Here is a 114,945-nt window from a genome sequence, read left to right as displayed (position 1 = left end):
ACGGTGTCCGGCGTGCCAGACGGGGCGAGCCTTTCGGCCGGTACCAACAATGGCGATGGCACCTGGACCCTGAGTGCTGGTGACCTTGAGGGGCTGACAATCACGCCGCCAGATGATTATTCCGGCGCGTTTGACCTTGCGGTCACGGTCACCTCGACCGATGGCAGCGATACCAGCAGTGTCAGTGATACGATCACGGTGAATGTCGCGGGCGTGGCAGATACCCCGACCCTTGAAGTCGAAGACGCAAGTGGCGACGAGGGAACCGCTGTTGCGCTTGATATTGATGCGGCAGTCACGGATGCCAGTGAGACCTTGACGGTTACCGTCAGTGGCGTGCCAGACGGCGCAAGTCTGTCGGCCGGTACCAACAATGGCGACGGCACCTGGACGCTGACATCGGCACAACTGTCGGGCCTGACCATTTCGGCGGCCAGCGATTATGCCGGCACGTTTGAACTGACCGTTTCGGTCCAGTCGCGCGATGGCGAGGATACCGCAACCACCACAGCCATTCTTGAAGTGACCTTTGATCCCGTTCAGGACGACGATGAAGTCATCTGGGATCCGAACGACGATGGCGTGATTGAAACCGGATCCGGGAATGATACGGTCGGCGGCAATGACGGGGATGACACCATCAGCACCAATGCCGGGAACGATACGATCTGGGCCGGCAACGGTGATGACGTGGTCTATGCCGGGGATGGCGATGACAGTGTTACCGGGGATGGTGGTAACGACACGATCTATGGCGGTGGTGGCAACGATACGCTGCACGGCGGCGAAGGTCGCAATACGATCGATGGCGGCACCGGCAATGACTATATTACGGGCGGCAGCGACCGCGACACGATCAGGTCCAGTGCCGGTGACAACATTGTTTATGCCAGCGAAGGCCAAAACTATATCGAAACCGGTGCCGGCAATGACAGCCTCTATGCCGGAAGTGGTGATGACACCATTCTGGGCGGTGATGGCGATAACTATGTCAGTGCTGGCGAAGGTCGGAACGACATCACGACCGGATCGGGGGATGACAGCATTCTGGCCGGAAGTGGCAACGACACCATCAGTGCCGGGGATGGCGACAACTATATAAATGTCGGCGAAGGCAAAAACACCATCGCATCCGGGATCGGTGATGACACCATCATGACCGGATCGGGCGACGATGTGATTGATGCCGGTGATGGCAATAACACCATTACCGCCGGCGAAGGCCGCAATACCATCGACACCGGCAGTGGGGATGACAGCATCACCACCGGCAGCGACAAGGACACCATTTCGGCCGGGGATGGCAATGACAGCATTGATGCCGGGAGCGGCCACAACACCGTCTGGGGCGGTGGTGGCGATGACTCGATTCACGGCGCCTGGGGGGATGACACCTTCTATGGTGGCGATGGCAACGATATCCTCAATGCGGATGGCGGTGACAACGTGTTTGACGGCGGTGCCGGGGACGACACGCTGAGCGCCGGTTGGGGCGAAGATACGTTCTATGGCGGGGCGGGTAACGACTATCTTGATGGCGGTGGTGATGACGACAGCCTTGATGGTGGTGACGGCAATGACCGCCTTCTGGGTGGTGCTGGCGATGACATGCTGCTTGGTGGGGCTGGCAACGACATCTTGCTGGGCGGTGAGGGGGGTGACACCCTTATCGGCGGTATTGGTGATGACAGCCTTTATGGCGGGGGTGGATCGGATCTGTTCATCTTCAACATGGGCGATGGCAATGATCATGTGGATGGCGGTGCCAACGGATGGACCACCGACACCATTGAATTGCACGGGGCCGGTGGTGGCAATATCGACTCGAGCGACTGGACCCTTGTCCTTGATGAGGGTGAGATTACCAAAAGCAAGGGACACTCCTTTGAACTCAGCACCGATTCGTCGGGAACAATCGTGTTTTCTGACGGTTCCGAGTTGACATTCTCCAATGTCGAACGTATCGAGTGGTGACGAATTCGCATTTCGGATGCCGTCGGGACGAAATCCCGGCGGCATTGCCGGTTTTCTGGGGGTAAATGCCCTGTCACGAGTTGACAGCTCTGGTGTGAAGCCCTATACAGCGGACCTCGAATTTTATCGGATTACCTTATTTAGAACGGAGTAAGTGCAGTGAAGCGCACCTACCAGCCAAGCAAACTCGTACGGAAACGCCGCCACGGCTTCCGTTCCCGCAGCGCGACCGTCGGTGGCCGCCGTGTGCTGACCGCACGCCGCGCCAAGGGCCGCAAGCGTCTGTCGGCCTAATGTCGTGACCGTTTCGGTGGAACGCCTTAAAAAGCGGGCGGAGTTTCTCCGTGTTGCGGGCACCCGCCGGAAATGGGTTACACAGGGATTGATCCTGCAGGGCGCACCGCGGCCGGGGATCAAACCGGACACAGAATACGCCGGTGAAGACCGACTCGTACGAGTCGGGTTTACCGTCACCAAAAAGGTGGGAAAGGCCGTCGTCCGCAATCGCGTTCGGCGGCGTTTGCGTGCTGTGGCAGAGCAATTGATGAGCGAACACGCATTGCCCGGTTGGGATTATGTTGTGATCGGTCGTGCGCAGACCATTGATCGGCCGTTTGACAAGCTGATCGATGATATGCGTTTTGCCCTGCGTCGGGTTCCTGATGCCAAGCCGTCTGCGCCTGATGCGCGTCGTCCGAAAAAAGGGCGCGCCAACAGCAAGTCAGCCGGTTCGACGAAGGCAGGAGGCCCGGGAAAATGACATTCATGCGTGCTCCCGGTTTTTTTGCCCGTCTTCTTCAAGTCGCAGTTCGCGGCTATCAGCTGTTTTTGTCGCCATATATCGGGTGGTCGTGCCGTTATCAGCCGACCTGTTCGGCTTTTATGCTCGAAGCATTGGCCCGTCATGGTGCATTAAAAGGCGGCTGGATGGGATTTAAACGGATAATGCGTTGCCATCCATGGGGTGGTCATGGTTATGATCCCGTGCCCGGATGTGGCTGTGAACAGAACAAAGCGTCGTCGGATGGTGAAAACCGGTCCCCGGCGCTTTCGTCATGTAAATAGAATATGCGGTCGGCACCTGCTGGCTGAAAAAAGCGGAAAGAGGCGATGAACGAACAACGTAACCTGTGGGTAGCAATTGCATCAGCAGTTGTGATTCTTATCGGGTGGCAATTCTTCTTTGCGCCCGAGCCTGGTCCTCAGGTTCGTGAAGCGCAGGTTCGCGAACAGCTTAATGCGGACGGAACCAACGCGCCGCAGGTATCCGGTCCGGCCGTACCGGGTGGTCAACCCACTGTTCCGGCTGTTAAGCGCGAAGACGCGCTGGCCAAATCGCCACGAATCAAGATTGATACCCCGCGCGTCGAAGGTTCGATTCGTCTTGTCGGTGGTGTGATCGATGACATTCAGCTTCAGGATTACCGCGAGACCGAAGAACCTGACAGCCCGCTGATCCACGTTCTGAACCCGACCGGCAGCAACGATGCCTATTTTGCAGAGTTCGGCTGGGTCGGTGCGAAAAGCGGCATGGCGCTGCCAAGCAGCGACACCCAGTGGACCGCTGATAAAGAATTGCTGACACCGGACAGCCCGGTCACCCTGACCTGGGACAACGGTGAAGGCCTGACCTTCAAACGTGAAATCGCGATTGACGAGAACTATCTGTTCACCGTCAACCAGTCGGTGGTCAACAATACCGGCGGCGATGTCGTTCTGTATCCCTATGGCCTGATTTCGCGCAAGAACAAGCCGCAGACTGCCGGGTTCTATATCCTGCACGAAGGTCCGCTTGGTGTGATCGACGGTACGCTGACCGAGATCGATTATGACGATCTGGCGGATGACGGTGCAATCGAACAGAAAACCACTGGCGGCTGGCTCGGCATTACCGACAAATATTGGCTGGTAGCACTGGCACCTTCCTCGGACGAGGAAATGACCACGCGCTTTAGCCACCATGTTGCGGAAAACGCCGACAAGTATCAGACCGATTACCTTGGTGCCCCGCGCACGATTGCGGCCGGTAGCGAAGGCGCTGCCGAGACGCGCCTGTTTGCCGGTGCCAAGGAAGTGACCCTGCTTGATACCTATGCCGAGGATTACGGGATCACCAACTTCGATCTCGCGATTGACTTTGGCTGGTTCTACTTCCTGACCAAGCCGTTCTTCCTTTTCCTGCAGTATCTCTATCATCTGGTTGGCAACTTTGGCGTCTCGATCCTGATCATCACGGTCATCATCAAGGCGATCATGTTCCCGCTGGCCAACAAGTCGTACAAATCAATGAGTGCGATGAAAAAGCTGCAGCCGCAAATCACCGAGATGCGCGAGAAGTTCAAGGACGATCGCCAGCGTCAGCAGCAGGAAATGATGGCGCTTTACAAGCGTGAGAAGATCAACCCTGCTTCGGGCTGTCTGCCGATCATTGTGCAGATCCCGGTCTTCTTTGCGCTGTATAAGGTTCTGTTTGTCAGCATCGAAATGCGCCATGCGCCGTTCTTTGGCTGGATTCAGGATTTGTCGGCACCCGATCCGACCTCGCTGTTTAACCTGTTTGGTTTGATCCCGTGGGATCCGCCGCAGATGCTGATGATTGGTGTCTGGCCGTTGATCATGGGTGTTACCATGTATCTGCAGCAGAAACTGAACCCGGCGCCGGCTGATCCGACCCAGGCGAAGATCATGATGTTCCTGCCGTTCATCTTTACCTTCATGCTGGCAAGCTTCCCGGCAGGTCTGGTGATTTACTGGGCGTGGAACAACCTGCTGTCCATCGCACAGCAGCGCTACATCATGTACAAGATGGGGATTTAATCCCCATCTACCCTTCACGGGTTGACCTTCCCTTCGGGGAGAATCCCCGACAGATCGGGGAAGGAAAGACGATGACACAAGAAAACCTGCCGTCGGCAATTGCAATACCGACGCATGAAGACTCAGTGATCGAAGCCGGGCGGAAGCTTTTTAGCCGCCCGGTTAACTTCGTTCTTGGCGTCGCACAGCTCGAACAACTGCCGCCGGAAGACAAAACAGAAATCTGTTTTGCCGGTCGTTCAAACGTCGGCAAGTCCAGCCTGATCAACGCGATCACCGGTCGCAAGGACATTGCGCGCACGTCAAACACGCCGGGCCGGACCCAGCAGTTGAACTATTTCGATCTTGATGGTGCGTGCTATATCGTGGATTTGCCAGGCTATGGCTTTGCCCAGGCACCCAAGGATATCGTTGATACGTGGCATGCTTTGATCAAACAGTATCTGCGCGGGCGTGTAACGCTGCGCCGTGTGTTTGTTTTGATTGATTCCAGACATGGCTTCAAGAAGGCTGATCTGGATATGATGAAGCTGCTTGATGAGGCTGCTGTGCCTTATCAGGTTGTGCTGACCAAGGCAGACAAGTTAAAAAAGGGACAGCTTGAAAAACGCATCAAGGAAGTGGTCGACGGGTTGATCAAACACCCGGCAGCCCTGCCGCAGATTTTTGCGACTTCAAGCGAGAAAAATACCGGCCTTGCCGAATTGCGGGCAGAAATATCCACCCTGCTTTGATCCCGGCAGGCACATAAAGCGACAATATGGGGAAGTGACATGAACGACCAAACCCGTTCTGAAGAAGACCAGTCGGAAGCCAGCGCATATCGCATGCTGGCACGTGCCCAGGTGCTTTCCGAGGCTCTTCCCTTTATGCGCCGCTTTAACGGGCAGAAAATAGTCGTCAAATATGGCGGTCATGCCATGGGTGATCCTGAACTGGCGCGTTTGTTTGCCCAGGACATGGTGCTGCTCAAACAGGTCGGCATGAACCCGATTGTTGTGCATGGCGGCGGTCCGCAGATCGGTCAGATGCTCAAGCAGCTTAATATCCAGTCGGAATTTGTCGACGGGTTGCGTGTCACCGATCAGCAGACCATCGATGTTGTCGAAATGGTTCTGGCCGGCAAGATCAACAAGGAAATCGTATCAAACATCAATGCCGCAGGCGGCGTTGGTGTTGGTCTGTGCGGTAAGGATGCCAATCTGATTACCGCGCGTAAACTGACGCGGACCAAACGCGATCCGGAAAGCAATATCGAGAAGGTTCTTGATCTTGGCTTCGTCGGCGAACCGGTGAAGGTTGATCCGCACGTTCTTGATTGCTTTATCGATACCGACATTATTCCAGTGATCTCGCCGATTGGCGTCGGTGAAGACGGTCAGACCTATAATATCAACGCCGATACGGCTGCCGGTGCGATTGCAAAGGCCGTTGGTGCCAGCCGTCTTTACATGCTGACCGACGTTAAAGGTATCCTTGATCAGAACAAGAACCTTGTACGGGACGCCGACACCGCCCACATCAATGCAATGATTGCGGATGGCACCATTCAGGGCGGAATGATTCCCAAAACCGAAACCTGCATGGATGCTGTTGAAAACGGGGTCGAAGCCGCCGTGATCGTTGATGGTCGCGCACCACATGCAGTTCTGCTGGAGCTGTTCACCGAACGCGGTGCAGGCACAATGATCAGAGGTAACTAAAGGTCGATATTAAACCACCACTTTAGGTTAGTTTATTTCGACCTATATCTGGCTCCGAAGGGCAATTTGGAGTATGTTGAGGCAAATCGGTATGCATCAAGCGCATAACGCATTGTCTTTGCGAATGAAAACAAGCCCGGAGCACCCGTTGTGACCACAGCGGAAAAACAGATTTCCCGTCATTGGGACTTTGCGGATGCGACCCTTAAGGCGTTGCGCGAGCGTGGCCTTCGCCCGACACCCGAACTGTATCATGTTTGGTTTGTCTATTTTGCCGAGGAAAACCCCGAAATCCTGCGCGTCATCGATGCTGTGCAGGCCAGCGGGGAACCCTTGGCCGAGGATACGCTTCTTCAGCTGTATTACCGCTATATATTTGACCGTCAGGCCGCAGACTTCCTGCAGCGCGGGATGGAAGACTTTTCCGAGCTTGTTGAAAGCAGCGATGAATGTCTGACAACCGCGCGAAGCGGGTTTCAGGATTATGGTGCGCTGCTGACGCGATCTCTTGAGACGCTCAAGAATCATCAGCATGTCAGCCCGGTTCTAAGCGAGATCATCGAAAAGACCGACGAGATGCAACACACGGTCGAAGGCCTGCATCAGCGCCTTGATCAGTATCTCGGCAAGGTCGAACGGCTGCAACGCGAACTCGAAGAAACCCGCGAACGATCCTATACTGACGGCCTGACGCGTGTTTCCAACCGGATGTATTTTGAAGAACAGCTCAACCTGCTTGTTGCAGAGCACGACTCGTCAAAACACCCCGAGCCATTCTGTGTGATGATTGTCGACCTTGACCAGTTCAAGGCGATCAATGACCGGTTTGGCCACCGCATCGGCGACGAAATCCTTGTCCTGATTGCGTCCATGTTGAAGGCCAATATCAAGGGGCGCGATGTTGTCGCGCGCTATGGCGGTGACGAATTTGCCATTCTGCTGCCGCAGACGCCGCTGGTCGATGCCATGTCACTGGCAGATGACATGAGCAAACGCATTGCCGAACGTGAAATCAAGGCAAAGCAATCGGGTGTCTCGTTTGGTCAGATGACCATATCGATTGGTGTTGCGGAATATGTCGCCAAGGAAGGCGGCGCGAAACTGATCGACCGTGCCGACGGCGCGCTTTACCGGGCCAAGAAAGAAGGCCGCAACCGCAATTTCGCGGCGTAAGCAGCCTTTTCCAACCTTTGATATCAGTGACAGACGATGATTTGCGCGCCCGATGCATGCGTGCCATGAGGGCCGCGGACTTGCATTGAAGCGTTCAAAAGCGTATGTAACCAGCGCCCGGCAAGGATCAGTGTCCTTGCCGGGCGTTCCGCACTTGCAGCATCCTTTTTGAATTGCGCTGGCGGAATAATTCCCAAAACCGAACTTTGGATCGCAGAAGTCCGAGCATGAAAGAGCCGCGCGTCGTCACATTTGGTTGTCGCCTTAACACCTATGAATCCGAGGTGATGCGCGACCATGCCAAAAATGCCGGACTTGATGATGCCATCATCATCAATACCTGTGCCGTCACGACCGAGGCGGAACGTCAGGCACGTCAAAGCATCCGCCGTTTGCGCCGCGAAAACCCGGACGCCAAGATTTTCGTTACCGGCTGTGCTGTTCAGGTCAATCCCGACAAGTTCGCCAATATGGGTGAGATTGATCGCATCTTTGGCAACGACGCCAAGATGAAGGCCGAAACCTTCATGATGCCCGAACATGAACGCGTCGTGGTCAATGACATCATGTCGGTCGAAGAAACCGCAAGCCACCTTGTTTCAGGTTTCGAGGGGCGTGCGCGCGCCTTTGTACAGGTCCAGAATGGCTGTGACCATCGCTGCACGTTCTGCATCATTCCTTATGGCCGTGGCAATTCACGCAGTGTGCCGATGGGGGAAATCGTTACCCAGGTCCGTGAACTGGTCGCCAACGGTTATGGCGAAGTGGTTCTGACCGGGGTCGATATCACATCCTATGGTCACGATTTGCCGGGCAAGCCGACACTGGGGCAGATGTCGCGCCGGTTGCTGGCACAGGTGCCGGAACTGCCGCGCCTGCGCATTTCATCGATTGACCCGGTCGAGGTGGACGAAGACCTGTTTCGTCTGATCGAGACCGAGCCACGCCTGATGCCACATATGCATATCAGTTTGCAGGCGGGGGACGACATGGTGCTTAAGCGCATGAAGCGCCGCCATCTGCGCCAGGACGTTGTCGATTTCTGTAAAAAGGTCCGGGAACTCCGCCCGGATGTGACGTTCGGGGCCGATATCATTGCCGGTTTCCCGACCGAAACCGATGAGATGGCGGAAAACACCCTGCGTCTGGTTGATGAATGCGGTCTGATTTACCTGCATGTTTTCCCGTATTCATCACGTCCTGGGACACCAGCGGCCAAGATGCCGCAAGTGCCCAAGGATCTTCGCAAGGAACGGGCAAGTGCCCTTCGCGAAGCGGGCGAGGTACAGCTGAACAAGTTCCTGCAATCGCGCATCGGCATGACCGAGAATGTGTTGGTTGAAAAGGAAAATACCGGCCATACGGAGCATTTTGCTCCCGTTCTGCTGGATCGCGTGATAGAAGCGGGCACGATAGCAAAGGCCAAAGTCACCGGCCTTGAAGATGGAAAACTGATAGCGGAGCTTGCGGGATGAGTGAAGAGGGGAAAAAAAGCTGGTTTAGCCGCCTGAAAGACGGGCTGAAACGGTCCTCCTCAAAACTGACCACCGGCATTTCCGATATCTTCACCAAGCGCCGTCTTGATGATGACGCGCTTGAAGAATTCGAAGACCTTCTGATCACATCCGACCTTGGCGTGACGACCGCCGCGAAACTGAGCGCGGAACTGTCCAAGACCCGGTTTGACAAAGAAGTCGATTCCGCCGAAATTCAGGAATTCATCGCCGAAGAAGTTGCCAAGATCCTTGAGCCGGTCGCGCAGCCGCTGGTGATTGATGCCAACAAGAAACCGCATGTGGTGTTGGTGGTTGGTGTTAACGGATCGGGCAAAACCACGACCATCGGCAAGCTTGCCAAGACATACAAGGACCAGGGCCTCAAGGTCATGATGGCCGCGGGCGACACGTTCCGTGCAGCCGCGGTCGAGCAGCTTAAAGTCTGGGGCGAACGCACCGACTGTCCGGTGATTGCCCGTGACACGGGTGCCGATGCTGCAGGCCTTGCCTTTGATGCGATCGAACAGGCCCAGCGCGAAGGGTATGACCTTCTGTTGATTGATACGGCCGGTCGTCTGCAGAACAAGGCACACCTGATGGACGAACTTAAAAAGATCGTCCGCGTTATCAAAAAACGCGACGAGAGTGCGCCGCATGACACGCTTCTGGTGCTTGATGCCACCACGGGCCAGAACGCGCACTCACAGGTCGAAACCTTTGGCGAGGCGACCAATGTATCAGGCCTGATCGTGACCAAGCTTGATGGCACGGCAAAGGGTGGTGTTGTGGTGGCACTGGCCGAGAAGTTTGGCAAACCTGTCCATGCAATCGGTGTTGGCGAAACGGCCGAAGACCTGCGCCCGTTTGAGGCAAAATCATTTGCACGCAGTCTTGCCGGTCTGGAAGATTAAGAAACCTGTATCTTGTGCATGCGCTTGCCAAGCTGCATGTCACAAGATCACTGAAAAGATAGCAGGGGGCGACTTCGCAGACGGCGAGGTCGCTCCTTTGCATTGGGTTTGCGTTAGATCTGGGCGTAACCGCCATCGACGAAGACCTCACTGCCGGTCATGAAGCTGCTGTCATCAGATGCAAGGAATGCTGCGACGGCGGCAACTTCTGTCGGCTCACCCATGCGTTCCAGTGCGGTTCCGTTGCTCAGCCCCTCGATTATTTCCGGGTTCAGGAGTTCGGCGATTTTGTCAGTTTTGGTCGGTCCGGGGCTTAGCACATTAACGCGAATGGAAGTGCCGCGAAGGTCCTGTGCCCAACTGCGTGCAAGATTGCGGACAGCAGCCTTTGACGCGCTGTAGATGCTCATGGCGGGGGTGCCCATTACCCCCGTGGTCGAACCCGTCAAGATGATCGAGCTTCCCGGTTTCAGCAAAGGCAGGGCCTTCTGCACGGTAAAGACTGTCCCTTTGACGTTGATATCAAAGGTGTAGTCAAAATGTTTCGACGTGATTTCGCCAAGATGGACAAGCTCCCCAACCCCGGCATTGGCAAACAGGACATCAAGCGTTTGGCGTTCTGTCCGGATTGTCTCAAACACGCGGTCGAGATCTTCCGGGTTGGTAATGTCAGCTTGAAGCCCGCGAACAGAGCCGCCGATTTCTTTAACAGCAGACTCAATAACGTCCTTGCGGCGCCCCGAGATGTAAACAACGGCACCTTCGGCAACGAAACGCTTTGCCGATGCGAGGCCGATGCCGCTTGCGCCGCCAGTAATCAGAACTGTCTTTCCTTTGAGTTTGGTCATCTTTCTGGTCTCCAAATTTAAGGTTGACCAAAACGATATGCATGAACATACTTTTTAACAAGTATGCACCTTTTAGTAAGTACCATGTCAGATCATACAGAAATACCAACGCAGCCGTTCATTTGTGGTCTTGATGCCGCCCTTCGCATGATTGGAGGCAAGTGGAAGCCATTGATTTTGTTCTTTTTGGCGAAGGAGCCAAGGCGCTACGGCGAGCTAAAGCGTTGTGTTCGCGGTGTCAGTGATAAAATGTTGATCCAGCACCTCAAGGAGCTTGAGGTTGATGGCGTCATCGTGCGCACCGACTATCAAGAAATTCCGCCACGCGTTCTTTATGAGCTCTCCCCGTTCGGTTTCAGTTTGGCAGATGCTCTGGTCCCGCTTTGTCAATGGGGGGACGAGAACGCTGAAATTATTGAGGAAAATCTGTGTGCGAGGCTGGGTGGCTGATATTCTCGCCCAAGGCGAGCCTGCAGGGACGTAAGGCCCCGTTAGCACGGAGTCGAAAAAGGCAGCCTGATGAGGCTGCCTTTGTGGTTTCTAGAGATCCTTGGCGATACGATCCAGCGTTTTGGAAAAATCGACCATTTCCGTTGCCAGCCCGTCTAGGGCCTTCGAGACCTCAGTCGGTTGGTTGTCCAGCGTGATGGCGTGTATTTCCGTTGTCAGGGTGTCCGCACGTGCTTTCAGGCCATTGGCAAGGCGGGTATCGGCATTGCCCAGCAACCAGCCCATAACCTTGTCGCGGAGTTCTTCAAGGTTCTGAAGATCCGGGTCGGGGGAGGCGGCATTGATCCCGAAGGGACGCACGCCCAATTCAAGCTGGCGGGCATGGCTGCGCAAATGGCCTGCCGCGTCATGGCAAAGCGATTTGAGCGCGCTGTTCTGTGCGACAGGGTAAATCGCCTCAAGACGTACGGCGAAATCAATCGTGTCGCGCATGACGTCATTAATCTCGTTCTGCTGGGGCAAGGTTTTGGTTTTTGCCTCCCCGTCATTGATAACCTCGTCGACGAAACTGTTGGGGGCAAAGACCGGCAGAACTGCCGCACGGATGGCAAATTTGGCCGGAAGTTTGCCGATGATTTCGCCGTCGGCAAGAATGGGCGCACCGTCTTCGCCATCGACCTTGATCGTGTCGCACTGAATTGACGTCGCATAGCTGCTGTCATCGACAGAGCCAAACAACAGCTCGGCTGCGATATCAAGGCCGCTGAGCGTGTCGACACTGTCGCGAATGGCAAACATGTGCAAAAGACCGTCTTCCGGGCTTTTGGTTTCGCTCGGGCGTAATCCACCGCCAAAATATCGGCCATTGGTGATGGTGACCTGGCGCAGCTTCATGGCTTGTGGGTCGTCTTTGCCGCACGTGATGGTCAGATCAAGCGGATCCATTTCATGCCAGCTTTGCCAGTTGGCAACCGCATAGCTGATGGCCCCCAAGGTCCGCTTAAGGTCGGGATTGATGCGTTTGCGCGCATCGGCCGGCACGCCAATGCTGGCCGCATTGACAAAGCTTTTGTCATTCACACTGCCGATATCAAGCATTCTGATCTGACCGTGGATGGATGCGCGCGCCGCGTCAATCAGATCGTCAGGCAATGTCAGGGTGCGGGCAAAATCGTTTGCCGTGCCAAGCGGCACCGGGATGAGAACGACCTTTTGCGAAATCACGGTATCAAGGACAGCATTAATGGTTCCATCACCACCGCCGACCGCGACGATATCGCCCGGTGCACAGGTGGTGCTGATCTGTTCCTTGATGACGTCAGGGTTATCGCACAGCGTCAACTCGGTCTTGTAACCGGCATCTTCGAACACATTGCGCAGCGGCTGTGCGCCGTTATCACGCCACTCGTCGGGGAGTTTCGACTTCGTCAGCAGCAAGTGGACCTTGCCAGTCAGATCAGAGCTTTTCATCATGCTGTACCGTTGTTTTGGGGGCACAAAAAAGAACCGGCACCCGAAGGCGCCGGTTCATCATATCATATTGGCATGATTACGAGATCGTTGCACGCAGCATCCATGCTGCTTCTTCGTGAACACCGATCCGCTCGGTCAGCATGTCGGCGGTTTTCACATCATCAACGTCCTCGGCGGCAGCCACCCCGTCCCGCAGCAGGCGGGCCATTTTTTCGTGATCCTCGACCAGTTCCTTCACCATGTCTTCGGTCGAAAGAAGTTTGGTCTGATCCTTGATGGACGAGTTTTCCATCATCTCGCTGAGACCCGTTGGCGCCGTAAAGCCGATGGCGCGGATGCGTTCCGCCATATCGTCAATGGCGGTATTGAGGTCCTCGTAATGCTCCTCGGTCATGTTGTGGAGCGAATAGAAAGCCGGACCCACAACATTCCAGTGAACACCACGAACTTTGGCATACAGTACATGCGACGAGCCAACGATCTTGGTCAGCATCTTCGCCAGTTCGCGACGATCCTTGCGGTCCACGCCAGTCTCGACGGGAACTTCCTTCGCAACGGTCTGCATACTGCTATGTGCCATAACTAAAACTCCTTTTGTTTACAGCGTGCCCGTGAAATCGGATTGCGCATTCTTTATTGCGCTGTACCCCGTTTCGTTTTGTGGGCGCTTGCAGATGAAACGTGCATTCCGCCAGAAGGTTCCAGAAAATAAAATCAACACAATTGGAACATTCTTTCGCACCATCCGTTGTGAATGGTAAGCAGCGTGCAAGTAATTGTGCTGTGTTTGTTTAATAAGGAGGTTGTGATGTTGAACAAGAATATGCTGATGATCGGTACTGTACTTATGTCTGTTTCTGTAATGGCGCCGGCTTATGCCGGGTCTGACAGCTCGGACACCATGGCGACCGACGATGCAGTGAAGTCCGACGCCAATGAGTTGGGCAATGAAATTGCAGCCCAGTACGAAGAAGCCAAGGACTTTACGTTCGAGCAGAAAGAAGACTTCCTTGCCTGGGTTGATGCCAAATCCAAACAGCTTGGCGAACAGTACGACGAGGTTTCTGCCGAAGTTAAGGATGACAGCGAAGATGCTGTCGAAGAAATGGCTGAGGCCTGGGACAGCGCAAGCGATGAGCTGAGCGATGCCCTGGAAAACGCCAAGGATGCATCTGCGGAGACCTGGGAAGATGTGAAGGCCAACACTGTAAATGCGCTTGAAGATGCGCAGAAGGCCATCTCGGATACTCAGACCGCCGAATAAGACGTCACAACCTGAACTCGGCGGATGACGTCCGAGGTTAGCAGCCCGCCCGGCTTCGGGCGGGCTGCTTTTATTTTGGGGCAGGACCGCCAACAAGGATCAGAATATGCCGGGCGATAATCAAAAAACAGGACTGCGCATAAAAAACGGGTTGGCATATGCCAAGTCCCGCCTCGCCAAACTTGCAGAGGGACGCAAGGGACTAGGCGGTATATCTGTCGCGTCATTTCTTGAAACGACAATCATCCCGATTCCGATTGAAGTCATTGTTGCCCCGATCATGGCGGCTTCACGGACACGCGGGTTTATTGTGGCATCCGTAACACTGGCGGGCAGTGTGCTGGGTGCCGTGGCCTTATATCTTTTGGCGTGGGTTTTGTTTGATGACCTTGCCCAGCCGCTTATTGATCTGGTCGGTGGGCAGCAGGAATTCGAAGATCTGGAAGACCGATTTGCCGAAGGCGGATTCTGGATGGTCTTTGCAATCAGTATTACACCGGTTCCCATGCAGCTTGCAGCCCTGGCCGCAGGGGCGACATCCTATCCGATCTGGTTGTTTCTGATTGCGATCACGGCATCGCGTGCGATCCGATATTACGGATTGTGGTTGCTGGTTCTCGGATTTGGCGCAGGAATCGCCCGCATTTTCGAGGGACGCAAACCCGATTTACGGCAGGATACGAGCTGATTCAGGTCCGCAATACACGACAAAACAAAAAGACCCGGTATTTTGCCGGGTCTTTTTTTCACAAAAATCGAACTTTTTTATTCCGTCTCGATCCGGAAATCGGTGGTGCTTTTCCCCTCGGTATCGGGGTCATCGACGTCTTCTGATACCAAACCGCGGCGAATAAGTTCGCGGATTGCAGCAGCGCGTGTCGGCATCCGATGGTCAAAACGCCAGTCATCGATGAATTTCAGTTCTTCATCATCGAGCATGATCTGAAGCTTTTCTGTTCTTTTAGCCGTCGGCACGTGGGGTTTCCTATAAATTTCAGCGGTTCTGAAGACCGTCTGAAGCCGTTGAAAATCAAAGCGTTCAAGAATTTTGGAGTAAGTTACGTTACCGCTGTTTTCTCCATAATACAACCATCTTGCTGAACCGGCGTAACCGAAACCATAAACGTAAGTAACGTAAAGTAATTATGATGCGTTATTAAGGTATGCTGCGCATTTTGATTAATGAGAGTGAAGTAAGTCTGTTGGTGTATCTATGTATATTGGGTGATGTACCTGTATTGCCTAAGTGAAACATACGATTTTACTTTAAATTTTATTTTCTTTTGTTAGGGTCAGGACATCCGAACAAGGAGGTTGTGATGTCTGAACAAGTGATGAACGAAATCGAAAATCATGTGCCTGCACTGCGCCGTCATGCATATCGTCTGACCGGCAGCAACGACATGGCTCAGGATCTGGTCCAGGACACGCTGTTGAAAGCCATCAGCAAAAAGGACCAGTTCGAAGAAGGCACCAGCCTCAAGGCTTGGTTGCACCGTATTCTGTTCAACACGTTCATTTCCGGAAAACGTCGTGAAAAAACGCGTGGCCCGCAGGTCGACTGGGACGATCTTGGCGACGTCTATGGTCATGGCAGCAATCAGATGGCGCGTTTGCAGCTTCGTGATGCTGACCGTGTGCTTGAAGATTTGCCAGCCCAGGAGCGCGAGGCGATCATGCTGACCGCTGTTGATGATGTGTCTTATCAGGATGCCGCAGATCAGATGTGTGTCGAGATCGGTACGGTCAAATCTCGTGTTGGTCGTGCACGCCGCAAGCTGCGCGCCTCGGTTGGTCGAATCGAAGCCCGTGAACACGCATCACGTTATGTCTCGGAGGCCGCATGATATGAGCCTGGTTCTTGCGATATATGGCAAAGATCACATTCTTGGCTATGTACGCGGGACGCTTGAAGACGACGAAGAAAAACAGGACATCGAAAGTCTGGTCGAGAGTGACCCGCGCGCTGCCAAGATTGTTAACAAGCTTGAAGTCACCGAAGTTGGTGACCGGTGGGCAACCGACAATTCTGCGCGAAGACGACTCGAAAAATTACAGCGCATCGCCGAGGAGGCAGATGTCCTAGCATAACGCGAAACCGCAAACTGCCGCTTGTAATCAAATAGAATTGACATAAATGACCATTGGTCATATAAATACAGTACATCAGGGTTGATCGTCTTTTCCCTCAACGTCTAAGGCCCTTCCCTGAAATTGCCGAAACCGTCCCCCGGTTTCGGCATTTTTTTTGCCCTGTTTTCAAAATACCGGCGGTGTCACGCCGTCTGCTTTGCGTGCAAACCTTGCGGGTTATGACGGTCTCCTCAAAACTGTCATTTGGAATTTTTGAAAATAGACCCGACATATATTTCATAAGCTTCTGAAAATGCCGGGAAAGGTCCGAATTATAAACTTTGCGATATCCACAAATCAGCGGTTTTAACGTCTGGATTGAAAGTGATGGCAAAGTTTTCGGTTGTCAGAAGCCGGGCGAGCGGTGATAAATCTCTCGCTCCAAGGGGTTTTGCCATTGATCCGTCGCTGTTTTATGCTTTGTGATCTGGCAAAAGACCCAAACAACAATAACAAAAAGGAGCAACCAATATGGTTTCAGAAGTCCATGGATCGGTACGCGATCTGTTTGAATTCACGGACGCCGACCGGGCACTCGCGCGCATCAAGGATATTTATGCGACCGGTGCCAACGCCGTCCAAGAGGCCTTTAACCGTTTCGGTCAAGGCCAACAATCTTCCCCGATACGTGCCTATTATCCGTATCTCGGCATCGAAGTGCCGCCGGAAAAGCTGCATGTCGAAAGCACCCTGTCATTTGGCGCACCGCGCGATCCGGGTGTTTATGGAACGACCCTGACCCGGCCCGACCTGTTTGAAGAATATTACCGCGAGCAGATCGAACTTCTGCTCAAAAACCATGACGTTCCGGTCGTGGTGGGGGTGTCGGACCGTCCGATTCCAGTGCCGTTTCTGGTTGAAACGGCAACCGACAGTATCGGTCCGAATGATATCCGCCCGATGCAGCTGATCTTTGATATGCCGGATCTGGCGCGGACCGATGATGATATCGCCAATGGCGTTCATTACGGTGCGAACGCGACCCCGGGGCCAAAGCCATTGTCGCTGTTTTCCGGTGAACGCGTGGATTATTCGCTGGCACGCCTGCGCCACTACACGGCAACAGCCCCCGAACATTTCCAGAAGTTCGTTCTGTTCACCAACTATCAGCGCTATGTCGATGAATTCATCGAATTCGCCAAGGCGCAGCTTGATGACCCGAAAAGTCCCTATGTCGCGTTTGTCGAGCCGGGACCGAAAGTCAGCGTGCGCAAAAACGCGCCGAAGGGCTGGGTTGAAAGCGGTGAAGCGGTCAAGCAACTGCCACAAATGCCGTCCTATCACCTGATCCGCGAAGACGGTCTTGGTGTCACGCTGGTCAATATCGGTGTGGGGCCGTCGAACGCCAAAACGGCAACCGACCATATTGCCGTTCTGCGACCGCATTGCTGGTTGATGTTGGGGCACTGTGCCGGATTGCGGCGCAGCCAGCTGCTTGGCGATTATGTTTTGGCACATGGTTATGTCCGTGACGATCACGTGCTTGATTCGGACCTGCCACTGTGGATTCCGGTGCCGCCAATTGCCGAGGTGCAAGTCGCCCTCGCTGACTCGGTCACCAAAATCACCGGCCTTAAAGGGCGTGAAATGAAGGCGCGCATGCGCACCGGGACCGTCGCGACCACCGATAACCGGAACTGGGAATTGCGATACAGCGAACTGTTTGTTCGCCTCAACCAGTCACGCGCGATCGCGGTCGATATGGAAAGTGCCACCATTGCCGCCAACGGTTTCCGGTTCCGTGTGCCGTATGGCACGCTTTTGTGTGTGTCCGACAAACCGGTCCACGGCGAATTGAAGCTGCCCGGCATGGCGAATAATTTCTATCGCCAGCGTATCGGTCAGCATTTGCAGGTGGGTCTGGATACGATTGATACGCTCCGTCAGGACGTCAATCAGCTCCATTCCCGCAAATTGCGGTCCCTGGACGAGCCAGCCTTCCGCTAAGGCGTGAATGATCAAACCAAAACCCCGCCTGCGGCAGATCGTCACAGGCGGGGTTTTGTTATGGAATTGTGACGAATGGCTGTGGCCCCGATTTTGGCTTTGCCGCCTTTGTGCGATTGCGTATGGTCAGGCAAAATCAGGGGTAGGGCAGGAAAATCACATGCCAAATGCAACGCCACAAAATAAAACCACAAAAAGTTCCACGGATAACCCAGCACCTTCATTGACGATTGGCGGTGTTGGTCTTTGGCAAATCTTCCTGATCTTTCTGCGTCTTGGCTTGACCAGTTTTGGCGGGCCGGTTGCGCATATCGGCTATTTCCGTGAAGAGTTTGTCGCGCGCCGCAAATGGCTGAGTGATGCGCGCTATGCCGATCTGGTCGCACTTTGCCAGTTCGTGCCGGGACCTGCCAGCTCGCAGGTCGGCATGGGCATTGGCATGGCGCTTGGTGGTTTGCGTGGATCACTGGTCGCCTGGCTTGGATTTACCATGCCATCCGCGATTGTGCTGGCCGCCCTTGGCATGGCCTTTGTCGGGTTTGATCTTGGCACGGTCGAGGGGATAATTCGCGGCCTTAAACTGGTGGCGGTCGGGGTTGTCCTTCATGCGCTGCTTGGCATGGCGCGCAGCCTGTGTCCGGATATTCCGCGTGCCCTTCTTGCCGTCTTGGCCGCGGCGGTCATGATCTCCAGTGAAACGGTGATGGCGCAGTTTGGCGTCATCCTTGGCGGGATGCTGGCGGGCTTTTTGCTGCTTCGGGACAAGGTGGGCGCGGATGCCGATCCCGGACATGTACCACGTTCGGCCAAGGGGGCTGTTGCGGCCCTTTGCGCATTCTTTGTTCTGCTTGTTCTGTTGCCTATTTTGGCAAAGCTTGATCCCACCGGTCTTTTTGCCGTGATTGACGGCTTTTATCGCAGTGGTGCCCTGGTGTTTGGCGGCGGGCATGTGGTTTTGCCCCTGTTGCAAAATGCCGTGGTCACACCGGGCTGGGTCGATGCCGAGACTTTCCTGGCAGGCTACGGCGCAACCCAGGCCGTACCCGGTCCGATCTTTACCTTTGCCGCCTATTTGGGGGCAGCCCTGCATACCGGCTCTGGTAGTACGGGGCTTTGGGTCAGTGCCATCACGTCCCTTGTGACATTGATCGCGATTTTCCTGCCGGCATGGTTATTGGTGGTCGGCCTTTTGCCGTTCTGGGATCGTGTGCGGCATATACCGTCGATGCGGGCGGGATTGATGGGGGTGAATGCCGCCGTGGTCGGCCTTCTGGCGGCGGTGTTGTATGACCCGATCTGGACCGGTGCCAATCTTGATGTCTTTGATATCGGGTGCGTGATTCTGGTCTTCGCAATCCTGCAATGGCGGATTGCCCCGGTCTGGGCCGTGGTCGGTGCCGGTGCTGTGGTTGGGTATCTGACAGGTCTTTTCTGATTGCACCAACCGGCGTAATCAGCCGTCATTTGCCCCGGTCGTTGTGGCGTCCGATCCGATCGGCGCATCCGCCGGGGTACCTGAAGTCGCCGGGAAAATGGCACTCAGATCGGCAATGAACTGACGCAGCTTGAAAGCGCCGGAATTGCGGGTGACGCCGAAACGCGCCACCACGAGGTTTCTGGACGGAATGACGGTAAGCGACTGGCCATCATGACCAAGTGCGAAATAGGCGTCTTCGGGGATCTGCGGCACGTCATTGCGGGGTGTGCCATCCTTGTTTCTGCTGCCGGGCAGATCAATCCACCAATGTGCGCCATAAAGACCATACGGGTCTTCTGCGGCGGGGCTGGTGGAATATCCAACCCATCCTTCGGGCAGCAGGCGCTCCCCCTCCCACACACCGTCTTGCAGGAACAACTGGCCGATCTTGGCCCAGTCGCGTGCGGATGCATGCATGAAGCTTGAGGCGATAAAATAGCCTTCCGGGTCGGTTTCGATCACCGCACTGCTCATGCCAAGCGGACGGAACAGAAGCTCTGTCGGTCGGCTGAGATAGGTTGAGCGTGAGCCGCTCAGGTTACGGATGGCTGCTGACAGGATGTTGCTTGCCCCGGAATTATAGGCGAAATCACCGCCCGGCGTGTTTTCAAGCGGCATGGATACCGCATAGCCCGCCGCCGCAGGTTCGATAAACAGCATCTGCACCACATCTGATAGCGGATTGGCATAGCTTTCATCGAACTCAAGCCCGCTTCGCATGCGAAGCAGGTCATCGTAATTGATGGTTGCGCGCGGGTCGTTTGGCTCTGCCTGCCATTCGTTGATCAGGACCGGGTCCTGGATGTCGGGCATCATGCCTTCGAACTGCATACGACCGAGGATGACGTTGAAAACGCTTTTGGTCATCGACCAGCCGGGCAGCGGCGTGTCGGCTGTTATGCCTGCGGCATAGCGTTCGGCGACCACCTTGCCATCATGCAAGATCACCACCGCACGTGTCCGCCGTTCCGGATGCAGGCCCGGCTCATCCATGACGTCAAACAGGATGTTGTTAAGGGCCCGGCGGTCAACATTGGCAGGTGGTGGTGTCGTCAGAAGCGGGCGCGGTGTGACCGGTCGCATCACCGGGGTCGAATTGCGCAATTGCGCGACATGATCCAGATCATCAGCCAGCGTACAGCCAAGATTGGGGCGATAAACGGCAAACCGTTTGCGGAACCCGAAGGCATGCGCACTGACAGTCTGGTTGCGCAGATCGACATTGGTGGTGATCAGGGATAAAAGGGCATTGTTATCGGCCAGAACATCAACATCGCGCGCCCGTGTCGATGTCAGGCCATCGACAAAAATGGCGGAGCACATGATCTTGGCGCTATAGGCAGCCCCCACCGGGGCCAGCCAGATGAAGAAGACAGCAAGAACGGAAATGCCGATCAATACCAGTCCGATAAAGATGGCTTTGATCAAATGCATTCCACTTCCCTGAATCTTTTTGATTTGTGTGGGAGGGAAGAGTCGCCTGCTTCGCCGGATAGGTCAAGCCATCGTATCGTATAGTTCTAAGATGAATTTTGTCTAATATGGGCTGCTATGCCCGGTTTTCGTAGGGTAATCAGGAAGCCTGCGAAGTAAAAACCACCCAGAACCACTGCCGCCCCGGCCCAGCCGTTTTGATCAATCATCGCCCCGGCAAATGGGGGAACAATCACGACAAAAATCTCGGCGAATTGCGCCAGCATGCCCTGCAGGGCGGGCATGGAAAGGCCGTCCTTGGCGATCCTTGGCAAAAGCGCAAAGCACGTCCCGGCAACAGCGCCCTGACAGATGTTAAAGATGATCAGTGCGGTAATGCTAAGCGGTACAGAGGTGCTGATATAGAGGGTCGAAATGGCAGCCGCCATCATCGGCAAAAATACAATCAGAATGGTCCGGCCAGCAACATCACGACCCAGAACAGTTCCGGCGCCAACACTGCCAATAACATTTCCGGCAATTGCGGTTGTGCCGATGATCCCGGCCGACAGCGTAATGCCAATATCAAGGTTATCGGCCAGCATGGCAGGCATGAATGCCAAAGCGGCCGACGTTGCACCGGCAAAGGCGGCAAAGGTCAGCGCCACCTGAAGGGCAGCGCGCGATTTCAAGACACCGAGCACCCCGACAACAAGCGATCGCCGCGCCGTTGCGATTTCGGGTTTTTCCATCAGGGCAAGAAGCGGCAGCAAAACCAGAACCGGCAGGGTGCAAACCCCAACAGCGATCCGCCAGTCCATCCATGTCACCACAGCCGCACTGACCCAGTTGCCCAACGCAATGCCAACCGGGATGAAGGTGCCCCAGATGCTCATGGCCATGGCAACAAGCTTGGGATTTTTGAACCCGGCCATCCAGCTTGGCGCACCAACAACAATCAGAAGATAGCCGACACTGGTGACAATCCGACCGACATATAGAAGGCTGCTCATGCTTGCGGTGGCAAAGATCAGTGCGCCCGCAATCATCATCATACAGCCAAGGACGAGTGATCGTCTTAAACCCGCCCGCGCGGCCCAGACACCGGCTGGAATGGCATATAGTGCGCCTGCTGCGGTGATCAGGGACGCCACCAGTCCGAATTCCGCCTGACTAAGCCCGAAGCTTGCGCGCAAGTCTGGCGCAATCGGGCCAATCAGACCGACCTGCATCGAGGCGGTCAGTCCAAGTCCATACAGAATGATAACGGCGGTGATGGGCTGCATGGATCAGTTCCGTGGGGCAGGATCGGTGCACTTGAAGGGCCTGATTACCGATATTCTGGGAAAAATGCCACGTATGAAATATGCGCCGGTAAAATATGCGCAGATGATCCGTATCAGATGTGAACCGGCTTCTGATCAAACCCGGTGGTCAGGCGCACTGCCGTGCCATCAGACAGGAAAAACCGTTCCCAAAGGATATAGGTATCGACAATTCGCAGCGGTGCGCCCTCCCGACGGGAGTTTTCAAAGGTCAGGTGATCGGTCTGATCCTCGTGCCAGCCAAGGTCATGCAGGCTTTTTTCGGCTGATGCGATTTCCGGGGTCGCAAAGCACCACAGCGAGGTGCCAAGCAGCGGCGTGCTGTCACGTTGCCACTCGTTTTCACGCGGGCGCGATAAACAAAGAAGACGGTGTGATCTGTCTTCGATCAGGTGGACACGCTGCGATGAATGCAAAACCAGCCGTTTGATCGCCTGATCAAGGCGGAAATTGCGTTTGCGCGTCATCATTTGATGGATCAGGCCATATTGCAGCGGGGCCGGGCTTTGCGCGCCACTTTCCCACCGTGAAACGGTTGCCTGCGTCACGCCCAGAATATCGGCCAGACGCGATTGTTTGATATCGCTTGTGCGCCGCCACTGGCGCAAAAGGCGACCAAAATCCTTGTCTGGTGAACTATTGGACAGGCGTTTCATGACGATCAACCGGTAGTGCTGGTATCCAAATCTATCACAGAATGCGCTGACGGGCAGCTTTGCTGCAATCAGGAGATAAAGCGCCCGATATCAATCTGGCAGCGGCCATATTTGCGACTGTCGCACAGATAAAAATCTTCAAGTGCGATTTCCGGATCGCGCGGATCGCGTTCGGCAACAATCAGGGTGTTATCATCAATCCACCCGGCCTGGGCCAGGGCCGTGATGCTGGGCTCGATCAGGTCTTTGCCATAGGGCGGATCCAGAAACACCATGCTGGCCGGCGTGCTTGCGCGCGGTGGTTTGGTGGCATCCGCGCGCCGTGCGCTTGCCTGATCGGCAATGCGAAGGGTGTCGATATTTTGTTCGATGATCGCAATCGCCTTGCGGTCATTGTCAAAGAACACTGCGCGTTCCGCCCCGCGTGAAATGGCTTCAAGGCCAAGCGCACCGGACCCAGCAAAGGCATCAAGGATCACGCCATCAAATAGCGGGTTGAAGTCATCCTCATACCAGCGCGATGCGTGTGACAGGATGCTAAACAGGGCTTCGCGCACCCGATCAAGGGTCGGGCGCGTATCACGTCCTTCCGGTGCGTTCAAAAGCCTGCCACGATGGGTGCCACCGACAATCCGCATTCAGCTTAGTCCTTCTTGCCGCGCGGACGGTTGCCGGACGGCTTGCGGCCGGGCGCACTATGTGTGGTATCGCCGGAACGACCAGCAGGTTTTCCGGATGGTTTGCCGGTTGGCTTTCCACGGCCGCGCCCTTCGATGAAGCCGGGTTTGCCTTCGCGGCCACCAGTCCCCCGTCCGCCATCACGTCCACCGTCGCGGCCGCCATCACGTCCACCGGAAGCTTTGCCTTCGGCGCTGTAACGGCCACGGCCCTTATTAGTCGGGCGTGATGATCCGCGTTCTTCGCGCATATCGCGTTCCTGGCGATCCCCGCCAGAAGTGGGTTTGCCACGGCCACCGGCACGCGGGGCAGCCCCGATGCGCGGGCCTTTCCGTGCAGCACCACTAGCCGGACGTTCGCGGGTTTCACGCTGTTCGTCGGCCTCGGCATTCTGGGCGGCGGCGTTCGGACCGCCTTGCGGGCGTTTGCGCTGTGCCGGTTGGCCGAATACGGTGCGCGGGGCCTTCGGGCGCGATGTGCCGCCACGGGCAACCGATTTCTTTTCGGAAACCTTGGAATAGTCACCCTTGAAGAACGCAGCCAACTGTTCTTTCATCACCTTGCCGGTGATTTCCTCGCACTCGCCGGGTGCCAGGTTGCCCAGTTGGAACGGGCCATAGGAAACACGCATCAGGCGCGTGACTGGCCAGCCAAGATGTTCCATGACACGGCGGATTTCACGGTTCTTGCCTTCGCGAAGCGTCACCGTCATCCAGGCATTGGTGCCTTTCTGAACGTCAACCTCGGCATGGATGGAGCCGTAATTGATGCCGTCGACCGTAACGCCGTCTTCAAGCTGCTTGAGCTTGGCCGGGTCAATTTGCCCATGCACGCGCACGCGATAACGCCGCGCCCAGCCGGTTGCCGGCAATTCAAGATAACGGGCAAGCTCCCCGTCGTTGGTCAGCAACAGCAACCCTTCGGAGTTGAGATCAAGCCGACCGACCGAAATCACGCGCGGAACGTAACTTGGCAGATGTTCAAATACCGTGTCGCGGCCCTGTTCATCGCGGTGGCTGGTGACCAGACCGCGCTTTTTAAACAGGCGCCAAAGACGCGGTTTTTCCTTTTCCGGAAGCGGCTTGCCATCGACGATGATTTCATCTTCGTCGGTGACGGTGACCGCCGGGGTATCAAGCTTCTTGCCATTCAGGCGCACAAGCCCCTCGGCAATCATGCGTTCGGCATCACGTCGGGAGCAAACACCAGATCGCGCAATGCGCTTGGCAATGCGTTCGGGCTTGTTGTCATCCGGGGTGGTGTTCTTGTCGCTCATTTGCGGGCCTCGGAAATCAGGGCGTCGAAAATCTTCGCATCGCCCGAACTGATATGGAATTCGGGATGCCACTGGACCCCGAGACAATAACGATATTTCGGATGTTCAATCCCCTCGATCACGCCATCAGGCGCATAGGAATTAATGATCACATCCGGGCCAACGCCCGCCACCGCCTGATGGTGGGCGGAATTGACCGAAAGACTTTTCACATCGCCAACGATCTTGGCCAGAAGCGTATTGGGTTCAACCGTGACATCATGGCCGGGCTCGTTGCGCGGGTTCGGCTGTTCGTGGGGCAGGCAGTTTTCAACCGCATCCGGGATATGCTGGATCAACGACCCGCCCAGAATAACATTCAAAAGCTGCTGACCACCGCAAATGCCCAGAACCGGCATGTCGCGCTTAAGCGCGCCTTCGGCCATCGCCCATTCAAATTTGGTGCGCCGATCCTTGGTGACAACTGTGTCGTGTTTTTCCGTCGCGCCAAACAGGCTTGGGTCCACGTCAAACGCGCCACCGGTCACCACCAGCCCGTCAATCAGGTCCAGCAGATCGGGAACCAGTTCGACCTCGTGGGGCAGGGGCATGGGAATGCCGCCTGCCTCGGTCACTGCACCGGCATAGTTTTCACGCAGCGCATACCACGGGAATTTGGAATAGCCCCCCGGTTCTTCGGAATCGAGTGTGATACCAATGATCGGCTTGCGCGTGGTCATGTTGGATGGACCTTGGTGCTGGTGATGGAATGGCGAATTAAGTTTGGCGGAAACTACCTGTGTAACCTTTTAAGGGCAACGGCAATTCACGCTGATAGTCTATGCGTTCTGCGCAACCAGACAAGGATTGGTCTGATTTCCACGTAGATGATCATCGCGTGCCAGATCATCTGCGTGCTGGCACTGTGAGCCAACACACCCTAAAATGAAGTAAAAACAGCCGTTGCGCAGGACGTTTTTGTCACTCGGCACAAGCGGGATGGAAAGATCATGAGTGCAGACAGCTATATGGTTATGGCCCTTGAAGAAGCCCGCGCCGCTGCCCGTCGTGGCGAGGTGCCGGTCGGTGCCGTTCTGGTCGATGCCGATACCGGGGAGGTTTTGGCACGGGCCGGAAACCTGACCGAGGAAATGAACGATCCGACGGCCCACGCCGAAATTCTAGTGATCCGGGCCGCTGCCGGGGCCAAGGGCGAACCGAGGCTTCCCAATTGCGATCTTTATGTCACGCTTGAACCGTGCCCGATGTGCGCAACTGCCATTTCATTTGCGCGTTTGCGTCGGGTTTATTTCGGGGCCTATGACCCCAAGGGTGGCGGCGTTGATCACGGCCCGCGCGTGTTTGAAAGCACAAGCTGCCATCATCGCCCGGAAGTTTATGGCGGCATTGGCGAGGTCGAAGCCGCCAAGCTTCTGAAGGATTTCTTTGGTTCACTTCGGTAATAAATAGCATGGTGTTTAAGCAGCAAAGTAATGTTCGAAAGGGCCGAGCGTATGAGGACTTCGTTGAAATGGTATACGCGGCTATTCTAGAGGCAGAGCAAAGAGATAGGCGTATTGGAACAGTTGAAATTCAGAGAAATAAAACCATTCTCTCGAAGAGCAGGACGCCCGCAGAAATAGACATATATTGGGAATATACCCTTGCCGGGATTAAGCATGCTGTCGCTATTGAGTGCAAAAACTATAGGAAGAAGGTAGGCCTCCCTCAGGTTAGGGACTTCGCTAGAAAGATTTCGGATGTAAGTGGTCTGAAAGGGCTAATTGTTTCTCACACGGGCTATTCCGAAAATGCCATTCTTGAGGCGAGTGGAGATAATATTGATCTCTTGGTTGTTCGCCCTCAGGTCGAACAAGACTGGGAAGGAAGATTTAAACAAGTAGATGTTGCGTTGAAGCTCAGCCCGCCGGCGATGGCTAAGACGGTAATACCTCGGATAAATGCGCAATGGGCGAGGGAAAATGGTTTCCAGAAAGGGGATCAAATTCAGATTAGCTGTTCAAACAATGAGCTAATTTTTAAAGAAGAGGGCGAGGGCTTTGAGGCAAGCCTGTTCGATCTGGAAGAAAACTTCACTATGAAAGGTTGCACGCCCGGGCAGTACAAATGGGAGAGGTCATTCGATAACGGATGGATGGTTGTCGCGACCAAGAAATACAAAATTGATCACGTTGTTATCGATTACTCAGTACCAGATATGATTGAGACGGATTTCAGTGTCGATTTCACCCAGTATGTATTGGGTGTCATGGAGTTCATTAATGGCGATCAGAAAAAGTTCTTAGTCTTGAAGGACGGAGTAAGAAACGAACTGGATTAGCGTAAGTTCCTCACCCGCATAGCCTCATAGATTTTTAGTCTTCCGACACTTCACGAAACATCACCATGCCACCGTGATACAGGACATCATTTTCAAAATAACCATCGGCGGTAAAACCGGTGTCATCCTGATAGGTGATGTAATTGCCTGAAACCTGATAGTCGCCCTGATAGGCCGACTGGCGTCTGCCTCGGGCCTCGTCATAACGGCCATCGGCACGCAGTTCCTGTCGGATATGACCATCCTTGGTCACCCACATGCCGACATAGGGGTGCGGGGCGATTTCAGCGCTTTTGTTCATACCGGCCTCCTGTTGGGGCCATGCTGGTGATGCGAACACCACCAGCATGGAAAGAAAACACAAGGATTGCAGAATGATCTTCATCAGAACGCCGATGCCGTCGGACGAACAACGACTTCGTTGATGTCGACATCTGCCGGCTGATCAAGGGCATAAAGCACAGCACGCGCGATGGCATCCGGGGTAAGGGCGATCTGACGGAACTGGGTCAGAAGCTCCTTGCTGGTCGGATCGGTAATGTCGTGGCCCAGCTCGGTTTCGACCACGCCCGGCGAAATGGTGGTGACACGGACATGGGTGCTTTCCTGACGCAGGCCTTCGGAAATCGCCCAAACCGCGTGTTTGGTTGCGCAGTAAACCACACCACTTGGCACGACGACATGCGCGCCGATTGATGCTGTGTTGATGACGTGACCGCTGCCCTGTTCATTAAACAGCGGCAAAACAGCGGCGATGCCGTTCAGAACACCCCGAATATTGACGTCGATCATGTTGTTCCACTCGTCGATCTTGACTTCCGACATCGGGGCAAGCGGCATCACGCCGGCATTGTTGAAAATCGCATCCACACGGCCATAAAGGTTGTTTGCGTTGTAAACCAGTGCCTCGACGCTATCGGCATTGGTGACATCCACCGAACGGGCCATGGCACGGCCGCCGGCAGCTTCGATCTCGGTCGCAATCTCATCAAGGCGTTCTGTGCGGCGTGCGCCAAGAACCACATTCGCCCCGCGTGATGCCAGAAGGCGGGCCGTTGCTTCGCCAATGCCGCTGCTGGCGCCGGTGATGATAACGGTCTTGTTTTCAACATGGTTGATCGGGTTCGACATGACATGCTCCTTGGGTTGGTGTGTCGGTGTTTGTTCGTGGCGCTTACTCTGTCGATAAATCCCCGATTGATGAATACACAGAACTCGAATTGGATTGCCTAATCCTCCAAATCCGAGATTGAGTGCTTTGTCTGTGCGTGGGCGCGTGTATAGTGGGCCTATGGAAAACAAAGGGTTTTGCGATGAATAGCTATCAGAAGCTGTGTGGCCTGATTGACAAATACTGCGAGGCGGATGGTGCGGTGCGCACGGCTGTTGAGCCGGTCTGGATGTTTAGAACAACCGGCCCGACCCTTAAGGTGCCGACGATTTACAAGCCTTGCCTGTGTCTGATTATCTCAGGCGCAAAGGAAGTCACGCTTGGGGATGAGCTTTATCGCTATGAGCCCGGCCAACTGCTGGCCGCATCGGTCGATTTGCCACTTGTTGGCCATGTGACCCTGGCGGCCGAGGATGCGCCGTATCGCAGCCTGTCGCTTGATCTGGATGCGAAGATCCTGGGCGAACTTGTCGCCAATATGGATATCAAGATGGGCGCAGACAGCGAAAGCACGCGCGGGCTTTTTGTCGAAAAGACAACCGACAGCCTGACCGATGCTGTCTTGCGCGTGGTTGAGCTGCTTGATCGTCCCGATGATGTGCCGGTGATGTTGCCGCTTTTGATGCGCGAAGTGCATTACCGCTTGTTATGTACCGCCAAGGGGGCGGCGATTGCGGGGCTTGCCATCGGCGGCAGCAACATGCAGCGCATCTCGGCAGCCCTTCAACTGATCAAGGATAATTTCGACAAGCCGCTTAAGGTGGAAGACTTGGCAAACCGGGCCAATATGAGCCCGTCTTCCTTCCATCACCACTTCAAGCAGGTGACAGCCATGAGCCCGCTTCAGTACCAAAAGCGGCTCCGCCTGACGACGGCGCGTCAGATCATGCTGGCCGAAATGAAGGATGCGGCATCGGCGGCCTATGCGGTCGGGTATGAAAGCGCGTCACAGTTCAGCCGCGAATATGCCCGCATGTTTGGTGCACCGCCAATCCGCGATGTCATGGCGATCCTTGGGCAGGGCGGGGCCAGCCAGTCTGCTGACATGGCCCCGCATTAACCCTAACCCTGTCGCTGGTTGCCAACGGCCGGCAGGTGCTGGAACATCCAGGTTTCACTTAAGGGGCCGTCACCGCGTTTCAGATACATGCGCAGGTCAACCGGATCATTGCCCGTGGCCTTAAGGTCAAAGGCCGCCCGCCAGATGCGGGTATCCATGATCGGTTCGATCTTGGTGCGCACAATCTCCCCGCGCGAGGATGTTACAACCACTTCGGGGAATTCGCCGTAGGCAAGCGTTCCCAGAACCTCGCCTTCGAACTCGACCGAAAACTTGATTTCGTCCTTGGGCCGGTTGGTGCCGGGCTCCCCACCACGGCCCATGCGGGTTGCGGTGGCGGTTGCCAGTTCCTTGACCGGGAACGGGTTATAGGCCTGCCAATACAGGCGGTATTTGAATTGATAAGAATTGCCCGCCTTGGCTTCGCCATTCGGGACCCAGAAGGCGGCAATGTTATCGTGGATTTCATCGTCGGTCGGGATTTCGATCAACTGAACCGCGCCGTCGTTCCAGTCGCCTTGTGGTTCGACCCACAGGCTGGGTCGGCGGTGATAACGCACACCATCCAGATAGTTCTTCACATCGCGATCGCGCTGCATCAAACCAAACCCACGCGGGTTATTGTCGCCAAACGCCGATGCGCGGATGGTTTCCGGGTTATTGAGCTGCCGCCAGATGCGTTCGCCGCCGCCAGTCCAAAGCTCCAGCCCGTCACTGTCATGCACTTCCGGGCGCCAGTCAAAGCGGAACGACTTGTTCTGTTCTGAATACCAGAACATGCTGGTCAGCGGTGCGATGCCAAGCCTTTCGATGTCCTTGCGCAAGAACAGATGTTTTTCGACATCCATCGTCACCCCTTCGCCGCGATAAAGCAGGAATTTATACGCCCCGGTGATGCTGGGGCCATCCAGCAGGGCATAGACCGTCACGGGGTCTTCGGGGTTTTTGGCCGGTTCGATAAAGAATTGACGGAAATCGGGGAATTCTTCGGGGACCGAGGTCGCGGTATTGACCGCAATGCCGCGTGCCGACAGGCCATACTGGCCTTCATCCCCGATGGCGCGGAAATATGATGCGCCAAGAAACGCTGCCCAGTCCTGGGTTTTCCAGTCATCGCGCGCCTGATTTTCATGCAGGCGGAAACCGGCAAAGCCGCTATTGGCGGGCAGTTGGCGGGCAATACTGTCTTCGGGCATGTCAAAGTAATCGGGCTTATAGATCACTTCGCGTGCCTGTCCGTTTTCCAAAAGGTACATATGCACCGGTTTGGCGAAATACATACCCAGATGGAAGAAGGTCAGCGGATAGGTGCCCGATCCATCGGAAAACGGCGAATGGTCGCGTTTGTAATGCAGCTTGCCATGGGTGTCGTAATCGATCTTGCCGACAATTTCCGGGTTTGGCGCAACGGGTGCTTCATATGCCGATGCGGCCATGGATTTGGCGCGCGCAATCAGATCGGCAAAATCAAACGGCTGTGCCGAACCCAGATCAAGGCCGTCGACATCTGCCAAAGCATGCTGATAGATCGACATTCCCGGCAGGATAAGACCGGCTGCCGCGATGGATTTCAAAAAGCGTCTGCGTTCAACAGAAGTCGTCATGTTCATCACATTCCTGTGGTTTGAGGTGTCGGGAAAGCATACCCGGCAGTGTGGAGGTAATCGGGATGAAACATGGCAAATTCAAGGTCGTATCAATTGCTTTTTATGCATGGAGGCGCAGCGTTAATGCCACTGGTGGTCTGCCAATTTCCTTGACCGTGTTTTTGGTTTAATCTAACCGTGACGTGTCGGTATCCGAATATCGGATAAAGGGAATTCGAGATGGGCCAAATATTGGCTCAATAACCGAAGCTGCCCCCGCAACTGTAGGCGGCGAGCATTTTTCTGACCAATGCCACTGGGATCAACCCGGGAAGGCCAGGGAAAATGTGTTGACCCGTAAGCCAGGAGACCTGCCGACACGAAGACGACGGACCGGGCGGGGTGCCCCGGAGAATGTCGGTACGTGTCTTGGCCCAACAGTTTAGCCCAGGTTTTCTAAGCTTTAAGGCCGACATCTTCCGTCATCTCCTGACACTTTTGCCAGTCCATTGACAGCAGTAAAAGCGATGTTATGTTATAACATAACATTTGACGATGTGTTGAAACTGGATCATCCAAAGCGGTCCCGGATCAGTGCATCAGCAAGAGGGAACTAAAAGTGATCAATCACGATAAACGTGTACTGGCGGTCGGGGTGTTTGCCGCTGGTCTTATTTCATCTGTTTCATTTGCGTCCGCAACCGAATATCCGCTCAGTATCGAGAATTGCGGCACTGTATTGCAATTTGACGCGGCCCCGGATCGCGTGGTGTCGCTGGGCCAAAGCACGACCGAAATTCTTTATTCGCTGGGTCTGGCCGATAAGGTCAAGGGTACCGGTGTTTGGTTTGGCCCGGTGATGGATGAATTCAAGGATGTGAATGCCTCTGTTCCGCGTCTGGCCGACAATGACCCGGGGTTCGAAACCGTTGTCGCGCAAAAGCCGCAACTGGTTGCCACCCAGTATCAATGGCATGTCGGGCCCAAGGGCACCGTCGGCACCACCGAACAGTTCAACGAATTATCCATTCCGGTCTACACCGCACCTGCCGATTGTGTGGGTAAGGACAATGCCGGTGGCGGTGACGGGGTCCGCCATGAAGGCTTCACCATGGATCTGATTTATCGCGAGATTTCCGATCTGGCGCAGATTTTTGATGTCGAAGATCGCGGTGAGGCATTGATTGCCAGCTTGAAGGAACGTCAGGCGAACTCATTGGAACGTGTGACGGCAAGCGGCCATAACAACGTATCCGCCGTCTTCTGGTTTTCCAGCCCGGAAATCAACAGTGATCCCTATGTGGCCGGCAAAAACGGTGCGGCAGGCTATATCGCCGGTAAACTTGGTGTCCGCAACATTATCGACAGCAATGAAGAATGGCCGACCGTTGGCTGGGAAACCATTGCGCGCGCCAATCCTGATATCATCGTGATCGGTAAAATGGGCCGTCGGCGTTTTCCGGCCGATGACTGGCAGGTCAAGATGGACTTCCTGAAAACCGATCCGGTCGCAAGTCAGATGAAGGCGGTTCGCAATGGCAATATCGTGGTGATGGACGCCCAGTCGATGGATCCGACCATCCGCCTGATCAATGGTATTGAAACACTTGCCGAAGCCGTCGAACGACTGAGTGCTTCGAACTGACCTGCATTGCCAAAGGCGCCTGATATGCCCGGAGAATTCAATGTTTGAAACAACGCCAGTGCAGCAGCCGGTTCAGCCACCTCGGCAATCGCTGGCGGGGCGGGCATATCTTGTGCGGGCTGGTGTCAGTCTTGGCGCCCTGGTTTTGCTTGTTGGCGTCATCGCGATGGCCGCGGCCAAGGGGGAAACACACATTCCCCTTGGCACCGTGCTTCAGACCATTGCCAATCATCTTTGGCAGGCGGGCTATGACGTTGATCCGATTGATGCCGGGATCATCTGGAATTACCGGATATCGCGCGCGATGGTGGCGGCGGCCTGCGGCGCATCCCTTGCGCTATCTGGCGCAGTGTTGCAGGCGCTTTTGCGCAATAGTCTGGCGGATCCCTATTTACTGGGCATTTCGGCCGGGGCATCGACCGGTGCGGTCAGTGTTGCCATTCTGGGGTTCGGGGCAGGCATGGTTTCCCTGTCGCTTGGGGCCTTTGTCGGCGCGTTGGTGGCGTTCGGGTTTGTTGCCCTTTTGGCCATTCCGGCCGGGCGCGGGGCCGGTGCGATCATTCTTGCCGGGGTTGCCGGATCGCAACTGTTTAACGCATTAACGTCCTTCATCGTGACCAAGGCCGCCACGGCGGACGAGGCACGCGGGGTGATGTTCTGGTTGCTTGGCAATCTAAGCGGCGTGCGCTGGCCTGATGTCTATCTGGCGCTGCCGGTCGCCGTCATCGGCTTGCTGGTCTGCCTTTGGTATTCGCGGGCGCTCGATGCCTTTACCTTTGGCGTGGAATCGGCGGCGTCCCTTGGTGTGCCGGTGCGTCGGGTTTACGTGGTGTTGATTGCCATTGCTGCCTCGATGACCGCGGTGATGGTCAGTATCGTCGGGTCCATCGGCTTTGTCGGGTTGGTCATCCCCCATGCCGCGCGGTTCTTTGTTGGCACGCGGCACGGGTTTCTGTTGCCGGCCTCCGCCCTGATCGGGGCGGTGTTCCTTGTGGCGGCCGATATTGTATCGCGCATCATCCTTGATGGTCAGGTCCTGCCCATCGGGGTGATCACAGCCCTTATTGGTGCACCGGCGTTTGCGATCATCCTGTGTCATGGGCGGGTGTTGCGATGAGCCTTGAATTACGCAATGTCGGCTGGAATGCCGGATTTAAAAAGATCATCAGCGACGTGTCGCTTCGGGTCACGCGTGGCGAGTTCCTAGGTGTCATCGGGCCAAACGGGTCGGGCAAAACCAGCATGATGTCGGTTCTGGGTGGCATTCGTGCCCCGTCGACCGGGCAGGCATTGCTGGGCGATCAGCCGATGAAGAAAATCGGTCGGCGCAACCTTGCCCGTCATATCGGCTTTGTCGAACAACAGGCCGACACCATCGACCGCATTACCGTGCGCGATGCCGTCGCGCTTGGTCGAACGCCATATCTCAGTTTGCTAACACCATGGTCAGGGCATGACGACGCCATCGTGTGTGAAGCCCTTGCCAGTGTTGAAATGGGGCCGTTTGCAGACCGGATGTGGCATACGCTTTCGGGCGGTGAAAAGCAGCGCGTTCATATCGCCCGTGCCTTGGCCCAGCAGCCGGATTTCCTGTTGCTTGATGAACCGACCAACCATCTTGATATCCATCATCAGCTGGGTCTGCTGGAACTTGTGCGTGCACTGCCGGTCACCGTGGTGGCCGCCCTGCATGATCTAAACCATGCGGCGATGTTTTGTGACCGGATTGCGATGATGGATGGTGGCAAGCTGATTGCGCTTGGCACGCCCCAACAGATTTTGACATCGCAAAACCTTCGCGATGTTTTTGGCGTTGCCGCCGATATCGAAATTGATGATCAGGGCCGCTGTCACATCCGCTATCACGCCGGAAACCAGAAATCTTCGGACATAAAAAAAGACCGGGTTGCGTAACCCGGTCTTTTGATTTCAGCATTCAGGGCTGCTTGGTGATTAGCCCTGTTCGCGGGCAACCGCGCGCCAGCCGATATCGCGGCGGCAGAAACCACCATCCCAGTCAATCGCATCAACCGCCTCATAGGCGCGTTTCTGGGTTTCGGTCACCGTCGCACCGCGCGCTGTCACACCAAGAACGCGGCCACCGGTTGCAACCAGCTTGTCGCCATCCATCTTGGTACCGGCATGCAGGACCTTGACCTTGTCCATGGCGTCCGCCGCCGGAACGTTTTTGATCTCGGTCCCTTTTTCGTAGGATCCCGGATACCCCTTGGCGGCCATGACAACGACCATCGCGGTTTCATCGTGCCATTCCGGTTTGACTTTATCGAGCGTGCCGGTGGCTGCCCCGTCCAGGATATCAAGCACGTCTGATTTCAAACGGGTCATCAGGACCTGACATTCCGGGTCGCCAAAACGAATGTTGTATTCGATCAGTTTCGGATTGCCCGCATCATCAATCATCAGACCGGCAAACAAAACGCCCTTGAACGGGTGGCCTTCGTTGGCCATGCCCTTGACGGTCGGGATGATGATCTGATCCATGACTTTGGCTTCGACCGCATCGGTAAAGACCGGGGCCGGGGAATAGGCACCCATGCCGCCCGTATTGGGGCCGGTATCGCCTTCGCCAACCGCCTTGTGATCCTGGGCTGCGACCAGCGGAATGACATTTTCGCCATCACAAACAGCAAAAAATGAGGCTTCTTCACCTTTGAGGAATTCCTCGATCACGATTTCCGCACCGGCATCGCCAAACTTGCCGCCGACCATGCATTCTTCAATCGCAGTAAAGGCTTCGTCATTTGTCATACAAATGGTCACACCCTTGCCAGCAGCCAGACCATCGGTCTTGACCACAATCGGTGCGCCCTGTTTTTCGACAAACGTCTTGGCGTCCTTGGGATCGGTAAAGCGGCCATAGGCAGCGGTCGGCACACCGAACTTCGCCACCATGTCCTTCATGAAGCCCTTGGAGCCTTCAAGCTGGGCTGCGGCCTTGGAACAGCCAAATGATTTGATGCCCACGGCATCAAGGGCATCGACAAGGCCTGCCACCAGCGGGGCTTCGGGGCCGACAACGACCAGATCAACCGCGTTGTCCGTGGCAAACTTTACCAGACCATCAATGTCGCCATCGGAAATCGCAACGCATTCGGCCGAATCCGCGATACCGGCATTGCCCGGTGCACACCACAGTTTGGAAATGCGCGGGCTGCGCGCAATTGCCCAGCACAATGCGTGTTCACGTCCGCCGCCGCCAACGACCAGAACCTTCATGACTTTATCCTTCGACTTGTCCGATTGCTTGATGGTCCATGCGCGATGAACTAGGCTAGACCCAATTGCCACCCCGCAAAATTATTAGGCGGGCTTTTAGCATAAAGTACCCTTGATGACGCAAGATTTGTTCGACCCTTATGCCCCGGTTCCCGAAACGCCTGTAAAATCGGGAAATGCGCCCGAATTTTCGGTTTCCGACCTGTCAAACGCGCTGAAGCGGACTGTAGAGGATGCGTTTTCGTTCGTGCGGGTGCGCGGCGAAATTTCCGGGTTCAAGCGCGCCAGCAGCGGGCATATGTACCTTGCGCTGAAAGACGACAAGGCGGTGATCGATGGCGTGTGCTGGCGCGGGCAGGCGGCCAAGCTTGGCCTTGTGCCCGAAGACGGCATGGAAGTCATCGTTACCGGGCGGCTCACAACATTCCCGGGTCGATCAAAATACCAGATCGTCATTGAGACGATGGAAGTCGCGGGCGAAGGCGCGCTTTTAAAGCTTCTGGAAGAACGCAAAAAGAAACTCGCGGCCGAAGGCCTGTTTGATCCCGACCGCAAAAAGCCGATCCCTTTCCTGCCCGACGTCATTGGCATTGTGACATCGCCCACAGGTGCCGTAATCCGCGATATCATGCATCGCCTGCGTGATCGTTTCCCGCGTCGGGTTTTGTTGTGGCCGGTGCTTGTGCAGGGGCAGGGGGCGGCCGAACAGGTGGCCGAAGCCGTGCGCGGTTTTAATGATCTTTTGCCTTATGGCCAGATCCCGCGCCCGGATGTGTTGATCGTTGCGCGCGGTGGCGGGTCGCTTGAAGATCTTTGGTCGTTTAACGAGGAAGTCGTTGCCCGTGCGGTGGCCGAGTCTGATATTCCGGTGATTTCGGCCGTCGGCCATGAAACCGATACCACCCTGATCGATTTTGTTTCGGACCTCCGAGCGCCGACGCCCACCGGGGCGGCGGAAAAGGTCGTGCCGGTCCGCGTCGAACTGATTGGTCAGGTCGAGGAAGATGGTCTTCGTCTGGCGCAAGCCGTGCGGCGTTTGGGCGTTGAAAAGAAAACCGCGCTTGAAAGTCTGGCGCGTGGTTTGGGCGATCCCAAACGCATGCTCGAGGAACGCAGCCAGACCCTTGATAACTGGGCTGATCGGTTGCCGCGTGCCGCCGTCAATGTCACACAGCAAGCCCGCGCACGATTGAATGAAGCCAGTGCGCGTCTGGTCAGTCCGCGTGAACAGCTTTCGGAAAAACGCGGACGTCTGGAAAATGCGGCGCTTCGTCTAGATGGCGCGATGAAATCCGCGCTTCAGATGCAGCAATCCCGCCTTGATCGTGCTGCGGCGGGCCTTCGGCCCAGTGACGCCAAACGCGATATCGCACGTGCCGACAAACAGATCATGGATCTTGGCACGCGTTTGCAGGGGGCGGTTCGTAATACGCTTAACCGCGAGGCAGAAGGACTTGCACGCTATGACCGGCTGTTGGAAAGTTATTCCTATCGCAATGTACTGAAACGCGGGTTTGCCGTTGTGCGCGACGGGGACGGCAATCTTGTTGGTAAATCGTCCGACCTTGTCACGGGGCAGACCTATGATCTTGAGATGGGCGATGGCATTACCCCGGTGACGGCGGGTGAAGGTGTTGCGACATCAAAGCCAGCGCAGGGTAAGGATGATAGCGCTACCATCGCAGATCAAAATGCTGCCATATCTGCGCCCGAAAAATCCGCCAAACCCAAACCGGCGAAGAAGAAAAACCCAAGCCCCAAAGACGATGACAGACAAGGGAGCCTACTGTAATGCGTATGACCATTTCTGGCATGCTGGCCGCAGCGGGCCTTTTGGCGGTTAGTCTTTCCGCACAGGCGGCCGAGCCGACCTATCAGGGGCAGTTTGTTCAGGGCGGGATTGTGTTCGGGCAAACCGATGCAGGATCCCAAGTGCTGCTTGATGACGAGGCGATTGATACCATCGCGCCCGATGGCCGGTTTGTTTTGGGGTTCCCGCGCGATTACGAAGGCCCGGCACGGGTCAGCATCCGGCATGCCGATGGCAGTGTCGAGGCGTTCAGTTACGAGATCGGGGATCGAGAATTTAATGTTCAGCGCATTGATGGACTGGCACCCAAAATGGTCACGCCCGATCCGGAGGTCATCAGCCGCATTCAGGATGATTCACGTCAGGCCCGCGAAGCACGCACCGAACGGTTTACCGAGAATTTCCTGGAGAACGGCTTTATCTGGCCCGCCGTTGGCCCGATCAGTGGTGTTTATGGATCACAACGCATTCTGAATGGCGAACCGCGTGCACCGCATTGGGGCGTTGATATTGCGCTTCCGACCGGAAGCCCGGTTGTTGCCCCCGCGGATGGGATTGTGACGCTGGCGCATCCCGATATGTATTTTTCCGGTGCGACGCTGTTTATCGATCATGGGCTTGGCGTGGTGTCGGCGTTTTTGCATCTGTCGGAAATTGATGTGCAGGTCGGTGATGTCGTCAAACAGGGCGATTTGATTGGGAAAATCGGTGAGTCAGGTCGTGCGACCGGGCCGCATCTGGATTGGCGGATCAATGTCGGGGCGGCACGGGTTGATGCCCAGTTGCTGGTGCCACCGATGGAAGAAGCACAAAAGACCGCAAACGCCAGTCAGTAACGGGAAACACAAGTCATGAAAACCCACGGGGCCGTTGCCGCAGGACATGCCGTTACCGCAGATGCGGCGGCCCGTGTGCTTGACGAGGGTGGCAATGCCTTTGACGCGGTGATTGCCGCGATGTGGGCGGCCTGTGTGGCAGAGCCGGTTCTGGCATCGCTTGGCGGCGGCGGGTTTGTGATGGCGCGCCCTTCCGGGCAAACGCCACGGCTTTATGATTTCTTTGTTGAAACCCCGCTTGAAAAACGATCGCGTGAAAACCTTGAGTTTGAAAGCCGCCTTGCGACTTTCGCCGGTGGCGTAACCCAGGAATTTCACGGTGGCTATGGATCGGTGGCAACACCGGGTGTGGTGGCGGGGCTTTTTGCCGTCCATGACGATCTTGCCAAACTGCCGATGGCAAAACTGGCGGAGCCAGCGATCCGTGCCGCGCGCGATGGCGTCGAACTTGATGCCTTTCAACGCTATGTGATGGGGATTGTTGAACCGCTTTTGGGCTTTTGTGCCGAAAGCCGGAAGGTGTTTGGCAAGGCGGGCAAAACCGGTGCCGATGAGTTTGAACTGCTTGATGCCGGTGTGCTTCACCGGCAACCCGATCTGGCAGACAGCATCCATTATCTGGTCGAGAACGGGGCAGAGGGATTTTACCAAGGCGACCTTGGTGCCGCCCTTGTGCGCGGATGTGCCGAGCATGGCGGATATCTGACAGCACAGGATCTGGCAGGCTATCGGGTGCTTCTGCGTGATCCGTTGCTGGTGTCCGGACGCAAGGGGCGGTTTGTCCTGAACCCGCCACCGGCATCGGGTGGGGTTCTGGTTGGTTTTGGACTTAAGCTTGCGCGGGAAATGGCGTTGGGCGCCTTTGGCTCTGAACGCCATCTTGAAGCGGTGTCGCGGATCATTCATGCCACCGGTTTGGCGCGCGGGGAATATGGTGCGCGCCCGGCGATCTTGGCGGACGAGCTATGCGAACGTTATCGTATGATGATTGGCGAACGCCCGCTTAGTCAGAATGGCACCACCCATATTTCGGTGGTTGATCAACATGGCAACCTTGCCGCCGCGACGATTTCAAACGGCTCCACATCGGGGCGGGTCGTTCCGGGCACCGGGATCATGATGAACAACATGCTGGGGGAAGCCGATCTGTCGCCGGATGGTTTCCATAACTGGCCGTGTGGTGTTCGTATGACATCGATGATGACCCCGTCGCTTTATCTTGGGCAGGACGGGGCGTCAGTTGCGCTGGGCTCTGGCGGGTCAAACCGGATCCGTTCGACCATGCTGCAGGTGTTGCTTAATATCGATGCGTTTGACATGACCCTGCATGGGGCGATTTCGGCCCCGCGCATGCATGTCGAAGATGAACTGTTATCGGTCGAGCCCGGATTTGATGACGCCTTGCTTGATGGGCTCAGCCTTGGCAATCAACAGCGCTGGGATTGCGAGGACATGTTCTTTGGCGGGGTGCATGCGGCCAAGGTCAATCAGGCAGGCGACATGCTTTCGGCGACCGGGGATGGGCGACGCAATGGTCATCAGATCATCGTTTGATTTATCTGAAACGCTGAATAACGGCGAAGATCAGTGAAAAGATTGCGATCAGAATGATGGCAACCGTTGCGATCAGAAGCGCCTGTTTGGTGCGCAGTTCATAGGCCTGCTTGCGTTCGACAAAGACAATCACATCACGGCGCAACTGGTCCATTTCCGGTGCAACATCAAGACTGTTGAGGTAAAGCCTTGCACCTGCGCGTGCCAGAAGATCATTGGTTTTGTTCATCTCGCGGGTGAACAGGGCAAACCGCTCTTCGGTATCGGCCAGATCATCAAGAAGGTTTTTATCATCCTTCCCGGCCGAGGCAATTGTGATGGTTGTTCGCGTCAGATCGCGCGCATCTTCTTCGATACATTGCGACAATGATTTTCGGGGTTGATCAGATGTGCATTCAACTTGCCGACTGCCGAATTCTTCAAGGGCGCGTTTCAGATGTTCCTTGAGCTGCTGATCAAGCTCGGAGATTCGCAACCGGATATCACGTGCGGTTTCACGAATGGTCGTGTCGTCCTGATCAAGCGCCATCGTCGGCCAGACGACAAAGATCGACCCGGCCAGAATAAGACAGAAAATGATCAGCAAGCGGCGCAAAAAGGCGGGCTCCGAAGACGCGTTCGACAGCGGACGAAATGCCAGTCTGCGCCAACAGGGTTCCTATTCGGTTAATACCCGATCAAAACGCCAGCCGGATTTACTTCGGCCAGCGGCGATGCAGCCAAAGCCATTGTTCTGGGCGCTCACGGATCCAGTGTTCCATGGTGGCGTTCACATCGGTCATGATTGCAAGAGTATCGGCGCGGCGATCACCGGTTTTGGTGACTTCAAGTGGCGGATAGAACGTGACGCGGAAATGTGCACCATTCAGGCGTTCTGACCGTACGGGAATGATTGGCGCATCGTATTTGAGGGCAAACTGTGCCAGTGCCGGGGCTGTCATCGCATCCCGGCCAAAAAACGGCACGGCGATACCATCTGTCATTTTTTGATCGACCAGCATGCAGGCATGACCGCCATCTTTTAGATAGCGCGTGAGCTTACGTGCACCTTCCGGGCCTTTTTTGACCAGTTTCCCCTTAAAGGTTTTGCGCGCCCGCATGAACAGGCCTTCTACCCACGGATTATCCGGTGCGCGATAGACACTCATCATGTCCATATCAAGCACCTCGGCGATGCACATGGTCGCTTCCCAGTTGCCGATGTGACCGGAAAAGAACAGGCCGGGTTTTTCATCGGTCTTGGTGGCAAGGCCATTTTCAATGCCAACGATTTCAATGCGGGGGCCACCCGGGCGCATTTTATGCAGATGGGGAATTTCGGCAGCCGAACGGCCAAGATTGTCCCACATGCCAACAATGATATTGTCGACCTCTTCGGGGGACTTTTCCGGGAACGCCGCAACCAGATTGTTGCGTGCCTTTTTGGTCTGACCGACTTTGGGGCCCAGGGTACGCATAAGCCAACCGCCAACCGCCGATGCCATGTCAACGGGCATCAGGGCAAACATCCAGTAGACCAGATACGCCCCGAAACCCTGCAGCGGGTGGGAGATGTATTTCTGGCGCATTTTGTAAAGTTGGCTGTTCTTATCCATCGGCAAGTACTGATGTCACAATCTTTGCGAGCTGATCTGGTGCCTCGAACACCAGACGAATGTCGAGACTGCTTATGCCGTCCCGATCCTTTAATGGCAAGCGCATCAGATCTTTTTGGGTGGTGACAAGTCTGGCATCAAGCCGTGCCGCCTCGGCACGCAGATCGCCAAGCTCTTGCACCGTAAAGGGGTGGTGATCTGAAAAATCACGTGTCTGGATGATTTGCGCGCCAGCCTTTCGGAGGCTGTCATAGAATTTCGATGGTTGGCCAATGCCGGCAAAGGCCAGAACGCGGGATTTATTGAAATCACTCGCGTTGATCGCCTCAATCGATGCGCGCAACACCGGAACGGAAGCCGGAAGGCGCGTGATGAAGTCGGGCGTCTTGTCGCCGATCAGAATGATGGCGCGCACTTTCTCGAGCCCGCTGATCAGCGGTTCGCGCATGGGTCCTGCGGGCATGACGCGGCCATTGCCAATGCCATAGTTGCTGTCGATGACAGCAAAGCTGCAATCCTTGATCAGGGTTGGATTTTGCAATCCGTCATCAAGAATGATCGCATTGGCACCGGCATCAACCGCCATTTCGGCGCCAAGGGCACGGTTGCGTGAAATCCACGCCGGGCCATGCTGCGCCAGCAAAAGCGGTTCATCGCCGACTTTGTCGGCCGTATCAATGCCCGGATTGACGCGGTGCGGACCTTCAAGGGAACCGCCATAGCCGCGGCTGACGAAATGCGGTGTGCGGCCAAGGTTCGTCAGAAGATTGTACAGTGCGACAGCCGTTGGGGTTTTACCGGCACCACCCACAGTGAAATTGCCGACACAAAAAACCGGACAGCCGGGATGGCGCGGCGTGGTTGTCAGTTTGCGAAAGCAGGTGCCCGCCCGCCAAGCTGCGGAAAGCGGGCTTAGAAGTTTGGGAATGACGCCGTCATGCTGCCAGAATTCCGGATCACGCATCGCGGGCCTCCTTTATCCCCTTTTGCGCTAACAAGGGGCGCAGGGCATCAAGCGTTCGATCCAGCACTTCGGCCTTGGAGTTTGCGTAATCAAGTGCGGCTTTGGCGATTTTCCCGGCGGAATCAGGGTCGCGAAGCAGGGCTGCAACCTGTCTTGCAAGATCATCTGCATCGGTTACCGGGCGGCAGGCACCGTTTGCCAGCATTTCGGTGCTGATCGCGGCAAAGTTGCTCATATCCGGGCCATGCAAAATGGCGCAGTTCAATCGTGCCGGTTCCAGCGGGTTTTGACCGCCACCCGCAGACAGGGTTTTGCCCATAAAGACAATTGGCGCGATGCGATAAAACAGGCCAAGTTCACCCATGGTATCGGCAAGATAGACATCGGTACCCGGGGTGATGTCGTGGCCAAGGCTTCGGCGAGATACCTGCAGGCCCTGTGCGACCAGATCGGATTCAATATCGTCGGCCCGGTCGGGATGACGCGGTACGACGACGGTCAGCACACCGCTATGGTCGCGGGCGAGTTTTTTGTGCACGTCGCCGGCAATATGTTCCTCGCCCTTAAACGTGCTTGAGGCCAGCCAGACCGGACGATGACCAATCTGTTCCTGAAGCGTTGCCAGATCAGCCTCATTGGCAGGCAGGGGCGGGGCGGCAAATTTAAGATTGCCAACGGCCCGGACCGATGTCGCGCCGAGACTTTCAAACCGTGCGGTTTCGTCACCGCTTTGGGTCAGAATCAGATCAAACGCAGAAATAACCGGCCGGATAAAGGACGGATAGCGAGAGTATCCCTTAAAGCTTTTTTCCGAAATGCGCCCATTGAGCAAAGCAAGACTGACACCGGCTTTCTTGGCCTTGGTCAGCAGATTTGGCCAGAAGTCACTTTCAAGCCAAAGCGCGACATCAGGTTTCCAGTGATGGAGGAAACGCGCGACACAGACCTGACGGTCAATCGGGACGAACTGGTGAATGACGCCCTTGGGCAGGCGGGCATGCATCATGGTCGCCGATGTAACCGTGCCGGTCGTCACCAGAATGGATGCCGACGGATAAAGACGACGGATTTCATCAATTACCGGCAAGGCCGACAGGGATTCCCCCACACTGGCCCCGTGGATCCACACCAGATGTCCTTTGGGACGGGCCGCACCCGGATGACCAAACCGTTCACCGATCCGGCCTGCGTCTTCCTTGCCGCGGTTTTTGCGACGGTTCAGATAAAGGTTTAGCGCCGGCCCAAGCAGGCGGGTGGCCGCGCGATAGGCGTAAAACAGGCTCATGACCCGGTTTCCCCCGCCGCGATGGCAGATCGCTTTTGTTTGGGCAGTTCATCGGGGGCCGCAGGCGGGATCACCGCAAGACCAAGTTCACGATCGGTTTCCTGCGTGAGCCTGGTCAGGGCATTTTCAAGCTCGATCCGTTTGGCTTCCATGCCTTCGTCATCAAGCTTGCGGGCGACAAAAATCGGATCGCCCCAGTGAAAAACACCGCGTGAAAAGGGCAGGGGTAAAATGAAACGATCCCAGCTTTGAATGACCTTACGGTTGGAGGCCGAATAGGTCAGCGGGAAAATCGGAACACCGGCCATACGGGCGGCCTGAATGATCCCGTCAGATGCCCGCATGCGCGGGCCGCGCGGCCCATCTGGCGTCATGCCGACAACTTCGCCGGCTTTAAGTGCCTTGAGAATCTGGCGCAGTGCCGCGGCACCGCCTTTGCCCTTGCCGGTTGATCCAGCGATGGTTTTGATATCAAAGCGCGCAATCGTCCGAGAAATGATTTCCCCGTCACGATGTGATGAAATCAGCATGTTAAACGGGCGGTCACCACCGACCGATCGCCAGGTATAGGGCATCATCAAAAGACGTTGATGCCAGAATGCAACGATAAACGGTTTGCCCTCTGTCAGGTAGTGGGCCGGATGGTCACCACCTTTGGTACGCCAGCGTCCTGTGGCACGCATCAGGCGCACATAAAACGCCGCCAGCCAGCACAGTGTGCTGCGCATTGTATCGCTTTTTATGATCCGTTTATGCCACTGCACGCCCGATATTCCCGAAGTTGTCCGGATCAGTTTCCGTTTTCTTCCGAGAATTGCAAGTTATAGAGGTGCGCATAAGCTCCTCCCAGTGCTAGCAATTCTTCGTGTTTGCCTTGTTCGGTCACGCGCCCATTGCTGACAACGCAAATCTTGTCGGCATCAATGATGGTCGACAGACGGTGCGCAATCACAAGGGTGGTCCGGCCTTTCATCAGTTCGGCCAGAGCCCCCTGAATGTGGCGTTCGGATTCCGTATCAAGGGCCGAGGTCGCTTCATCAAGCAACAGGATCGGCGCGTTTTTCAGCATGGCGCGCGCAATCGCAATACGCTGGCGCTGGCCACCCGACAGCTTCACACCATGTTCGCCGACAATCGTGTCATAGCCATGTTGAAGCTGTCCGATAAAGTCGTGGGCGGCGGCCTGACGTGCGGCTTCTTCGATCTCGGCATCCGATGCGCCGGCGCGACCATAGGCGATATTGGCCCGCACCGTATCGTCAAACAGTGTGATTTCCTGACTGACAAGCGCGGTTGCCTTGCGCAGGCTTTCAAGCGTCACATTGCGGATATCCTGACCATCAATGGTGATCGCACCCTGATCAATGTCATAGAAACGCGGGATCAGGTTGAGGATGGTCGATTTGCCCGCACCCGACGGGCCGACAAGGGCCACGGTTTCGCCCGCCTTGATATCAAGATCAATCTCGCGCAGTGCCGTGATTTCAGGGGTATAGGCAAAGGCAACGTTTTTGAAGTTGATGTTGCCACCCGAAACCGCGAGCTCCTTGGCATCCGGTGCGTCCTTGATTTCAGGTTCGATATCAAGAACCGTGAAGACGCGCTGGGATGCGGCAAGGCCTTGCTGCAAGGTGATGTTGATATTGGCCAGACGTTTGACCGGCTCATAGGCCAGCAGCAATGCCGTGATAAAGGCAAAGAAGCTTCCGGGGTCGCTTGCCCCGTCGATCACGCGGTTGCCACCATAGATGATGATCGCGGTAATCGCTGCACCACCAAGTGTTTCCATGATGGGGGAGGAACGCGCGCTTACCGTCGAGGCCTTGAAGCTCAGTTTGAAGACGGTTTCAACCAGCTTGCCCATGCGCGAACATTCATAGGGCTCCATGCCATATGCCTTCACGTGGCGAATGCCCTGGAAGGTTTGTTCAAGCAAGGTGGCGAATTCGCCAATCTGTTGCTGGGTGTTGGCCGACACCTTGCGCATGCGCTTGCCCAATCGCGCAATCGGATAGATCGCAGCGGGAAATACGGTAAAGGCGATGATTGCCAGCAACCAGTCCTTGTAGAACATCACGCCGACAAGGACGGCCGCAGTCAGAAGGTCTTTGCCAAAACCGGTCAGCGAGTTTGAAACTGCTGCGCGCATCGCAGTGATGTCGTTGGTAAAGCGCGTGATCAGCTTGCCGGTATTCGTGCTGTGGAAAAAGCCGATATCAAGGCGAATGACGTGCTCATACAGGCTGTTTTGCAGATCGGCCAGAATGCGCCCGCCGACATAGCTCATCAAAACTGTCTGCCCATAGTTGGCAAAGCCTTTGAGGGCAAAGGATCCAAGAACCGCCGCCCCGACGGGCACCAGCATGTTTTCCTTCTTGTTGATGAACACATCATTGATGATCGGATCCATCAAAAGTGCGTAAAGGCCGGTCGCCCCGGCCATCAGAGCCATGCACAGAAGCGCAAGCAGTATTTTGCCAAGATAGGGGGCAACCGCATCTCGCACGATACGCTTGACCAGCGGCCAGGTACCCCAGTGTTCTGCAGTATGATCCAACGAATTCTTTGGCAATGATTTGATCCCGGCCTTCTTCGCCATTTCCAGATTGTATCGAATTGATACTATCGTTATGGATACGGCATCATAAAAGTAAAATACTCGCGCTGTTGCTAGCACGCTCGGACAAGGGCGGCAAGCTGCTGAGACGCTTTAACGGACACAAAAATGGTCTGCATAACAGCAGATTGCCAACTGCGACATATAAGACAAATAAATGAACGAGCAACTCCACGCACTTGTCGAACGCACCGTGGCCCAGGGTGTCGGTGCACGGGTTTTCCCGCTGCGCTGGGATAACCGGCGCATTTGGGTTAAACAGGCTGTGCCCGCCAAACATAAAGTCTGGCACAGCGTTCAGCGCTTTGCGGCCAACATTACCGGTATTCCATTGTTGCGCCCGACCGTATCGCCCGGCGGCCAAAAGGGCCTTGAAAGCGAGGCCGCGACGTTGCGCAAGCTTGCCGCCCTTGGTGTGTTGGTGCCGGATCTGATTGACGTCGGTGAAAACTGGATTGCCATTGGCGATAATGGCCGCATCCTTAAAACCTGCATCGAAGATGATGTCGACAAGGGCAATGATGATGCCATCCGTCGCCATGTTGTCGACGCCGGTGCGGCCCTGGCAAGATTGCACAGCGAAGGGGTCGCGCATGGTGCGCCGTTGCTTCGCAACATGACACTGCGCGACGATCATCAGATCGGCTTTATCGATTTCGAAGAAGACCCGAACGCCCGCATGCCGGTAATTGATGCCCAGGCGCGCGACATCTTGCTGTTTGTTTTTTCCATCCAGCGTGAATTTAAAAAACGTCCGGAATTACTGCGTGCCGGATGGCAGGCCTATGTCGAGGCCGCCGGCGCAACCGCACCGCAATTGGTGCCGCTGCGCAAGGTGATCAGGCTGCTGCGCCCGGTCTATCTGATGCTGCGCCCGTTCCGTCGCTGGTTGGGCACGGATGCGCTTAATGGTCTTTGGGCATATCGCACCTTGCGCAAAAGCCTTTATCGTTGATCAGGCGTGCGGCCTATTGGGCTGGTTGGCCAACAGGTGCCTTGCTTGCGGCGGTTTCAGGCGCGTGATCCGGTTCTGCGACCTTTGATTTTGCCGTGCTGGTATTTGCCGCGTCATCCAGTGAAATGCGGGTTGCCTCAACACCATCAAATCCACCGGAAAACGGTGCCAGATTGTGCAGGAACTGGTCGGCCGAATTGCGCCAGCTATATTGTTCGGCCAACGCGCGGGCATCGTCACTTTTAAGTTCCAACGCGGCCAAGGCGGCTTCGCGGAGGTCGGCATCAATGGCGCCGGCCTTGGTGCCACGCACGATATCGGCTGGTCCCTGAACCGGGAAAACCGCAACCGGGGTGCCCGACGCCAGGGCTTCAAGGATCACAAGGCCAAAAGTGTCGGTCTTGCTGGGGAATACAAAGACGTCGGCCGCGGCAAAGGCCGTTGCCAGTTCTTCACCGGTTTTTTTGCCGAGAAACTGCGCGTTGGGATATTTGCCCTTGAGCTCATTTAGCTGCGGGCCATCGCCAACGACAAATTTTGTGCCGGGCAAGTCGAGATCAAGGAAGTGGCCGATGTTCTTTTCCACCGCAACCCGGCCGACAAACAGCCAGTGCGGTTTTGGGAAATCGCCAAAACTGGCTTCCGGGCGGGGGCGGAACAGGTCCAGATCGACACCGCGTGACCAGATTTGCAGGTTGTTAAAGCCCCAGTCGGACAGTTCCTGACGCAGGGTTTCGGTTGCGACCATGACGGATTGCGATTTGCCGTGGAAATGCTTCATGCCGCGATAAAGGATCGAAAGCGGCAGACGCCAGCGGGCATGAATATATTCCGGGAAGCGCGTGTGATAGGCGGTCGAAAAAGGAATGCCACGCTTAAGGCAATAGGCCCGTGCGGCCTGACCCAGCGGGCCTTCGGTCGAAATATGAATGGCGACGGGATGAAGGGCCTCGATCATCTTGGCCATTTTGCGTTTGGCAAAAAGCGCCAGCCGGATTTCCGGGTAGGTCGGGCAGGGGATGGTTTTAAACTGATCGGGCGAGATGACATGAACGTCATGTCCCATCTCGCCCAATTCGCCCCGTACGGTTTCAAGGGTACGGACAACACCGTTGACCTGCGGATACCAGGCATCGGTTACGATCAGTATTTTCATGCAGTCTTTCCAATCGGTGCATCATTGCCCTTTTTCGAAGAGCCCGATGCAGAGTTGCCCGCTTCATGGGCGATACGAAACATGGAAATCAATTTGCCAAGGCCAAGCGACGGGGCGCTTGCCGCGTCGTGACCGGGGCGTGAATGGCTCATCGCCATCTGGCGCATTTCGGCCCAGTGCAGCAGTTCGAGCTTGCCTTCCTTGTCTTCGACAAGGGCCGTACAGCTTTCAACCCAGTCACCATCATTGCAATAGAGCACATCGCCGATCTTGCGTTTTTCGGCGTGATGGATATGGCCGCAGACCACGCCATCCACCTTGCGTTTGGCGGCTTCGTGGGCGACGGCATTTTCAAAGTTGCAGATGAACTGAACCGCGTTCTTCACCCGGTTCTTAAGATAGGCCGAAAGCGACCAGTATCCGTAACCAAGCCGGCGGCGAACGCCGTTGAAATAGCGGTTGAGCGTAATGGCGAGGTTGTAGGCGGTGTCACCAAGGTAGGCCAGCCACTTGGCGTATTTGACGACGCCGTCAAATTCATCGCCATGGATGACCAAAAGGCGCTTGCCATCGGCGGTGACGTGGATATCGTTCATTTTAACGTCGACATGGCCAAAGGTCATATCGACAAACTCGCGGGCAAATTCATCATGGTTCCCGGGGACGAAGATGACTTTGGCGCCATTCTTTGCCTTTTCCATGATTGTCGTGATCACGGCATGATGACTTTCCGGCCAGTACCAGCTTTTCTTCAGGCGCCAGCCGTCAATAATGTCACCCACCAGATAATAGGTGTCTGCCGTCACTTCATTGAGGAAATCCAATAGAAGGTCTGCCTGACATCCACGTGTCCCCAGATGGACGTCTGAAATCCAGACCGTGCGGTAATGCGGTTGCAGCGTCATCGCTGTCATTGCCGCTCCTCCGTATCCTGCCAAAAGGATGGCTGGAATTCGACAGTTTGTCTTGCCGAATACTGTTCCAAACCAGTATCGGTTTAAAACAAATCGTTCGATTATATAACCCGTTCACAGAAATTTCGCAGTTCTGTAAAGCAACTGTTACATGTTTTATTTCATATGGTAGGTGCTGTGAAAAATTTATTTCATTTTTATTTCGGAAGTGGGTCCAAATGACCGAAGCGGATGTGACTGTCATCTTCAATCCACGTGCCGGTGGCAATAAACAGCGGTTCTTATCCCAGATATTGCAACATGCCGGCATCAAGGTGGAGTTGCTGCAAACCACCCATCCCGGTCACGCCCGCGAACTGGCCCGCAAGGTTCGTGCCCATCAACGTTTGTTTGTTGCCGGGGGCGACGGGTCCCTGAACGAGGCATTAAACGGATTGCTTGATGCCCAGATTGACGGGCACGAGGTCCCGCCACTTGGCATCATCCCGCTTGGAACAGCCAATGTGCTTGCGGTCGAGGTCGGGCTTGAAATCCGGGCACGCGCGATTGCCGACTATATCAATAATCCCGGCATGGTCTGGGTCCGTCCCGGACTGGTCAATGGCCGGGCGTTCTTTTTGATGGTCGGCATGGGGGCCGATGCCGATACGGTCGCCAATGTTTCGCTGCGCCTCAAACGCCTGATTGGCAAGGGGGCCTATGTTCTGGAAGGCCTTCGCAACATCTTTTTCCCGCGTCATCGTGATTTTGAAGTCAGTATTGGCCGGGAAAATTATCGGGTGTCGGGCGTGGTTGTAACCCATGCCCAACATTACGGCGGGGCATTTGTCATATCGCCCGATGCCAGTCTGACGGCCAACAGCCTTGATGTGGTGCTGATGCCGGGCAACGGTATCGGGGCCTTGGCACGTTATGGTCTGGCACTGACGCTTAATCGGTTGCATGCCCAAAGTGACGTTTCGGTGGTTCGGGCAGAGCGCATCACAATCACCAGTCATTGCGGCCCGGCGCCGCTTCAGATTGATGGTGAAAGTGCCGGGAAACTGCCGTGCGAGATCAGTTTGTCCCCCTATCCTGTGCGATTGATGGTGCCGCCGGCTTATGCCGAATTGTCTTCGATGACCGATCACCCTTCACGTGATCTGCTTCGGATCGCTGCGGATTAAAAGCACACCCCAAAGTCGTTACACGGATTGTCCGGTTGCCTCGGTCAAATGCCCGGACTTCCGGGATTTTTCAAGTGCTCCTGATGAATTATCAACGAGTCCTTGAAGTTGTATTTCTTTTCCCCACCTTGATTTTAACGTAGTGCGCGTGACTTATACCTCCCGAGCAGAGGGAATTGGGATGGATCTTGAGTCGCTAAACGTGCTGCGAAATTTGACGGATAGCGTTGATGAAGATCATCGCCATTCAGGGAGATTGACGATGGTTTCGGGGTCCTCTGCTTTGGTTCTCAACTCAGGTGTGTTGGCTGACATGCAGATAAAAACAAAAATTCTGGCTGGTTTTACCGTGGTGCTGGCAATTCTCATTTCGGCACTTGCCTTTGCTTATTTCACCTTTGTTGCTGTTTCACATGATGTGGATGAATATGCCCATTATGTTGAAGAAGCCGCGCTGATCAGCGAGATTGAAACGCAATTCCTGCGCTTTAACAGTCACGCGCGTGAATTTGCCAATACGGCTGATCCGGCAGATGCCGAAGCCGTGTTTACCTATGCCAAGCAGCTTGATCTGATGCTTGATGACGCCCGTGAGAAATTCATCGGCGAACAACACCGAAGCCGCATTGAACACATCGCCGAAGAGCTTGAAAGCTATCTGGCAAGCTTTGCCTCGGCCAAAAGCCTGAGCGACGAATACCATTCCCTGATCCTTGATCGCCTTGAACCGGACGGGATCAAGATCGTTGCCGATCTCGACAAGCTTGTTGCCCATGCGCAGGACACCGGCGATATTGAGCTCCTCAAACGTTCAGTCGCGGCACGTGAACATGCGCTTCTGGCAAGGTTGTATGCCAATATCCTGATTGGTCGTCAGGATGACAGTTTTGGCGCGAAATCCGCCGATGAGTTTGCAAAGCTTGAAGCCGCACTGGGGCAAATCGGTAATCAACCGCTTTCGGGTGACCTGAAAGCTGTGCTGGATGATGCCAAGAACCTGTTTGCTGATTACCGCGAAGTCTTCGACAAGATCCGTGCCGACGAACTGGAAATTGTCGCCACGGTCCACGGGACCATGCGCGAAGCATCCGAGGGCATTATTGCCGACGCCGAGGCCCTGAAACAGGAACTCGCGGTGGCAGAGCACAACATCTTTGAAAAGGTCGTCGCCGAAATCATTCTGGCAGAAAAGGAAATCCTGATCGCATCAATTGGTGGTGCCGTTCTTGGGATGGTTCTGGCCTGGGTCATGGGGGATCGTTTGTCGCGCCCAATCACTGCGATTACGACCATTATGCGCAGGCTGGCCGATCACGATCTGGGTGTTGAAATTCCCGGACAGACCCGCAAGGACGAAATCGGCCAGATGGCACAGGCGGTTCAGGTGTTTAAAACCAATGCCATCCGAAATGATGAGCTCGAAGCCGAAGCCCGCGCGCAGGAAGAACGGTCCAAGGAAGAACAGCGGCGGTTCATGAACCAGACTGCGGACAGCTTTACGACAAGTGTCGGGACCATTATCGAAGCGGTGGCTGCCGCCGCTGTCGAATTGCAGGCAACGGCCACCGGCATGTCCCAGATCGCAAATGCGGCGTCAGAGCAAACGACGGCCGTTGCCTCGGCCAGTGAAGAGGCAAGTGGCAATGTGGATTCCGTTGCTTCGGCCACTGAGGAGCTCAACAGTTCGATTGAGGAGATCAATCGTCAGGTTGTCTTTTCAAATGAAATCGCCAAAAAGGCTGTTGATCAGGCCCGCGAAACCATGCGCGGTATCAAGGAACTGGTCGAGGCATCCAACAATATCGATCATGTTCTCAAGCTGATTACCGATATTTCCGACCAGACCAATATGCTCGCACTCAATGCGACGATTGAAGCTTCGCGGGCGGGGGATGCTGGCAAGGGCTTTGCGGTGGTTGCCAACGAAGTCAAAACCCTTTCGGCGCAAACGGCCAAGGCAACAGAAGAAATCCGCGCCCAGGTCGACAGTGTCCAAAGCCGCACCGGCTTTGCCGCCAACCAGATCGAACTGATCAGCCAAACGATCAGCGAAATGGAAGGCATTGTTGCGACCATTTCCTCGGCAGTGGAGGAACAATCGGCAGCAACCCGTGAAATCGCCTTTAACATCGAACAGGCCGCGACCGGGACTACGGTTGTCAGTTCCAACATTGTCACGGTTTCACAGGCTGTAAACGATGCAGGCACAGCATCAAGCGACGTTTTAACCGCCGTTAGCACGCTGTCCGAAAACTTTGCCACCCTGAAAGGTGCGACGGACAATTTCGTCAATGCCATCCGGTCGGCCTAGGCGCTCCGGATTTTCGGATACGCAAAGGCAAAACGCCCGGCCAAAATGGACCGGGCGTTCTTTTTTTGATTGGGCAATAGCGAAGGTCGGTTACTGCCCGGCCAGCGTCATGCCATCAATGCGAAGGGTCGGGGCATTGGTGCCGTATTTGAATGTCAGGTCATTGGCCGGGACAACGGTCTTGAACATGTCTTTGAGGTTGCCCGCCACCGTGATTTCGGACACCGGATAGGCCAATTCGCCATTTTCGATCCAGTACCCCGACGCACCGCGCGAATAATCGCCCGTCACACCATTCACGCTGCTGCCGATCATCTCGGTGATGTAAAGGCCCGACTTGATATCCTTGATCATGTCTTCGGGCGAAATGGTGCCCGGTTCCATGTAAAGGTTGGTGGTCGACGGCCCCGGCAGGCTTCCGGCCCCGCGCGATGCGTTGCCGGTGGATTTCAGGCCAAGCTGACGGGCCGAACGCAGATCCATGATCCAGGTTTTCAGAACACCGTTTTCGATCAGATGGCGTTTCTGGTTTGCGACCCCTTCGGCATCAAACGGCTTGGACCGCAGACCACGTTTGCGGTGCGGGTCATCAATGATGTTGATATGCGGCGCAAAGATTTCGCTGCCCATAGCATCAAGCAGGAAGCTGGTGCCACGTGCAATGCCGGAACCATTAATCGCCGATGACAGATGCCCGACGATTGAGGCCGAAACGCGCGGATCATAGATCACCGGGACCTGTGCGCTTTTGACCTTGCGCGGGTTCAAACGACGCAGGGTCTTTTCGGCGGCCTTTTTGCCGATATCGACCGGATCGCGCAGATCAGTCGAAAAGACTGCACTGTCATAATCGTAATCGCGTTCCATGCCTGTACCGGTGCCCGCCAATACGGAAACCGAGATATGGCTGCCGGACCCGGCATAGGAATTGGCAAAGCCGTTGGTTGCAGCCAGCGTGATCTGATGGCGGCCCCAGCCGGCTTCTGATCCTTCGGAATTGGTGATGCCGTCGACGGAACGCGCGGCTTCTTCGCAGGCGCTGGCCCATTCGATCAGTTTGTCCTGATCAACCTCGCCCGGCTCGCACAGTTCAAGTGCTTCGACATTGAAACTTTCGGCAAGTTCACTTGGGTCGGCAATGCCGCAATAGGGATCTTCCGGGGCATTTTTGGCCATCGCGACCGCACGTTCGACCAACTCGTCAAGGGCGGCGTCACTGGTATCAGATGACGATACAACTGCCTGTTTCTTGCCAATCAGAACCCGCAGGCCAAGATCGGCCCCCTCGGAACGTTCAAGCTTTTCCATCTTGCCCAGACGCTGGGCAACCGAAAGCGATGTGCCTTCGACATAAACGGCATCGGCATCGTCTGCACCGGCCTTTTTTGCCTGTGCCAGAAGGTCATTGATGCGATCAAGTGTCATGTCGGTCTTGGGCATGGAGGCTCCCTTGTATCGGAATGTGTTTCTTACGTTATAGGGGGCACGAACGTTTTCGCATAGACCCGAAACAAAAAGCTGGTTTTGGTCTAAAATTCCTGCCTTGTTTCAGAGGTGGCAGGACGAGGGCAGAATGGCAAGGCCCGGTCAATGACAGATTTCAAACGGCTTTCTGTTATAGTCAGACAAACAAAAGCTAATGGCGCCAGATAAACGGGAACGCGATGAACAAGCAGAAAATTCTTTCCGGGCTTAGTGTGGCTTGCCTGATCGGATTGGTCAGCCCTGCATTCGCAGATGACAGCAAGACTGTGATGAAAGGCTGGGATGAAAATGGTGTGTGGGAGCTGAATGCGAATGGTGAAACCGATCCGGTTTCAAGCGCACAGTTCTATTACGAAATGCGCTGGCAGGGAGGGCAGTACGCGCGAAACTATCGCCATCAGATGCTGACCGGTGATTTTACCTGTGACGGCGTGCTTGATCGCATCGCCGGTTGGGTTGACCTTGATAACCCTGATGGTCCGTTTTTCGCACTGTTGTTTGTGACCAACCATGGTGCCAAAGATCACAGTGAAATCCGTTATATTCCGTTCAAGCAGTCCGAGCAGTTTGCCCTCTGTGTCTTTGATGAAACAGCACCACCAGTGCTGAGCTGGCAGGAAAACAGTACTGAATATATGGCCGAAGTTATGGGCGATGCGGATATGTGCAATTTCGCCATCCGCGTTGACGATTTCATGTGTGATGCGCCGCAGTTTTTCTATTCCGATAAGCCGGATGAAAATGGCGATCACTGGATGTTCTTCAGAAATTGAGCTTGGTGTCGTTTGCTGATAAAGTATGCGCATAAATATGCACATGAAAGTTGCGTAAATGACCGCAGATGTCAAAGCCAAGCAGCGCAAGCCGACAAATGTCAGTCTTGATGCTGAATTGTTGCAAGAGGCCAAAAAACTCGGGATCAACATTTCGCGCTCAGCCGAGTCAGGTTTGCGTGATGCGATTTCGATGAAACGTGCTGAACTCTGGAAAGAGCAAAACAAGGCAGCCCTTGCAGCCAGCAACAGCTATGTCGAAAAACACGGCATACCTTTGGCCAAACATCGGAAGTTCTGATGGCCAAGGGGGATATTTGCCGTTTCGAGGATGGCTATGTCGTTGATGTGCAGTCGGATCTGCTTTCTGATTTGCAGACACGGGTTGTCGTGCCCCTGAAACCAATCGCCGAATATACCATGCCCGCCGACCGGCTTAATCCCGTCATACAGATAAATGGCGACGACTGGGTTTTGTTGCCACAGTTTATCGCAACGGTTGGGTTGGCGGAAATTGGTGAGAAAGCTGGTGAGTTCGAAGATAGTTTCGCCCTCACCAACGCACTCGATATGGTCTTTCACGGCTTTTAGCGATCAGTCCCGCCAAATCTTCTTACCCGTTCCGGGCAGGCCATAGCGTTCCCATTTCTGATCGACACGGTCGATGATGTCATCATCCATATAGATCTTTTCACCCCATTCGCGGTTGGTTTCGCCGGGTAGCTTGTTGGTGGCATCAAGGCCAAGCTTGCCGCCAAGGCCCGAAACAGGGGATGCGAAATCAAGGTAATCGATCGGGGTGTCGGTGACGGTCGTGATATCGCGCACCGGGTCCATCCGGGTTGAGATCGCCCACATGACGTCTTTCCAGTCACGGACATCAATGTCGTCATCCACGACAATGACGAATTTGGTGTACATGAACTGACGCAGGAACGACCAGACGCCCATCATCACGCGCTTGGCATGACCGGCATAGGCCTTCTTCATCGAAACAACCGCAATGCGATAGCTGCATCCCTCTGGCGGCAGCCAGAAATCGACGATTTCCGGGAATTGTTGCTGCAAAAGCGGCACGAACACGTCGTTCAGTGCTTCGCCCAGAACCGATGGTTCATCTGGCGGGCGGCCGGTGAAGGTCGACAGATAGATCGGCTTTTTGCGCATGGTGATGGCAGTCACGGTAAAGACCGGGAAATCTTCGACCGAGTTATAATAACCGGTGTGGTCGCCATACGGCCCTTCCGGCGCATATTCATCAAGCGATACATAGCCTTCAAGAATGATCTCGGCCGTGGCCGGGACCTTGAGCGGGACAGTTTTGCAATCGACCAGTTCAACTTTCTCGCCGCGCAAAAGCCCGGCAAACTGATATTCCGAAAGGGTATCAGGGACCGGGGTGACAGCGGCGAGGATCGTGCCCGGATCAGCACCCAGAACGATGGCAGCTGGCAGCGGTTCACGCTTTTCCTGTTTCCAGCGCGCATGATGCTGCGCACCGCCACGATGCTTTAGCCAGCGCATGATGGTTTTGTTTTTGCCCAACACCTGCATGCGATAGATGCCAAGGTTAAACACATCGCGCTTGTCACCGCCCTTGGTGCCAGCACTTGGCCCCTGGGTCACGACCAGCGGCCAGGTGATCAGCGGGCCGGGCTCGCCGGGCCAGCAGGATTGCACCGGGATTCTCGCAAGGTCGATGTCATCACCCTGAAGAACAATTTCCTGACAAGGGGCCTTCGAAACCGTTTTGGGTTTCATCGCCATCACGGTTTTGGCAAGCGGCAGCATCGAAAAAGCTTCGCGGATGCTGGCCGGTGGTTCTGGCTGTTTGAGGAACGCCAGCGTTTCGCCGACTTCGCGCAGTTCTTCGGGCTTGCGGTTCATGCCCGCCGCCACGCGGTCCACGGTGCCAAACAGGTTGACCAGAACCGGCATGTCATATTTTTTGCCGTCATCACCGACAACATTTTCAAACAGAACAGCCGGGCCACCTTCGGCCAGAAGGCGGGTCTGGATTTCCGTCATTTCAAGATTGGGGGAGACCGGTTCAGTGACACGGACAAGACGGCCGGTTTTTTCCAGCGCATCCATGAAGTCACGAAGGGATTGATAGGGCATGGCACCTGTCATCTGCAAAGCTTTGAAACCTGATTGTCTTCATACGCCGCGGAGCGAAACGGGACAACCTTGCTGTTGTCAAATACGTCATTTGTAACCGCATCGATCCATCCCTACATGATCTGACAATGCTGCGTTGCACGGCGATGCATAATTTTGCGGTTTTGGTCAGCGCATCATTTGGTTATACATGGGCAAGGAAAAGAGTCGCGTGACCCACAGCACGCGACCTGGCAACTCACCAAAAGCATGAAGGACGCACAGATGGCCAAGTACTGGGTTATCGGGGGCACCTATCAGGATACCGGTTTCGACAAGCCGATTGGCGAAGAAACCAAAGTTGGTCCGTTTGGCAGCTTCGAAGACGCCGAAAAGGAATGGTCGAAAATGGCCTGGCAATCGGTTGATGACGCGAACTCGCGGTATCGTATCGAACGCCTTGAAGAATACTGGGTTGTCGGTGGCGAATACGAAAGCACCGATTTTGAAACCCCGGTTGGCGGCGAAGAAGAACGTCATGGCCCGTTTGCCACGTTTGGCGATGCAGAAAAAGCATGGTCGAAACTGGCATGGCAGCATGTTGACGACTGCAACTATCGCTATCGCGTTGTCGAAGGCTAAGCCGGACGACCAGCATGTTTTCGATATCTGATGCGCATATGATCACGGATCCCGTGTTGCGCGACCAGATCGAACAGCATCCACGCGCGCAGGACCTCCTGCGCGCGTTTTTGTATCCCTATCCTGCGCCGGGCCATGATTTTCTGTTTCGTGGTGGTGACGTAGTTGCGATGGAGCCATCAGACGTCGCGATTGCTACAAGGGGCAGGACACCGGTTCTGGCCGTCGGGTCCAATCGTGCGCCGGTTCAACTCGCCCGAAAATTCACCCATCAAAACTTGTCTGATGAAATTCCGGTGACGCATGGCTGGCTGGCACATCATGATATTGTCTATTCAACGCACATAACCGGATACGGCGCAGTTCCGGCAACGCTTGCGCCCTCATCGGGCACGCGCGTGCGTGTTTCGATCACCTGGCTCACCCCGACACAACTTGCCCATATGCATGTCACGGAATCCGTTCCGGCCCATTACAGCTATGTTCAATTTCCGGGTCGTGACCTTGATCTCGATTGCGGGGTTCGTTCAGATCACGTCGGCATGTACCAATCTGCGCGCGGGCATGTTTTTGATCAGGGCGCGGTGTTCGCCTTGTCTGCGATTGAGGCCAGAGATCGGCGGTTCACATCCCTTGACCAATGGGAAATGATGGCACTTTTCGCCAAGCGTGCCGGGCAAGTCTTTAGCCCCTCGTTCGTCCTGCGGGTTATTGATGATCCGGCTTTTCGCCGTCTTGTTGTTGAACAGGATTAATCGCGGTCCGGTAAAAGCTGCCAGATACGGGTGAATTTGGTGTCGGTGTCCTCGACCGCGACATCGACCGGCACGTCATAGGTTTCAAGCTCGTCGATATTGTGCGTCGGCGCATAGGTCCGGCCGGGGTCGGCCAGGATGACCTTGGTGCCGAGGCGGGCCTCGGCCATCAGCCACTGCAAAACGGCATTTGCCATGTCCTGCTGATAACAGACGTCGCCGGCAAAAATCACATCCCAACGCTTTTGCGGGGCCGAGGTGCCAACAAGATTTTCGGTCGTCGTCGGAATTTCAACACCATTGTGTTTGGCGTTTAGCCTTGTGGCGGTAATCGCCACCGGGTCGATGTCGTTGGCAAGGATTTCTGCGGCGTCAGAACGGACGCAGGCAATCGCCTGCATGCCGCCACCACAGGCAAAATCAAGCACCCGCTTGCCGCGCACCAGTTCCGGGTGATCAAGGATATAGCGCGTGATCGCCTGTCCACCGGGCCAGGCAAAGGCCCAGTAGGGCGGCGGGATATCAAGCACGCCCAGAATATCCTCGGTCGCCTGCCAAAGCGGGGTGATGTGGGTTGCCAGATACATCTCGATTTCCGGCGCCAGCGGCACGCGGGCAGGTACGGTGAATGTTTCGATCAGATCGGCAAATTGCGGATCGTCGACATCGGGCACCAGTGCATCGGCGAAGACATTCTCGCTCATTGGCGGTTTACCTTGAAAAGGGGTATCGGGTTATGCGTTCGCAATCAGATGCGAAAGCACGATGGCAGCAAGGACCAGTAATCCGTAATCGCGGTTGGATTTAAACCGCTTCAGACAATTGGCCGCATCATCAAGCTTGACGGTGGCAACCTGCCAGCCAAGGTGAATGCCCGCCAACCCCAGCAAGACAAAATAGGACCAGTGCAAACCGGCCAGCATCCCCGAAACGCCCAGCAAAAGCGTGGTCATGGTATAGAACCCCTTGGCCCATTTCGGCGTCGCATCGCCCAAACGCAGTGCGAGGGATTTCAGGCCGATCTTGGCATCATCATCCTTGTCCTGATGGGCATAGATGGTGTCATAGCCAAGCGTCCAGAAAAAGCCCGCCGCATACATGGCAATGGCGGCCGGTTCAACTGTGCCGGTCACCGATGCCCATCCGACCAGTGCGCCCCAGTTAAAGGCAAGGCCAAGGCAGGCTTGCGGCCAATAGGTGATCCGCTTCATGAACGGATAGGTAATGATGATCGGGATCGAACAGATGCCGACAATGATCGCCTCGATGCGGAATTGCACTAGAATGCCAAGTCCCAGCAACATCATGAAGCCAAGGAACAGCAAAGCCTGCCAGACCTTGACCTGACCACTGGGGAGCGGCCGGGTGGTGGTGCGTTCGACCTTGCCATCAAAATTGCGGTCGGCCAGATCATTGATCACGCAACCGGCCCCGCGCATGATCACAGCACCCACCCCAAACAGCGCCATCATGATGACGATCTGTTTGGTGGTGATGGCATCAGTTAACCCGCCTGCCATGGCGGTGGACCACCAGCACGGCAAAAGCAAAAGCCAGGTGCCAATCGGACGATCAAGGCGCAGCAGTTTCAGATAGGGCCGCACAGCTTCGGGCATGAAACGATCGATCCAGCCATCCTGTGGCATATCGTTCTTGCTGGTCTGTATTGGCTGGTTGACCTGTGTCATAATTGGCCTATCTGATAAAAAACCATTTCAAGATGCCGTAAAACGGCTTTGGGGACCTTTATGACTGCTGATGCCATGCGCGCCCGCCAACGCCTTTTCGTTCGGGATCCTATCACGGCTGATAGTGAAATCGAACTTGCTCCCGAACAGTCTCATTACCTCGAACATGTCATGCGCCTCAAGCCCGGAACACCGGTAAAAATTTTTAATGGCCTTGACGGGGAGTGGCTGGGGACGATCAGCGAGCTGCGCAAAAAGAAGGGCAGCGTCACCGCAGAACGCCAATTACGTGCGCAGGGCAATGAAGTTGGTCCGACTCTTGTTTTTGCGCCGATCAAAAAGCAACGACTTGATTTCCTGATTGAAAAGGCGGTTGAGCTCGGCGTTCAAATTTTACAACCGGTCATCACCCAACATGGCATCACCGACAAGGTCCGCCTTGATCGTTTGCAGGCACAGGTTGTTGAAGCGGCCGAACAGTGTGAACGCCTGACTGTGCCTGAGGTTTGCGAACCTGTGCGTCTTTTGGACTGGGTCGCAAACCTGCCGGAAAATCACCATCTGCTGTTCTGTGATGAAACAGGATCGGGGTCACCAATTGGTGAAGTGCTAAGTCAGCTATTGGCAAAGGGCGCTGGCTCGTTTATCGACAATACCAATGTTGTTAACCATGCAATCGTGATTGGACCCGAGGGCGGCTTTAGCGCCGACGAACTTGAACGTATCCGCAAACAGCCTTTTGCAACGCCTGTAAGCCTCGGCCCGCGTATTCTGCGTGCCGAAACGGCCGCAATTGCAGCTTTGACCGTATTTCAGGATCGTATCGGCGATTGGTCGCACCGACCCGTTGCGAGAGATTAGGGGAAGCCCTTATGACTGTCAGCGCCTCCACTGGTGACAGCCCGGTAATTGAAAGCCGGCGCCAGCTTGTCGAATGGTTCGAGTCCGGCTGTACGCCGAAAAAAGACTGGGCCATCGGCACCGAACACGAAAAATTCGCCTTCACCCGTGATGATCTTCGCCCCATCCCCTATGAAGGGGAACGCGGGGTTAAAATGCTGCTTAATGCCCTGGCCGAACATTATGACTGGGAACCGATCATTGAGAACGGCAATGTCATTGCACTGACCAAGGACAAATGTTCCGTCTCGCTCGAACCGGGCGGGCAGATTGAACTTTCCGGTGCGCCGCTTAAAAACATTCACCAGACCTGTGGTGAAGTGCACACCCACCTGCACGAAGTCCGCGAGATTTGCGACGGGCTTGGCATTGATATGCTCGGCGTTGGTCACAATCCGAAATGGAAACGTGAAGACATCCCGTGGATGCCCAAGGGCCGCTACGAGATCATGAAAAATTACATGCCCAAGGTCGGAAACCTTGGTCTGGACATGATGCTTCGGACCTCGACCATTCAGGTCAATCTGGATTTCAGCTCCGAAGCCGACATGGTCAAAAAATTCAGAACGTCTCTGGCACTTCAGCCAGTGGCGACCGCCCTGTTTGCGGCGTCCCCGTTTGTTGATGGCAAGCCAAGCGGCTTCTTGTCGGCACGGTCGAACGTCTGGACCGATACCGATCCGGATCGTTGTGGCATGTTGCCGTTCGTGTTCGAAGACGGTTTTGGCTTTGAACGCTATGTTGACTACATGCTCGATGTGCCGATGTATTTCGTCTATCGCGACGGCAAATACATTGATGCAGCGGGCAAGTCGTTCCGTGATTTCATGGATGGCAAACTTGATGTTTTGCCGGGCGAACGCCCGACCATGAATGACTGGTCTGATCACATGACCACGGCCTTCCCGGAAGTGCGTCTTAAGAAGTTTCTTGAAATGCGCGGTGCTGATGGTGGCCCGTGGAAACGCATCTGTGCGCTGCCAGCCCTTTGGGTTGGTTTGCTGTATGATGACGCAGCCCTTGATGCTGCATGGGATCTGGTCAAGGACCTGTCGGTAACTGAGCGCGAAGCGCTTCGCAACGATGTTCCACGCACCGCCCTTGCCACCCCGTTCAAAAACGGCACGGTTCAGGATCTGTCAAAAGACGTTCTGGCGATTTCCCGTCAGGGTCTTAAAAACCGTGGTCGCATGGACAGCTACGGCGACGATGAAGGCCATTTCCTTGATAGCCTTGATGACGTCGCACAAAGCGGCCGCACCCTGGCAGAGGAATTCCTTGATAAGTATGAAACCGAATGGAACGGCTCGGTCGATCCGTTGTTCAAGGAATACGCCTACTAAGGCCAACGAATACGCAATAAAAAAGGGCAGTGATTTCACTGCCCTTTTTTGCTGTTTGCAGGTTGCTCTTTTTGAGGGTTACTGCGCAGCCCGATCAAGCCGGGTTTGGGCGGCAAACCATTTTTCGATGGCATCGACCTGACCAGGCTGCATCCCGAGGCCAAGTTTGGTCCTGCGCCACAAAACATCTTCTGCGCGACACGCCCATTCATTGGCCATCAGGTAGTGGAGTTCAGCTTCGTAAAGGTTGGGCGCGACCTCTGTGCCCAGATCACCAAGCGATGTCGCCGTGCCAATGATCTTTCTGATCGCCGTGCCGTAGCTTCGCACCAGCCGGTACAGTAATGCGCTTGGCAACCAGTCATAGGTTTCCTTGGCCTTGGCAAGGAACGCATCAAAATCACCGTCGGGAATGTCGCCACCGGGCAGAACCGAGTTGGCTGTCCAGTCCTTGGCATCGTTGCCCAGCACCGGGGACAGTCTCTGCATCGCATGTTCGGCAAGCTTGCGATAAGTCGTGATCTTGCCGCCATAGATCGACAGGATCGGTGCAGCGCTTCCGCTATCGCCGGTATCAAGGTCAAACACGTAGTCGCGGGTTACCGCCGACGCATTGTCGTTCTTGTCATCATAAAGCGGCCGCACACCGGAATAGTCCCAGACCACGTCGCTACGGCTGAGTGGTTTGGCCAGATAGCCATTCACCAGATCCAGCAGATAGTCGGTTTCCTGATCGCTGATTTTGACCTGTGCCGGATCGCAGTTATAGGCAACGTCGGTGGTGCCGATCAGGGTGTAGTCCTGCTGATAGGGGATGGCAAAGGCAATGCGCCCATCGCCATTCTGGAAGATATAGCAATGATCATGGTCATGAATGCGCGGCACCACAATGTGGCTGCCCTTGACCAGTCGAAGACCGGCAGCCTTTTTGCCAAGTTCGGCATTTTCGACCATCTCGGTGACCCACGGGCCTGCGGCATTGACCACGGACTTGGCACTGACCGATTGCGGGGCACCATCGGGCCCGATCAGTTCGGCATTCCAGTGATCGTGATGACGCACCAGTGACGCACATCTGGTGCGGGTTCGGATGTCGGCCCCACGTGCCTGCGCATCCTGTGCATTGAGGACCACAAGCCTGGCATCATCCACCCAGCAATCGGAATAGGAAAAACCGCCGGCGAAATCGGATTTCAACGGTTGGCCTTCTGGCGTGCCGTTAAATGAGACGGAACGTGATCCGGGCAGGCGTTTGCGTTTTGCCAGATGGTCATAAAGAAACAATCCGGCACGCAACATCCATTTCGGACGCAGGCCCCGGTGATGGGGTAAAACGAATGTCAAAGGCCAGATGATATGTGGGGCAGCAGCCAACAGAACTTCGCGTTCCTGAAGTGCTTCGCGCACCAGACGGAACTCGTAATGTTCAAGATATCGAAGACCGCCATGGATGAGTTTGGTCGAAGAAGAAGAGGTGGCCGAGGCAAGGTCGCGCTGTTCGACCAAAAGAACAGATAGTCCGCGACCGGCGGCATCACGGGCAATACCAGCCCCGTTGATGCCGCCGCCAACGACCAGAAGGTCGTAAGTTCCGGTCACGTTAGATCACCTTTTTACGCAGGTAAGCTGAAATGGCTTCGCCAATAATGACCAGAGCAATGATTGCCAGAAGGATCGTGGCAACCGTTTGCCATGCAAAGGTATCAATCGCCCCCTGAAGGATGATGCCGATCCCGCCAGCCCCGACCAGACCCAGAACCGTACTTTCACGCAGGTTGATGTCCCAGCGCAGGATGGATACGGCAAAGAAGGTCGGCATGACTTGCGGAATGACGCCATAGACCAGAATCTTGAAGCGCGATGCGCCAACAGATTCCAGTGCCTCGATCGGGGCACGGTCGATTTCCTCGATCGCTTCGCCCAGCAATTTGCCAAGGAAGCCAAGCGACCGGAAAATGATCGCCAGAATACCGGCCAAAACACCCGGTCCGAACACAGCCACAAACAGCAGCGCCCAGATGATGGTGTTGACCGAACGCGACGACACCAGAATGAACCGGCCAAGCCACAGCGTGAAACGGTTCGGCGTGGTGTTCTGGGCTGCGATCAGTGCAATCGGCAGGGACAGGAACACGGCAAAGAAGGTCGCAATGGTTGCGATATTGACGGTTTCCAGAAGCGTCCAGCCGATTTCCTGCCAGCCTTCAAGCGATGGCGGGAACATGCGGGCAAACAGATCGCCCATCTGTTCCGGGGCGTCCCAAAGCCACGGCCAGATGATGTTGATCGTGGAAAGCGACCAGACCACAGCAAGCGCGACCAGCGCGGTCAGGCCATAACGCCGCCAGCGTTCCTTGGTGGTGTAGCGGGACCATTCGCGGTTGGCGATTGCTTCCGGTCCGGTAGGTTGGGTGGTGGCTACCATAGGTTCCTCCTGATCCGGCCGCTGATGGCCTCGCTGACAAGGATCACACCGATGATGCAAAGGGTAATCGCCAGCGCAAAGTCATAGTCATAACGCCCAAAGGCATTAAGAAGGGTCGATCCGATACCGCCCGCACCAACGATGCCAACAATGGCGGAGGCGCGCAGGTTACTATCAAGCTGATAGATCGAAAGACCGATCTGGCGGGGCATGATTTGCGGGATCACGGCATACAGAAGGGTGACGAATGTCGCCCCGCCGGCTGCACGGATCGCCTCGACCTGACCCCAGTCAATTTCCTCGATCCGTTCGGCCAGCATTTTGGCAACGAAACCGATGGAATAGACCGTAAGCGTCAGAATACCTGCAAGCGGGCCAAAGCCGACAGCTTTGACAAACAGGATGGCGACAATGACCGGATGGAAGGAACGGGCAACAATGATCACGCCACGCCCGATGGTATAAAGCCATTTTGGGGCGATGTTTGACGCCGATGCAAAGGCAATCGGAACGCTCAGTGCCAGACCAAGCAGGGTCGAGACAATGGCGATCTTGATGCTTTCCATAAAGCCGTCAAACAGCAACTCGCCACGGATGAAGCTTGGCGGGAAGGCGCCCTTGAAGATGCGGATCGCACGCGGGACACCGTCCTGGATGCGTTCCCAGTCGAATGGCAGGGTTGTGATGGCCCACCAGACATAGGCAACAACAGCAATCAGAAGTCCCCAGCGCAACATCGGGTTGGCAATAAAGGGGGGCTTCTTCCATGTGCGGCCCGTTTTTTGAACGGTGCTGCTCATCGTGCGGCGACCTCACGCAGGTGGGTGCTGCTTTCGGCGTCGCCGCGTTCTTCGGCGGGCACACCGGCATAGATATCGTCCATGGCGTCATTGGTCAGGTCGACCGGTTCGCCGTCGAAAATGATGCGGCCAAAGCGCATGCCAACGATCCGCTGGGTGTATTCCTTGGCTTCGTTGACGTTATGAATGTTGATCAGAACCGGCAGGTGCAGCTCGGATGCGAGCGCGCGCAGCAGTTCCATGATCTGACGCGATGTTTTCGGATCAAGCGATGCGGTCGGTTCATCGGCCAGCAGGATTTCAGGTTCCTGCATCAGGGCGCGGACCACGCCGACACGCTGGCGTTCACCGCCGGAAAGTTCGTCGGCACGTTTGTCGGCATAATGGGCGATCCCGACGCGTTCCATCAAATGAAAGGCGCGATCAATGTCTTCCTGCGGGTATTTGCGCGTCACTGCGCGCCATGCCGGAAGATAGCCAAGGCGACCGGACTGAACGTTTTCCATCACCGTCAAACGATCAATCAGGTTGAAGCCCTGAAACACCATGCCGATGCGGCGGCGTGCCAGACGCAGCGCCTTGCCTTCAAGCTTGGTCAGTTCCGTGCCATTGAGTTCGATGGAGCCCGAAGACGGTTCGACAAGGCGGTTGATACAACGCAGCAGGGTGCTTTTACCCGCGCCCGACGCGCCAATGATGGAAACAACACTTTCGCCCGGCACTTCAAGGTTCAGGTTCTTCAACACTGCCTTTTCTTCGCCATAGCGTTTTACAAGTTCTTTGATACGCAGCATTGCGTTACCCCGAATGAAATGGGTGGCACAGGGCCTGCCAAGGCAGGCCCTGCAAAGTTCGGATCGATTGGAAAATCAGGGATTACTTCAGGTTGTCCGGGGTGTATTTCACACCGTTGGCAGCCTGAATTTCACGGATAACCGCCCAGTCTTCCTGATAGGTGATCGGCAGGAACTTCGACACACCCTTGAATTCTTCACCAAGGGCGGTGCCCTTCATGTCAAAGGTAAAGAAGGCTTCCTTGATCTTTTCGACCAGTTCCGGCTTCAGGTTGTAGGCATAGTTGAACGAAGTGGTCGGGAAAGGCTTGCTTTCATAGATGATTTTGACTTCGTTCGGATCATAGAGATCGCGCTGGGCCATACGTTCGACAACTTCGGACGCGACCGGGGCGGCGTCATAGTCACCGGCGACAACGCCCAGGATCGACTGATCGTGCGAACCGGAATAGACAACTTCATAATCCTGTTCCGGAACGATGCCCTGCCCCGGAAGCAGTGCACGCGGTGCAAGGTTGCCCGAGTTCGAGGTCGGCGAGGTATGAGCAACGCGTTTGCCCTTAAGATCAGCCGGGGTATCAATGCCGCTGTCTACACGGGTGTAGAGCTGAAGCGTGTAACCAAAACGACCATCATCCGCACCCATCAGGGCGAACGGAACCGCACCGGCAAGGTTGACGGCAAACGGGGTCGGGCCGGTCGAGAAGCCGGCAACGTGCAGGCGGCCTGAACGCATGGCTTCGACTTCTGCCGAGTTCGACTGAACGGCAAAGAAGTGAACGTCCTTGCCGGTGACTTCTTCAAGATGCTGCAGGAACGGGTCCCAGATATCGGCATAAACCGCCGGGTCTTCGACCGGGGTATATGCAAAGACAAGGGTGTCCGGATCGACCTGCTGGTCTGCGGGCGGGGCATCGGCAACAAGATCGCCGTCCATGTCGCAATACATCGGGTCAAGATCGCCGCGTGCGATGCAGTCATCGGCTGCCGCGGCCGGGGTGGATGCCATGCCGACCATGCCGATTGCGGCAAGGAGGGTGGTGAGCTTTAAACTGTCGGTTTTTTTCGGAATTGAAAACACTGTTTTCGAACCTTTCTTCCCTGTGAATGACGGCTTTCCGCCGTTTTTGAATGTGGTTTTGTTGTTTTTATTGTTGCTTTAATCAACATTATGAATTTGAAAAAGTTGGAAAATCAACACAAAACTGTAACAAAAGGTTTCGCTCAGGATTGCTAAGATGCCTGCTATTGGCACAAAACCGGCCATAATTGAGGGGGATGTGGCTTTGCGTTTGGGAAAAAAAGAGCGGCAGCGTCGTATTCTGCAAGAGTTACAGGTTCACCCTCATGTGAGAGTTGCCACACTTGCAGAGCGATTCGATGTTGCAACCGAAACCATCCGTCGTGATCTTGACGCGCTAAGCCGTGATGGATTGATCAAACGCGAGTTCGGCGGCGCATCGGCGCGGCCCATGGGCCATCAGCCCGATCTGGCAGAACGCCAGCTATCGGCTGTGGCGGGGTTTGAACGCATTGGCATGCTGGCGGCCGACATGGTGCGGTCCGGCGATGTGGCAATGATTGATGCCGGATCAACCGTGGCCCAGATTGCGCCGTTTCTGGCAGCCCGCACGACAAAACTGCCACGCACGTTTCTAACCAATTGCTATGCGGTGGTGCATGGCATGGCCGAACTTGCCGATCATGATGATGTTTTGATGTGTCCGGGCCAGTTTGATCGTCGTGAAAACGCGGTCTATGGCAATGATACCGTCGAATATCTGCGCCGTTTCCACGCCAATATTGCCTTTATCGGGGCATCGGGGATTTCGCGCCAAGGCTTTAGTGACGTCAACCGCCGGGCGGTGGCCGTCAAACGCGCAATGATGGAACGATCAGACGAAACCTGGCTGATGGTTGATCATACGAAGTTTGATCAACGCTATCTGGAAAATGTCGCCCCGCTTGAGGCCCTTACCGGCATCATTACGGATCGCCGACCCGAACCGGAATTCGCATCCCAGCTTGAACGGGCGGGAATACGGCTTTTGGCGTGGTGTGATGAAAAACATGGTCTGGCATGAACCAACTGGCCTGAACCGATAAATAGATCGGTCAAACCTCAATTTGGTTGCAGTTGAGTTTGCGTTCGTCCTGATTCCAAACCATATTTCCCGGCACAGCGCGTTATTGTGTTGAATGCCGGGTTCCCGCCCCGGTCAGTTTGTTTCTGACACGGAGGATTATGATCGTGACCAATCCAGTGACCACCCGTACCGAACAAGACACCATGGGCGAAATTGATGTGCCTTCTGATCGGTATTGGGGGGCGCAAACCCAGCGATCCAGACAGAATTTCCGCATTGGCGGTGAACGCATGCCCGATGCCCTGATCAAGGCGTTCGGGGTTCAGAAGCTGGCGGCTGCGCGCGCCAATGCCGCGCTTGATAATCTTGAACCGGAACTGGCCAAGGCGATTGAGGCCGCCGCATCCGAGGTTGCCGAAGGTAAGCTTTTGGATCACTTCCCGCTTGTTGTCTGGCAGACCGGATCGGGTACCCAAACCAACATGAATACCAATGAAGTCATCGCCAACCGGGCGTGCGAAATTTTGGGCAAGCCGATGGGCAAACGCGAACCGGTCCATCCCAATGACCACGTTAATCGCGGGCAGTCTTCCAATGACAGCTTCCCGGCCGCCATGCATATCGCCGCCGTGGTCGAGATTGAGGAAAAGCTGAAACCCGCCCTTAAACACCTGCGCTCGACCCTTGACGCCAAGGTCGATGCATTTGGCGATATCGTCAAAATCGGCCGCACCCATATGCAGGATGCGGTTCCCCTGACCCTGGGGCAGGAATTTTCCGGCTATGCCGCGCAAGTCGCACTAGGCCTTAATCGGATTGACGATGCGCTTAAACGCCTGCGCAAACTGGCACAGGGTGGCACCGCCCTTGGGACCGGGCTGAATGCGCCGGATGGCTTTGATGTCGAATTTGCCAAACAGGTGTCAAAAATCACCGGCCTTGAGTTCGAAACGGCGGAAAACAAGTTCGAAGCACTGGCCGCCCATGACGCCTGTGTCGAGATGTCAGGTGTCATGAATGTGCTGGCGACGTCCTTGATGAAAATCGGCAATGATATTCGTCTGCTTGGGTCCGGGCCGCGTTGCGGGTTGGGTGAACTTGTCCTGCCCGCCAACGAACCCGGATCCTCGATCATGCCGGGCAAGGTCAATCCGACCCAGGCCGAGGCATTGACCATGGTCTGCGCGCAGGTGATGGGCAATCATGTTGCGGTGACGGTGGGTGGTTCGAACGGTCATCTGGACCTTAACGTGTTCAAGCCGGTGATTATTTATAACCTGCTGCAATCCATCCGCCTGATTGCCGATGCATCGGTCAGCTTTGCCGATAACTGTATTGCCGGGCTTGAGGCCGATCAGGAAAAGATCGCGCACTATGTAGAACAAAGCCTGATGCTGGTGACCGCCCTGGCACCGCATATTGGCTATGACAATGCGGCGGCCGTGGCCAAGAAGGCGCACAAGGAACGCAGCAGCCTGAAGGAAGCCTGCATTGCGCTTGGTTTCCTTGATGGGGATCGCTTTGATGAGCTGGTTCAGGCCCGCGACATGATCTGATGTGGTGTCTTAAAGCATCTAAAAACAAGGCCGGGTATCGCACCCGGCCTTATGTTTCCGCATGACGAAAAGTACCCAGACGTCAGGACAAAACAGATCCCCTGCAATGATCAATGTCATTGCAGGTGTGGTTTAAATCAGGCATATCCAACCCATGATAACGTGCAAACGCCATAACCGCCATTCGGGTGGAATTTCCCTGCGCCGTGTCGTTCAGACATGGCTGGTGGCGTTTGTTATCCTGTTTGCGGGCGTCACCCAGTCCGGGCTTGTCCCGGCATTGCTCAGCGGTCAGGCCACCGGTATTGCAACCGCATCCGCAGCGGAAATTGCGCCGGGTGGTGACTATGTTCTTATTTGCACCCCGGCTGGTATCAAGCTTGTATCTGTTGATACGCTTGAAGGTGTCGTGGCATCAAATGCGTCCGGTCAGGCCGACGAAATGCCGGCCCACGCGTTTTGCCCGCTTTGTGCAAACCATCAAGGGGCGATGGCGGCAATTGATTTGCCCTATGTCGCGCCAGTGCCGGTCATTCATGATGTCAGCTATGCCAAGGCGATTGCCTTTGTCACGGTCAATGACATCCCGCGCGGTCGCCATTCCCGGGCACCCCCGGTTTCCATCTGATTTCCCAGACTGATTAACCGACGACGATTGAAATCTCGGAACTGAAATCGCAGACCTGCGAATGCAGGCTGCTTATTGGATGGAATATCATGAAAAAGCTTTTTGCAATTGTTGCGACCGTGGCGTCGCTGTTTATCGTCACCAACGCCTTTGCCGCCGATATCGAAGTCAAGGATGCCTGGGCCAAGGCATCCAAGGGCATGGTGCGCAATGGTGCGGCCTTCTTTGATGTTGTGAATACCGGTGCCGCGGACCGCATTGTTAGCGTGCGCAGTGACCTTGCCGAACGCACCGAACTTCACACCCACATCATGGAAAACAGTGTCATGAAGATGCGCCAAGTTCAGGGCGGTGTTGAAGTGCCGATGCGTGGCTCTGTGCAGTTCAAACCGGGCAGCTATCACGTCATGTTCATTGGCCTGAACAACCCGCTTGAAGAAGGCGAGAAAATCGACATCACACTGGAATTCGAGAAGGCCGGAGATGTGCCTGTGACCATTGATGTTCTCAATACCATGGCGATGGGGCCGAACGGTGGTGCCGGCATGGGGCATGGTCATGGCAAGATGAAAATGAACAGCAACTAAGGTTGCACCAGCACTGAATATTCAAAGGGGGAAGGTTTGCGCCGACCCCCTTTTTTCGTCATGATGGGGCAACCAAAACGGTCGGTTACAGGGAGCCCATCATGTCTGATGACATCACTATTGACGATCTGATCGCCAAGCTTGGCCTGCAACCCCATCCGGAAGGCGGCTATTACGCCGAGACCTTCAGGGCGTTTGAAACCTGTAATCCCGGCAATCGGTATCTCGGTGTGCGCAGCACGGGAACGGCGATCTATTACCTTCTGACGCCCGACACGTTTTCAGGCATGCATATCCTGACCAGTGACGAGATTTTCCACCACTATATCGGGGATGCCGTCGAACAGCTTCAGCTGTTTGAGGACGGCACGCACAAGCGGGTCGAGATCGGCAAGGATTTGCTGGCCGGGCAGAAACCGCAAATGGTGGTGCCGAAAAATGTCTGGCAGGGGGCGCGGCTTAAACCCGGCGGCAAGTTTGCGCTTTTGGGCTGTACCGTTGCGCCGGGCTTTGATTTTGCCGATTTCTCCATGGGTAAACGCGCGGCATTGACGGCGAAATGGCGCGCCGCGTCCGAGCTGATTGCGGCATTGACGCGCGACTGAATTTCAGGCGAAAGTACGTCGTCACCAACTTGGGGTTGTTTGGCGTGGCCGCCAGCCCCGAAATACAGGAATAGCCCCATGCAGCTCGACAACTGGTTTCTTTTTGCCGGGGCGGCAATCGTGTTGGCGATGGCCCCCGGTCCCAATAATCTTCTCGCGATGTTTAATGGCGCGCGGTACGGCGTATCGTCTGCTGCCGTGGGCGGGATTGGCCGTATTGTTGCCTTTGCCCTGATGATTGTGGTGACCGCGGCTGGGCTTGGCGTTGTGCTGGCCGCCAGTGAAACGGCCTTCCTTGTGATCAAATGGGGTGGGGCGGTTTATCTGGTCTGGCTTGGTCTTAAAAGCTGGTTTGCCAAGGTCAATGACAGTGATGAAACGACCGGTCCGGTCGAGCTGATGGTCAATCCCGGGCCGTATAATCTGGCCAAGACCGAGTTCCTGACCGCAATTGGCAATCCCAAGGCGATCCTGATCTTTACGGCCTTCTTCCCGCAATTCCTTGATCCCGCGGTGGCATACGGGCCGCAATTCACCGTCATGGGCGTGACATTCATTGCCATGGAAACCAGCGTTTTGCTGGCCTATGGATTGTTGGGCGGGCAGGTGAAGGGCCTGATCAAGTCAGCCCGCCATATGCGGATGCTCAACCGTGTTTCGGGTACGCTTCTGGTCGGGGCGGGTGTTTTGTTGGCACTCTCCGACCGGTCACGCACGACGGCCTAATTCAGGCAAGATACCCTCAGAAATGCGCAGGGGCGCAGCTTTGTTAAAAGCGCGCCCCCTTGCTCCCTTGTCTACCTGGATAGCTGTTAGGCTTTCCGGGCGATCGCCTGTTGTCAGGCGATTTCTTCGACCCGATGACACGCCACTTCGCGGCCCTCGAAATTGCGCAGTTCCGGGCGAACTTTAGCGCATTCCTCGGTCGCAAACGGGCAGCGTTTATGGAACGCACAGCCCGATGGCGGGTTGATCGGTGATGGCAACTCGCCGGTCAGCGGTTCTGCCTTCACACGTTGTGTCGGATCGATCTTTGGTGCCGACGCCAGAAGCGCCCGTGTATAGGGGTGCAGCGGCTTGGCAAAGATCTCGTCGGTCGGTCCCTTTTCAGCGACGCGACCGAGATACATCACCATGACGTCATCTGCAATATGTCTGACGACAGAAAGATCATGCGAGATGAAAACATAGGCGACATTCATCTCTTCCTGCAGGTCCATCATCAGGTTCAGGACCTGTGCCTGCACCGAAACATCAAGGGCCGATACCGGCTCGTCCGCGACGATGACTTTCGGTTCAAGGATCAGGGCACGGGCAATCGCGATACGCTGACGCTGGCCACCGGAAAACATATGCGGATAACGCTGATAGAATTCCGGACGCAGGCCAACCTTTGCCATGGTGGCATGGACGCGTTCTTCACGTTCCTTGCGGCCAAGATTATCCATGTTCAAAAGAACCGGCTCGGCCAAAATCTGGCCAACCTTTTTGCGCGGGTTCAGCGACCCATACGGGTTCTGGAAGATCATCTGAACGGTGCGGCGGAACTGCTTGGCTTCCTTGTCAGACAGGTTGCCAACGGCATTGCCATTCAGTTTCAGCGCGCCCGAGGTCGGCTTTTCGATCAGGGTCAGCTGACGGCCAAGCGTCGATTTGCCGCAACCGGATTCACCGACCACCGCGAGGGTCTTTTGCGATTCAAGCGTAAAGGAAACCCCATCAAGCGCCTTGACCATGGCGCTGGGCTTGCCAAAGCCACGATTGACCTCGTAGTGACGGACAAGATCATCGGATTCCAGAAGCGGAACACCGGGTTTGGTATCCAGAAAACTCATTACACAGTCTCCCCGGTGGTCGTATCAGCGGTCAGGCCGGTCGGCTGGCCCTGATCATTTAGCGGATAGAAGCAACGTACATCGCGGCCATTGAAGTCCGTGACCTCAGGGCGCGATTTTACGCAGTGTTCATTGGCATAACGGCAACGCGGTGCCAGAAGGCAGCCCTGCGGGCGGTCATACTGACCGGGGACCACGCCGGGGATAGTCCGAAGACGGTCATGGCCTTCGGAACGTTCTGGCAGCGCTTCGAGCAGTGCCTGCGTATAGGGATGGCGCGGGGCAGCAAAGATGCTGTCAGCCGGGCCACTTTCAAAAAGCTGACCGGCATACATGACCTGAATGCGGTTTGCGGCCTCGGACACCAGTGCCAGATCGTGGGTGATCAGGATCAGGCCCATGTCGCTGTCTTCTTGCAGCTTCAGCAACAGATCAATGATCTGGGCCTGAATGGTCACATCAAGGGCTGTGGTCGGCTCGTCGGCAATCAAAAGGCGCGGGTTGCACGCAATAGCCATGGCAATGACGATACGCTGGCTCATGCCGCCCGACAGCTGATGCGGGTAGGCGGTCATGCGCGACTTCGGATCGGGAATGCCAACCTGGTTTAAAAGATCAAGCGTGCGTTCACGACGCTGTTTCTTGTTGCCGCCTTCATGGACCTTGAGGGCCTCCATGATCTGGGCTTCAACCGTGAAGCACGGGTTCAGTGCCGACATCGGATCCTGAAAGATCATGGCGATGTCTTTGCCGGTGATTTCGCGGCGGCGTTTTGCTGGCATGGTGATCAGATCCTGACCATCAAAGGTCAGGGCATCCGCGGTCACACGACCGGGAAAATCGATCAGACCCATTACGGCAAGCGATGAAACCGATTTACCCGAACCGGATTCACCGACGATGCCAAGGACTTCGCCGCGATCAACAGAATAGCTTACAGAGTCAACAGCTCGAAACGGCTTGTCTTCTGAGCCGAACTCGACTGTCAGGTTTTTTACTTCGAGAAGAGCCATGACTTACCGTTTCATCTTGGGATCAAGGGCATCGCGCAGGCCATCACCCATCAGGTTGAAGGCAAGCACGGTGACAAGGATGCAAAGGCCGGGGAAGGTGATTACCCACCAAGCGGAGCCCACAAATTCACGGGCCTCAGAGAGCATGGTGCCCCATTCCGGCAGCGGCGGCTGCGCGCCAAGGCCAAGGAAGCCAAGTGCAGCAGCGTCAAGGATCGCACTTGAAATACCAAGCGTGCCCTGCACGATCAGCGGTGCCATGCAGTTCGGCAGAATATTGACGAACATCTGGCGGACATGACCGGCACCGGCAATCTGCGATGCGATGACATATTCCTTGTTAAGTTCCGATACGACCGAGGCGCGCGTCAGGCGCACATAGTGCGGCAACTGGACGATGGCGATGGCCAGCATCGCGTTTTCAAGCCCCGGGCCGAGGATCGCAACAATCGCCAGCGCCATGATCAGGCTGGGCAGGGCCAGCATGATGTCCATCAGGCGCATGACGCCGACTTCGATCCAGCCGCGGAAGTAACCGGCAACCATGCCAAGCACGATACCGGCAATCATCGACAGGATCACGACGACGACACCGATCGAAACCGACAACTGAGCGCCATGGATCAGCCGCGACAGGATGTCACGGCCAACCGCATCGGTGCCAAGGATGTAACGGGGATCGGCACCTTCCATCCAGATCGGCGGTTTCAGAAATGCGGTACGGTCCTGTGCCACCGGATCGAACGGTGCGATCCATTGTGCGGTCACGGCCAGAAACAGAATGATCGCAATGACGATCAGACCGGCAAAGGCACCGCGGTTCTTTTTGAAATAGTCCCAAGTTTCGCGCATCGGGCTTGGCGGTGCGCCGACGGGCTCAACAGCTGCTTCGGCAACGGTTGAGGCGTGCGCTGCGGACGGGGTGGTGTTCTCGCTCATCTCACAGCTCTCCTTAGCGCTTGTAACGAATACGGGGGTTAATAATCCCGTATAGAACGTCAACGATCAGGTTCACGGCCATCACAAGGAAGGCAATCATCAGAATGCCGCCCTGAATGGTCGGATAGTCGCGACGGTTCATGGCTTCGATGATCCATTTGCCGATACCCGGCCAAGAGAAAATCGTCTCCGTCAGGATCGCACCGGCCAGCAGCACGCCGACCTGAAGGCCGATCACCGTGATCACCGGGATCAAGGCATTGCGCAGCGCATGGACCATGATTACCCGCATCGGTGCCAGACCTTTGGCGCGTGCAACGCGGATATATTCTTCGCCCAGGACTTCCAGCATCGAGGAGCGCGTCATACGCGCAATCACCGCCATCGGAATAGTGCCGAGCGCAACGGTAGGCAGGATCATATGGCTGAGTGCACTGGTGAAAGCGCCTTTCTCACCGCTCAAGAGGCTGTCGATCAGCATGAAACCGGTCACCGGCTCAAAGAAATACATGACCGATATTCGACCCGAGACCGGCGTCCAGCCCAAGGTGGTCGAGAAGAACATGATCAGAAGCAGCGCCCACCAGAAAATCGGCATCGAATAGCCTGTAAGGGATACAGACATTGTCAGGTGGTCGAGCCACTTCCCGCGATTAATGGCGGCAAGCACCCCCAGCGGAATGCCAAGGATCACAGCAAACAGGATGCCCATGACGGCAAGTTCAACCGTCGCCGGGAACAGGGTCAGGAATTCGTCCAGAACAGGTTTCTTGGTGACAAAGGATTTACCAAGATCCCCTTGGAATACGCCCATCAGATAATCGAAATACTGAACGATCAGTGGCTGGTCGAAACCATACTGAGCCTGAAGCTCTGCATATCGCTCAGCATCGACACCACGTTCACCAGCCATCATCAGGATGGGATCACTGGGAATGAGGCGGATCAGGAAGAATACCAAAAGGGTGACACCGAAGAAGGTCGGGATGATGTCCCCCAAACGGCGAAACAGGAATCCTAGCATGCCATCGGGCCTTTATTGTGTCCGCGTGCAAACGGGGTGCAGGCGGACGTCTCTCTCTTTTGCGAAATTGCAAAGAGGCCCGGAAAACCGGGCCTCTCTGATCAGGTTTTGATACGCTTATTCAGCGAGATCTACACCATAGAAGATGTGACCACCGAACGGATCGATCTTGTAGTCAACAACTTCGCTGCGGATCGGTTCGAACACGATCGAGTGTGCGATGGTTGCCCACGGTGCTTCGCGTTTGAAGACCAGCTGAGCTTCTTCGTACAGACGGGTACGCTCGAGAACGTCCGAGGTGGTTTTTGCCTGCTGAATCAGGTTATCGAACTCTTCGTTGCACCACTGTGCACGGTTCGCACTGCCAACTGCGTCACAGCCAAGAAGAACTGCAAGGAAGTTGTCGGGGTCACCGTTATCACCGGTCCAACCGAGCATGAAGGTACCCTGTTCACCTTTTTTGGTGCGATCAAGGTATTCACCCCATTCGTAGGATACGATTTCGGCGTTCACACCAATTGCAGCCCAGTCAGCCTGAACGAGTTCAGCCATACGGCGTGCGTTCGGGTTGTAAGGACGCTGAACCGGCATCGCCCAGATGTCGGTGGTGAAGCCGTCCGGATAACCAGCTTCTGCCAGCATGGCTTTGGCTGCTTCCGGATCATACGGGTCATCAACGGTGTCGTTGTTGTAAGACCAGATGGTCGGCGGAATCGGGTTTTTCGCGGCCGAACCAGCACCCTGATAAACACCTTCGATGATGGCGTCTTTGTTGATCGCCATGTTCAGTGCTTTACGGACTTTCGGGTCGGTGAACGGTTCTTTCTGGGTGTTGTAGCCCAGATAGCCAACGTTCAGACCTTCCTGGCTCATCAGGTTGATGTCGGCATCTGCTTCCATCTCTTCCAGATCGGCCGGGTTCGGGAACGGCATGACATGGCATTCGCCAGCTTTCAGCTTCTGGTAGCGAACGGTGCTGTCCGGGGTGATTGCAAAGATCAGGTTATCGATTGCTGCTTTGCCTTCCCAGTATTCCGGGAATGCTTTGTAACGGATAACCGCATCTTTCTGATAGGCAACGAGCTGGAACGGACCGGTGCCGACCGGATTCAGGTCAACATTTTCCGGGGTGCCTGCTTCCATCATCTTGTCAGCATATTCAGCCGACAGAACAGATGCGAAGTCCATGGCCATGTTGGCGATGAACGGTGCTTCCGGACGGTTCAGAACGAATTTAACGGTTTGATCGTCAACCTTGACGATGTCCTTGACCAGGTCGCCCATCGACATCGAGTTGAAGTACTCGTAACCGCCGCCCGAAACACCATGATACGGGTGCTCGGTGTCAAACTGACGCATGAAGGTGAAGATCACGTCATCAGCATTGAAATCACGGGTCGGGGTGAAATCTTCGGTGGTGTGGAATTTCACGCCTTCACGCAGGTTGAAGGTATATTCCAGACCATCAGCCGAAACGTCCCAGCTGGTCGCAAGACCCGGAACGATGGTGGTGGTACCGCGCTTGAACTGTACGAGGCGGTTGAAGACCTGACGCGAAGACGCATCGAAGGTCGTACCTGCAGTGTAAAGCTGCGGGTTGAAGCCTTCCGGGCTACCTTCCGAGCAATATACCAGGGTTTTTGCCGAAGCGGCAGTCGGAGCAGCAAGTGCGGTGGCTGCAAGCAGGCCTGCACCAAGTGCCACTTTGACGAAATTCGCTTTCATTAAATGCCTCCCTCAAGGCTGGTCCGAGCAAATCAATGCTGTCCGCGTGACATTTGATCCGGTCACGTTTGACAGCATATTTTGCAACGGACGAGGTTTACCCGATCCAACAGGTATGAATGTTGGCAATCGACGAGGGAAAGTAATCAGGGTTTCTGCGTATCGTCAACGGTTCCTGCGGGATTTTACGTAGTGCGGCCGCAGGTCCGAATGATGAATTTAAGTCAAGTATTTGTTATTTTTATGAAATTCACTGTCCGGTTTCATCATTGCAGCAGTGCATTTTTTTCAAGGCTCGGCGGGTGAAATCGCTAAATCACGTGTTTAAAATGTGCTTTTAAACGATTCATATCTTATTGAATCATAATGATTCGTTTGATTTCACCCGTCCTTTTGGCCTCAATTTCTACCCTAGAGTGGTATTGAGTTTGGTGATTTGCACGATATCCGCGTTCCACGCCGCAACAAATCGATAAACATCGGCACCAAGCGACGGCCAGCCGTGGAACATAAGGCCGGCATCACGCAATTTTCCGGCAAGCTCCGGGGACATTTTGATAAACAGCTCATTGCCCTCAGCCGCATGGGTAAGTGACGCGCCCTGTTTGATCAGGACGTCGGCAAGGGCCTGCGCTGCTGCGTTGGCATGGGCGGCATTTTTCAGCCAGACATCATCCTTGATATAGGCCAGAAGCTGGGTCGCCAGATAGCGATGCTTGGAATGCAGATGGCCACTGCGTTTGCGGGCCTGCTCGATCCGGGGTTTCAGGCTGGTGTCGAAAAGAACAATAGCATCAACCGCCATGGCACCGTTTTTGGTCGCGCCAAAGCTGATGGCATCGACGCCGGCCTTCCAGGTGACATCTGCCGGATGGCATTTGAGATGGGCCATCGCGTTGGCAAAACGCGCCCCGTCCATAAACAGGCGGAGATCATGCTTGCGGCAGACATCACCAATCGCCTTGACGTCATCTACTGTGTAAACCGCACCAAGTTCGGTGGCCTGTGTGATCGCCACACATTCAGGCGACACCGAATGCACACCGCGATCAACCAGACCGCTGACAAAACCATCAAGGCCATCTGCTTCAAGCTTTGCCGCCGGGCCATCCATCGGCAAAAGCTTCGCGCCGCCCGTGAAGAAGGCAACGCCGGTGCTTTCGTCCTCGTTGATATGGGCTTCGTGGTGGCAAACCACCCCGCCATAAGGCGAAACAAGCGCAGATAAGCTGATGCAGTTTGCCGCAGTACCGGTTGCAACCGGAATGACGGCAACTTCCTTGTTAAACAGTTCGGAAAAGGCTGCATCGAGTTGCTGACTAAGATCGTCACCGCCATAGGCCGGTGCATTGACAGACGCGTCCTTTGTCAGGGCTTCCAGAATTTCCGGGCAAAAGGGCGATACATTGTCCGAGGCAAAATTCATCTTAAATCTCGTCGTTTTTTTGGTGGCATTGGGGCGGTGATATCACATGCAACCGGGCGGCATGGCAAGGCTGCGCTATTGACCAACGGTTTCCGGCAAGGCTTCGATCATCTTGATCGGACTGTTCCAGGCACAGACAAACCGATAGGCATCAGGGCCAAGCGACGGCCAGGGGCGGAATACAATACCCGCTTTGCTGAGCTTTTCTGCCAAGGCATTGGTCATGTGAATAAACAACTCATTCCCCTGGGGAACAAAGGTCGGCTTTGCCCCCATGCTTGAAAGGGATTTGGCGAGTGCCTGTGCGGCTGCGTTGGCGTGACGGGCATTGCGCAGCCATAGGTCATCTTCAAGATAGGCCAGAAGCTGTGTGGCAAGATAGCGGTGCTTGGAAAACAGATGGCCGCCGCGCTTGCGGTTCTGTTCCGTTTTGCGCCGGAGTTCCCGATCAAACAATATGATCGCATCAACAGCCAACGCACCGTTCTTGGTCGCGCCAAAGCTCAGGATATCAACACCGGCTTTCCATGTGATTTCAGATGGATGGCAATCGAGGGCGGCAACCGCATTGGCAAAACGTGCACCATCCATGAAAAGCCGCATATCGTGTTTTTGGCAAACCGATCCGATGGCCTGAATTTCATCAACGCTGTAAACGGTTCCGAACTCGGTACTTTGCGTGATCGCAACACATTCCGGGTCAACCGAATGCATGCCGTTTGAAACATGCTTGTTCAAATAGGCATCAAGCGTGTCGGCTTCGATCTTTGCCGAAGGCCCGTCGATCCCCAGCAGCTTCGCCCCGCCGCCGTAAAAGGCGACACCCGTGGATTCCGTGACATTGATATGGGCGTGGTGATGACAGACCACGCCGCCAAACGGCGACACCAGCCCAGAAAGCCCAATGACGTTGGCCGCTGTCCCGGTTGCGACCGGCACGACGGATACATCACGCCCGAACAATTCTGAAAAAGCGGCATCAAGCTTTTGGCTTTTGTCATCCGCGCCATAGGGCAGGGCGCTGGCATCACTTTCGGCGGCGATGGCCGCAAGGATTTCGGGACAGATCGGGGTGACATTGTCTGATGAAAAATTCATTGGGGCCTCAAAGGGATGACGTAAAAAGGCGCACAGTTCGGCAAGGCAATGCTGTTTGATGATTAGCCAAGATTGTTTGGATTTTGCGTGCTTGGCAAGTCAGCTATTTGCTGGTGGCGACAAACACGCCATCCCAATCGGCTGGTGGTGGCGTTTCTCTGAACAGAGCAATGCGGCTGGTGTAAAGTTCATAAAGGTCGCCAAGCTTCGCAAAATCGTGTGATGCCTGCTGGCTTTCTGCAATCAAATTTTTGGCTTCGTCCCAGTTTCGCGCGCGATAGGCCGAAAGCATGGCCGCGTGCAGATCGGAAAAGGTTCTAAACTGCGCTGATTCCGCCAAGTCCTTATCGCCGAGCAGGGCAAAGATATGCAGTGCTTCGCTTTTGCCCTTAACGGTGATCAAATCGAGTTCGATCAGTGCGAAGTCATCACCAACCCGTTTGGCAACATCCTCGCCCAGCACGACATCGACGCCATAGTTCTTTGATTGTCCCTCAAGCCGGGATGCCAGGTTGACCGCATCGCCCAGCACCGAATAATCAAAGCGCTGATCCGATCCCATATTGCCGACAAGACAATCACCGCAATTGATCCCGATGCCGACATTGAGCGGCAGGAAGGGCTCATTGGCCTGTTCTGCTTCCTGTTTGCGTTCGTCATTAAGCTTTCTAAGCGCATGTCGCATCGCAAGCGCGCTGTCACAGGCATTGTGGGCATGGTTTTCAACATCCAGTGGCGCGTTCCAGAACGCCATGATGCAGTCGCCCATATATTTGTCGATCGTCCCCTCACGGTTCAGGATGCAGTCGCTCAACGGTGTCAGAAGCCGGTTGATCAGGCGCGTCAGGCCTTGCGGATTGGATTTGAAACCCTCTGATATGGCGGTAAATCCGCGGACATCACAGAACATCAGGGTCATGTCACGGGTTTCGCCGCCCAGTTTCAGACGTTCGGGATGTTCGGCCAGTTGCGCCACCAATGCCGGTGACAGATAGTTGGCAAAGGCGGCGCGCACCTGCCGGCGTTCGCCCTCGGTCCGCATGAAACCAAGCGAACTGGTTGCAAGGTAGACGGCTGCCAAACCGACAATCGGATAAAGCGGATCGATAAGGACGAGTTTATGTGAGTAGGCCCACCAGGAAATGCCAATTGCGCTGGTGGCAATCGCCAGACCAAGCACCGCCGGCCACACCGCACCAAGCCGTGGGACTGCCAGAATGAAGAACATGCCGATGATCAGAAGGACCAGCATTTCGACCTCCGCCGCCCAATAGGGACGGGTCAGGAAATGTTCAAGCAGCATCTGTTCAAGCATCTCGGCATGGACTTCGACCCCCGGGATCACCCGATCAAGCGGGGTAGGGCGCAAATCAAGCAACCCGGCCGCACTTGTTCCCAGAAGCACCATTTTATTTTGCAGGATGTCGGTTCCGGATCCGTTGAGAATATCCGTCGCCGACAGATACCGGTCTTTCTGATGGCCGGTGAAATGCACCCACATATACCCGGCGCGATCCGTCGGGATGGTCAGGGCACCAACGCGAACGGACGCGATGCCTTCCGAGTTGGTCCAGCGCGCACTGCCGCTCGCCCCGGACATCCGTACCAGCATGGTCTTGGGGGCATTCTGTAAAACGCGCAGCATCTCAAGGCTGAGCGTCGGATAGACCGGCTTGCCAATCCCTGGCTGTTCATGATCGATGGCAGCCATCAAAGGTACGCGGCGTACAATCCCGTCCTGACCTGGCGAAACGTTAACCAGCGCATTGCCGGTTGCTGCCGCCTCAATAATATCAAGGTTTCTGGCCGCAGTCGGCAAGACCGGAACGAAATCTGAAAGGGTTCGACCTGCTTCGCCAGCTGCACTGAAATTCCCGACCTGGCGGGGAAGGGCATCAAGCTCGCCATTACGGAGCTGAACCGCGGTGACCACGTTGCCAGTACCCTTGATGAATTGGGCAAATAGCTGGTCGTGGTCGGGCAGGGTCTTTGCCATTTCCGCAATACGATCACGCTCGGTGCTTTGCGGCCAATCGTCGATCACGCGTGATGGTGATGTGCGGTCCGGCTCGGCGAAAACCATATCAAAGCCGACAACAGCCGCGCCGTTGGCGCGCAGTCGATAGAGCAATTCCGAGAGCTTGGTGCGCGACCAAGGCCACTGGCCCTCTTCGCGCAAACTGCGCTCATCAATATCGACAATCCGCACGCCGACATCTTCGTAAGCGCGCGGTGCAATTTGTTGATAAAGGTCGAAAACCGTTAAACGCAGCTGATCAATCACCGGCACATTCTGCCAGCGCAAAACGATGCAGGTGAAGAGTATGGCCAGCGGAATAGTGTATTGCAGCCCAGTCAGAGCGCCGGATTTGCTGAAGCGCATCACGTCTTATGCTTCCGTTTGACCGGCAGACTTATTCCATCGTTCCGCTGCCATCGGTGCCGGAAGAATAGCCACTGGTCGACATATTGAATTCTACGTTATGGGCGTCTTTAAATTTGGCCGTCCCGCTGCATCCCATCGAAGTACAGTTTGGGTCGTAGGTGAAGTCGCCGCTGGCAAATTCAACATTCCCGGATGTGCTGGAATAATCAAATGTCGTCGGGTTGTAGCTTCCGTCAAGGATGCCTGCTGAACCGATTAAACCAGCGTCATTGACTTGAACATTTGTAAACTGGATTGCGATGGTACGGTTCGCATAATCCACAGTTGAACTGAAACTGTAGTCTACATTGGCGCCGTCAATGTTAATCGTCCCTGTCGTTGCGCTACCACTCACCACTTGGCGCAGGCCGTCATAGGTGAATGGGGCAGGAGAACCTCCTGAGTTACCTGACGAGCCTCCTGAACCTGAGCTAGCAGTATTATCGACCAGATTGTTGTTAAGAATCGTCGTGGTCTCAGAGACATTTGTGGCGCTGTTGATTGTACCGATTTGCGCCATGGCGACGTCAACGGCTTGTGCGCTGGTTGCGCCGGTCTGGTTTTGCGCCTGTCCGGTTTGCTGGCTCGTGACAACAGGCTGCTGCGTGGCGGATGCGGTCGAGCTTGCACCTGACCCGGAATCCGAGCCACCACCAAGTGATGCGGTACGCACAACATTTGCCGAAAAATCAAAAGTCGCGGCACTGGTCGGGAAACGTGTGGGCGTGGTGACGTTGTTGTCGGAGACAAAAACGCCAAAGTTTTCGCCGGTCACACTTTGTGAGCCGCCATTCTGGTTAAAGGCGGCAAAGGCGCCGGGGCGCGATGTTGTGTCATTGCGCGACAGGCCGGGCCCCTGATTGACCGCCATGAAAACCAGTTGGTTTGCGGTGTTTGCGTCGGTGGTATCAAAACTGCCCGGTACGATCTCGTTTGCCTGTTCGGCGGTCATGGAGCGGATCAGGCCAATGGTGCCGCGAATACCGATCGAGCCAACCGGCAGGTTCACATCCATGCTTGATGGATTGTTTAGCGGAATTTTACCGGTGACAAAGCGCATCACGCCCATAGCCATATCGGCGACAATGCGTCCGTCGCCGGTGGCCGGGTCATAGACGAACTCGTCAATCGCGACGTCGCTGTTCGGGCCAATGGTAAACACCGTTTCGTCAAGCAACAGAACCTGCATGCCCGAGTTGGCTGACGTGACGATCCGATCCCCCAGATAGACCGGCATGCCACTTTCAACCAGAATACCGACTTCGCCGGTGACCTTGGAAAGTGTGATTTCGCCGGTCACAGCGGCCGAGACGCCCGCCATTTCTGCTTCAAGTTCTGCACTGGCGGGTTTTGGCGCCATCAAGACTGTTGCGGCAATCAAAGGTGCGCAAAGCAGCGTTGCGCCAGCAAACCGACGGATTGTCGCATTCGATTTCAGGGGCGAATATTTGGCCTTTTGCATCACTAGAACTCCCAGCGGCGTGTCAGAAATACCTGTGCACGTGCGTTATGGTATTCGTAGTTGGGAATGTTTGAATTTGTGTTCAGATACTCACCGGTGACCGACCAGTTGATCGGTGCCAGAAAGCCAAGTATCTGATTTGCCGTTTCGCTATCCCCAAACAAGTCGGTCGGCAATATCGTCGAAAGCGGTGCACCGTATGTCAGGCGGGTCCGAGTACTGCGATCCGTGCGATGTTGCGGCGAATTGCCGGTCGTCAGAAAATCCGGATCCCGGTACTGGTCCATGCCATAGCGGATGCTTCCGCTGATGTAACTTCCCCCACCAAACAGATAAGCATGGATCAGCTCGCCGCTCAAGCTATTGTAACTATAATAGTTTCTGGCGGCATCCTTCATCCCGGCCGCAAAATTCACCGTCGTACGATGATTTGGCGACCAATTGTAGTTGCCGCCGATCCGTGCGCCATAGCGCTGACCCGAATGCAGGCGAAGCGCACTGGATTCAGATGTGTTCTGGTATCGCTCGTCAGAATAGCTGATATCACCGTTCAGATTAAAGAACGGGCGCACGTTCCAATCCAGCCGCAAGCGACCGGTTCTGGCGGTCAGGTACTTCTCGCGCGAAAGCGATTGCGCGGTCTGGCTGAGTGTCGGGGTCAGCATCCAGTATCCGCCGCGAATACGTGTGCCGATTTCTGCCGAAAAGGACCCAAGGTCCAGCGCGTCGAGCTGAACCTGGTCGCTGCCATAACCGGTTAAACTTGCAAAAACCTCGTGGCCTTCCTGATAGCCAAGGTCATAGCTGACGTCATAGCGAAGCGCCCCGATATAGGCGATGTCATTATTGGGTTTGTCGCCGCTTGCGGTGATGGTCGTCGGCGTGCCGGTCAGAAGCTGGACCTTGTCGTTCGGGGCCGCGTTGCGGTTGCTGTCAATCTGGCTTCCCAGTGTCAGGGTAAGGCTTTGTGACAGGCGCTTGCGGCGGCGCTCGATGGCGCTGACATACTGACGGATATTGGCTTCGACATCTGGCGAGATATCCATTTGCAACAGGCGATCAAACTGGCTGCGGGCCTCGTCCAGGCTATCAAGGCGATAAAGAACAATCGCGTAATACAGGCGCACCGGTGCCAGATCCGGATCCAGAACAAGAATGCGTTCAAGGGTTGCCGATGCCCCGCGGACGTCACCGCGCGCCAGCTGCGCCTTTGCCCAACGGAAGTTGAGGACAATATCATCGGGATTTGCAAGGATATCGGCATAGGTGATGTCACCGCCATCATCAGTGCTCAGCAGAAAGTTCGCCCGTGCGGTTACGTCGGTGAGTCGCTCGAAATCTTCGGAAAACTGGCGTGCTTCGTCTGTGCGCACATCAATGCTTTGCTGTGCGCTTACCGCGGTTGTTCCGATTGCAAGCGACGTTAGACCCGCTGCAATCAGCGCGGTAACGTACTGCCATCTGCCTGTCGTCAAACTGCTTTCCTACCATTGGCAGGTCACGACCGTCATCGGGTGCACGTAATGTCAGCAGAAAGCTTGGCGACGAAACCCGAATGGCGACCATAACCTGTTTGGAAACGATCAAATCAGATTATGGTCTTTGAAAAGACAGGGATAGCCATTCGGCAGGTTGGTGTGTCCATGTGTGGATGGATAGTATTTAGCGCCTTACGTATAGTAAATTTATCGAAAGGTGGTTTTGGTCCTATCCATAGGTCACTCAGAGTTATACTGCGGTCCCGCCGACGGTCAGACCATCAATGCGGAGCGTCGGTTGCCCGACACCAACAGGAACACCTTGCCCGTCCTTGCCACAGGTACCGATACCATCATCAAGTGCCATGTCATTGCCGATCATGGAAACCTTGGTCAGGCTGTCCGGCCCGTTGCCAATCAGGGTCGCGCCCTTGACCGGTGCGCCAAGTTTGCCATCCTCGATCAGATAGGCTTCGGAGGCCGAGAACACGAATTTTCCCGATGTAATATCGACCTGACCGCCGCCAAAGTTGACGGCATAGATGCCCTTTTTGACCGAAGCCAGAATTTCTTCCGGCTCCTTGTCGCCACCAAGCATATAGGTGTTGGTCATGCGCGGCATCGGGGCGTGGGCATAGGACTGACGACGGCCGTTACCGGTGGATTTGACACCGGTCAGGCGCGCGTTCAGGCGATCCTGCATAAAGCCCTTGAGGATACCATCCTCGATCAGGACGGTTTTCTGTGTCGGAGTGCCTTCATCATCAATCGAAAGCGACCCGCGGCGGTCATGAATGGTGCCATCATCAACCACCGTCACACCCGGCGATGCGATCCGCTGACCCAAAAGCCCGGCAAAGGCAGAGGTGCCCTTGCGATTGAAATCACCTTCAAGGCCGTGACCAATGGCTTCGTGCAGCAAAATGCCCGGCCAACCCGGGCCAAGCACCACGGTCATTTCACCTGCTGGGGCGGCGACTGAATCAAGGTTTACAACCGCCTGACGGAGCGACTCATTAACTGCCTTTTTCCAGGTTTTTTCATCAAAGAACCCGTCATAACCAATACGGCCACCTTCGCCGTGCGATCCGGTTTCCATGCGATCGCCCTGTTTGACGACAACGGAGACATTAAAGCGCACAAGCGGGCGAATATCGCCAATACGCTGTCCGCCGGAACGCCAGATTTGCACCGCCTGCCAGTTGCCTGAGATTGAGGCCGAAACCTGCACCACACGTGGGTCGCGCGACCGGGCATAGGCATCAATCTGGGCCAGAAGATCGACCTTGGCTTCAAATGTGGCCTCACCCAGCGGGTTCACGTCGGAATAAAGCGATACGTTCGTGCCAATTGATCCCAGATCAACCTTGCCCGAGCGGCCCGATCCAACCGCCTTGACGGTTTCAGCGGCACGCGCAACTGCGTCGTTGGAGAGTTCATTGGAATGCGAAAAGGCGGTCGCCTCGTCGGCAACGGCGCGCAGGCCGAAACCCTGTGCGGTATCAAAGTTCGCACTGCGCAGGCGGCCATCATCCCAGACAAGGCTTTCGGATTGGCGATATTCAAGGAACAGTTCCCCGTCTTCGGCAGCGCTGAGTGCATCATTGACCTGTGTTTCAAGCCGGTCGCGATCAAGATCACCCTTGGCGAAAAACAGATTGTCGGTGGTGCGAAGATCGGTCATGGAACCTCCTTGGGGCCGCGATAGCACGGCCAGAGAAAATGTCTTTCCCTGTACGATGATTCAGTTGAGGCAGTATTATCCCTTACTCAATTTAGGGTTTCTGATGCCTTCGACTTTCATCTATACAGGTACTTGTTCGGGCAAAGGACAAAGCCATGGCCCGAGTGGTTTATATAGACTGCAATAACCAATTATGAAAGCCCGTGGCAATGTTTGTCGAACATCCCCAGCGTGTCGCCCTTCATAATGAAATCCATGCCCGACCGTTTGGTGGTGTGACCAGCCCGGCGCGGTGTTCCTGCCTTGCCTTTCAAACGGGTGAAGACCTTGATGACGCGGTGCGCGACCATTTCACCGCCTTTTGCCACCGCTATAGCCTGACGCCGCCGGCTGCAGATCAAAAATATTTCGAAGCAGCCTGCGATGGATTTTCCGTCATCTGGGAACGGCACGCGGAATTCACGGTCTATGTCTTCAAACGTACCGAGCCATTTGATAACCCGTTCGAAGACCCGGTGATCAATCTTGTGCCGCGTGATTGGCTCGATGATACACCGGGGCAATTGCTGGTCGGGTTGCATATCGTCGTCGACAAGGCTGAGCGGAGTGAGGATGAGCTTTCCCGGCTGTTTGATCATAATGGCCTGACCGGCAGCCGCATATTGGGCGGCACGGCACAGGTATGGACGGATTTTCGCCTGCATGGTGACGGGTTTGGGCGCATCCTGATCAAGGATTGCGGCCTCGAACACCTTCAGGCCGGGCGTCTGGTGCAGCGGCTTAAGGAAATTGAGGTCTACCGCATGATGGCGCTGCTGGCCTTTCCGTTGGCGCATACGGCGACACCCAAGGTGTCGGAAATCGATACGCGCCTGTCGGAAATCACTGCCGAAATGGCGAGTAAAACCCAAACCAACGATGAAGAAACGCTTGCCAAACTGACTGACCTTGCCGCCCAGACCGAGGAAATGGCAGCCTCGCTGAATTACCGGTTCAGTGCGGCGCGCGCCTATTACCGCATTGTGCAGGCGCGCCTTGGTGAACTGCGCGAAGAACGCATTGAAGGTATGCAAACCATTGCCGAATTCCTTGAACGCCGCTTGGCCCCGGCGATGCGGACCTGTCAGAATATCGGCGATCGGCTGGAAGTTTTGTCAAAGCGCGTCGCACGGGCCAACAACCTGCTGCGCACCCGCGTCGACATCCTGCTTGAAGCGCAAAACCGCGATCTTCTGGCCAGCATGGACCGACGTGTGAAACTGCAACTGCGCCTGCAACAAACCGTCGAAGGTTTGTCGGTGGCCGCCATCACCTATTATGCGGTCGGGCTTCTGGGTTACCTGTTCAAGGCGATCAAGGATACCGGGGTTCCGATCAACGACCGGGTTGCCACGGGGGTTGCTGTGCCAGTGGTGCTGGGCGCAATCTGGTTTTCGATGCATCGCATCCGTAAGGCGCTGCATCGTGCCGATGACTGACGTGGTGTTTGCGAACTAGGTCGCATCGCGCAGTTTGTAGGCGGCATAGGTTGTCGCCCCAACCAGAACAACCGCACCGGCCTGATGGGCAACACCCAGCGGCAACCACACGACAGTCAGAAGGGTTGTGATGCCAAGCGTGACCTGCAGGAAGGCCGCAAGCAAAACCAGATGGGTGGCAAAGCGTTGATTGGGGTTAAGGTCCCATTTGCCAGCACGCCACCAGAACACCAGCACCATCACGAATGTCAGTTTGGCCAGCCAGCGATGATCCCACTGCACCGTCATGTGGTCCTCAAATGGCGCCAGCCAGGCCGGATCAAACACGAACAGGCCATCGGGGATCAGTTGCCCATCCATCAGCGGGAAGGTGTTGTATATGTGCCCCGCATTAAGGCCGGCAACAAAGCCGCCGGACAGGGTGGTAAACACAATCAGACACAGCAACTGCAAGGCGCGCGTTGACGCGGTTGTGGTTGTCACGCGCGGGCTCAGCTGTTGCAGGGCAACCCACAGCAGGGCGATGAAAATAATCAGTGCCAAGCCAAAATGCGCGGTCAGGCGATACTGGCTGACATCGGGGCGATCGACCAGACCGCTCATCACCATGTACCAGCCCATCAGGCCCTGCAGACCACCAAGGATGAAAAGCCCCCAGAGCTTCCACTTGGTTGTGCGATCAATTGATTTCTTGGCCAGGAACCAGACGAACGGGATGAAGAATACGATCCCGATCAGCCGTCCCCACAGGCGATGGATGAATTCGAGCCAGAAGATCGATTTGAAATCTTCGACCGACATCCAGGCGTTGATTTTCTGGAACTCGGGATATTGGCTGTATTTTTCATAAAGCGTCTGCCAGTGGGCTTCGTTCATCGGTGGGATGATGCCGGTGAAGGGCCGCCATTCGACAATCGAAAGCCCGGACTCCGTCAGGCGCGTCAAACCGCCGATCACCACCATGATGAACACCATCGCCGCACATGAAAACAGCCAGATGGCGACGTTTTTGTTGGCTTGTGGGTGCGCAAGGCTGACTTCGGACAGGGCAGGGGAGGCACTGCTGGACATCTGGACGCTCTCTTGAAGGTATCTTCTGGCGGACGGGTTTTGAAATTTGGCCCAATATAGGGCGATTTTGCAAGAATTGCAGGAAAAGCTTTACGGAAAAATCGGGGCCGATGGATCAGTCAGTCCGTAACTATTAAATACCAATATTTAGTGTTATTTATATATAAAACACATAAAAAATGTATTGAATAATTTGCTATCCACACTCATAGTCATGGGCAATAGAGAGAAACCCGCATTAGAGGATCGACGATGTTTCCCATCAATCTGGACCTGACGCGACTTTCGGTCGCTTTGGTCGGCAACGGTCAGGCCACCCTGAACCGTTTGCGCCAGTTTGACGGTGATGGGGCCAAATACGTTACCGTCTATTCTGAAGACCCGATACCCGAACTGGCCGAACAGGCCGGTGACCGGTTGCAGCGCTATTTGCCAAATTCGGCGGATGTGAATGCTGCTTCCATCATGTTTATCATCGACCTTGATCTTAAAAAGGCCGCCGAGCTGGCCTCCATTGCCAAGGCCGTTGGCACGATTGCAAATGTCGAGGACGTTAAACAATATTGTGATTTTTCATCGCCCGCGCGCATTCAGCGCGGCGATCTGATGATCACGGTTTCGACCAATGGGCACAGCCCGCGCCTTGCCGGTCGTATTCGTCGCGCGCTTGAGAAATGGCTGGTGCCAAGCTGGGAACAGCGCCTGCACGAACTGTCCAAACAGCGTGAAAAATGGAAGGCCGACGGGGCAGACATGCAAACCCTGTTGCGCAAGACCGATGAATATATCGATCAGCGGAGGTGGCTGCCATGAACGTGATGCGTGAAGAAGACATCGTTACCGGCGGCTCCATGTCTGTTGAGGAGGCCACGGATCGTGCCGCCCGTTTGATGGATCAGTATGGGCACCTTCAGGGTGTGTCACTGATCGAACCGATGGTGCATGAAGAATTCAACGGCCGCATCACCATGACCTCGTCCTTTGGGACAGAGGCCGCTGCCCTTCTGGCGCTGGTGGCCGAGGTCGACCGTGATCTGCCGGTGATCTTCCTTGATACCCGCAAGCTGTTTGGTGAAACGCATACCTATCGCGAAAAGCTGGTCGATCATTTGGGTCTGACCAATATCAAGATCATGCGCCCGGACGAGGAAAAGCTTAAATCCGAGGACCCGAACGGCATGCTGTTTGCCTCGGACGTGGCGAAATGCTGCTACCTGCGCAAGGTGGAGCCGCTTCAGCGTGCACTGGAAGGCTATGACGCCTGGTTGACCGGGCGCAAACGATTCCACGGTGGTGAACGTGATGCGCTTCCGGTGATTGAACCGGCGGGGTCGCGGATCAAGATCAATCCGCTGGCGGGGTACAAGCGCGAAGATATCGAAGACATCTTTGAACATCGCGCGTTGCCGCGTCATCCGCTTGAGGCTGAAGGCTTCCTGTCGATTGGTTGCATGCCTTGCACCGAACGTGTTGATCCCAACACGACCGATGTCCGTGCCGGACGCTGGGCCGGACAGGACAAGACCGAGTGCGGCATTCACTACATCATCTAAGCCCGATCAGGCTTTCATGAAAAACCCGGCCATCTGGCCGGGTTTTTTGTTAGATGGTGATGCCCTGAAGCTTCCTGAACAGGGTTACCGCATAACGATCCGTCATGCCGGAAATGTAATCCATCACCCGCATCAGGCGACTATACAGGTCGGGGGCTGCCATCAGCTTGCCCGACAGAAGCTTGTCGATGCGGTCTGCCTGCGGTGGCAGGCGTTTGCCATGATTTTTGTGCTCGTCAATGTCGATGGCAGCCCGGACAAAGCTGTCAAGCAGGCCATTGATGACTTCAAACCCGGCCATTTCAATCGGCAGGACATGCGGCGCGTTATAGATCTTTTGCACGGCCAGCTTCTTGCACGCCTTGGCGTAGGGGCCAAGCGGGGTGTTGGCCAAAAGATCACCTTCGATGGTACCGGCAAGCAATGCGTCTTCATGTTCGATGAAGGCATCAACGGCCGCCTTGACCAGATTGCCAATCGCCTTGCCGCGCAGGAACCCGATCTGGTCATCTTCTGATTTTTCGGCATACCAGCCTTCCGAACGCAGGTCTTTCCAGCGTTGTTCGGCATCGCCGTCATATTTTTCCGGATGGCGGGCAATCGGGGCCAGCGCACGTTCGACTTCCTCGAAGCTGACACAGCCCAGTTCCCAGCCATCTTCAAGATCGACCACGGAATAACAGATGTCATCGGCCGCCTCGACCAGATAGACCAGCGGATGACGCCGCCATGCACCGTCAAATCCTTCAAGCGGGGACAGGCCGCAAACCCTGGCAATCGCCTGCGCAATGTCGCGTTCGGCCTGATAATAGCCGGGCTTTTTAAGGCCGGTATATTCCTTGCGGCGGGCGTCAGGAACCGATGTGCTGCGCGGATATTTGATGAAACTGCCCAGCGTGCCGTATGTCAGGTTAAGCCCACCGTCAAAGCGCTTCATTTCGAGCTGACTGATGATGCGTAACCCTTGGGCGTTACCTTCGAAATGGCGCAGATCTTCAAGCTCCGGCCCGGAAAGGCGCGATGTCAGCTCATTCTTGGCAAGACGCGATGTGGTGAACCATTCATTGATGGCGTCTTCGCCGGAATGCCCGAATGGCGGGTTGCCGATATCGTGGGCCAGGCACGCGGCCTGTACCATATACCCGATATCGGCCACTGTGGTTTCCGATCCCTTGGGCAGGTTTTTGACGATATGCGCGCCTGCCATCAGCCCCAATGACTGCCCGACCGAGCCGACCTCTATCGTGTGGGTCAGGCGGGTATGGACATGATCATTTTCGGATAAGGGGTGAACCTGCGTCTTGTTTTGCAAACGCCGGAACGAGGATGAGAAGATTACCCGATCAACATCGATCTGAAACGGGCTTCGGCCATCGGGTGTCGGATAGGGGGCACCTTCGGGCAGGCGAATTTTGCCATCCTTGAATTCAAGCCGATGAGAAGAAAGAAGATCTTCCCAGCGCATTTTATCGCCGGAACCCTGTACAGACGACGCCACTTTTTACCCCTGTCCAAATCAAATGTTATTATCGGGCAACTTTAACGGGCCGGGGAGTCCGGTGCAATCGGACAAACAGTCTTTGACCCGATTGCACCGCGTTTATGGGCGATCAGCCAAAGAACCAGCTTTGCGGGTTATCAATCGGGCGGCCATTCAGCGCACGCAGAAGGCCGATCACATTACGCCCGATAAACCAGGCGGTGGTGTAAAGCGCCATCAACCCGACGACAGCCCAACCCAGAAGCGGGATCCAGCCAATCACGAAGGTGAAGAAGCCAAGAATGATGGCATAAAGGATGCTGATCCAGAATGTCCGGATGACAAACGTGTAGTGGCTGTTGGTCCAATGATTGTCGTCTTCACGCGCGACATAGGACACAATCAGCGCAATCAAACCCGTGGCAAAGGCCGTAAACAGGGTTGCGATCATCAGCCCGTAACAGACAGCGGCTGTATTCCCGCCGCGCTCGTCTGTATAGCGCGGTGCATTGTCAAAAGACGCATCCTGACCGTGAATATGGTCGTTCATGGATAAAATCCTATCAAGTTGTCGCAATCCCCATCGCGTCTGCCAGATCATATAACCCAAAAGTTTAAAAATGCTATCCCATAGCGGCATCTTGCGCCTTTGCGGGTATCTTGGGGCCCTTTCACGCGGATTTTACGCCCGGTTTACCGTGTTTTACCTCGACTCTTGGCAAATTCGCCCTACATTTGGCGCCATGTTGTCAATTGACCAAAACAGGAATTTCCGCATGTCGGACTATGATTTTGATTTGTTTGTTGTTGGTGCCGGTTCGGGTGGTGTGCGCGCCGCCCGCGTGGCATCGGGATATGGTGCCAAGGTCGCCATCGCCGAAGAAAGCCAGGTTGGCGGTACGTGCGTAATCCGTGGCTGTGTGCCGAAAAAACTGCTGGTCTACGGCGCACACTTTGCCGAGGATTTCGAAGATGCCTCTGCCTATGGCTGGACCCTTCCGGGGGAGCCGAGCTTTAGCTGGAAGACCCTGATCGAAAACAAGGATACCGAGATCAATCGTCTCAATGGCATCTATAAAAGCCTTCTGAAGGGATCGAATGTCGAGCTGTTTGAAAGCCGTGCGGTCCTGAAAGATGCCCATACCCTTGAAGTCGGCGACAAAACGGTGACTGCCGAACGTATTCTGATTGCTGTCGGTGGGACGCCGGTCATGCCTGATATCCCGGGTATCGAACATGCCATTTCATCCAATCAGGCCTTCCACCTTGAAGATCTGCCCGAACGCATCGCGGTTGTTGGTGGCGGTTACATTGCCGTTGAATTTGCCGGTATCTTTGCCGGTCTTGGCGCAAACGTGACCCAGTTCTATCGCGGTGATCAGATATTGCGCGGTTTTGATAACGATATTCGTAACCATCTTGCCGCCGAAATCGTCAAAAAGGGCATCGATCTGCGCCTGGACACCAATGTCACGGCGATTGAAAAGAATGATGACGGCTCTCTCAGCCTGACACTGACCGGTGGTGGTCATCAGGAAGTCGATGCCATCATGTTCGCCACGGGGCGCGAACCCAAAACCCATGGTCTGGGCCTTGAACAGGCCGGGGTGGAGCTGAACGACCGCGGGGCGATCAAAACCAATGCCGGTTTGCAGACCAGCGTTCCAAACATCTATGCCGTTGGCGATGTTCGCGATCATGTGCAACTGACCCCGGTCGCGATCAAGGAAGGCATGTCATTTGCCGACACAGTCTATGGCGGCAAGCCGTGGTCAATGTCCTATCAGGCCATCCCGACCGCGGTCTTCAGCCAGCCACCGGTTGGCACCGTCGGCCTTTCCGAGGAAGAAGCGCGCGATAAGGGCAAAGACATCGAAATTTACAAATCGACCTTCAAGCCGATGCGCCACACCCTGTCGGGCCGTGATGAAAAAACGCTGATGAAACTTGTGGTCGACAAAACCACCGATGTGGTGCTTGGCGCGCATATGGTCGGCCCGGATGCGGCTGAAATCATTCAGGGCATCGGCATTGCTGTTCGCATGGGCGCAACCAAAGCCCAGTTCGATCAGACCGTTGCGGTTCATCCGTCAGCGGCGGAGGAATTCGTCACCATGCGTTCGCCGGTAAGTTAACTGCTGCGCTGCGTGCGAAAAAAGACCCTAAAACAAAGGCGATATCTGTTGGATATCGCCTTTGTCATATGTTTTGGCAAATGCCGTCAGAACGGCAGTGGCGCGTTATCGACCACTTCCTTCATGACAAAGAAAGTGCGGGTTTGGCGCACACCGGGCAGGGCGATCAGTTGATCACCGTGCAGACGGTTGAAGTCAGCCATATCGCGCACCCGGATTTTCAGGAAATAGTCGAAATCACCCGCCACGAGGTGACAATCCAGAATGAAGGGCATGGTGCGACAGTTTGCCTCGAACTCGGCGAAGCTTTCGGGTGTTGAGCGATCAAGCACCACGCCGACAATCACCAGGGCACCGCGGTCGACTTTTTCCGGCGCGATCTGGGCACGGATGTTTTTGACATAGCCTTCCTCAATCAGCTTTTGTGTCCGACGGTGGCAGGTGGCAGCACTTACATTGACCTGTTTGGCAATTTCGGCATTGCCCATGCGGCCATCTTGCTGCAACAGGCGCAAAATCTTGAAGTCGATCTTGTCAGGCTCAAAATGCATGGAAGAACCTTCCGTAAATTTACCAATTAATGGAACAAATGGTGATTTGATCAAAGTGTGACGGTCTGAGCCGGGAAAATCAATCCGAACTACGAGAGCACCTTTCAAATGTGTCGCGCTAGCCTGAAGACGGTTTCAATCAGTTTTCAGGAGTGTCCGATGAAGTTGCACAAGTTCGAAAAATATCCGCTGACCTTTGGCCCAACCCCGATTGAGTCTTTGCCGCGTCTGTCCGCCCATCTTGGTGGCGATGTTGAACTTTACGCCAAGCGCGAAGACTGCAATTCCGGTTTGGCTTTTGGCGGGAACAAGGTCCGCAAGATGGAATATATCATTCCCGATGCGATCAAATCCGGGGCCGATACGCTGGTGACCATCGGTGGCGTGCAATCCAACCATACCCGGCAGGTCGCAGCGATTGCCGCCAAGATCGGGATGAAATGCCGGTTGGTGCAGGAAAGCTGGGTGCCATTCAATGATGCGGTCTATGACCGTGTAGGCAACATCCTGATGAGCCGGGTGATGGGTGCGCAGATCGAACTGGTCGATGAAGGATTTGACATCGGTATTCGCGAAAGCTGGGAAGCCGCCCTCGAGGATGTAAAGGCCAAGGGCGGTGTGCCCTATGCCATTCCTGCCGGGGCATCGGTTCATAAATATGGTGGCCTTGGGTTCGTTGGCTTCGCCGAGGAAGTTCGTGCGCAGGAAGCCGAACTTGGCTTCAAGTTTGATTATGTCGTCGTCTGTACCGTGACCGGCTCAACCCATGCCGGGATGGCAGTCGGCTTTGCCGCAGATGGTCGGGCTGACAAGGTGGTCGGCATTGATGCGTCGGCAACACCGGATCAGACCCGCGCACAGGTGCTTGCGATAGCACAGAAAACCGCCGATCTGGTGGAGCTGGAAGGCGGTATTTCGGACCGGGATATCACCCTGATCGAAGATTACGCCTATCCGCTCTATGGTGTGCCATCTGAGGAAACCAATGAAGCCATCCGTCTTTGTGGACGCCTTGAAGGCATGATGACTGATCCGGTTTATGAGGGGAAATCAATGCAGGGCATGATTGATCTGGTTCGCAAAGGATACTTTCCCAAGGGATCGAAAGTCCTTTATGCCCATCTTGGTGGCGTGCCTGCGATCAATGCATACAGCTATATCTATCGCAACGGCTAACGGTCGCGGGAAATGTAAAAAGGGCGGAGCCAGCTGGCTCCGCCCTTCGTTTTTAGCCCCCGGCAAGGCCCGGGAAGATGATCAGAAGGGCCACGGCCAAAATCTGCAGGCAGATAAAGGGCAGAAGCGACTTGAAGATATCGCCAAGCGATATGTCGGGTGGCGCGACCGATTTCAGGTAAAAGGCCGCAGGCCCGAATGGCGGCGACAGGAAGCTTACCTGCATGTTCATCGCGAACAGCACGCCAAACCAGACCGGGTCGTAGCCGAGCTCTTTTACGATTGGCACAAAGATCGGCATGGTCAGAAGCGCGATACCGACCCAGTCAAGGAACATGCCCAGCACGAACAGGATCAGCATCATGAACAGGATGATGATGGTTGGATCATCAGAAATGCCTGTGATCAGGGTTGAGACAAACTTGATCCCGCCCATCAGGTTGAATACGCCGACAAGGGCAGATGCACCGATGCCGATCCAGACAATCATGCCGCAGGTCGAAAGCGTTTGAAGTGCTGCCGCCTTAAGCATCGGAAGCGAAAATTCCCGCCGCAGAACAGTCGAGGCGATCACACCGGCCACACCGACGGCCGATGCCTCGGTCACGGATGCGATGCCACCATAGATCGACCCCAGAACGCAGAACACGACCAGAATAGGCAGGAAAAGGCCCTTGAGCAGGCGGATCTTTTCTTCGCGCGGGATTTTTTCGGTCTGCGGCGGCGGGGCGATGTTGTTGCCGGTGTAAGAGCGAAACAGCACATAAGCCACATAGAAGCCCGCCAGCATGAAGCCCGGCAAAAAGGCCGAGGTGAACAGATCACCGATCGATACGTTCGCGGTCAGGCCATAAATGATCAAAACAATCGAAGGCGGCACCATGGTGCCCAGCGACCCACCGGCACAGACAACGCCGATGGCGAGGTTCTTGTCATAGCCCTGACGCAGCATCTGGGGCAGGGCGATCAGGCCGAGCAGAACAATCTCGCCGCCGATGATGCCGCTCATGGCAGCCAGGATCACAGCAACAAAGATCGTCTGAACCGCAACGCCGCCTTTAAGGCGTCCGCCAAACAGGCGCATGGCATCAAACAAATCGCGCGCAATACCGGATCGGTCAAGGATGGCCGCCATCAGGACGAACATCGGTACCGAGACGAAAACAAAGGATGAAACGAATGAATAGACCCGGCTTGTGATCAGCGGTACTGCCATCGGGCCGAACCAGCCAAGGGTAAAGATCAAGGCAATCAACAGCGTGACAAATGCCAACGGCATGCCGGTCACAAGGAAACCAAGCAGCATGACAAACATGGCAAGTGTGCCGAATTCGATGCCAAGGGACTGTAAATCAAACATTTAAATGTATCCTGTTGCGCTGCTTGGCATGGCCGTGCGGAGACGCATCAATTGATTGGGCACGAGGCGCAGATTATTCGGTCGAAGTGTGGGATGCCGGCATGATCGGTGCCTTGCGGGCATAGTTGAAGGCCTGAACCAGGAACTGAACCATCAATACAATCAGGACCACCAACAAAAACACCTTAAGCACGCCCGGATAAGGCGCATTGAACGCACTGCCGGTTGTTTCAAGGTGGATGTCACCAGTGGGCGTAAAGACAGCACGTTCGACCATCAGCCAGGCGGCCCAGGCAAAGAAGCCCGATGCGATCATGCAGACCAGCGAAATACAGATATCAAGCGTCTTGCGCATTTTCGGTCCGGCAATGTCATAAAGCAGGACAACACGAATATGCTTGTCGCGCGCGGCACAATAAAGGCCGCCAAACACAAAGCCGACAGCACAGATAAAGGTCGTGGTTTCATGCGCCCACAAGGTCGGGCTGCCAAAAACGTGACGTGCCACGATCTCATAAATCAACGTCGCCATGGAAAGCAGAAATCCAATGGCGAACACGCTGGAAACCTTCGTAATCATCTGGCCCAGAAGACCGGACACCTCAGTTGCCTGATCGGTGCTTTCTTCAAGTTCGGGAAGTTCGGGCAACGGTGAATGTTGCGGGGTGTCAGACATTTCTGCGTTCCTTGCATCAACAGGAAATACAATCCGGCAAGGAGGGAGGCCTTCAGTCCCGATACGTCTCGGATCACGGAACCAGCCGGATTGTATCCCAGCAGTTTGCCGGCAGCAACACGGTGGGTTGCTGCCGGCGAAAAAGCTGATCTGTCTTAGATCATACCCTGTGACTTAAGGTAGTCTACAAGGGTGTCGTATACACGCTGTGCATCTTCGGAACGTGCCGCGACTTTTTCCCACTGGCTGGTGGCAATCTGACGGAACTTCGCACGCTCTTCAGCCGACCAGTTGTGGATGGTGACGCCACCTTCCGAACGGGCCTTGGCAACAGCTTCCATGTCTTTCATCGCCAGACGTGCATCCATGTCATGGGCCAGATCACGGACCGACATTTCAAGGATCGCCTGGATATCAGCCGGCATGGAATCCCACTTGGTCTTGTTGATCGAGACTTCAAGCATCGGCATGGAGTGGAAGCCCGGATAGACCGGATGTTTTGCAACATCATGCAGACCCATGGCCTGGTTGGTCGAGAACACGGTCGCATCCGCAGCATCGATCACTTTTTTATCAAGCGAGGTGAATACTTCGGACTGCGGGATGTTCACCGGCGATGCGCCGGCTGCGGCGAAGACCTGCTGAACCATGCCTTCCGGGGCACGCATTTTCAGGCCTTTAAGATCGGCAACGCCATCAAGCGGGACAGAGGAAACAAATGCTTCCAGGCCCGGGGTAACGGCACCGATGAACTGCAAACCACGCGGGTTCAGAAGGCTGTTCATCAGTTCCTTGCCGCCGCCATATTCAACAAAGCGCAGCATTTCGGACGGTGCCGACCATGCGCCAACCGGGTTGGCGATCAGGCCGAATGCCGGATCTTTACCGGTGAAATAGCTGGTGTCGGTGATGTGACCGTCAAGAATGCCGGCCGCAATGGCGTCCTGGGTTTCGGCATGTTCGACAATCGAGTTAACCGGAAGCATTTCCACGGAAACGCGGCCACCGGTCATGACGCCGACACGTTCGGCCCATTCCTGTTCCAGCTCAAAGTTAGGCACGCCAGCAGCATCGCTCGACTGCATCTTGAGGGTAAATTCCTGCGCATTGGCGGCAAACGGCGCCGTTGCAATCAGGGTTGCGATAAAGCCTGCACCTGCAAGCGATTTAAGAGTCTTGGTCATTCGTCTTCTCCCTAAAATGCCTTATTTTCCGGCAGTATTCTCTTTGACAAAGGAAAAACTGCCGTCTTCACGCTCCGCCAGTCGGTCAAGGACCGTGGCAACAACAGTTTCAAGCGGGGCATCGATAAAGACAGTCACGCAATTCTCGTCCGGCCCCGGCGGCTCGAGAGCTGTAAACTGGCTGTCTAAAAGTGCGGATGGCATGAAATGACCGACACGGCGTTCAAGCCGGGTCTGGATTACTTCGCGCGTGCCATCCAGAAAAACAAAGGTGATCGGGTCGAGGTGCGTGCGCAACACATCGCGATAGCGCCGTTTAAGCGCAGAACAGGCGATGAAAATGGCCTGACCGGACTTTGCGCTTCCGTCTGAACTGGCAACTGAACCAGCCTGCGTGCGGGCCGCTGCTGCGACCGCATCAAGCCAGGGCCAACGCATGTCGTCATTGAGCGGAAGACCACGGCGCATGTGTTCTACATTCGTGCTTGGATGGTGATCGTCGGCGTCCAGATACATGGTATCTGTCATGCTTGCCAGACGACGCGCGACCTCGGTTTTGCCCGATCCGCTCACACCCATGACAACGACATACTGCGTTTGCCGGTTCATTGAATTCGATGCACTCACTGATTTTCAGGGCGGGTTTTACTCTTGGACTGCCCTGTTGTGTTATAATGTTAGCGCTAACATAATGTTAGCGCTAACATTGAGTCAACAGCCGAATTTCCGGTGTTTGCTTTACCGTCACAAGGTGCTTGTCGGTTTGGAAAAGACGTAATAAATGTAAGGTTATGAGGAAGCGCAAAGGGGCCGGACGGCCAACAATATCCGATGTTGCCGAACGGGCTGGCGTCAGCACCATTACGGTCTCACGCGCGTTGCGCGATCCATCAAAGGTGTCTGATCACCTGCGGCGGAAAATCAACGATGCGGTGCGCAAGCTTAATTATGTGCCCCATTCGCATGCCAGCGCGCTGGCCTCGACCCGATCAAATGTGATCGGTGTGATCGTTCCCTCGCTGACCAACAACGTGTTCGCCGATACGCTGCGCGCCATTTATGACGAGCTCTATCAGGGGCCGTTTCAGGTGCAGCTCGGCAACTCGCGCTATGTCGCCAAGGACGAGGAACGCCTTGTGCGCACCTTCCTGGGACAGGGGCCGTCAGCCATGATTGTGGCCGGGGTTGATCAGACCGATGCAACCCGCGAACTTCTTGAAAATGCCGAATGTCCGGTGGTCCAGGTCATGGATATCAGTGATGACCCGATCGATATGATGGTCGGGTTTTCGCATTTTGAAGGCGGGCGGGCTGCCGGTGTGCATCTGGTGCAAAAGGGCTACAAACGCATCGGGTTTCTTGGCGCGCGCATGGACCCGCGCTCGCACCGCCGAATGGAAGGTTTCAAGGAGGCCTTGCGCTCAGGCGGGCGATATGACCCGGACCTGATGATGACGACGACCGATTCTTCAAGTGTTTCGCTTGGTGGGCATTTGATCGAACAGTTGCGCAAACGTCGTCCGGACCTTGATGCCGTGTTCTGCAACAATGATGACATGGCGCTTGGCGCGCTGTTTGGCTGTCAAAAGGCCGGCATCTCGGTCCCCGATGAAATGGGGATCATCGGCTTTAACGATCTTGAAATGATGGCGGCAAGCTACCCGTCACTGACGTCCATCCGAACCGACCGTTATCAGATCGGCAAACGGGCCGTGCAAATGATCAAAGCGGTTCTGGACGGCGAAACCCCCGAACAAAAAATCATCGATCTTGGTTTCGAACTTCAATGCCGTGAAAGCACCAAGCGCCCGAAGTCAAAAGCGCGCTAAAACCTTTTACTCAGGCATTGGAAATTGAACGCTAAGCTCTGCCAGGCGTTCGCGTGGTCCGGTGATTTTGATGCGCGTTCCGTCGGTATCAAACTGACGATCAAGGATGGTGATGCCGTCCTCTGCGCAGGCTTGCTCAAGCGTTCCGGCATCAGAAAAACCGGCAAACAGTTCTGCCTCGCCCTGCGGGATATATTCGATGATCTCGGCTACGTCGCAAACCGCATTGGCTGCCCCGCTATAGGCGCGCACCAACCCCCCAGTTCCCAGTTTTGTTCCGCCAAAATAACGCGTCACAATCACCGCAACATTGATCAGATCACGTCCTTGAAGCACCTTGAGGCAAGGGATGCCCGATGTGCCGGATGGTTCCCCGTCATCCTTGCCATGTTCAATCAGCTGGCCTTCATCATTTAGATAGCGATAGGCGTTCACATGATGATTGGCCTTGGGATGCAGGGTGCGCAATTCATCAATCCGCTTGGCCAGGTCATCGTGAAAAACGAGTTCGGCCAGAAAGCGGGATTTCTTTTCTTCGGTTTCGGCAAAGGCAGGGCGGGCGATGGTTTTCATGGCGATGTGCTATCAGAAATGGCCGGGTTGTGCCAGATGACATCTCCGGCCCGCGTGCGTGTTTGACCGTTAAGACGCAAACAGTTTGCCAACCAGAATGACGCCAAAAATGATCAGCATGATCAAAACAACCTTGCGGAAGGTTTCCGCATCCATGCGATCCCGCACACGCGTGCCCAGCTTGGTGCCAAGATACACCGGCACCAACCCGGCCAGCGATATCCACAGCGTTTCGATCGTCATCAGCCCCAAGCGCGCAAGGCCAAGTGCCATGACGATGCTTGAAAGACTGAACGAGATATTGATCGCCGTCAGGAAACGTTTCGGCTCAAGCCGCATGGAAAGCAGGAAGGGCAACACCGGCATGACCTGTGATCCGGTGATGCCGTTGATAAGACCCGTGGCAAAGCCCGATATCGGGGCCAGTCGCCGCGCAAGCTTGTCAGATAGTGGCTTGCCATGCCGAAACAGGGTAATCGCCCCGTAATTCATCAACACCAACCCCAAAACCGCGCCGGCCAGAATGCTGTCGACCATTTCAAGCACGGCAAGCCCGATCAGAATGCCTGGAATGGTCGCCAGAAACATCGGCCAGAACCGGTTGATCGTTTCACGAAAGTGACCCGCCTGCGCCATGATGATGGAATTGCTGACAAGCGATGGGATGATCACAAGCGGCATACCCGCCTTAAGCCCCAACCCAAGGGCCAGGATCGGCAAGGCCGATGTCGAAAAGCCAAGCCCGGTTGCCCCTTTGACGAAAGCGGCAACGAAATAGGCACAGGCAATTATCGCAAGTGTTTCAAGGGGCATCGGGGATCCGGCTGAACGGTGGCGCTGCAGGTGGTTGGCGCTGGCAGTGTGCCCGCAAATCATGAACTGTGCAATTGGTCTGATGATTGCGCAGTTCCGGATTCGCACTACCTTGTTTGGTATGACGAATTGGCATTCGCCGGTGCCACATGCATGAATTCACGGTTATGGGTGGAATTTTGCGTGGTTTTTGGGTCGGTTGGCAAAAAATTGCGAGATTTTATTGTCCATATGTCGAGAAGGGGTGGAAATGCGCTGGCAAAACCCGTATCAAGTTTGGCCCGGTTGCATGACCGGATGCCAAGGCGGAAAACCGCCGGACAACTGGATTTGTGTTATAATGGCGGCATGATGATGAACATGCCGGATTGAGAGGAAGCAAATGAGCAAGAGCTGGAGCATTGAAAGCTGGCGTAACCTGCCGATCAAGCAGGTGCCGACTTATCCTGATGCACAGGCCGTTAAGGCCGTAGAGCAAGAGCTCGGCAGCTATCCTCCTTTGGTGTTTGCTGGCGAGGCGCGCGCGCTTAAAGAAAAGCTTGGTGACGTCGCAGAAGGCAATGCCTTCCTGCTGCAAGGTGGCGACTGTGCCGAAAGCTTTAAGGAATTTCACCCGAACAACATTCGCGACACCTTCAAGGTGATGCTGCAGATGGCGGTGGTTCTGACCTATGGCGCGGCATGCCCGGTGGTCAAGGTTGGCCGTATGGCTGGCCAGTTTGCCAAGCCGCGCTCATCTGACACCGAAACCATCAATGGCGTCGAACTGCCAAGCTATCGCGGTGATGTGGTCAACGGCATCGAGTTCACCGAAGAAGCCCGTATTCCGGACCCGCAGCGCCAGATTCGTGCCTATAACCAGTCAGCAGCGACGCTGAACCTTTTGCGTGCCTTTGCGCAGGGCGGTTTTGCCGATCTGACCAAAATCCATCGCTGGAACCTGTCATTTGTTGATGGCAGCCCGGCCGGGGAGCGTTACAGCAAGATGACCACGCAGATCGATGAAGCCGTTGCCTTCATGGAAGCATGCGGCATCACGGCTGAAAGCGCGCCGCAGCTGCGTGAAACCGATTTCTATACCTCGCACGAGGCACTTCTGCTGGGGTATGAGCAGGCACTGACCCGTCAGGACAGCCTGACCGGCGAATGGTATGATTGTTCGGCCCACATGCTGTGGATCGGGGACCGTACCCGTCAGGCCGATCATGCCCATGTTGAGTTCCTGCGCGGGGTGAAAAACCCGATCGGCATGAAATGCGGACCGACCATGGATGAGGATGACCTGATCCGTCTGATCGATATCCTTAACCCGCAGAACGAAGCCGGTCGTCTGACCCTGATCGCACGTATGGGGGCGGACAATGTGTTTGATAACCTGCCGCGTCTGGTCAAACGTGTGAAGGCCGAAGGCCGCAAGGTTGTGTGGTCCTGCGATCCGATGCATGGCAACACGATCAAGGCATCAAGCGGCTATAAAACCCGTCCGTTTGACGCGATCCTGTCGGAAGTCAAAAACTTCTTTGACGTGCACAAGGCCGAAGGCACCCATGCCGGTGGCGTTCATTTCGAGATGACCGGTACGGATGTGACCGAATGCATCGGTGGTGCACGCGAAGTGACTGAGGATGCGCTTTCGGATCGTTACCACACTCATTGTGACCCGCGCCTCAATGGCGGACAGGCGCTTGAGCTTGCCTTCCTGATGGCGGAAATGATCAAAAAAGAACGCGACAGCGTGCGCGCAGAACAGATGGCTGCTTCTGCTTGATTTGATCTTGCGCGATATATCTTGATGACAAAGGTGCCCGGCGATCTGTCGGGCACCTTTTATTTATCCGGTTATTTGCCCGGAATGTTCGCAGAATGCGTTTCCTAAATTAGATTTCAGAAAATTTTGTTGCGCAATCGGCATGAATTCATAAAAAACATCTACCAATGACCAGTAAATATTCTTAAGTATGGGTAATTGCAGGGTGTTCCTGACAGACGATTAAGGGTGAGGGGTCGCAACGGGTATGATGGACGACGCTGAATTCAGCGCATGGCAAAAGAAGGTGGAGGGAACCAACATTTCCTCGACCACGCTTTTGGCGACCGACTATCTGAACCATTTCAACGAGATCGTCATGCTGCTCGAAATGGTGCCTGACATGCCTGACATGATCGAGGACTGCAAGGAATGGGCGCCGAAAAGCTATCAGGAGCATTTCCGCGACAGTGCCTTTTCCGACAAGGAGCTGGCGATTGAGGCCTATGAACATGTCCCGCCGAAATTCCGTCGCCCGTTCGAGGAAACCATCGAGCACCTCAATACAATCGTTGCCCACGCGGTTTCGCAGCTTGAAACCATCATCGAGACGGGTGATGAAGATCTGCTGCGTGTGACGGCCAGTGCAGTAACAACCTCGCTTCAGAAATTCATGGATGTCGCCAGTGGCATTATCCACGGTTCAGCCAAAACCATGAGCCAGGACGAGATCGACGCGGCCCTGGCACTGTAATCCTTGCCGACGTTTTCATGTATGCGGACACAAAAAACCGGGACTGCGAACAGCCCCGGTTTTGTTTTTGTCTGGTCGACAAGCTAGGCGTGATCAGTCCGTCATTTTGGCGAGTTCACCATCAAGACGTTGAATTTCGGACTGCAACAGCGGCAAGACATCGGCACGGGCGGTAGCGACAATTTCCTGCATGTTTTTAAGCGCATGTTTTGCCATGCCGTTGGCATTTTGCTGCATGAACATGATCGTCATCTTGGCTTCGATATCGGAATAAAACCGACGTACACCGGTGATAATTGCCGGATCGACTTCAAAGGTGCGCTGGGAATAGCGCATGGTTTCCCAAACCATATCGTCAAGCTTGTGGCGTTCGCGCGGGGCGAGATCTGCCGAATGCCATGTCATCGGGCCTTCCGGATAGTCGGCAATCCAGGTTTCGACCTTTTCGATGTTATCGACAAACTCCGCCTCAAGCGATCGTTCGAGGTTATAGACATCAGACGTGCTTTGATAACGGTCGAAATCAACGGCAATTTCAAAACCGGCAAAGCTTGCCAGATACACACCCAGAACGGTTGATGCCAGAATGATGCACTGGGTAAGCCAGAACTCGGTATTGGGCTGGCCACTTACGCTTAGAAAGCGAAACGGGGCGAAAAGTCCGCGCATGGGCTAGTGTCCTGTATTGGTAAGGTTGAATTGGTGGCGGTCTTCAAGCGCGCTTGCCGGGATTTCACCGGTCCGCATAAGAAAATTCTCAAATGCGATTTGAAGATCAACCGGTTCCCCGATGGGAAGACCCTGTTCGCGTGCCATATCCTCAAGTCGTTCCACCCGATCACGCGGGTGCGGATGGGTTGAAAGATAATCCAGCAAACTGCGGTCGCCTTGAAGCTGTCCCAGCTTTGCAAAGGTGGTGGATGCCTCTGCGACATGGCCGTATTTGGCCATCAGGATGCGCAGGCTCCAGTCATCGGCATCGAGTTCCTGACTTCGGGAATAGTCCCGATCAGCCAGAAGTTTCGGCCAGCTTGCCGCCCAGGTGGTCAGAACCGCATCGGTCTGAAACATCATGGCCGAAAGTGCGACACCAACGACTTCACGGCCAATGCCTTCAAGGTGATCGCGTCCGTTGTAATGACCGATTTCATGACCAAGGATCGACAGCAACTCGTTCTCGGTATCGACCAGTTCAAGCATCCCGGTATGAACAAGCATCAGGCCACCGGGCAATGCCGCGGCATTGGGACTGTCATCGGGGATTATCAGAACGTCAAAGTCATAATCCTTTGCCGGGCCAATGGCCTCCTTGGGGATGGAATTGACCAGATCAAGAAGATAGCGTTCCGGCAGGCTGCGTTCATAATCTTCGCGATGTTCTGCGATCAGTCCGGGTTCAAGCTCCGACCAGATGGCAACTTCTTCCTGAACCGAAATGCTGTTTGCCGCCCACTCAACTGCCATGCCGCTTGCCGTATAAATCCCCCAGCAAATCAGAAGGAACGCGATACTGCCCGACGCAAATTCGGCCAAAAGATTGCGGTGCGAAATATTCACCCCGTCATCGGGAAGGGCAGATGGACGCCCGCCCGTCGGGCGATGATCGGTATAAAGGGCGGTACCGGAAACGATCACCTCGATCATGCCACGTCCAAGTTCGGCAGAATCAAAGCGTAAACCGATAATGTGACTTGCACCCTTGGCATTGGTGCGAAGCCGCAAGATCGCCTCTCGCTTGGCCCTGGTGACGGTGGCTTCGTGTGCAGCCAGTCGACCGCCGACGAAAATGCGCAGGCGGGCCAGAAGATTGCGAAAACGGTCTTCGGCAATGACGACCTTGCCGGTCACCAGTTTGCTGTCATGCAACGTGATGTCATCGGGAACTGCATCCCCGGAATCAAGATATTGATGGGGCAGTAATGCTTCGTCGCGTCTGAGCGCGCGTTCATGTGCCCCATCGGCCAAGCGGCCGGTTATATAAGCGATTCCGATCAGGATGGTCAGGGCAATTCCCGGAAGAAACAGATCTTCCATGGTATTGTGCCCGCCCTGTTATTTCAGTCGTACGGCTGTGCCGTATGCGAAAATCTCAGCCGCCTTGTAGGCCACCTGTGACGTTGCGAAATGCACATCCACAACGGCGTCGGCATCCAACTTTTTGGCTTGGGCAATCAGGCGGCTGGTGGCTTCCTGCTGGGCGTCTTCCAAAAGGCGGGTATACGAACGTACTTCACCCCCGAACAGGTTTTTCAGCATCGCAAAAATATCAAAAAGGAAGTTGCGGCTGCGCACGGAACTGCCAAAGACAATGCCAAGGTTTTCAGTGATTTCGCGGCCTGGAATATGGGAAATGGTTACCGCTGCCATCTCGGCGGCCGCATTGGGGCTGTGGGTCATGTTGTTTGCTCGTATTTTAATTTGTGTTTATTGCCGTGTTTTCACGGTCGCGTGCAATAGATCGGGACGAGGCCGGTTTTGCAAGTCATTATCAACACGCTAAGTCTTTGATAAGAATAAATTCACGCTCAAAACCAACGTGCTTGCCGGTTTCAAAGATTTGCATTTCTGCCATGCAAGAATGGTGATCTTGTCTGAAACATGGGATATTGCGCATTCCGCAATTGACAGCGCGCAGGGGCGATCCTATTCCAACATCATGACAAAGAAGCTTGCCATTGCGATTGCCCAACTCAACCCGATTGTCGGTGATGTCACCGGGAACCGGGACAAGGTTGTGGCTGCCTGGGAAACTGCGGCCGATCAGGCTGCGGACGTGGTTCTGTATTCTGAACTGGTGCTGTCGGGCTATCCGCCCGAAGATCTGGTAATGAAGCCGGCCTTCATGCGCCATCTGCATGACGCGGTCGAATTCATCTGCGAACACACGGCCAAACGCAAAGATGGTCCGGCCTTGCTGTTGACCACGCCATGGGAAGTCGATGGCACGCGTCATAATGCGGTGTTGGTGATTGATCAGGGCAAGATCGTTGATGTGCGCGCCAAGAATGATTTGCCCAATTATGGTGTGTTTGATGAAAAGCGCGTCTTTGCCGCAGGCCCGATGCCGACCCCGATTTCATTCAAGGGTGTGAAGCTGGGTGTGCCGATCTGTGAAGATGTCTGGACGCCGAACGTTGTTGCCCATCTGGCGGATGCGGGGGCAGAAATCTTCCTTGTGCCGAACGGATCACCGTTTGAAGCCGACAAGGATGATTTGCGCCGCAAGCTGATCGAGGATCGGGTGCGCGAAAGCGGCAAGCCGATGATTTATTGTAACGAAGTCGGCGGTCAGGATGAACTGGTGTTTGACGGCGGATCATTTGGCCTGAACGGTGATGGATCGCTTGCCGTGGCCCTGCCTGCCTTTGCCGAGGATGTGGTGCTGACCACCTGGCAACAGGATGAAAGCGGTAAATGGCGTTGCACGGATGACGCACCGAAGGTTGGCTATCCCACCGGGCTTGATGCGATCTATCAGGCGCTGGTTCTGGGCCTGCGCGATTACGTAAATAAAAACGGTTTCCCCGGTGTTGTGATCGGCATGTCGGGCGGGATCGATAGTGCGCTTTCGGCGGCGGTTGCGGTGGATGCGCTGGGCTCGGATCGTGTGCGTCTGGTGATGATGCCATCGCCTTATACCTCGGCCGAGAGCCTTGAGGATGCGGAGCTTTGCGCAGGCATGCTCAAGACCAGGATCGAGAGCATCAATATCGGTCCGGCCATGGCTGCGTTCGAACAGATGCTCGCCCCCGCATTCGAAGGCCGCGATGCCGACATTACCGAAGAAAACATTCAGGCCCGTTCGCGCGGGATTATCCTGATGGGGCTTTCAAACAAGTTTGGCCACATGGTCCTGACCACCGGCAACAAGTCGGAAATGTCGGTTGGTTATGCCACGCTTTATGGCGACATGTGTGGTGGCTATTCGGTTCTGAAAGACCTTTATAAAACGACCGTGTTTAATCTGTGCCACTGGCGCAATGAACATAAACCGGTCGGGGCTGTTGGCCCGGATGGCATGGTGATCCCGGAACGGATTATCACCAAGCCGCCATCGGCCGAGCTTCGCCCGCATCAGAAAGACGAAGATAGTCTGCCGCCTTATGATGTTTTGGATGATATCCTGCATCAGATGATTGAAGGTGAGCGGTCTGTTCGCGATATCGTGGATAGCGGTCACGATGAGGCAACAGTACGCCGGGTCTGGCGGTTGCTGGATCGGGCGGAATATAAACGCCGTCAGGCACCCCCGGGGGTCAAGATCACCCCGCGTGCCTTTGGCCGTGACCGTCGCTATCCGATTACCAATGGTTTCACGAACCTTGTTACGTGATTGAAAAGTTTGAAATGACAAAACCTGTTCTGCGATTTGCCCCCAGCCCGACCGGGCTTCTTCACGTCGGTAACGCCCGTGTGGCGCTGATGAACTGGCTTTATGCCCGTAAATCAGGCGGGAAATTCATCCTGCGCTTTGACGATACCGACCCGGTACGCTCTAAAGACGAATATGTCGATGCGATCCGTGAAGACCTTGCCTGGCTTGGCATCGACTGGGATCAGGAAGAACGTCAAAGCCTGCGTCAGGATAAATATGACGCGGCGATTGATGACCTGAAAAAGCGTGAATTGCTTTATCCGTGCTACGAAACTGAAGGTGAGCTCAACTGGAAACGCAAGGCCGCCCGCCAGCGTCACCAGCCCTTCATCTATGACCGCAAGGCATTGACGCTGTCTGATGAAGAAATTGCCGCCCTTGAGGCCGAAGGTCGCAAGCCGCATTGGCGTTTCCTTCTGACCGACGGCATGGTCGAATGGGATGACCTGACACGCGGGATTTGCTCGTTTGATACCGAACATGTGTCTGACCCGGTTCTGATCCGCGAAGACGGATCGTTGCTTTATATGCTGGGCTCGGTGGTGGATGACCTTGAAATGGGTGTTACCCACATCATCCGCGGCGAGGACCATGTGACCAACACCGTGTCGCAGATTCTGCTGTATTTGGCGCTTGGCGGAAAGCCGGGTGCGCTTGAATTTGCCCATATGCCGCTTTTGGCGGGGCCGGGTGGCTCGCAGCTTTCGAAACGTCTAGGTAGTCTTTCACTGCGTGAATTGCGCAATGACGGGTTTGAGGTCGAGGCGCTTGTTGGTCTTCTGACCGGTCTTGGGGCGTCGGACAAGATTGAGCCGGCGAACCTTTCCCAAGTGCTTGAGAAGTTCGATCTTGATCATTACGGCCGTTCCACGCCGAAATTCGATCCGGCCGAACTGGCAAGCCTCAATGAAAAAGTCATTCACGAAATGTCGTTTGAGGCCGCCAAGCCAAAGCTTGAGGCCGCTGGCATGGCAGATGCTGATGAGATGTTCTGGAATGCGGTGCGCGGCAATTGCTGGCGCGTGGCAGAGGCACTGGAATGGTGGGATGTGATCCACAAAAACGTCATTCCGGAAATCGATGCCGAGGATGCCGAGTTCCTGAAAAAGGCCGCCGATATGCTGCCGGAAGGTGAACTTGATGGCACCAGCTGGAAAACCTGGACCACAGCACTTAAGGAAGAAACCGGCCGCAAGGGTAAGCAGCTTTTCATGCCGCTGCGCAAGGCGTTGACCGCGCGTGAACATGGTCCGGAAATGTCGACGATGCTGGTTCTGATCGGGTCTGAAAAGGCGCGTGACCGGTTGTGTGGGAAGGCGGTCTAAGCATCTGCTTTGATCGCCGGAAAATGCACGCATTTGACCCGATAACACAGCCAAACGGACGTTTGAAATGACCAAAACCCTTCGCATCTTTGATACGCTCACCCGCGAAAAGCAGGTGTTTAAGCCGATTGATCCTGATCACGTGCGCCTCTATGTCTGCGGCCCGACAGTCTATGACTATGCCCATGTCGGCAATGCCCGCCCGGTGGTGGTGTTTGATACGCTGGTGCGCGTGCTGCGCCATATCTATCCCAAGGTAACCTATGTGCGGAATGTCACGGACGTTGATGACAAGATCAACGCACGTGCCAAGGAAAGCGGCGAGCCGATTTCCGAAATCACCAAACGCACCCATCAGGCCTATCTGGAAGATATGGGCGCACTTAATGCCGCCAAGCCTGATATCGAACCGCGCGCGACCGAACATATCGCTGAAATGATCGCCATGTGCCAAAGCCTGATCGAACAGGGCTTTGCCTATGCCGCCGAGGGCCATGTGCTGTTCTCGGTCGAGGCGTTTGATGATTATGGCAAGCTGTCGCGCCGTGACCGCAAGGAAATGATTGCCGGTGCGCGTGTTGAAGTGGCGCCGTACAAAAAAGACCCGGCGGACTTCGTTTTGTGGAAACCGTCGAGTGATGACATTCCGGGATGGGATAGCCCGTGGGGCCGTGGGCGTCCGGGTTGGCATATTGAATGCTCTGCCATGTCGACGCGGTATCTCGGTGAAAACTTTGACATCCACGGCGGTGGTTCGGATCTGGTGTTCCCGCACCATGAAAACGAACTGGCGCAAAGCTGCTGCGCCAATAAGGGTTCCAGCTACGCCAAATACTGGATGCATAACGGCCATCTGATGGTCGAAGGCGAAAAGATGTCCAAGTCATTGGGCAACTTCGTCACCGTGCATGAGCTGCTTGAAAAATGGCCGGGTGAGGCGATCCGTCTGGCGATGATGGGAACCCATTATCATCAGCCGATCAACTGGACCGAAGAAAACCTGCGTCAGGCCAAAGAGGCGCTTGATCGGTTCTATACCGCGCTTCGACAGAGTGCCGATGTCACGCCGGAAAATATGCCGGTGCCGCGTGCGGTGCTTGATGCGCTGTGTGATGACCTTAATACGCCGCTTGCGATTTCGGAATTCCACAACCTTGTGACCAAGTTCAACAAGGCGGAAAAGAAGTTCGAACGTGCTGAAGCCAAGGGTGAAATCCTTGCTGCGGCCAAGCTTTTGGGCATTCTTGAAGCGGATCCCGAAGACTGGTTCACCGGATCAGCCGATGAAGACGAGGCGGCTGAAATCGACGGGCTTATTGCCCAGCGTGCGGATGCCAAGAAGAACAAGGATTTCGCAACGGCGGACAAAATCCGTGATGACCTTCTTGCACGCGGCATCATCCTTGAAGACTTCAAGGATGGGACCAGCTGGAAGCGCGTTTAACGCCCAGCTGCCACGAAAATGATAAAAGGCCGCAGGTATCGCTGCGGCCTTTTTCGTTGATAGTCGGATAATCAGGCGGCCTGATCCATTTCATCAAACAGCTCTTGTGCCGCATTCAGGCCGTTGATTGCGGCTGGAAGGCCGCCATAAACGGCCATTTGCCAGATGGCCTCAACAACTTCCGTGCGGGTGGCTCCTGCGGCCAGGGTGTGGCGAATATTTATCTTGAGTTGCGGGGAGGTTTGACCACCGAGCACGGTTAGGGCCGAAATCGTGCAAAGCTGCCGGGTTTTAAGATCAAGTCCCGGGCGTGCATAATGACGCCCATAGCCCCATTCAACCAGTGTTTCTGCAAAGTCAGATACCAGACCGTCGTATTTTTCTGACAGTTGGCCTTCAAGTTCCGGGTTCAGAATGGCCACGATTTTGCGACCAGCTTCCAGGGCGGATTTGGTTTCGGTCATTTTTTAGGGTCCTTTAATGGCGCACCCGTCGTGTCATAATTGGCAATTTTGGCATCCAGGACATCAAGCGTTTCGGTCAGACTTGCAATACGGGTTGCAAGATCGTCGCGATAGGTTTGAAGCAAGGACCTTCGGGCTTCGATCGTACTGTCACCCTCGGCGCGCAGCCGGGCATATAGCACCCGGTCGCGAATTGGCATCCCGAGATCCCTGAGCCGACCAAGAAAGTCGAGCCAGCGCAAAACATCGCGGTCATAGAACCTACGTCCGCCGGGGTCGCGGTCTGCATTTGGTAGAAGGCCGATCTTTTCGTAATATCGAAGGGTGTCGATGGAAAAACCGCTTTTTTCTGCCACTTCGCCAATCATCATGACGGGCACCTTTGTGTTGAAGTTATTCAATGCTGCATCAGGCTAAGAGCTGGAGCGCACTCTAGGTCAAGCAGTATTTTGCGAAGCCGTGTGATTTGGCGAGAAAGGCTTGA

Annotated in this window: 110 protein-coding genes and 1 riboswitch (1 of these 111 cut by a window edge); of the genes, 53 read left to right on the top strand and 57 right to left on the bottom strand. The window is 55.3% G+C overall.

Going from position 1 to position 114,945, the window contains the following annotated elements; all coding sequences use genetic code 11:
* From FHI25_RS13510 to ftsY, 10 genes are all read left to right on the top strand, one after another.
* Positions 1-1,974, top strand: the end of a protein-coding gene (locus tag FHI25_RS13510; protein WP_210518573.1) for an Ig-like domain-containing protein. It extends 7,266 nt beyond the left edge of the window; the window shows 1,974 of its 9,240 coding nt (coding positions 7,267-9,240); its start codon lies beyond the left edge, outside the window; the stop codon is at positions 1,972-1,974.
* 159 nt (positions 1,975-2,133) lie between these two features.
* Complete coding sequence (gene rpmH, locus FHI25_RS13505; RefSeq protein WP_007091264.1) at positions 2,134-2,268, top strand: 50S ribosomal protein L34; 135 nt, start codon at positions 2,134-2,136, stop codon at positions 2,266-2,268.
* Between the two features lie 4 nt (positions 2,269-2,272).
* Positions 2,273-2,734, top strand: coding sequence for a ribonuclease P protein component (gene rnpA, locus FHI25_RS13500; protein ID WP_063087288.1), 462 nt, complete (start codon positions 2,273-2,275; stop codon positions 2,732-2,734).
* On the top strand, positions 2,731-3,039 hold the full coding sequence (yidD, locus tag FHI25_RS13495; RefSeq protein ID WP_008891489.1) for a membrane protein insertion efficiency factor YidD: 309 nt from the start codon (positions 2,731-2,733) through the stop codon (positions 3,037-3,039). Before rnpA ends, yidD begins: the two co-directional genes overlap by 4 nt.
* 45 nt (positions 3,040-3,084) lie before the next feature.
* Positions 3,085-4,791 (top strand): membrane protein insertase YidC, encoded by a 1,707-nt coding sequence (gene yidC / locus FHI25_RS13490; RefSeq protein WP_063087289.1) that lies wholly within the window; start codon positions 3,085-3,087, stop codon positions 4,789-4,791.
* A 71-nt stretch (positions 4,792-4,862) separates the two neighbouring features.
* Positions 4,863-5,525 (top strand): ribosome biogenesis GTP-binding protein YihA/YsxC, encoded by a 663-nt coding sequence (gene yihA, locus FHI25_RS13485; protein ID WP_210518571.1) that lies wholly within the window; start codon positions 4,863-4,865, stop codon positions 5,523-5,525.
* 39 nt (positions 5,526-5,564) lie between these two features.
* On the top strand, positions 5,565-6,494 hold the full coding sequence (gene argB / locus FHI25_RS13480; RefSeq protein WP_008891492.1) for an acetylglutamate kinase: 930 nt from the start codon (positions 5,565-5,567) through the stop codon (positions 6,492-6,494).
* A gap of 150 nt (positions 6,495-6,644) precedes the next feature.
* Positions 6,645-7,667: a diguanylate cyclase gene (locus FHI25_RS20805; protein ID WP_210518568.1), complete on the top strand. Its 1,023-nt coding sequence runs from the start codon at positions 6,645-6,647 to the stop codon at positions 7,665-7,667.
* Between the two features lie 227 nt (positions 7,668-7,894).
* Positions 7,895-9,142: a tRNA (N(6)-L-threonylcarbamoyladenosine(37)-C(2))-methylthiotransferase MtaB gene (gene mtaB, locus FHI25_RS13470; protein WP_210518566.1), complete on the top strand. Its 1,248-nt coding sequence runs from the start codon at positions 7,895-7,897 to the stop codon at positions 9,140-9,142.
* Positions 9,139-10,074, top strand: a complete 936-nt coding sequence (gene ftsY, locus FHI25_RS13465; protein WP_210518564.1) for a signal recognition particle-docking protein FtsY — start codon at positions 9,139-9,141, stop codon at positions 10,072-10,074. Before mtaB ends, ftsY begins: the two co-directional genes overlap by 4 nt.
* Before the next feature lie 113 nt (positions 10,075-10,187).
* On the opposite strand, the gene FHI25_RS13460 is transcribed toward ftsY, so the two are convergent.
* A complete protein-coding gene (locus tag FHI25_RS13460; RefSeq protein ID WP_210518562.1) occupies positions 10,188-10,922 on the bottom strand; it encodes an SDR family oxidoreductase in 735 nt (244 codons plus the stop codon).
* An 84-nt stretch (positions 10,923-11,006) separates the two neighbouring features.
* On the opposite strand from FHI25_RS13460, the gene FHI25_RS13455 reads away from it, so the two are divergent.
* Entirely contained in the window at positions 11,007-11,372 is a 366-nt protein-coding gene (locus tag FHI25_RS13455) for a helix-turn-helix domain-containing protein (protein ID WP_210518560.1), read from the top strand.
* A 90-nt stretch (positions 11,373-11,462) separates the two neighbouring features.
* Here FHI25_RS13455 and FHI25_RS13450 read toward each other — a convergent pair whose 3' ends face one another.
* Complete coding sequence (locus FHI25_RS13450; RefSeq protein ID WP_246879101.1) at positions 11,463-12,845, bottom strand: YegS/Rv2252/BmrU family lipid kinase; 1,383 nt, start codon at positions 12,843-12,845, stop codon at positions 11,463-11,465.
* 76 nt (positions 12,846-12,921) lie between these two features.
* Positions 12,922-13,425 (bottom strand): DNA starvation/stationary phase protection protein, encoded by a 504-nt coding sequence (locus FHI25_RS13445; protein WP_064788977.1) that lies wholly within the window; start codon positions 13,423-13,425, stop codon positions 12,922-12,924.
* 228 nt (positions 13,426-13,653) lie between these two features.
* On the opposite strand from FHI25_RS13445, the gene FHI25_RS13440 reads away from it, so the two are divergent.
* Both FHI25_RS13440 and FHI25_RS13435 read left to right on the top strand, forming a co-directional pair.
* Entirely contained in the window at positions 13,654-14,109 is a 456-nt protein-coding gene (locus FHI25_RS13440) for a hypothetical protein (RefSeq protein ID WP_064788976.1), read from the top strand.
* Between the two features lie 106 nt (positions 14,110-14,215).
* Positions 14,216-14,797, top strand: coding sequence for a VTT domain-containing protein (locus FHI25_RS13435; protein ID WP_210518558.1), 582 nt, complete (start codon positions 14,216-14,218; stop codon positions 14,795-14,797).
* Positions 14,798-14,874: 77 nt separating this feature from the next.
* Here the strand turns inward: FHI25_RS13435 and FHI25_RS13430 are convergent, their stop codons facing one another.
* On the bottom strand, positions 14,875-15,084 hold the full coding sequence (locus FHI25_RS13430; RefSeq protein ID WP_064788974.1) for a hypothetical protein: 210 nt from the start codon (positions 15,082-15,084) through the stop codon (positions 14,875-14,877).
* Positions 15,085-15,428: 344 nt separating this feature from the next.
* On the opposite strand from FHI25_RS13430, the gene FHI25_RS13425 reads away from it, so the two are divergent.
* The 4 genes from FHI25_RS13425 (at position 15,429) to chrA (ending at position 19,624) form a co-directional block, all read left to right on the top strand.
* Positions 15,429-15,956 carry an RNA polymerase sigma factor gene (locus FHI25_RS13425; protein ID WP_064782178.1) on the top strand — a complete coding sequence of 176 codons (528 nt, stop codon included), beginning with the start codon at positions 15,429-15,431 and terminating at the stop codon, positions 15,954-15,956.
* A 1-nt stretch (position 15,957) separates the two neighbouring features.
* Positions 15,958-16,200, top strand: a complete 243-nt coding sequence (locus FHI25_RS13420; RefSeq protein ID WP_064782177.1) for a hypothetical protein — start codon at positions 15,958-15,960, stop codon at positions 16,198-16,200.
* Positions 16,201-16,713: 513 nt separating this feature from the next.
* Positions 16,714-18,189, top strand: coding sequence for an AMP nucleosidase (locus FHI25_RS13415; protein WP_120225550.1), 1,476 nt, complete (start codon positions 16,714-16,716; stop codon positions 18,187-18,189).
* A 7-nt stretch (positions 18,190-18,196) separates the two neighbouring features.
* Positions 18,197-19,624 carry a chromate efflux transporter gene (gene chrA, locus FHI25_RS13410; RefSeq protein ID WP_246879100.1) on the top strand — a complete coding sequence of 476 codons (1,428 nt, stop codon included), beginning with the start codon at positions 18,197-18,199 and terminating at the stop codon, positions 19,622-19,624.
* Positions 19,625-19,642: 18 nt separating this feature from the next.
* Here chrA and FHI25_RS13405 read toward each other — a convergent pair whose 3' ends face one another.
* The 6 genes from FHI25_RS13405 to FHI25_RS13380 form a co-directional block, all read right to left on the bottom strand.
* A complete protein-coding gene (locus tag FHI25_RS13405; protein ID WP_210518554.1) occupies positions 19,643-21,100 on the bottom strand; it encodes a serine hydrolase in 1,458 nt (485 codons plus the stop codon).
* Positions 21,101-21,186: 86 nt separating this feature from the next.
* Complete coding sequence (locus tag FHI25_RS13400) at positions 21,187-22,365, bottom strand: MFS transporter (protein WP_210518552.1); 1,179 nt, start codon at positions 22,363-22,365, stop codon at positions 21,187-21,189.
* Between the two features lie 113 nt (positions 22,366-22,478).
* Entirely contained in the window at positions 22,479-23,060 is a 582-nt protein-coding gene (locus FHI25_RS13395) for a helix-turn-helix domain-containing protein (RefSeq protein WP_120225544.1), read from the bottom strand.
* 68 nt (positions 23,061-23,128) lie between these two features.
* A complete protein-coding gene (gene rsmD, locus FHI25_RS13390) occupies positions 23,129-23,698 on the bottom strand; it encodes a 16S rRNA (guanine(966)-N(2))-methyltransferase RsmD (RefSeq protein ID WP_210518550.1) in 570 nt (189 codons plus the stop codon).
* Positions 23,699-23,703: 5 nt separating this feature from the next.
* A complete protein-coding gene (locus tag FHI25_RS13385) occupies positions 23,704-25,014 on the bottom strand; it encodes a pseudouridine synthase (RefSeq protein WP_210518548.1) in 1,311 nt (436 codons plus the stop codon).
* Positions 25,011-25,733 carry a gamma-glutamyl-gamma-aminobutyrate hydrolase family protein gene (locus FHI25_RS13380; protein ID WP_120225540.1) on the bottom strand — a complete coding sequence of 241 codons (723 nt, stop codon included), beginning with the start codon at positions 25,731-25,733 and terminating at the stop codon, positions 25,011-25,013. The genes FHI25_RS13385 and FHI25_RS13380 overlap by 4 nt, the downstream gene beginning before the upstream one ends.
* Positions 25,734-26,003: 270 nt before the next feature.
* Here FHI25_RS13380 and FHI25_RS13375 point away from each other — a divergent pair, with 270 nt between their 5' ends.
* Together FHI25_RS13375 and FHI25_RS13370 are read left to right on the top strand one after the other, a co-directional pair.
* The gene (locus FHI25_RS13375) at positions 26,004-26,456 is read left to right on the top strand and encodes a nucleoside deaminase (protein WP_210518546.1); all 453 of its coding nucleotides are present in this window, start codon (positions 26,004-26,006) and stop codon (positions 26,454-26,456) included.
* A 68-nt stretch (positions 26,457-26,524) separates the two neighbouring features.
* Positions 26,525-27,334 carry a restriction endonuclease gene (locus FHI25_RS13370; protein WP_210518544.1) on the top strand — a complete coding sequence of 270 codons (810 nt, stop codon included), beginning with the start codon at positions 26,525-26,527 and terminating at the stop codon, positions 27,332-27,334.
* Between the two features lie 34 nt (positions 27,335-27,368).
* On the opposite strand, the gene FHI25_RS13365 is transcribed toward FHI25_RS13370, so the two are convergent.
* Together FHI25_RS13365 and FHI25_RS13360 are read right to left on the bottom strand one after the other, a co-directional pair.
* Positions 27,369-27,635 (bottom strand): Atu4866 domain-containing protein, encoded by a 267-nt coding sequence (locus FHI25_RS13365; protein WP_246879099.1) that lies wholly within the window; start codon positions 27,633-27,635, stop codon positions 27,369-27,371.
* A gap of 83 nt (positions 27,636-27,718) precedes the next feature.
* Positions 27,719-28,453 carry an SDR family oxidoreductase gene (locus FHI25_RS13360; protein ID WP_349238023.1) on the bottom strand — a complete coding sequence of 245 codons (735 nt, stop codon included), beginning with the start codon at positions 28,451-28,453 and terminating at the stop codon, positions 27,719-27,721.
* 194 nt (positions 28,454-28,647) lie between these two features.
* On the opposite strand from FHI25_RS13360, the gene FHI25_RS13355 reads away from it, so the two are divergent.
* Positions 28,648-29,565, top strand: coding sequence for an AraC family transcriptional regulator (locus FHI25_RS13355; protein WP_210518538.1), 918 nt, complete (start codon positions 28,648-28,650; stop codon positions 29,563-29,565).
* Between the two features lie 2 nt (positions 29,566-29,567).
* On the opposite strand, the gene FHI25_RS13350 is transcribed toward FHI25_RS13355, so the two are convergent.
* Complete coding sequence (locus FHI25_RS13350; RefSeq protein WP_246879098.1) at positions 29,568-31,169, bottom strand: glucan biosynthesis protein D; 1,602 nt, start codon at positions 31,167-31,169, stop codon at positions 29,568-29,570.
* A 172-nt stretch (positions 31,170-31,341) separates the two neighbouring features.
* A riboswitch (cobalamin riboswitch) is annotated at positions 31,342-31,545 on the top strand.
* Between the two features lie 225 nt (positions 31,546-31,770).
* Between FHI25_RS13350 and FHI25_RS13345 the strand changes: the two genes are divergently transcribed.
* From FHI25_RS13345 to FHI25_RS13335, 3 genes are read left to right on the top strand one after another with little or no spacing between them, the layout of a single operon-like run.
* The gene (locus tag FHI25_RS13345) at positions 31,771-32,796 is read left to right on the top strand and encodes an ABC transporter substrate-binding protein (RefSeq protein ID WP_210518534.1); all 1,026 of its coding nucleotides are present in this window, start codon (positions 31,771-31,773) and stop codon (positions 32,794-32,796) included.
* Between the two features lie 40 nt (positions 32,797-32,836).
* On the top strand, positions 32,837-33,913 hold the full coding sequence (locus tag FHI25_RS13340) for an iron ABC transporter permease (protein ID WP_210518532.1): 1,077 nt from the start codon (positions 32,837-32,839) through the stop codon (positions 33,911-33,913).
* Positions 33,910-34,710, top strand: a complete 801-nt coding sequence (locus FHI25_RS13335; RefSeq protein WP_210518530.1) for an ABC transporter ATP-binding protein — start codon at positions 33,910-33,912, stop codon at positions 34,708-34,710. Before FHI25_RS13340 ends, FHI25_RS13335 begins: the two co-directional genes overlap by 4 nt.
* Positions 34,711-34,749: 39 nt before the next feature.
* Here FHI25_RS13335 and purD read toward each other — a convergent pair whose 3' ends face one another.
* Positions 34,750-36,033: a phosphoribosylamine--glycine ligase gene (gene purD / locus FHI25_RS13330; protein WP_210518528.1), complete on the bottom strand. Its 1,284-nt coding sequence runs from the start codon at positions 36,031-36,033 to the stop codon at positions 34,750-34,752.
* A gap of 115 nt (positions 36,034-36,148) precedes the next feature.
* On the opposite strand from purD, the gene xseA reads away from it, so the two are divergent.
* The 3 genes from xseA to FHI25_RS13315 are packed head-to-tail and all read left to right on the top strand — an operon-like array spanning position 36,149 to position 40,233.
* On the top strand, positions 36,149-37,825 hold the full coding sequence (gene xseA, locus FHI25_RS13325) for an exodeoxyribonuclease VII large subunit (protein ID WP_210518526.1): 1,677 nt from the start codon (positions 36,149-36,151) through the stop codon (positions 37,823-37,825).
* Complete coding sequence (locus FHI25_RS13320) at positions 37,825-38,679, top strand: M23 family metallopeptidase (RefSeq protein ID WP_210518524.1); 855 nt, start codon at positions 37,825-37,827, stop codon at positions 38,677-38,679. Before xseA ends, FHI25_RS13320 begins: the two co-directional genes overlap by 1 nt.
* Positions 38,680-38,694: 15 nt before the next feature.
* On the top strand, positions 38,695-40,233 hold the full coding sequence (locus tag FHI25_RS13315) for a gamma-glutamyltransferase (protein ID WP_210518522.1): 1,539 nt from the start codon (positions 38,695-38,697) through the stop codon (positions 40,231-40,233).
* Position 40,234: 1 nt separating this feature from the next.
* Here the strand turns inward: FHI25_RS13315 and FHI25_RS13310 are convergent, their stop codons facing one another.
* From FHI25_RS13310 to FHI25_RS13285, 6 genes are all read right to left on the bottom strand, one after another.
* Positions 40,235-40,828: a hypothetical protein gene (locus FHI25_RS13310; protein ID WP_063087311.1), complete on the bottom strand. Its 594-nt coding sequence runs from the start codon at positions 40,826-40,828 to the stop codon at positions 40,235-40,237.
* Positions 40,829-40,928: 100 nt separating this feature from the next.
* On the bottom strand, positions 40,929-41,828 hold the full coding sequence (locus FHI25_RS13305) for a lauroyl acyltransferase (RefSeq protein WP_210518520.1): 900 nt from the start codon (positions 41,826-41,828) through the stop codon (positions 40,929-40,931).
* Positions 41,821-42,792, bottom strand: coding sequence for a tetraacyldisaccharide 4'-kinase (lpxK, locus tag FHI25_RS13300; RefSeq protein WP_210518518.1), 972 nt, complete (start codon positions 42,790-42,792; stop codon positions 41,821-41,823). Before lpxK ends, FHI25_RS13305 begins: the two co-directional genes overlap by 8 nt.
* Positions 42,785-44,077, bottom strand: a complete 1,293-nt coding sequence (locus FHI25_RS13295) for a 3-deoxy-D-manno-octulosonic acid transferase (protein WP_210518516.1) — start codon at positions 44,075-44,077, stop codon at positions 42,785-42,787. The genes lpxK and FHI25_RS13295 overlap by 8 nt, the downstream gene beginning before the upstream one ends.
* A complete protein-coding gene (locus FHI25_RS13290; RefSeq protein ID WP_210518514.1) occupies positions 44,074-44,805 on the bottom strand; it encodes a lysophospholipid acyltransferase family protein in 732 nt (243 codons plus the stop codon). Before FHI25_RS13290 ends, FHI25_RS13295 begins: the two co-directional genes overlap by 4 nt.
* A gap of 62 nt (positions 44,806-44,867) precedes the next feature.
* A complete protein-coding gene (locus FHI25_RS13285) occupies positions 44,868-46,676 on the bottom strand; it encodes an ABC transporter ATP-binding protein (RefSeq protein WP_210518512.1) in 1,809 nt (602 codons plus the stop codon).
* 175 nt (positions 46,677-46,851) lie between these two features.
* On the opposite strand from FHI25_RS13285, the gene FHI25_RS13280 reads away from it, so the two are divergent.
* Positions 46,852-47,649 (top strand): hypothetical protein, encoded by a 798-nt coding sequence (locus FHI25_RS13280; protein WP_064782156.1) that lies wholly within the window; start codon positions 46,852-46,854, stop codon positions 47,647-47,649.
* A 13-nt stretch (positions 47,650-47,662) separates the two neighbouring features.
* Here the strand turns inward: FHI25_RS13280 and FHI25_RS13275 are convergent, their stop codons facing one another.
* On the bottom strand, positions 47,663-48,805 hold the full coding sequence (locus FHI25_RS13275) for a glycosyltransferase family 1 protein (protein WP_210518510.1): 1,143 nt from the start codon (positions 48,803-48,805) through the stop codon (positions 47,663-47,665).
* Positions 48,802-49,719, bottom strand: coding sequence for a UDP-2,3-diacylglucosamine diphosphatase (locus FHI25_RS13270; RefSeq protein WP_210518508.1), 918 nt, complete (start codon positions 49,717-49,719; stop codon positions 48,802-48,804). Before FHI25_RS13270 ends, FHI25_RS13275 begins: the two co-directional genes overlap by 4 nt.
* 218 nt (positions 49,720-49,937) lie before the next feature.
* On the opposite strand from FHI25_RS13270, the gene FHI25_RS13265 reads away from it, so the two are divergent.
* Together FHI25_RS13265 and FHI25_RS13260 are read left to right on the top strand one after the other, a co-directional pair.
* Positions 49,938-50,885, top strand: a complete 948-nt coding sequence (locus FHI25_RS13265; protein WP_210518506.1) for a YegS/Rv2252/BmrU family lipid kinase — start codon at positions 49,938-49,940, stop codon at positions 50,883-50,885.
* 313 nt (positions 50,886-51,198) lie between these two features.
* On the top strand, positions 51,199-53,196 hold the full coding sequence (locus tag FHI25_RS13260) for a HAMP domain-containing methyl-accepting chemotaxis protein (protein ID WP_210518503.1): 1,998 nt from the start codon (positions 51,199-51,201) through the stop codon (positions 53,194-53,196).
* 90 nt (positions 53,197-53,286) lie between these two features.
* Here FHI25_RS13260 and FHI25_RS13255 read toward each other — a convergent pair whose 3' ends face one another.
* Complete coding sequence (locus FHI25_RS13255) at positions 53,287-54,636, bottom strand: TldD/PmbA family protein (RefSeq protein WP_210518500.1); 1,350 nt, start codon at positions 54,634-54,636, stop codon at positions 53,287-53,289.
* Positions 54,637-54,860: 224 nt separating this feature from the next.
* On the opposite strand from FHI25_RS13255, the gene FHI25_RS13250 reads away from it, so the two are divergent.
* From FHI25_RS13250 to FHI25_RS13240, 3 genes are read left to right on the top strand one after another with little or no spacing between them, the layout of a single operon-like run.
* A complete protein-coding gene (locus FHI25_RS13250; RefSeq protein WP_210518498.1) occupies positions 54,861-55,454 on the top strand; it encodes a hypothetical protein in 594 nt (197 codons plus the stop codon).
* A 58-nt stretch (positions 55,455-55,512) separates the two neighbouring features.
* The gene (locus FHI25_RS13245; RefSeq protein WP_210518496.1) at positions 55,513-55,755 is read left to right on the top strand and encodes a type II toxin-antitoxin system CcdA family antitoxin; all 243 of its coding nucleotides are present in this window, start codon (positions 55,513-55,515) and stop codon (positions 55,753-55,755) included.
* Complete coding sequence (locus tag FHI25_RS13240) at positions 55,755-56,045, top strand: CcdB family protein (RefSeq protein ID WP_210518494.1); 291 nt, start codon at positions 55,755-55,757, stop codon at positions 56,043-56,045. The genes FHI25_RS13245 and FHI25_RS13240 overlap by 1 nt, the downstream gene beginning before the upstream one ends.
* A 3-nt stretch (positions 56,046-56,048) precedes the next feature.
* On the opposite strand, the gene FHI25_RS13235 is transcribed toward FHI25_RS13240, so the two are convergent.
* Positions 56,049-57,575 (bottom strand): UbiD family decarboxylase, encoded by a 1,527-nt coding sequence (locus tag FHI25_RS13235; protein ID WP_210518491.1) that lies wholly within the window; start codon positions 57,573-57,575, stop codon positions 56,049-56,051.
* Between the two features lie 264 nt (positions 57,576-57,839).
* On the opposite strand from FHI25_RS13235, the gene FHI25_RS13230 reads away from it, so the two are divergent.
* Both FHI25_RS13230 and FHI25_RS13225 read left to right on the top strand, forming a co-directional pair.
* On the top strand, positions 57,840-58,196 hold the full coding sequence (locus FHI25_RS13230; protein WP_064782192.1) for a hypothetical protein: 357 nt from the start codon (positions 57,840-57,842) through the stop codon (positions 58,194-58,196).
* 14 nt (positions 58,197-58,210) lie between these two features.
* A complete protein-coding gene (locus FHI25_RS13225; RefSeq protein ID WP_210518489.1) occupies positions 58,211-58,951 on the top strand; it encodes a hypothetical protein in 741 nt (246 codons plus the stop codon).
* Here the strand turns inward: FHI25_RS13225 and FHI25_RS13220 are convergent.
* Together FHI25_RS13220 and ubiA are read right to left on the bottom strand one after the other, a co-directional pair.
* The gene (locus tag FHI25_RS13220) at positions 58,948-59,655 is read right to left on the bottom strand and encodes a 50S ribosomal protein L11 methyltransferase (protein WP_063087324.1); all 708 of its coding nucleotides are present in this window, start codon (positions 59,653-59,655) and stop codon (positions 58,948-58,950) included. The genes FHI25_RS13225 and FHI25_RS13220 overlap by 4 nt on opposite strands.
* Positions 59,656-59,685: 30 nt before the next feature.
* Entirely contained in the window at positions 59,686-60,639 is a 954-nt protein-coding gene (gene ubiA / locus FHI25_RS13215; RefSeq protein WP_210518487.1) for a 4-hydroxybenzoate octaprenyltransferase, read from the bottom strand.
* 60 nt (positions 60,640-60,699) lie between these two features.
* Here ubiA and FHI25_RS13210 point away from each other — a divergent pair, with 60 nt between their 5' ends.
* Positions 60,700-61,500, top strand: coding sequence for a 16S rRNA (uracil(1498)-N(3))-methyltransferase (locus FHI25_RS13210; RefSeq protein ID WP_210518485.1), 801 nt, complete (start codon positions 60,700-60,702; stop codon positions 61,498-61,500).
* Positions 61,501-61,511: 11 nt separating this feature from the next.
* Positions 61,512-62,882: a glutamate--cysteine ligase gene (locus tag FHI25_RS13205; RefSeq protein WP_063087327.1), complete on the top strand. Its 1,371-nt coding sequence runs from the start codon at positions 61,512-61,514 to the stop codon at positions 62,880-62,882.
* Positions 62,883-62,960: 78 nt separating this feature from the next.
* Here FHI25_RS13205 and glpD read toward each other — a convergent pair whose 3' ends face one another.
* From glpD to phnD, 5 genes are all read right to left on the bottom strand, one after another.
* Entirely contained in the window at positions 62,961-64,481 is a 1,521-nt protein-coding gene (gene glpD / locus FHI25_RS13200; protein WP_210518482.1) for a glycerol-3-phosphate dehydrogenase, read from the bottom strand.
* A gap of 1 nt (position 64,482) precedes the next feature.
* The gene (phnE, locus tag FHI25_RS13195) at positions 64,483-65,307 is read right to left on the bottom strand and encodes a phosphonate ABC transporter, permease protein PhnE (RefSeq protein WP_210518479.1); all 825 of its coding nucleotides are present in this window, start codon (positions 65,305-65,307) and stop codon (positions 64,483-64,485) included.
* Positions 65,301-66,107, bottom strand: coding sequence for a phosphonate ABC transporter, permease protein PhnE (gene phnE, locus FHI25_RS13190; protein WP_008891550.1), 807 nt, complete (start codon positions 66,105-66,107; stop codon positions 65,301-65,303). The genes phnE (FHI25_RS13195) and phnE (FHI25_RS13190) overlap by 7 nt, the downstream gene beginning before the upstream one ends.
* Positions 66,104-66,901, bottom strand: coding sequence for a phosphonate ABC transporter ATP-binding protein (phnC, locus tag FHI25_RS13185; RefSeq protein ID WP_008891551.1), 798 nt, complete (start codon positions 66,899-66,901; stop codon positions 66,104-66,106). The genes phnE (FHI25_RS13190) and phnC overlap by 4 nt, the downstream gene beginning before the upstream one ends.
* Before the next feature lie 82 nt (positions 66,902-66,983).
* Complete coding sequence (phnD, locus tag FHI25_RS13180) at positions 66,984-67,982, bottom strand: phosphate/phosphite/phosphonate ABC transporter substrate-binding protein (protein WP_082923482.1); 999 nt, start codon at positions 67,980-67,982, stop codon at positions 66,984-66,986.
* Between the two features lie 157 nt (positions 67,983-68,139).
* Here phnD and FHI25_RS13175 point away from each other — a divergent pair, with 157 nt between their 5' ends.
* From FHI25_RS13175 to FHI25_RS13150, 6 genes are all read left to right on the top strand, one after another.
* Positions 68,140-68,985, top strand: coding sequence for a DeoR/GlpR family DNA-binding transcription regulator (locus FHI25_RS13175; protein ID WP_064782141.1), 846 nt, complete (start codon positions 68,140-68,142; stop codon positions 68,983-68,985).
* 161 nt (positions 68,986-69,146) lie between these two features.
* The gene (gene fumC, locus FHI25_RS13170; protein ID WP_210518477.1) at positions 69,147-70,544 is read left to right on the top strand and encodes a class II fumarate hydratase; all 1,398 of its coding nucleotides are present in this window, start codon (positions 69,147-69,149) and stop codon (positions 70,542-70,544) included.
* Between the two features lie 154 nt (positions 70,545-70,698).
* Positions 70,699-71,172, top strand: coding sequence for a DUF2946 family protein (locus tag FHI25_RS13165; RefSeq protein ID WP_210518475.1), 474 nt, complete (start codon positions 70,699-70,701; stop codon positions 71,170-71,172).
* Between the two features lie 89 nt (positions 71,173-71,261).
* Entirely contained in the window at positions 71,262-71,759 is a 498-nt protein-coding gene (locus FHI25_RS13160) for a copper chaperone PCu(A)C (RefSeq protein ID WP_210518473.1), read from the top strand.
* A gap of 101 nt (positions 71,760-71,860) precedes the next feature.
* The gene (locus FHI25_RS13155) at positions 71,861-72,364 is read left to right on the top strand and encodes a cupin domain-containing protein (RefSeq protein ID WP_210518471.1); all 504 of its coding nucleotides are present in this window, start codon (positions 71,861-71,863) and stop codon (positions 72,362-72,364) included.
* A gap of 78 nt (positions 72,365-72,442) precedes the next feature.
* Positions 72,443-73,090, top strand: a complete 648-nt coding sequence (locus tag FHI25_RS13150; RefSeq protein ID WP_210518470.1) for a LysE family translocator — start codon at positions 72,443-72,445, stop codon at positions 73,088-73,090.
* A 113-nt stretch (positions 73,091-73,203) separates the two neighbouring features.
* Here the strand turns inward: FHI25_RS13150 and FHI25_RS13145 are convergent, their stop codons facing one another.
* The 11 genes from FHI25_RS13145 to tldD all read right to left on the bottom strand — a co-directional run bounded on the left by FHI25_RS13145 (position 73,204) and on the right by tldD (position 88,473).
* On the bottom strand, positions 73,204-74,199 hold the full coding sequence (locus FHI25_RS13145; protein WP_008891559.1) for a peptide ABC transporter ATP-binding protein: 996 nt from the start codon (positions 74,197-74,199) through the stop codon (positions 73,204-73,206).
* A complete protein-coding gene (dppD, locus tag FHI25_RS13140; RefSeq protein WP_120225495.1) occupies positions 74,199-75,212 on the bottom strand; it encodes a dipeptide ABC transporter ATP-binding protein in 1,014 nt (337 codons plus the stop codon). Before dppD ends, FHI25_RS13145 begins: the two co-directional genes overlap by 1 nt.
* 3 nt (positions 75,213-75,215) lie before the next feature.
* On the bottom strand, positions 75,216-76,151 hold the full coding sequence (locus FHI25_RS13135) for an ABC transporter permease subunit (protein ID WP_210518468.1): 936 nt from the start codon (positions 76,149-76,151) through the stop codon (positions 75,216-75,218).
* Positions 76,152-76,164: 13 nt separating this feature from the next.
* Positions 76,165-77,175 (bottom strand): ABC transporter permease subunit, encoded by a 1,011-nt coding sequence (locus FHI25_RS13130; protein WP_063087349.1) that lies wholly within the window; start codon positions 77,173-77,175, stop codon positions 76,165-76,167.
* A gap of 117 nt (positions 77,176-77,292) precedes the next feature.
* A complete protein-coding gene (locus tag FHI25_RS13125; protein ID WP_210518466.1) occupies positions 77,293-78,900 on the bottom strand; it encodes an ABC transporter substrate-binding protein in 1,608 nt (535 codons plus the stop codon).
* 406 nt (positions 78,901-79,306) lie between these two features.
* Positions 79,307-80,326 (bottom strand): beta-eliminating lyase-related protein, encoded by a 1,020-nt coding sequence (locus FHI25_RS13120; protein WP_210518464.1) that lies wholly within the window; start codon positions 80,324-80,326, stop codon positions 79,307-79,309.
* Positions 80,327-80,401: 75 nt separating this feature from the next.
* A complete protein-coding gene (locus tag FHI25_RS13115; RefSeq protein ID WP_210518462.1) occupies positions 80,402-81,424 on the bottom strand; it encodes a beta-eliminating lyase-related protein in 1,023 nt (340 codons plus the stop codon).
* 103 nt (positions 81,425-81,527) lie between these two features.
* On the bottom strand, positions 81,528-83,807 hold the full coding sequence (locus FHI25_RS13110; RefSeq protein WP_210519165.1) for an adenylate/guanylate cyclase domain-containing protein: 2,280 nt from the start codon (positions 83,805-83,807) through the stop codon (positions 81,528-81,530).
* A gap of 31 nt (positions 83,808-83,838) precedes the next feature.
* The gene (locus FHI25_RS13105; protein WP_210518460.1) at positions 83,839-85,311 is read right to left on the bottom strand and encodes a FecR domain-containing protein; all 1,473 of its coding nucleotides are present in this window, start codon (positions 85,309-85,311) and stop codon (positions 83,839-83,841) included.
* Between the two features lie 2 nt (positions 85,312-85,313).
* A complete protein-coding gene (locus FHI25_RS13100) occupies positions 85,314-86,786 on the bottom strand; it encodes a hypothetical protein (protein WP_210518458.1) in 1,473 nt (490 codons plus the stop codon).
* A 253-nt stretch (positions 86,787-87,039) separates the two neighbouring features.
* Complete coding sequence (tldD, locus tag FHI25_RS13095; RefSeq protein ID WP_210518456.1) at positions 87,040-88,473, bottom strand: metalloprotease TldD; 1,434 nt, start codon at positions 88,471-88,473, stop codon at positions 87,040-87,042.
* 209 nt (positions 88,474-88,682) lie between these two features.
* Between tldD and FHI25_RS13090 the strand changes: the two genes are divergently transcribed.
* On the top strand, positions 88,683-89,951 hold the full coding sequence (locus tag FHI25_RS13090) for a DUF3422 domain-containing protein (RefSeq protein ID WP_210518454.1): 1,269 nt from the start codon (positions 88,683-88,685) through the stop codon (positions 89,949-89,951).
* A gap of 15 nt (positions 89,952-89,966) precedes the next feature.
* Here FHI25_RS13090 and FHI25_RS13085 read toward each other — a convergent pair whose 3' ends face one another.
* Positions 89,967-91,022, bottom strand: coding sequence for a COX15/CtaA family protein (locus FHI25_RS13085; protein ID WP_210518452.1), 1,056 nt, complete (start codon positions 91,020-91,022; stop codon positions 89,967-89,969).
* A 252-nt stretch (positions 91,023-91,274) separates the two neighbouring features.
* On the opposite strand from FHI25_RS13085, the gene FHI25_RS13080 reads away from it, so the two are divergent.
* Both FHI25_RS13080 and FHI25_RS13075 read left to right on the top strand, forming a co-directional pair.
* Complete coding sequence (locus FHI25_RS13080; RefSeq protein WP_008891572.1) at positions 91,275-91,835, top strand: NAD(P)-dependent oxidoreductase; 561 nt, start codon at positions 91,275-91,277, stop codon at positions 91,833-91,835.
* A complete protein-coding gene (locus FHI25_RS13075) occupies positions 91,832-92,575 on the top strand; it encodes a phosphoadenylyl-sulfate reductase (protein WP_083952829.1) in 744 nt (247 codons plus the stop codon). The genes FHI25_RS13080 and FHI25_RS13075 overlap by 4 nt, the downstream gene beginning before the upstream one ends.
* Before the next feature lie 49 nt (positions 92,576-92,624).
* Here FHI25_RS13075 and FHI25_RS13070 read toward each other — a convergent pair whose 3' ends face one another.
* Together FHI25_RS13070 and FHI25_RS13065 are read right to left on the bottom strand one after the other, a co-directional pair.
* Positions 92,625-94,073 (bottom strand): deoxyguanosinetriphosphate triphosphohydrolase, encoded by a 1,449-nt coding sequence (locus tag FHI25_RS13070; RefSeq protein ID WP_349238019.1) that lies wholly within the window; start codon positions 94,071-94,073, stop codon positions 92,625-92,627.
* A 112-nt stretch (positions 94,074-94,185) separates the two neighbouring features.
* Positions 94,186-94,605 carry a hypothetical protein gene (locus FHI25_RS13065; RefSeq protein WP_063087371.1) on the bottom strand — a complete coding sequence of 140 codons (420 nt, stop codon included), beginning with the start codon at positions 94,603-94,605 and terminating at the stop codon, positions 94,186-94,188.
* A 226-nt stretch (positions 94,606-94,831) separates the two neighbouring features.
* Between FHI25_RS13065 and gor the strand changes: the two genes are divergently transcribed.
* The gene (gene gor, locus FHI25_RS13060) at positions 94,832-96,190 is read left to right on the top strand and encodes a glutathione-disulfide reductase (RefSeq protein ID WP_210518450.1); all 1,359 of its coding nucleotides are present in this window, start codon (positions 94,832-94,834) and stop codon (positions 96,188-96,190) included.
* 86 nt (positions 96,191-96,276) lie between these two features.
* Here gor and FHI25_RS13055 read toward each other — a convergent pair whose 3' ends face one another.
* Positions 96,277-96,741, bottom strand: coding sequence for an Lrp/AsnC family transcriptional regulator (locus tag FHI25_RS13055; protein ID WP_210518448.1), 465 nt, complete (start codon positions 96,739-96,741; stop codon positions 96,277-96,279).
* Positions 96,742-96,900: 159 nt separating this feature from the next.
* On the opposite strand from FHI25_RS13055, the gene FHI25_RS13050 reads away from it, so the two are divergent.
* Positions 96,901-97,917 carry a 1-aminocyclopropane-1-carboxylate deaminase gene (locus FHI25_RS13050; RefSeq protein WP_210518446.1) on the top strand — a complete coding sequence of 339 codons (1,017 nt, stop codon included), beginning with the start codon at positions 96,901-96,903 and terminating at the stop codon, positions 97,915-97,917.
* A 52-nt stretch (positions 97,918-97,969) separates the two neighbouring features.
* On the opposite strand, the gene FHI25_RS13045 is transcribed toward FHI25_RS13050, so the two are convergent.
* The 4 genes from FHI25_RS13045 to FHI25_RS13030 form a co-directional block, all read right to left on the bottom strand.
* Positions 97,970-99,277, bottom strand: a complete 1,308-nt coding sequence (locus FHI25_RS13045; RefSeq protein ID WP_008891577.1) for a TRAP transporter large permease subunit — start codon at positions 99,275-99,277, stop codon at positions 97,970-97,972.
* A 73-nt stretch (positions 99,278-99,350) separates the two neighbouring features.
* A complete protein-coding gene (locus FHI25_RS13040; protein ID WP_064788924.1) occupies positions 99,351-99,953 on the bottom strand; it encodes a TRAP transporter small permease in 603 nt (200 codons plus the stop codon).
* 155 nt (positions 99,954-100,108) lie between these two features.
* Complete coding sequence (locus FHI25_RS13035) at positions 100,109-101,137, bottom strand: TRAP transporter substrate-binding protein (RefSeq protein ID WP_210518444.1); 1,029 nt, start codon at positions 101,135-101,137, stop codon at positions 100,109-100,111.
* Positions 101,138-101,158: 21 nt separating this feature from the next.
* Positions 101,159-101,746 (bottom strand): gluconokinase, encoded by a 588-nt coding sequence (locus FHI25_RS13030; RefSeq protein ID WP_210518442.1) that lies wholly within the window; start codon positions 101,744-101,746, stop codon positions 101,159-101,161.
* Between the two features lie 182 nt (positions 101,747-101,928).
* Between FHI25_RS13030 and FHI25_RS13025 the strand changes: the two genes are divergently transcribed.
* Entirely contained in the window at positions 101,929-102,966 is a 1,038-nt protein-coding gene (locus tag FHI25_RS13025) for a LacI family DNA-binding transcriptional regulator (RefSeq protein ID WP_210518440.1), read from the top strand.
* Between the two features lie 6 nt (positions 102,967-102,972).
* On the opposite strand, the gene FHI25_RS13020 is transcribed toward FHI25_RS13025, so the two are convergent.
* Together FHI25_RS13020 and FHI25_RS13015 are read right to left on the bottom strand one after the other, a co-directional pair.
* Positions 102,973-103,539: a YigZ family protein gene (locus tag FHI25_RS13020; protein ID WP_210518438.1), complete on the bottom strand. Its 567-nt coding sequence runs from the start codon at positions 103,537-103,539 to the stop codon at positions 102,973-102,975.
* 69 nt (positions 103,540-103,608) lie between these two features.
* Complete coding sequence (locus tag FHI25_RS13015; RefSeq protein WP_120225468.1) at positions 103,609-104,352, bottom strand: sulfite exporter TauE/SafE family protein; 744 nt, start codon at positions 104,350-104,352, stop codon at positions 103,609-103,611.
* Positions 104,353-104,734: 382 nt separating this feature from the next.
* On the opposite strand from FHI25_RS13015, the gene FHI25_RS13010 reads away from it, so the two are divergent.
* Positions 104,735-106,120, top strand: a complete 1,386-nt coding sequence (locus FHI25_RS13010) for a 3-deoxy-7-phosphoheptulonate synthase class II (RefSeq protein WP_064782115.1) — start codon at positions 104,735-104,737, stop codon at positions 106,118-106,120.
* A 247-nt stretch (positions 106,121-106,367) separates the two neighbouring features.
* A complete protein-coding gene (locus tag FHI25_RS13005) occupies positions 106,368-106,853 on the top strand; it encodes a hypothetical protein (protein WP_210518436.1) in 486 nt (161 codons plus the stop codon).
* A 93-nt stretch (positions 106,854-106,946) separates the two neighbouring features.
* Here the strand turns inward: FHI25_RS13005 and FHI25_RS13000 are convergent, their stop codons facing one another.
* The 3 genes from FHI25_RS13000 to FHI25_RS12990 are packed head-to-tail and all read right to left on the bottom strand — an operon-like array spanning position 106,947 to position 109,250.
* Positions 106,947-107,522 (bottom strand): hypothetical protein, encoded by a 576-nt coding sequence (locus FHI25_RS13000; protein ID WP_210518434.1) that lies wholly within the window; start codon positions 107,520-107,522, stop codon positions 106,947-106,949.
* Positions 107,523-107,525: 3 nt separating this feature from the next.
* Positions 107,526-108,887, bottom strand: a complete 1,362-nt coding sequence (locus tag FHI25_RS12995; protein WP_210518432.1) for a M48 family metallopeptidase — start codon at positions 108,885-108,887, stop codon at positions 107,526-107,528.
* A gap of 18 nt (positions 108,888-108,905) precedes the next feature.
* Positions 108,906-109,250 (bottom strand): YbjQ family protein, encoded by a 345-nt coding sequence (locus FHI25_RS12990; protein WP_210518422.1) that lies wholly within the window; start codon positions 109,248-109,250, stop codon positions 108,906-108,908.
* Positions 109,251-109,509: 259 nt separating this feature from the next.
* Here FHI25_RS12990 and FHI25_RS12985 point away from each other — a divergent pair, with 259 nt between their 5' ends.
* The 3 genes from FHI25_RS12985 to cysS all read left to right on the top strand — a co-directional run bounded on the left by FHI25_RS12985 (position 109,510) and on the right by cysS (position 113,997).
* Complete coding sequence (locus tag FHI25_RS12985; protein ID WP_210519161.1) at positions 109,510-111,186, top strand: NAD+ synthase; 1,677 nt, start codon at positions 109,510-109,512, stop codon at positions 111,184-111,186.
* A gap of 14 nt (positions 111,187-111,200) precedes the next feature.
* Positions 111,201-112,553 carry a glutamate--tRNA ligase gene (gene gltX, locus FHI25_RS12980; RefSeq protein ID WP_210518420.1) on the top strand — a complete coding sequence of 451 codons (1,353 nt, stop codon included), beginning with the start codon at positions 111,201-111,203 and terminating at the stop codon, positions 112,551-112,553.
* 67 nt (positions 112,554-112,620) lie between these two features.
* Complete coding sequence (cysS, locus tag FHI25_RS12975) at positions 112,621-113,997, top strand: cysteine--tRNA ligase (protein ID WP_210518418.1); 1,377 nt, start codon at positions 112,621-112,623, stop codon at positions 113,995-113,997.
* A 71-nt stretch (positions 113,998-114,068) separates the two neighbouring features.
* Here the strand turns inward: cysS and FHI25_RS12970 are convergent, their stop codons facing one another.
* A complete protein-coding gene (locus FHI25_RS12970; protein WP_210518415.1) occupies positions 114,069-114,461 on the bottom strand; it encodes a carboxymuconolactone decarboxylase family protein in 393 nt (130 codons plus the stop codon).
* The gene (locus FHI25_RS12965) at positions 114,458-114,832 is read right to left on the bottom strand and encodes a MerR family transcriptional regulator (protein WP_210518405.1); all 375 of its coding nucleotides are present in this window, start codon (positions 114,830-114,832) and stop codon (positions 114,458-114,460) included. Before FHI25_RS12965 ends, FHI25_RS12970 begins: the two co-directional genes overlap by 4 nt.
* Positions 114,833-114,945 lie beyond the last annotated feature (113 nt).

Origin of the sequence: Thalassospira sp. ER-Se-21-Dark (assembly GCF_017922435.1) — a bacterium.
Lineage (GTDB): Bacteria > Pseudomonadota > Alphaproteobacteria > Rhodospirillales > Thalassospiraceae > Thalassospira.
This window is presented reverse-complemented; position numbering and strand designations above follow the sequence as displayed.

Excerpts from the sequence above, each read along its gene's own strand:
- FHI25_RS13440 (WP_064788976.1), top strand. The coding sequence starts at position 13,654 with ATGTTGAACAAGAATATGCTGATGATCGGTACTGTACTTATGTCTGTT.
- FHI25_RS13280 (WP_064782156.1), top strand. The coding sequence starts at position 46,852 with ATGAACGAGCAACTCCACGCACTTGTCGAACGCACCGTGGCCCAGGGT.
- FHI25_RS13245 (WP_210518496.1), top strand. The coding sequence starts at position 55,513 with ATGACCGCAGATGTCAAAGCCAAGCAGCGCAAGCCGACAAATGTCAGT.
- FHI25_RS13075 (WP_083952829.1), top strand. The coding sequence starts at position 91,832 with ATGAACGTGATGCGTGAAGAAGACATCGTTACCGGCGGCTCCATGTCT.
- FHI25_RS12990 (WP_210518422.1), bottom strand. The coding sequence starts at position 109,250 with ATGACCCACAGCCCCAATGCGGCCGCCGAGATGGCAGCGGTAACCATT.
- ftsY (WP_210518564.1), top strand. The coding sequence starts at position 9,139 with ATGAGTGAAGAGGGGAAAAAAAGCTGGTTTAGCCGCCTGAAAGACGGG.
- FHI25_RS13205 (WP_063087327.1), top strand. The coding sequence starts at position 61,512 with ATGACTGTCAGCGCCTCCACTGGTGACAGCCCGGTAATTGAAAGCCGG.
- FHI25_RS13455 (WP_210518560.1), top strand. The coding sequence starts at position 11,007 with ATGTCAGATCATACAGAAATACCAACGCAGCCGTTCATTTGTGGTCTT.
- FHI25_RS13285 (WP_210518512.1), bottom strand. The coding sequence starts at position 46,676 with ATGGCGAAGAAGGCCGGGATCAAATCATTGCCAAAGAATTCGTTGGAT.
- FHI25_RS13085 (WP_210518452.1), bottom strand. The coding sequence starts at position 91,022 with ATGTCCAGCAGTGCCTCCCCTGCCCTGTCCGAAGTCAGCCTTGCGCAC.
- FHI25_RS13450 (WP_246879101.1), bottom strand. The coding sequence starts at position 12,845 with ATGATGAAAAGCTCTGATCTGACTGGCAAGGTCCACTTGCTGCTGACG.
- FHI25_RS13335 (WP_210518530.1), top strand. The coding sequence starts at position 33,910 with ATGAGCCTTGAATTACGCAATGTCGGCTGGAATGCCGGATTTAAAAAG.
- FHI25_RS13350 (WP_246879098.1), bottom strand. The coding sequence starts at position 31,169 with ATGACGACTTCTGTTGAACGCAGACGCTTTTTGAAATCCATCGCGGCA.
- FHI25_RS13040 (WP_064788924.1), bottom strand. The coding sequence starts at position 99,953 with ATGTCTGACACCCCGCAACATTCACCGTTGCCCGAACTTCCCGAACTT.
- ubiA (WP_210518487.1), bottom strand. The coding sequence starts at position 60,639 with ATGACACAGGTCAACCAGCCAATACAGACCAGCAAGAACGATATGCCA.
- FHI25_RS13150 (WP_210518470.1), top strand. The coding sequence starts at position 72,443 with ATGCAGCTCGACAACTGGTTTCTTTTTGCCGGGGCGGCAATCGTGTTG.
- FHI25_RS13220 (WP_063087324.1), bottom strand. The coding sequence starts at position 59,655 with ATGAGCGAGAATGTCTTCGCCGATGCACTGGTGCCCGATGTCGACGAT.
- yidC (WP_063087289.1), top strand. The coding sequence starts at position 3,085 with ATGAACGAACAACGTAACCTGTGGGTAGCAATTGCATCAGCAGTTGTG.
- FHI25_RS13090 (WP_210518454.1), top strand. The coding sequence starts at position 88,683 with ATGTTTGTCGAACATCCCCAGCGTGTCGCCCTTCATAATGAAATCCAT.
- FHI25_RS13260 (WP_210518503.1), top strand. The coding sequence starts at position 51,199 with ATGCAGATAAAAACAAAAATTCTGGCTGGTTTTACCGTGGTGCTGGCA.
- purD (WP_210518528.1), bottom strand. The coding sequence starts at position 36,033 with ATGAAGGTTCTGGTCGTTGGCGGCGGCGGACGTGAACACGCATTGTGC.
- mtaB (WP_210518566.1), top strand. The coding sequence starts at position 7,895 with ATGAAAGAGCCGCGCGTCGTCACATTTGGTTGTCGCCTTAACACCTAT.
- FHI25_RS12995 (WP_210518432.1), bottom strand. The coding sequence starts at position 108,887 with ATGGAAGATCTGTTTCTTCCGGGAATTGCCCTGACCATCCTGATCGGA.
- FHI25_RS13165 (WP_210518475.1), top strand. The coding sequence starts at position 70,699 with ATGATAACGTGCAAACGCCATAACCGCCATTCGGGTGGAATTTCCCTG.
- FHI25_RS13340 (WP_210518532.1), top strand. The coding sequence starts at position 32,837 with ATGTTTGAAACAACGCCAGTGCAGCAGCCGGTTCAGCCACCTCGGCAA.
- FHI25_RS13255 (WP_210518500.1), bottom strand. The coding sequence starts at position 54,636 with ATGCCCAAGACCGACATGACACTTGATCGCATCAATGACCTTCTGGCA.
- fumC (WP_210518477.1), top strand. The coding sequence starts at position 69,147 with ATGATCGTGACCAATCCAGTGACCACCCGTACCGAACAAGACACCATG.
- FHI25_RS13395 (WP_120225544.1), bottom strand. The coding sequence starts at position 23,060 with ATGAAACGCCTGTCCAATAGTTCACCAGACAAGGATTTTGGTCGCCTT.
- FHI25_RS13035 (WP_210518444.1), bottom strand. The coding sequence starts at position 101,137 with ATGACCAAGACTCTTAAATCGCTTGCAGGTGCAGGCTTTATCGCAACC.
- phnC (WP_008891551.1), bottom strand. The coding sequence starts at position 66,901 with ATGCTGCGTATCAAAGAACTTGTAAAACGCTATGGCGAAGAAAAGGCA.
- chrA (WP_246879100.1), top strand. The coding sequence starts at position 18,197 with ATGATCAAACCAAAACCCCGCCTGCGGCAGATCGTCACAGGCGGGGTT.
- FHI25_RS13105 (WP_210518460.1), bottom strand. The coding sequence starts at position 85,311 with ATGCAAAAGGCCAAATATTCGCCCCTGAAATCGAATGCGACAATCCGT.
- FHI25_RS13415 (WP_120225550.1), top strand. The coding sequence starts at position 16,714 with ATGGTTTCAGAAGTCCATGGATCGGTACGCGATCTGTTTGAATTCACG.
- FHI25_RS13435 (WP_210518558.1), top strand. The coding sequence starts at position 14,216 with ATGCCGGGCGATAATCAAAAAACAGGACTGCGCATAAAAAACGGGTTG.
- FHI25_RS13420 (WP_064782177.1), top strand. The coding sequence starts at position 15,958 with ATGAGCCTGGTTCTTGCGATATATGGCAAAGATCACATTCTTGGCTAT.
- FHI25_RS13020 (WP_210518438.1), bottom strand. The coding sequence starts at position 103,539 with ATGAAAACCATCGCCCGCCCTGCCTTTGCCGAAACCGAAGAAAAGAAA.
- FHI25_RS13240 (WP_210518494.1), top strand. The coding sequence starts at position 55,755 with ATGGCCAAGGGGGATATTTGCCGTTTCGAGGATGGCTATGTCGTTGAT.
- FHI25_RS13030 (WP_210518442.1), bottom strand. The coding sequence starts at position 101,746 with ATGAACCGGCAAACGCAGTATGTCGTTGTCATGGGTGTGAGCGGATCG.
- FHI25_RS13125 (WP_210518466.1), bottom strand. The coding sequence starts at position 78,900 with ATGAAAGCGAATTTCGTCAAAGTGGCACTTGGTGCAGGCCTGCTTGCA.
- FHI25_RS13405 (WP_210518554.1), bottom strand. The coding sequence starts at position 21,100 with ATGCATTTGATCAAAGCCATCTTTATCGGACTGGTATTGATCGGCATT.
- FHI25_RS13065 (WP_063087371.1), bottom strand. The coding sequence starts at position 94,605 with ATGAACGACCATATTCACGGTCAGGATGCGTCTTTTGACAATGCACCG.
- FHI25_RS13250 (WP_210518498.1), top strand. The coding sequence starts at position 54,861 with ATGAACAAGCAGAAAATTCTTTCCGGGCTTAGTGTGGCTTGCCTGATC.
- FHI25_RS13375 (WP_210518546.1), top strand. The coding sequence starts at position 26,004 with ATGAGTGCAGACAGCTATATGGTTATGGCCCTTGAAGAAGCCCGCGCC.
- FHI25_RS13135 (WP_210518468.1), bottom strand. The coding sequence starts at position 76,151 with ATGAGCGAGAACACCACCCCGTCCGCAGCGCACGCCTCAACCGTTGCC.
- FHI25_RS13320 (WP_210518524.1), top strand. The coding sequence starts at position 37,825 with ATGCGTATGACCATTTCTGGCATGCTGGCCGCAGCGGGCCTTTTGGCG.
- FHI25_RS13175 (WP_064782141.1), top strand. The coding sequence starts at position 68,140 with ATGCCTGCTATTGGCACAAAACCGGCCATAATTGAGGGGGATGTGGCT.
- cysS (WP_210518418.1), top strand. The coding sequence starts at position 112,621 with ATGACCAAAACCCTTCGCATCTTTGATACGCTCACCCGCGAAAAGCAG.
- argB (WP_008891492.1), top strand. The coding sequence starts at position 5,565 with ATGAACGACCAAACCCGTTCTGAAGAAGACCAGTCGGAAGCCAGCGCA.
- FHI25_RS13425 (WP_064782178.1), top strand. The coding sequence starts at position 15,429 with ATGTCTGAACAAGTGATGAACGAAATCGAAAATCATGTGCCTGCACTG.
- FHI25_RS13015 (WP_120225468.1), bottom strand. The coding sequence starts at position 104,352 with ATGCCCCTTGAAACACTTGCGATAATTGCCTGTGCCTATTTCGTTGCC.
- FHI25_RS12965 (WP_210518405.1), bottom strand. The coding sequence starts at position 114,832 with ATGATGATTGGCGAAGTGGCAGAAAAAAGCGGTTTTTCCATCGACACC.
- FHI25_RS13380 (WP_120225540.1), bottom strand. The coding sequence starts at position 25,733 with ATGACCACGCGCAAGCCGATCATTGGTATCACACTCGATTCCGAAGAA.
- FHI25_RS13365 (WP_246879099.1), bottom strand. The coding sequence starts at position 27,635 with ATGAACAAAAGCGCTGAAATCGCCCCGCACCCCTATGTCGGCATGTGG.
- FHI25_RS13080 (WP_008891572.1), top strand. The coding sequence starts at position 91,275 with ATGTTTCCCATCAATCTGGACCTGACGCGACTTTCGGTCGCTTTGGTC.
- FHI25_RS13230 (WP_064782192.1), top strand. The coding sequence starts at position 57,840 with ATGGCCAAGTACTGGGTTATCGGGGGCACCTATCAGGATACCGGTTTC.
- FHI25_RS13045 (WP_008891577.1), bottom strand. The coding sequence starts at position 99,277 with ATGTTTGATTTACAGTCCCTTGGCATCGAATTCGGCACACTTGCCATG.
- FHI25_RS13460 (WP_210518562.1), bottom strand. The coding sequence starts at position 10,922 with ATGACCAAACTCAAAGGAAAGACAGTTCTGATTACTGGCGGCGCAAGC.
- FHI25_RS13110 (WP_210519165.1), bottom strand. The coding sequence starts at position 83,807 with ATGCGCTTCAGCAAATCCGGCGCTCTGACTGGGCTGCAATACACTATT.
- FHI25_RS13270 (WP_210518508.1), bottom strand. The coding sequence starts at position 49,719 with ATGACAGCGATGACGCTGCAACCGCATTACCGCACGGTCTGGATTTCA.
- FHI25_RS13130 (WP_063087349.1), bottom strand. The coding sequence starts at position 77,175 with ATGCTAGGATTCCTGTTTCGCCGTTTGGGGGACATCATCCCGACCTTC.
- FHI25_RS13305 (WP_210518520.1), bottom strand. The coding sequence starts at position 41,828 with ATGGATAAGAACAGCCAACTTTACAAAATGCGCCAGAAATACATCTCC.
- tldD (WP_210518456.1), bottom strand. The coding sequence starts at position 88,473 with ATGACCGATCTTCGCACCACCGACAATCTGTTTTTCGCCAAGGGTGAT.
- FHI25_RS13000 (WP_210518434.1), bottom strand. The coding sequence starts at position 107,522 with ATGCGCGGACTTTTCGCCCCGTTTCGCTTTCTAAGCGTAAGTGGCCAG.
- FHI25_RS13005 (WP_210518436.1), top strand. The coding sequence starts at position 106,368 with ATGATGGACGACGCTGAATTCAGCGCATGGCAAAAGAAGGTGGAGGGA.
- FHI25_RS13295 (WP_210518516.1), bottom strand. The coding sequence starts at position 44,077 with ATGAGCCTGTTTTACGCCTATCGCGCGGCCACCCGCCTGCTTGGGCCG.
- FHI25_RS13315 (WP_210518522.1), top strand. The coding sequence starts at position 38,695 with ATGAAAACCCACGGGGCCGTTGCCGCAGGACATGCCGTTACCGCAGAT.
- FHI25_RS13370 (WP_210518544.1), top strand. The coding sequence starts at position 26,525 with ATGGTATACGCGGCTATTCTAGAGGCAGAGCAAAGAGATAGGCGTATT.
- FHI25_RS13010 (WP_064782115.1), top strand. The coding sequence starts at position 104,735 with ATGAGCAAGAGCTGGAGCATTGAAAGCTGGCGTAACCTGCCGATCAAG.
- FHI25_RS13120 (WP_210518464.1), bottom strand. The coding sequence starts at position 80,326 with ATGAATTTTGCCTCGGACAATGTATCGCCCTTTTGCCCGGAAATTCTG.
- FHI25_RS13055 (WP_210518448.1), bottom strand. The coding sequence starts at position 96,741 with ATGCATTTTGAGCCTGACAAGATCGACTTCAAGATTTTGCGCCTGTTG.
- FHI25_RS13235 (WP_210518491.1), bottom strand. The coding sequence starts at position 57,575 with ATGCCCTATCAATCCCTTCGTGACTTCATGGATGCGCTGGAAAAAACC.
- yidD (WP_008891489.1), top strand. The coding sequence starts at position 2,731 with ATGACATTCATGCGTGCTCCCGGTTTTTTTGCCCGTCTTCTTCAAGTC.
- FHI25_RS13225 (WP_210518489.1), top strand. The coding sequence starts at position 58,211 with ATGTTTTCGATATCTGATGCGCATATGATCACGGATCCCGTGTTGCGC.
- FHI25_RS13050 (WP_210518446.1), top strand. The coding sequence starts at position 96,901 with ATGAAGTTGCACAAGTTCGAAAAATATCCGCTGACCTTTGGCCCAACC.
- FHI25_RS13160 (WP_210518473.1), top strand. The coding sequence starts at position 71,262 with ATGAAAAAGCTTTTTGCAATTGTTGCGACCGTGGCGTCGCTGTTTATC.
- FHI25_RS13145 (WP_008891559.1), bottom strand. The coding sequence starts at position 74,199 with ATGAGTTTTCTGGATACCAAACCCGGTGTTCCGCTTCTGGAATCCGAT.
- FHI25_RS13400 (WP_210518552.1), bottom strand. The coding sequence starts at position 22,365 with ATGCAGCCCATCACCGCCGTTATCATTCTGTATGGACTTGGACTGACC.
- lpxK (WP_210518518.1), bottom strand. The coding sequence starts at position 42,792 with ATGCGTGATCCGGAATTCTGGCAGCATGACGGCGTCATTCCCAAACTT.
- FHI25_RS13265 (WP_210518506.1), top strand. The coding sequence starts at position 49,938 with ATGACCGAAGCGGATGTGACTGTCATCTTCAATCCACGTGCCGGTGGC.
- FHI25_RS13290 (WP_210518514.1), bottom strand. The coding sequence starts at position 44,805 with ATGCGCAGCACACTGTGCTGGCTGGCGGCGTTTTATGTGCGCCTGATG.
- dppD (WP_120225495.1), bottom strand. The coding sequence starts at position 75,212 with ATGGCTCTTCTCGAAGTAAAAAACCTGACAGTCGAGTTCGGCTCAGAA.
- yihA (WP_210518571.1), top strand. The coding sequence starts at position 4,863 with ATGACACAAGAAAACCTGCCGTCGGCAATTGCAATACCGACGCATGAA.
- xseA (WP_210518526.1), top strand. The coding sequence starts at position 36,149 with ATGACGCAAGATTTGTTCGACCCTTATGCCCCGGTTCCCGAAACGCCT.
- gor (WP_210518450.1), top strand. The coding sequence starts at position 94,832 with ATGTCGGACTATGATTTTGATTTGTTTGTTGTTGGTGCCGGTTCGGGT.
- rsmD (WP_210518550.1), bottom strand. The coding sequence starts at position 23,698 with ATGCGGATTGTCGGTGGCACCCATCGTGGCAGGCTTTTGAACGCACCG.
- FHI25_RS13025 (WP_210518440.1), top strand. The coding sequence starts at position 101,929 with ATGAGGAAGCGCAAAGGGGCCGGACGGCCAACAATATCCGATGTTGCC.
- gltX (WP_210518420.1), top strand. The coding sequence starts at position 111,201 with ATGACAAAACCTGTTCTGCGATTTGCCCCCAGCCCGACCGGGCTTCTT.
- FHI25_RS13355 (WP_210518538.1), top strand. The coding sequence starts at position 28,648 with ATGAATAGCTATCAGAAGCTGTGTGGCCTGATTGACAAATACTGCGAG.
- FHI25_RS13115 (WP_210518462.1), bottom strand. The coding sequence starts at position 81,424 with ATGAATTTTTCATCAGACAATGTCACCCCGATCTGTCCCGAAATCCTT.
- FHI25_RS13275 (WP_210518510.1), bottom strand. The coding sequence starts at position 48,805 with ATGAAAATACTGATCGTAACCGATGCCTGGTATCCGCAGGTCAACGGT.
- phnE (WP_210518479.1), bottom strand. The coding sequence starts at position 65,307 with ATGGTAGCCACCACCCAACCTACCGGACCGGAAGCAATCGCCAACCGC.
- FHI25_RS13445 (WP_064788977.1), bottom strand. The coding sequence starts at position 13,425 with ATGGCACATAGCAGTATGCAGACCGTTGCGAAGGAAGTTCCCGTCGAG.
- FHI25_RS12970 (WP_210518415.1), bottom strand. The coding sequence starts at position 114,461 with ATGACCGAAACCAAATCCGCCCTGGAAGCTGGTCGCAAAATCGTGGCC.
- FHI25_RS13385 (WP_210518548.1), bottom strand. The coding sequence starts at position 25,014 with ATGAGCGACAAGAACACCACCCCGGATGACAACAAGCCCGAACGCATT.
- phnE (WP_008891550.1), bottom strand. The coding sequence starts at position 66,107 with ATGAGCAGCACCGTTCAAAAAACGGGCCGCACATGGAAGAAGCCCCCC.
- FHI25_RS12985 (WP_210519161.1), top strand. The coding sequence starts at position 109,510 with ATGACAAAGAAGCTTGCCATTGCGATTGCCCAACTCAACCCGATTGTC.
- FHI25_RS13155 (WP_210518471.1), top strand. The coding sequence starts at position 71,861 with ATGTCTGATGACATCACTATTGACGATCTGATCGCCAAGCTTGGCCTG.
- FHI25_RS13210 (WP_210518485.1), top strand. The coding sequence starts at position 60,700 with ATGACTGCTGATGCCATGCGCGCCCGCCAACGCCTTTTCGTTCGGGAT.